Below are 115,343 nucleotides of genomic sequence, written 5' to 3'. Positions count from 1 at the left end.
TCTGGACATATAGAACATCACGCCAAAGATGAGAACAACGATAATAAACGGAATCAGGATTTTGTTCGGTATTGGGCTTTCTGCTTGCTCTAAACCTACGGAAAAAGGCAGGTGGGAATCTATTGTTTCGCCTTGGTTTAGTACGGTGACGTGTAGCAGGTAATCACCCTTGCCGTATTTTCTAAAATCAACTTTAGCATCAACAGTACCTTTTGTGATCTGTTCGGGGTTATGATAATAAACCCGGCTACCTTCTGGTTCTTTAGTGACCTCAAACTCAACGGTGGTATGGCGCAGTTTTTTGCCTTCATAATCTATCACCAAATCTGTTAAACCGACGTCCGGAATAATATGACAGTAGCTTTTTCCGCCTGACAAAGCGGGGGTGTATGCGGAAAAATGTATCACCTCTGTGCCTACCGATATTCGACAGGTATCAACTTCGCCCTTTGCGCCTCTATGGGCATTTGCTGTGAGTGGTAATATTAGCGTTAGGCACAAAATAGAGAGTAAAGCCCCTGATTTGTGCCTGATCAAACTGAACAGAGCAGACAAAGGACTAAAGCTATTTTTGTGCCTGTTTAGCGTATTGTATTGTTTGGTTGGCAGATGAGTCGCATTATTATATTGCTGAGAATCTATAGAAGTTGTTTTCATGTCATACCCTCTTAAAATACAGGCAACAGTATTCTAATAATTAGAACTCTGTTGCGAGTAATGAAAATTGAACCGCAATTCAATTTAAGTTAAGGCTGGGTAGCTTTGTTACTTACAGGGTTTAATGCCTGTGTTGCCCCCCCAGCTCTCTTTATATGCCGAAGCTATTGATTTATAAACCTGAACCATTGCCAGGTTCAGGTGATCATAGGTTACAAGTCAATCATCAGTCAAATACTTAAGAAATTTTATCCCTTTGAGTGATTACATATGCTACTATGCTGAAGGCTTAAATAAGGTGTCGAAGAGCGCCGTTTGTAGCTCCTGAACTATAGCGTAATGCTATTTAAATAAAATAATAAGCTTCACGAGGACTGGACATGACAGAATTAATTTATACACTTACAACGCTTTATGCCCTCTATGTTATAGATCAAGTCGTTGGAGACAAGTTAGTCTTATTTTTTGCCATGACTGCATTTGTTATTGGTGTAGTGCATTAGGCAACTCGCAATAAATAACCCACCCACCTTGCTGGTCTTTTTGTCCGTCTTCTGCGTTGTAGAAATAGTTACGTAGCCAGCTATGCGCCTATTTCTACCCCCCGTATCAAGTACGGGGCAGGCATTGAAGACAAACAAAAATCCTACGCAATATGGGTGGGTTATTTATTGCGCGCTACCTTAGAAGTAGCGGCTTTTCCCGCTATTTATAGTGTACAAAAGAGGAAAGTAATATGAGTGTTGCAAGACATGGGTTGTCCATTGGTATAGAAAGAGTGGGTGATGAATTTTTCTTGACTTTAAAAGCCATTGGCAAGCTCAGTCACGAAGATTATTTAAAAATTACCCCGATGATTGACTCGGCCCTGGAAGGGGTTAAAGACCCGCAGATAAAAGCCTTTATAGACGGGTCTGAATTGGAAGGCTGGGAGCTAAGAGCTGCGTGGGATGATTTTAAACTGGGCTTGAAGCACGGCAATGAATTTAGCAAAATAGCAATCTTCGGTAATAAAAAATGGCAGGAATACACTGCTAAAATTGGCACGTGGTTTATTTCAGGCGAAGTTAAATATTTTGAGGATTCAGACCAGGCGCTGGCCTGGTTACAGGAATTAGCGTAGATATCGATTTTTTGAATTGCTTTTTCGTTCGATTGGCGAAACTATACTTCGCGCGGGTACGGGTGCGGTTGTATAGTGAGCTGATTTTTGTGGATAACAAGGCGCTGAAACTGGCGCATAGCTAGCTAAATAACGGTTTCAGCAATGTAGCTATCGGCAAAACTCAGCCGCTAGAAATCCGCAGTCGTGAACGCGCGAAGTATATTATAATAGTGTGCTGTTATACAAATCTGGGTTAGCCAGTGTGTATTTTTTGTTCGGTTATACTTCGCGCGGTGACGGTTGCGGGTTTTATAGAAAGTTTATTTTGGTCGAGAGCAAGGTGCTGAAACAGACGCATAGCAAACTACGCCCCTGTTTCAGCAACGCAGCTATCGATAAAAATCGGCCGCTAGAAAACCGTGTCCGTGCGCAGTAAAATCCTTTTTGTTTTTCAATTCACTCTTTATGTCTTCAATTCAAGCACCCTCACGCACAACCCCTGGTACGCATCAGCGTAATGCAGAAAAGTTATCCAGAATACCGATAAAAGTGGTCCCCAAGGATACTGTGTTGCGTAAGCCTGACTGGATCCGGATTAAACTAACCGGAAATGAAGATGTGGTGCGTATCAAAAAAACCTTACGTGAAAATAATTTGCATAGTGTTTGTGAGGAAGCAGCTTGCCCTAATTTAAATGAGTGCTTTAGTCTGGGTACGGCTACCTTTATGATTATGGGTGACCTATGTACCCGGCGCTGCCCTTTTTGTGATGTCGCGCATGGAAAACCGGAGCCTTTAGATGTAAATGAGCCTATTAATCTTGCTAGTACGATTAAACAATTAGCGCTTAAGTATGTGGTGATAACTTCGGTAGATCGCGATGATTTGAGAGATGGCGGGGCAGGACATTTTTCTGCCTGTATCAAAGCAATCCGTGAGCAGTCTCCGGCAACTAAAATAGAAGTTCTAGTACCAGATTTTAGAGGGCGTTTAGAGCGTGCATTAGATATTTTACAGAGTAACCCTGTCGATATATTTAATCATAATCTTGAAACAATTCCGCGCTTGTATAAGCAGGCTCGGCCAGGAGCGAATTATCAACACTCTCTGGATTTATTGCAAGCACACTATGAAGTATTGCCGGAAATACCCACGAAATCCGGCTTGATGTTAGGTATAGGCGAGACTCAGGAAGAAGTGTTAGCAGTGATGCGTGATCTAAGAGAGCACCATTGTTCGATTTTAACTCTGGGGCAGTATTTGCAGCCAAGTACTGAGCATTTAGCTGTGCAGCGCTATGTAACACCTGATGAGTTTGATGAATATGCTGTGTTAGCAAAACAAATGGGTTTTAAGCAGGTTGCTAGCGGGCCGATGGTGCGCTCGTCTTATCATGCGGATGAGCAGGCGCGTGAGTTACTAGCTAGGTAAGGCGCCTGGAAACACACATCATCCAACTTTGCTGGTCTTTTTGTCCGTCATTAGTGCTGTAGCAATAGTTGCGTAGCCAGCTATGTGCCTATTGCTACAGCACTAATGACAAACAAAAATCCTGCCCAATATTGGACGCTTATTTATTTCCAGGAGCCTAATGTTACTGAGAACGCTGTTTGCTGATGAGGTATTATCGAGTGCCAAAGACTACAATTGTTTTACCATGGGCAGAGACTAATTGCTTGTCTTCCATTTCTTTTAAAATACGTCCGACCATTTCTCTTGAGCAGCCTACAATGCGACTAATTTCCTGGCGCGTAGTATGTAACTGCATGCCGTTAGGGTGAGTGATGGCATCAGGTTCTTTGGTCAAATCCAGTAAAGCACGAGCGACACGACCTTCAACATCCATAAATGCCAGGTCGCAATATTTTCTGCTGGTTGTCAATAGACGGCAAGCGAGTTGTTCACCAAATAAAGTAAGTAAGCAAACTGCCTGACTGGCAAGTTCTTTGTGCATCGCTTGGTGTAGGCGGGCGTAGCTGATTTCTGCGAGCTTGCAGGCTACGCGTGTTTTTACGGTAACTTTTCGATCTCCGGGTGGCTTAAACACCCCGATTTCACCAATAAAATCATTTTTATTTAAATAGGCCAGAATAAGTTCGTGTCCATTATCATCTTCAGCGCAAACGCTAGCGGAGCCTTCAACGATATAATGTAAGGTATCACCTTTATCACCGGGACGAATAATGGTGGTCTTCGCTGGGTAGCTATGTACGTGGCATAGCGTCAGTAGTTCGCTAATGGCAGCGGTTTGTTCAGTACTAATTAATTCATTGTTAATCATAAATAAATATACCTGTTTTCATGCCTTGAAATAGAACTTCCTGTGAGCTTTAGTGTACTAAGTTTTTACTCCAAAAGAGTGTTGAAATAGCAACGAAATTAATACCTGTTCCTGAGAATGGTTTGTCATCAGCTAATTAAATAAAAGGCAGAGTTGGTCGATAAGCCGGGTTTTGTCTAGGACAGTCATTCATCTAGGCCGTAAGTCACCTTATGGCTCAAGCGATCTACCCAGGAGCCGCGCGGGCCGCGCGTCTGCTCCTCTATTTGATCTTGCTCCAGGTAGGGTTTACCATGCCGCTCCTGTTGCCAGTCACGCGGTGCGCTCTTACCGCACCATTTCACCCTTACCCCTCACCTACAATCTATGATTCTAGGTGAGGGGCGGTTTATTTTCTGCTGCACTTTCCGTAGGCTTACGCCTCCCAGAAGTTATCTGGTACCTCGCCCTGTGGAGCCCGGACTTTCCTCTGTATTACTTGCGTACAGGTAATAAAGCGACTGTCTGACCAACTCTGCTCAGTATTATCCTAGAAAAATCAGTTGAGCGCGAATTTATAGTGCAAGATATGGAATTAATGTAACACCTAAATCCTGCAAGCATTATACATAATAATCCACAAAACTCCTTATTAAACAATGATATAATATCATTTTCCTGATTTCACTATCTCATTGTTTTAATGAAGCCCTCTAAAGTATCAAAATCCTCATCTCACGTAAGAAACCGTACCCGAACGGTAAAAATGACATCTACAGCACATGGATTGACAAGCCAGGCGGGACTGATTCCCGTCGTGAAATATTTAGACAGGATAGGTTTTGAAAAAACCGTAAAACAAAGCGTTCCACATCGGCGGGGTGAAAATGCAGACCATCACTTATCTGATGTGGTTCTATTGACGTTGGTTGGCATGATGGGGGGAGCAACATCAATGGCAAAGGTGACGACCGTATGGGCAGATAGCGTACTGCGCAAAGTAGCTGGCTGGATAAAGATTCCTGTTGAAACCACAATTTTACGGATCTTTAAAGAAGTAAGTGATAGGCAGATAAGCCAGTTTGAAACGCTCACGCATACTTTGCGTGGTCAACACTGGCGGCGATTGCTTCGTTCCGGAAAATCGAAAACTGGCATACAATCCGTCCAGTGGGTCGATGTCGATTCAACTGTGGACACCGTTTGTGGTCGACAAGAAGGAAGTGCCAAAGGCTTCAACCCCAAAAAGAAAGGTGCCCGTTCATACCATCCACAACGAATAAGGTTAGATTGTGATCGCGAAGCGAGCCACAATCTGAACCGTTTGTTGGACAAGCCCGGCACGATAGTAGGAATTCATTTAATGCGCTCTATGAAAATAGCTTTTTGTTGATCAGCCCGACTGATGAATCGAACCTCTGTTTTTACCTGTTTAACTGAACTTTGAGCGTTGTCCATTGCAGTCAACTCTCAAAGTCCAAGTATCGGAGCAAAATTCTGCCTTAATCTCCGATTTTAGCCCAAGCAACTCCCTCAGCATTTAATCCGCTGATAGCCTGGGTCGAAGTGTTTAAATTTACATAAGCGCTAGTGATTCCAATTGTTAAGTTGGCAAAGGCTGAAACATTATTTCCACCCTGGGTATTTGCCGACGCCCAACAACCATCGCCCCGCCACAACATTTGCAACTGAATGCCGGCCGTACTTTGAGTGCACGCAATATCTTCGTCGGGTCAAACTTTAGCAGGGAGTGAATCAACTTAATAACACCCTTGCTATTCGGATGTAAAAAGCCATAATTGCGCGCACGACGAAAGCCTTTAGGCAAAACATGTTGCAGCACCAGCCACAGAAATTTAGCCCCCGATACCGTTTTGGTTTGATAGCGTTTGGTTTTGCTGTCTTGATAACGGTAGGTTACTTTGCCATTTTGGCAGGATAAGATATCCTGTTCACGAATCACACCACGATACAGGTATCGACCCAGATATATCAATGCTTTATCGCCTGCACCGACAAACTTACAATCGACCACCCATTTTTCCGGAATAGCTGTGGGAAATGGCAACTTTTCTTCGTTCATACGCGCTAGCATCTTTGCACGAAATACTTTTGCTAGTGCTTTATGATGAAACAGGTATTTGCCTTCCTTAGTGCGCCAGAGCTTCTTGATTTTATCCACGATTGCCGCAGGCATAATGACATGAATATGCGGATGATAATTTAATTCGCGTGAGTGTGTATGTAAGACAGCAATCGCCCCGGCATCGCCTTGCAACTGCTTATCATTTTTACTAAAACTCTGTAAAGTCGCCCAGGCACAGTCAAACATCATACTGTAAAGTAACCGCGGATGCTGCCTGGCTAACGACCTTAACTGCGCAGGTAAGGTAAAGGTATTCATAAAATAATCAGCAGGGACTTGTTTTTGTACCTGTCGTTCAATCCATTGTTGACTCTCATGATGTTGACAATGCGGGCAGTTACGCTGGCCACAGGAATGAGGCACAAAGGTTTGATAGTCACAGTCTGCACAGTTAACCTGCATCACAGGACTCAGCTGTGTCCGACAGCTCTTCATGGCATGTAATGCACTGATCTGATTGGAGCGTAAACGAGATTGATACTCGCTTAAAAAGTCAGACTGAAATTGATCAATCACTGCAGCTAGGGTTATCATGAAATCTGCCCCCAGTGAATAGAAAAGTCATTGACTAACTGATTAATGTGCAGCTCTGCATTCTCATCGGTAATATCGGTCAAATGCGTATAGCGAGCCGTGGTTACTAAACTGGTATGGCCCAGAATCTTCTGCAACTCAACTAAATCAACCCCGGCTTCTAACAGGTGAGTGGCGTAACTGTGGCGCAGCGAGTGGCAGGAAATCTTTTTTTTAGTCCCATTTCTTGCGTCACAAGACGGATTGTCTTCTGGATGCCACCGCGATCAAGGGGGGATTCAGCAAGATGTGCACCTTTTAGACCCCGGGCACGGTTGGGAAATACCAGCACTGGATTTTTATGCACAGCCCAAAACTTACGCAACACCTTCAAGGTATTCACAGGCAAAGGCACAAGCCGATCCTTATTGCCTTTGGCATTGCGAATATGTACCCGCATGCGTGTCGCATCAATATCACCTACTTTCAGGCTTAAGCCCTCGCCCAAACGTAAACCTAGACTGTAAATCGTAAAATAAAAAACTCGATAGCTTAGATTACGGGTCGACATAAACAGTTGTTGTGCTTCAACCACAGTGACAATATCGGGTATACGCGTACATCGTGGTGGTTTAATCATTAGCACATCAACCCACGGCTTTTGTAGCACATGTGTATAGAAAAACTTGAGACCATAGAGATCTAGTTTCACGGCACTCCAGGAAAGGCGGCTTAAAAGAGCATGAAAATAATCCACCAGTTGATCTTGCGTTAAGTTATCCAGATGCCCCTGAAAGTGTTCCCCGATACGGCGAATAGCGCGTGAATAAGCGTCAATGGTTTTGGGTTGCAGTCCCTTAAGCTTTAAATGCTTACAGTGCTGGATATAATAATGGTTGAATTTAAGCTCTATCGATGGTGTCATAACAGTGTAACCTCATTATTGTTAGTTGGATGAGCTTACAAGTTACCTGTTATGCATATAACAGGCAATGAGGTTACACTTTAAATTTAAGGGATGCGCTGTTTTTCTCCGCGATAGCGGCTTCGTCCAACTCGCTTTTCTAGCGGAAACAAAAGAAATTTTACAAGCCTGGTTCCGGACAGGCAATGCCTTTACAAGCAATGGTGTTGTAGAATTTACCAAACAGTTACTTGCACACTTGCCCAATCGGATGCGCATTATTTTTCGCGGTGACAGTGGTTATTTTGTCGGTGATTTGCTTGAATTTCTCGATACCAGAGGGCATGGGTATCTAATAAAGGTTAAACTTAAGAATTTGAACGCATTGCTGGCCAAACAGGCCTGGACAGCCATACAAGGCCGACCCGGTTGGGAGCAGAGCGAGTTTCAATATCGTTGTGGTGGCTGGTCTCGCTCTCGTCAGTTTGTCGCGGTCAGGATAAAGCAACCTAAACAAGTGACAGGACCTCAGTCCGAGCTTTGGGATACGGCAGAATATGACTATTTTTGTTATGTAACAACTGAACCTCTATCGCCTTGGCAAACACATAAGAAGTATGGTGAACGAGCGACGTGCGAAACATGGATTGAAGAAGCAAAATCACAAATGGGTTTAGGTAAAATCAGAACGAATCAATTTCTGGCTAATGCCGCATTATTTCATTGCGCCGTTCTTGCCTACAATACCGTGCGCTGGATGGCTCAATTGAGTGGCAACAAAACGTTGTGCCAATGGGAGCCGGATACACTTCGTACTTATCTGATTCGGGTGGCTGGAAAATTACTCACAGGCAATAATCAGCTGAGAGTCAGAACACCTGCAGATCCGCTCTATCCACAGGAATGGGATGATTGGGTTAAGGTGGGGTTACTCGCTTAACATTAACCGAAGTTAAGTCACTTTGATTAAAAGGTCATGGCACGTTGGCAGGGTGTTTATTGCCTTGGGCTCGGGGGATATCCATACGATACAAAAAATTTCCTCTATTTATGATTTAAATCTGGATATTTTGATCGGTTGGACAAAGAGGGCTGGCAAAGCGGCAGTAAAAACCTAATAACCACTTAGCTAGACAGGTTAATGAGAGTCAAAATATGGGCTTGCAGGATTTAGGTAACACTTTAAAAATTTTAGCTTCACCCATAGGTTAAGCGGACATTTTTTGCAAGTGCGGTGGAATCAATAGCTTGTGCTAGAAAACGTGAGCAACTGATTTTTCTAGGATTATAGCTAAATTCTTAAGTGAATAAAGGATAACGCAGGCTTAACCATTTGATATGCTTAGGGCTGGGTTGTAAAGCGCATGGGTCACTAGAGAATATGGGAAAGGAATTATTCCTTTTCTTTTGCTAGTTCTAAAGCTGTTTGATAAACTAGTTTTTTGCGAGCGCCAGTGATTTCTACTGCTAATTTTACGGCAGTTTTAATGGTGCATTCGGTTAATAATATTTTCAGCGTGTGTAATTGTTGTTCACTTAAGGAGTCAGGTTTTTGTTCGATTTTAGCGCCAGAAACTATAACGACTAGTTCTCCTCGCTGCATATTGCTATCTTGTGCAAACAGTGTCAGCATGTCTTGTATGCTGGCTTTAACGATGGTTTCGTGTAATTTTGTGACTTCACGGGCGATGGCTATTTCATGGTCTTTTGCTAATACGCTGGCGAGGTCTTTTAGACAGGCATCTATACGATGGCAAGATTCGTAAAACGCCCAGGTAGCAGTATTGTTTTTCTGTACAGAAAATAGATTAATGCGAGCGCTAGAAGTCCGGGGTATAAAACCCAGAAATGAAAATTGAGTAACCGCTAGACCCGATGCGGATAGAGCAGCGATTAAGGCGCATGCTCCGGGGATTGGAGATACCTGAATGCCAGCCGCTTGAGCTAGAGCAACGACTGGCATGCCCGGGTCACTGATTAGGGGAGTGCCCGCATCAGAAATAAGGGCAATACAAGTGCCTTGCAGGATTTGCTGGATTAAACCTGCGGCTTTTTGTTGCTCGTTATGTTGATGTAGGGCAATGCAATGTGTTGTAATGCCGTAGTGTTGCAGTAGAGTGCGCGCATGTCTTGTATCCTCTGCGCAGATAAGATCGACCTGTTGTAATGTTGCGATTGCCCGGGCGCTAAAATCAGCTAAATTACCGATAGGCGTTGCAACGACATATAATTTGCCAGGCTGAATAGGCATGCTGGAATCCTGAATTTAAGTAATAAGGTTAATAGTATACTTTGCACAACAGTAGCAAGGAAACGTATCTTAGGAACGCGCACGGAATAAGTTGAGCATCTGGCGCGGGATTTTTATTCGTATTCAAGACGTAGAAATAGGCGCATAGCCAGCTACGTAACAGTTTCTACAACGCAGAAGACGGATAAAAAGACCAGCCAGTTGCTTAAGTTATTCCGTGCGCGTTCCTTAATAAAAGTAATGAATTATGCAATTTATGAAGCGTTGTACAAAGCTTGTATGGCAAAGCCAGAATATAATCAAATTTTCCTTGCTTAGCACGCTATTGCTGATCTCGGCTTGTGCATGGCAAACTGGCGGGCAAGATTCAGTGACTAGTAAAGCGGGTGCTCAGGAGCGCAAAGCGGGGCAGTTGTTCGATCAAGGCAATTATCGAGGTGCTGCAGATTCCTATCAGCGCCTTGCACAAAACCCATCAGCGAGACAAAATATTTTGCGCCTAAAAGCCGCGCAGGCTTGGTTAAAAATACCTGAGGATGATAAGGCAAAAAAATACCTGGATTTGATAGCACCGGCAAGTTTAAATACCGCACAGCTTAATCAGTTGTATTTGATGTATGCACAATTAGAGTTAAATTCTGGGAATGTTGAGCAGGCGCAAAATTATTCAAAGCGTATTTCTGTGTTTGCATTAAGCCGGGCGCAAAAAGTCGAATATTATGCTATGACCGCTTTTTCCTATGCTTTAACAGGGCAGACGCTTAAAAGTATACAAGAAAGGATTGCATTAGCTTCGTACTTAGATACAAAGCAGCAGCAAGAGCAAAATAATAAAGCAATTTTAGAATTATTAAGCCTGATCTCAGAGCAAACTCTATTAGAGCAGTTACAGCAGCAGAATGCTATTATCTATAACGGGTGGCTAGCATTAGAGCAGACTAGGCGAGATTACCCAGGCGGTGAGCAGCAGCAAGCAGCTTTCAATGCTTGGTCAGAAGAGTATCCTCGGCACCCAGCGCAGGGATTAGTTTCCTCTGGGTATTTTCTGGTATTCGGGTTTAAATTGGCAAATTTGCAGACAATAGCGGTGTTTTTGCCTGAATCGGGGCCCTTTAGTGCTTATGCAGCGGCAATAAAAGCAGGCTTTACTGCGGCCTACAATCAACAACAGGGATATCGGCCTAATGTACGTTTTTATGATACCCAGCAAGCTGATATTTCAATAATTTATCGCAGAGCAGTTGCAGATGGAGCGCAGTTAATTATTGGGCCGCTTAATAAAAAATACATTCAAGAGTTGGCAGAGCGTAATGATTTAATAGTGCCGGTAATGGCGTTAAATTATGTAGAGAGTTTAGCAAAATCAAACTTGTATCAATTTGCACTAAGTCCAATAGATGAGGTTCAGCAGGCTGTTAGGCAGGCCCGTTTTACGGGGCATGAAAATGCAATTATCCTTGCGCCTGGTACTACCGAAGGCGAGCGTATGAGTCAATATTTCCAGCATGCATGGGAGGAGCTGGACGGGAATGTGCTGGCAGTACAAAGCTTTGACTCAAGGGCGAAAGATTTTAGTTTTCCAGTTAAGCAAATGCTCAGTATTAATGAAAGCCAGTATAGATATAATCAATTAAAGCAAGTCATTGGTACTGTTGAATACCAGCCGAGGCGCCGGCAGGATGTAGATGTAATCTTTCTAGCCGCTAGTGCTAAAAATGCACGACTCATAAATCCGCAGTTTTATCATAATCGTGCTGGCTCTGTTGCAGTGTACGGTTTATCAAGAGTGTATCGGGGCTATGCAGATAAGCCGCAAGATATGGATTTGGAAGGTGTGAGTTTTTGTACCATTCCCTGGCTATTCGATGCGGCTTATCAGGGCGAATTGAGTATGTTATCCTTGCAGGAAATTAAAGCACAGTACCCACAAAAATATTCCAGCCTGATTGCCTTCGGTATAGATGCTTATGCAATTGTGGCGCATCTTAACGATATTGCCATCACGCCCTATTATGGCGCAACAGGTGATTTGTTATTAAATGATTATAATCGTATTGAGCGCCATCTGGTTTGCGCAAAATTCAATGATGGCGAAGCCCTGTTAGTGGAAATGGCAAAAGAAGATGAAGTTCCTGTGGACGATATTACATCGACTAAGGCCTTATAAGCTTCAGGGTGTCCCAATGAATAGTATACAAAGGGGGCGGCAATACGAAGATCTGGCTTTAGAGTACCTGATTGCTCAGGGCCTTAAACTAGTGGAGCGAAATTATAATTGTAAATGGGGTGAGCTGGATTTATTGATGCATGAGCAAGACGCGCTAGTTATAGTCGAAGTACGTTATAGAAAAAATGCGCATTATGGTAGTGCTCTGGAAAGTGTGACCGCGAATAAGCAGGCACGTATTGTCGCAGCGACTAAACACTATATAATGACTCATAAAATAAACCAGCCGATTCGTTTTGATGTATTAGCGATAACCGGAGATCTTCAACCAGATTGGATTAAAAACGCATTTTAAGATGAGTTTGAATAAAAACATTAAGCAACAAATTTCCGAGAGTATTCAGACGCAACAACTGGTTCTGGATGAGTTAAGCGAATATATAGAGTATGCTGCGCAAAAGATTGTTAGTGCGCTGCTCGCAGATAAAAAGATTCTAAGCTGTGGAAATGCTGCCTCTGTATCTAATGTGCAATACTTTGTTGCCATTATGATTAACCGTTATGAACGCGTGCGCCCTTCGTTGCCAGCAATATCACTAGTAAATGATGTGCAAATGCTCACTTCCATTGCTAATACACAGCATTATGAAGAAGTTTTTGCTAAACAATTACGTGCTTTGGGTCAGGCGGAAGATGTGCTATTAATATATAGTGTTGAGGGTAGTGCTCTAAACCTGGTCAAGTTAATCAATGCTGCACATGATAAACAGGTTTCTGTAATTTTGCTGGTAGGGGAGAATGAAACGACATTGCCTGCTCTGCTGCATGAATCAGATATATGCATTAGTGTGCCTAGTCAATCGGCACCAAGAATTCAAGAGGCGCATCTTTTGATTACTCATTGTTTGTGTGATTTAGTCGATAGTCACTTATTTGGTAACTAATTAATATGAAACAGGTTTTGCTGCTTATTTGTGTTTTAATGCTCACAGCTTGTAGTAGTGTGGGGCAAAGCCTCGCAGAGTTGACTGGGCTTTCTTTTTTGCATGACCGGCGAGATAGTGCGGCTATTACGCTTGATGAGCGAATTGAAGATACTGCTATTCTTGAGCTGTATGGGCTTGATCAGATAAAAGATAAATCTCACTTTAATATTACGTCCTATAATGGTAAAGTATTGGTTACAGGGGAAGCAAAAACAGAAGATATTCGGGAAATAATCATTGCTAATGTCAGGATTATTTCTGGCGTAAAGTTAGTTCATAACGAAATGATTGTTGGTCCAATTTCTAGCTTGCAATCGCGTAGCGAAGATTCTTTGCTAACGATTAAAGTTAAAGATGCTTTAGCTGAAATAAAAGACAAACCTGGTTTTGATGCCACGCGTGTAAAAGTCATTACTGAGAATAATGTGGTCTTTTTGATGGGCTTAGTGCATGAAGAAGAGGGCCTGGCAGCAGCAAAAGCGGTGCAGCAAGTTGCTGGCGTGAGAAAAATTGTCACAGTTTTTGAATATATAGATTTCAGCAACGAAAATTAATAAAAGAAATAAGGAATATTTCTTTTAAGTAGAATTTATTAAAGATTTCGATATTTATCATGAGATAGATATTGTGACTCACTGTTTGTAAACAAGAAGAAGAAATTTAAATAGTGAGGAAATGGCTTAAGCAAAGCTTAAAAAAGGGTGCGAATAGACCGATAGAAGGTAAGTTAATGCTTTAATGAAGGTATTAGAGTTTGACATTAGCCTGCTTTCTGATTTAAAGTCTTGTCCGCATAAAAAATAAAAGTACGTAACAAAATTATAACTAAATCGGAGTACATAACATGGCAACACCATTAATTCAAATGGCATTAGATTCTTTAGATTTCGACGCAACTGTATCACTTGCAGAGCAAGTTGCTGATTCTGTTGATATCTTCGAAATCGGTACACCATGTATCAAACACAATGGTATTAACTTAGTAAAAGAATTAAGAGCTAGATTTCCTAATCACTTGCTTTTAGTTGACCTAAAAACAATGGACGCTGGCGCATATGAATCTGCTCCTTTCTATGAAGCAGGTGCAGATATCTGTACTGTACTAGGTGTTTCAGGTTTAGCAACTTGTGCGGGTGTAGTAAGTGCTGCAAATGTAACGGGTGCTGAAGCACAGATTGATTTAATCAACGTTGGTGATAAAGCGGCATGTGCTCAAGCATGTGCAGAAGCTGGCGCGCAAATCGTTGGTGTGCACACGGGTCTAGATGCACAAGCAGCTGGCGATACACCATTTGATGATTTAGCAATGATTGCTAACTTAGGCTTAGACGTTCGTGTTTCTGTTGCAGGTGGAATTAACTCATCTACAATTCAGGATGTAGTTCGTGCAGGTGCTGATATCGTTGTTGTCGGTGCTGCTATCTACGGTGCAGACTCTCCAGCGGATTCAGCTCGTGAACTACGTGAATTAGTTGACGCTGCATAAGGCGGAGTAACACTATGTGGCAACAAGAAAACCAGAAGTTGGTCATCAATAAGATTTCAGCAATTCTTGATGCAACTGATCTTGCGTATGCAGAACAAATGACAGAAATGTTTGACGGTGCCAGACGGATTTTTATCTCAGGTGCCGGTCGTTCTAAGTTAGTCGGAAACTTTTTGGGCATGCGTTTAATGCACAGTGGTTACGATGTTAGCATGGTAGGAGAAATTGTTACCCCAAGCATTAAAGGCGGTGATTTATTAATTATCATCTCGGGGTCTGGGGAAACAGAGCAATTAGTCGCATTCACTAATAAAGCAAAAAGTGTAGGTGCCAAAATTGTGCTGATTTGTTCTAAAGCTGAATCCACTATTGGCGATCTGGCTGATGGTGTGTTCCAAATTGGTAAGCAGGATCTGTATAAAACAGTGAAAGGCATGCCAATGGGTACGGTTTTTGAGCTATCTACTTTAGTCTTCTTAGAATCTGTTGTCTCGCATCTTATCTGGGAAAAAGAAATCCCGGAAGAAAAAATGAGAGAAAGACACGCCAATATGGAATAGCAAAAGACGAGCGACTTAGGTTGCTCGTTTTTTTACTGCTAAAAAGAATCACTCGAATAGGCATGACGAAAACTCATGTCTATTTTTCGTTTAATAATTTATAAAACTCTGGAGAACTATATGTCTTCGCGTAGAGAACTTGCGAACGCCATACGCGCTTTAAGCATGGATGCTGTTCAAAAAGCAAAATCAGGTCATCCTGGTGCACCTATGGGTATGGCGGATATCGCCGAAGTATTGTGGAATGATCATTTAAAATTTAACCCGACCAGTCCCGAATGGGCCGATCGCGACCGTTTTGTTTTATCCAATGGTCACGGGTCAATGTTACTTTATTCAATATTACATTTGACAGGTTACGCCCTGCCGATGGATGAATTAAGATCATTTCGTCAATTACACTCAAAGTGTGCGGGTCACCCTGAGTATGGATTTGCACCGGGTATTGAAACAACCACAGGTCCTCTAGGCCAAGGCGTCACAAATGGTGTTGGTTTCGCAATGGCTGAAAAGTTATTGGCAGACCAATTCAATAAACCAGGGCATGACATCGTAGATCACAACACTTATGTATTTTTAGGCGATGGTTGCTTGATGGAAGGTGTTTCTCATGAAGCGTGTTCATTAGCAGGTACATGGGGCTTAGGTAAATTAATTGCTTTCTGGGATGACAATAACATCTCAATTGATGGACATATTGATGCCTGGTACACAGATGATACGGTTAAGCGTTTTGAAGCCTATCAGTGGCATGTGATTTCTGTTGATGGCCATGATGCCGATGCAATTAATGCCGCGATTACTGAAGCTAAAAGTGTTACTGATAAACCATCACTGATTTGTTGTAAAACAATTATTGGCTTTGGTTCACCTAATAAAAGCGGTAGTCATGATTGTCATGGCGCGGCTTTAGGTGATGAAGAAGTAGCACTAACGCGTAAAGAATTAGGCTGGACACCGGCTCCATTTGAAATTCCTGCTGAGATTTATGCGGGTTGGGATGGCAAAGAAAAAGGTGCTGCTGCTGAAAAAAGCTGGGATGATAAATTTGCCGCCTATGCTAAAGACTTTCCTGCAGAAGCTGCTGAATTCACACGCCGTATGGCGGGTGACTTGCCAGCTAACTGGAAAGCAACAACCGATGCTTTTATCGCTGCAACAAATGAAGCTGGGGCAAGTTTGGCATCACGTCAGGCATCACAAAAAACCATTGCTGCATTAGCACCTATACTGCCTGAGTTTTTAGGGGGGTCAGCTGATTTAACAGGGTCTAACTTAACCAGTTGTGACAGCTTTACGCATGTTGATGGCAAAAAACCAGGTAACTACATCTCTTACGGTGTACGTGAGTTTGGTATGTACGCAATCATGAATGGGGTGTCACTACACGGTGGAATAATTCCATTCGGTGGTACTTTCCATATGTTCTCTGATTATGCAAAAAGTGCGTTCCGCATGGCTGCATTAATGGGAATACGTACCATTGCAGTCTTGACTCATGACTCTATAGGTCAGGGTGAAGATGGCCCTACGCATCAGCCTATCGAAAACACAGCGGCAATGCGCTACATTCCAAATATGGATGTATGGCGCCCATCTGATGCAACTGAAGTTGCAGTTGCATGGACTGCTGCAGTTGAACGTATGGATGGTCCATCTAGCTTAGTGCTCAGTCGTCAAGGTATTCCTGGACGTACGCATGACACGGCTGATTTTGCTGCCATACGCAAAGGTGGTTATGTCTTGTCAGAAGCAAAAGGCAATGCGGCTGTTATCATTATGGCAACAGGGTCTGAAGTAGATTTAGCTGTAAAAGCACAAGACGTTTTAGCGGCTGATGGTATTAATGCTCGTATTGTTTCTATGCCTTCTACTAATGTGTTTGATCGCCAGGATCAAGCATACAAAGATAGCGTATTAACGCCAGGTGTAAAACGAGTTGCTGTAGAAGCGGGTGTGACAGACTTCTGGCGTAAATATGTTGGTCTGGATGGCGCTGTTGTTGGTATTGATACCTTTGGTGAATCTGCACCAGGTGGTGTAGTGTTGGAGCACTTCGGCTTCACAGTCGATAATGTTGTTAAAACTGTCAAAGGTATCGTGTAGGCTTAGTTACAGCATAGAGGATCATAGATCTTCGTTTACGAATAGCCACTGATTGGTTATACTCAGTCAGTGGTTTAATTCGTTTCTTACGACATATAGGTGAATTGCGTGAAAAAAAATAATGTAAAAAAAGGCATATTTACTGCCTTATTACTTGCAAGTCCATTCGTGACGGCAGGTACTGATTATCCGGCAGCTGACTTTCAACCCAAAGTTATTTATCAAGATGAAAGCTATCAGCATCAAGGATCTGCATCAAGTTCTTCTTCTGCTGGTCAAAAAACAAAAGCAGATGCAAACTACCCTGCTGCAGCATATGAACCAGAAGTTTTATATATAGATAAAGATTACAAACATAAATCTGGATCTACCTCTAATAATTCTGTTGCACTAAAAAAATACACTGAAACATCAAGTGAAACTGCGACACAAGAGCCATCAAGTTCTGAAGAATCAAGCTCTGAAGAATCATCACTCAACCCATTGTTTGCTATCGTAGTTTTAGGTGTTGCAGGTTTTCTTTATAGTAAGCAAGCCAAAGGTAAAGGTGCTTCTAAGCCTAAAAAAACATATGCTGCAAGAAAGGCTCAAGCCTCATCAGGAGATTTTCGTAATGCTGATGGTGTAAGTGGTGTAGCTAAATATCTGCAGAATAAAATACCTAAGCTTTCTAGTGTTGACAAGTATTTAGAAGCAAACAAGTCGGCGCCCAAATCGGGTGTTGCTAAATATGTTGCAAGAAGAGTTGTTGCAGCGAAAAAAGCAGCTTCTGAGAATGTAACGGGTGTAGAAAAATACATGCGTAATCAAAATAAAGGGTAATTGAAATGGGATTTTTATCTGGTATTTTTTCAACTAAACCCGCTAGACAAGATATCTATCGTGAAAATGTTATAGAGCCATCAGTTGAGGGGTTAACGGGTGTTGCAAAATATTTACAAACTCAAAGTAATCAACCTGTAGAGCAGCATGACCAGGTAGAAAAGTTAAGCCGCGTAGGTGAGTATGTAAATAGACGTAATGAGCGAGCGATAGAATTGTCGAGTACAGAAAAAGACGAGATAAATGCCCGTGTTAATGCGGCAATAGAACAAAGAAATATTGAGGAGAGCTTAATGAGTGAAGAACAAGAAAGACTAAGTGGTGTGGCAAGATATGTTGAGAGCCAGGAAAAAGCCATAAAAGAGGCTCAAGAAGCTGAGCCCATTTTGACAGGTGTTACTAAATACTTGACTAATATAGTTGAGAATAAGGCTGTTCTAACAGGTGTCGCAAAATATTTGTCTAACCGTGCAGATGCAAAAGTAAGTAGTGTCGATAGATATGTCATTAATAAATCTCTTGTAGATAAAAATAAGCCAGAGGTTGTTATTCTTCCACCATCAAGTGTGACTAAATATCTTGAAAGCAGACCCACTTTGCTAACGAGTAGTGTGGCTAAGTATATAGCAAAACAATCAGTTGCTTCCAGACAGGCAGTTGCCTAAGCATTTATGTTGTAAGAGTTACTTTCGGCTGATCAGGCTGAAAGTAATGATTACAAGCTAAGGCATTTTCTGACGCTATATCTAAGTCTGTTTTCATTAATTCCTCAGCAATTAATGAAAACAGATTTATTTTCTTCTGCTGACAAATTTTTTGTTGGGTGTATGGAATCATGGTTCATCTTACCTAAAAAATTTTGAAGATGCAGCTGCTTGAGTAGGTTTTTTTCTGAACTAAATAAGTGGTAAAGATTGCAAATCTAATCAGTATTCGTTAACGCATTACAAAATGTGTTTTCTTAATTTTAACTATAATTATAAGGTACTTTACAATGGCTAATTATTTAGACCAACTTAAAGCAGTAACTGTTGCTGTTTCTGATACAGGCGATATTGGTGCAATCGAGAAATTTACGCCACGTGATGCGACTACTAATCCGTCATTGATTACTGCAGCAGCGCAAATGCCACAGTATCAAGCAATTGTTGATGAGACATTAACAGCTGCGCGTGCTTCATTAAGTGCTTCTGCTTCTGCAGCTGAAGTTGTAGGACTGGCATTTGACCGTTTAGCTGTATCTTTCGGACTTAAAATTCTTGAAATTGTACCCGGTCGTGTTTCTACAGAAGTTGATGCACGTTTGTCTTATGACACTGATGCTACAATTGCAAAAGGGCGTGATCTAATTGCTCAGTATGAAGCAGCAGGTGTTGATCGTAAGCGTATCCTGATCAAAGTAGCAGCAACATGGGAAGGTATCCAGGCAGCTAAAGTTCTAGAAAAAGAGGGTATCCATACTAACTTAACATTAGTATTTGGCCTACATCAAGCGATTGCATGTGCTGAAAATGGTATTACTCTAATTTCTCCTTTCGTAGGACGTATTTTAGATTGGTACAAAAAAGATACAGGTCGTGATTCATACGAGCCAGCAGAAGATCCAGGTGTTGTGTCAGTAACTGAAATTTTCAATTATTACAAAAAATTCGGTTTTGCTACTGAAGTTATGGGTGCAAGCTTCCGTAATATTGATGAGATTACAGAATTAGCGGGTTGTGATTTACTGACAATTTCTCCAGCATTATTAGATGAATTACAATCAACTGAAGGTAATTTACCTATTAAGTTAGATGCAGCTAAAGCAAAAGGTATGAATATAACTGAAATAAATGTTGATAAAGCAACATTTGAAAGTATGCATGCTGACAACCAAATGGCTACTGATAAGCTTGAAGAAGGTATAAAAGGCTTTGAAAAAGCACTAGTGCTTTTAGAAGGTTTGCTAGCTGATCGTCTTGCTGAAATAGAAGCTTAAGTTTTAAGCGAGTCTAAGGAAAGGCCTACTTTGTAGGCCTTTTTTTTGCGTGAAGGAAAATTATAAGATATCTGGTGCAGTACCGATTCCCAAGCTCCGTGTGGGAAGCGAATGATGCGCTTCGTTCCTCAGCAGCATCTTACGAACCGTAATAAGTCTCAGATTGTTTTCAAAGAAATCAGGTTATCTGAAGCTCTTGACCCACCGCGCCTGCAAAAAATGTCCGCTTAACCATGGGTGAAGCTGATATTTTCTGAAAGTGTTATATTAATTCAATATCTTGCACTATAAATTCGCGCTCAACTAATTTTTCTAGGATAAACTATTTAACCCGCATGCCGGCATGTGCTCCATCATCTGGGTGCAATATCCATAGATCTTTCCCACCCGGCCCTGCCGCCAGAACCATGCCTTCGGACATGCCAAATTTCATTTTACGCGGCTTTAAATTTGCAACAACCACTGTCAATTTTCCTTGTAAATCTTCTGGCTTATAAGCGGATTTGATACCGGCAAAAACATTTCTGGTTTCGTCACCGATATCAACCGTTAATTGCAATAGTTTGTCAGCACCTTTGACATGTTCTGCTTTAATGATTTTTGCTATCCGTAAATCTATTTTAGCAAAATCATCGAATTCGATTTCATCATTAATAGGGTCAAACTTTTTTGCGACAGGCGCTATAGTTTTTTCCAGATTTTCTTTTGAATCTTCAATAATGGCAGCAATTTTAGTTTCATCTACCCGTGTCATTAAGGCTTTAAACTGCTTAATTTCATGGTTAAGTAAAGGCGTAGCAGTATTCGGCCAGGCTTGAGTAGGGATATTTAAAAAATCTTCGCTTTCGCTTGCTAAATGCGGGAGTACCGGTTTTAAATATGCGACTAATAAACGGAACAGATTAATTCCCATAGAACAAATATCGTGTAACTCCTGGTCCTTGCCTTCTTCTTTAGCTAGCAACCAGGGCTTTTTCTCATCTATATATTGATTAGCTTTATCCGCGAGTGCCATGATTTCACGCATAGCCTTACCGTATTCGCGAGATTCATATAAAGCTGAAATTTCTTCATTTGCTTGAATGAATTGTTGGAATAATTCAGGCTCAGAGCATTGTGCAGATAATTGACCGTCAAAGCGTTTTTTAATAAATCCACTACAGCGACTTGCAATATTAACCACTTTACCCACTAAATCAGAATTCACTCGCTGAGTAAAATCTTCGAAACTTAAGTCTATATCATCAATTCCAGCACCCAGTTTCGCTGCAAAATAGTAGCGCAAATATTCAGGATTTAAATGGTCTAAATAAGTACGAGCTTTAATAAATGTACCGCGTGACTTAGACATCTTTTCGCCATTAACAGTCAAGAACCCGTGAGCAAACACAGCGCTCGGCGTTCTAAAACCAGCACCACATAACATGGCGGGCCAAAATAAAGCATGAAAATAAATAATGTCTTTACCAATAAAATGATATAGCTCAGTGCTGCTGTCTTTAGCCCAGAACTCATCAAAATCCAGGTTCTGTTTAGTGCATAGATTTTTAAAGCTTGCCATATAACCGATAGGAGCATCCAGCCAGACATAAAAATACTTGCCGGGTGCGTCGGGGATTTCAAAGCCAAAATACGGAGCGTCTCGGGAAATGTCCCATTCTTGCAAGCCATCTTCCAGCCATTCAGCGAGTTTATTACTGACTTCTGACTGTAAATGGCCTTCGCTAGTCGTCCATGTTTTAAGCATATTATTAAAATCAGCGAGTTTGAAAAAGTAATGTACAGAATCTTTTTCTATAGGTTTTTCGCCGGATACCGCTGAGATAGCATTTTTTAATTCAATGGGCGAGTAGGTCGCGCCACAGACTTCACAATTATCACCATACTGCTCTTTTGCATCACATTTTGGACAATCACCTTTAATAAAGCGATCAGGCAAAAACATTTCTTTTACCGGATCGTAAGCTTGGGTAATGCTACGTGAAGTAATATGGCCATCGTCGCGTAAGCGTTCATATATCAAGCTGGAAAAATATTTGTTTTCCTCTGAATGCGTACTGTGATAATTATCAAAATGAATGCCAAATTCGGTGAAATCCTCTAAGTGTTCTTTGCCGACCTGCGCAATTAAATCTTCAGGTTTGATGCCTTCACGATCTGCTTTTAGCATGATGGGTGTGCCATGAGTATCATCAGCACAAACGTAAAAGCACTGATTGCCACGTTGTTTTTGGAATCGGGACCAGATATCGGTTTGTATATATTCGACTAAATGACCTAAATGAATAGGGCCATTAGCATAGGGAAGTGCGCTGGTGATCAGGATTTTACGATCTGACATAAAGATTTAAATCTGCGTGGAAAGGATGGCTAAAATAATCGTCTATTATCCTAGAAAAATCAGTTAAGCGCGAATTTATAGTGCAAGATATTGAATTAATGTAACACTTTAAAAAAATATCCGCATCACCCATAGGTTAAGCGGACATTGTTTGAAAGTTATGTGAAATCAATGACTTGTGATAGAAAAAGTGAGCAACTGATTTTTCTAGGATGATGATATGAAATTGTTTACTATTCCGCTCGGAAAGATGTGATTAAACAGGAAAACTAGAAACTTAAGTAATAACCAAGTAAAATACTAGGTTATTACTTATTTATTAACCATGTTGCCATGGAGTAGCTAAAATGCCGATGATAGAAAAAGCAGAGATAGAAAACTTATTAAAAAATATTATAGACCCAAATGTTGAAACTGATTTAGTGAGCGCACGTTCAGTTAAATCGATAACAGTTGAAGGTGGGCGTGTGCAGGTTAATCTAGAATTAGGTTATCCCGCAAAAAGTTTTATAGAAGGGTTTAAGCAACAAGTTACTGAGCAGATCACTGCTCTGGAAGGTGTTAGTTCTGCAGAGGTCCATATTAGCGTAAACATAGTACCGCATGGCGTGCAAAACGCATTGAAACCGATTGCAAATATTAAAAATATTATCGCGATTGCATCCGGTAAAGGCGGGGTTGGAAAATCAACTACCTCGGTAAACCTGGCTTTAGCCTTAGCAGCAGAAGGGGCATCGGTAGGTATTCTGGATGCTGATATATATGGGCCAAGTATTCCAACTATGCTTGGATTGTCGGGTTACCCAGATAGTCAGGATAATAAGACGATGATGCCTAAAGTAGCATACGGCATTCAAACAATCTCAATCGGTTACTTAATTGAACCAGACCAGCCTATGATCTGGCGTGGCCCAATGGTAACGAATGCTTTGCAGCAGTTATTAAACGATACTAACTGGTCGAATGTGGATTATCTAATCGTCGACTTACCACCAGGTACCGGAGATATTCAATTAACACTATCACAGCAGATTCCAGTCAGTGGCGCTGTTATCGTTACTACACCACAAGACATAGCATTAATAGATGCGCAGCGCGGTTTGGCTATGTTTGAAAAGGTAAGTGTACCGGTATTAGGAGTGGTAGAAAATATGAGTATGCACATCTGTAGTGAGTGTGGTCATGAAGAAGCTATTTTTGGATCTGGCGGCGGAATGGCGATGGCGGAGAAAAATAATATCGATCTACTAGGCTCCCTACCTCTGGATATACATATACGTGAGTTTGCTGATAGTGGAAGGCCGACGGTTGTAGCAGATCCTGACGGCAGACCTACGCAAATCTATAAACAAATTGCGCGCAAAATGTCAGCTAAATTAGCCTTGAAGAGTAAAGACTATAGCAGCAAATTTCCTAATATCATGGTACAAAATACCTAAATCAGAGTAGAGCGGACTTCAGTCCGCTATATTCGAATATAAAAGAAATGCTGTTGATTTAAGAATAAACGCCTTCTCCAGAGGGAGAAGGTTGGGATGAAGAGATTAACAATGCTTGATTTTATCCTCCTCACCTAACTCTCTCCAGCAAGAGAGGGCTTAAGTCAACAGCCTTGAACCTTGAAGCCCGCTCTACCCAGGATTATCAGGATGCTGCAATTCCAGCAATATTGTATCCACAATCTACATAGGTAATTTCGCCAGTAACACCAGATGCTAAATCTGAGCATAAAAAAGCAGCGACATTACCCACTTCATGAATGGTGACATTTTTCTTTAGTGGAGCTGTATCAGCCGCTTTGCTTAACATTGATTTGAAATTGTTAATACCGGCTGAAGCCAGCGTTTTAATAGGGCCAGCAGAAACAGCATTAACTCTGATTCCTTCCGCTCCTAAAGCGACGGCCATATAGCGTACATTAGCTTCTAAGCTCGCTTTGGCTACGCCCATTACATTGTAATTGGGAATTGCTCGCTCAGCGCCTAAATAGCTCAACGTTAATAATGAACCATTACGGCCCGCCATCATTTCACGCCCGGCACTTGCTAAAGCGGTGAAACTATAAGAGCTGATATCGTGGGCAATTTTAAAATTTTCGCGAGTAGTTGCTGCTACATAATCACCATCTAATGCTTCTCTGGGAGCGAAGGCAACTGAATGCACGATACAATCAAGACCATCCCAGTGTTTGCCAAGTTCAGTAAAGACATTATCAATTTGCTCATCATGACCGACATCACACTCAATAGTGATATTTGAATCACATTCCCCCGCCATCTTCTCAACGCGGCCTTGTAATTTTTCATTTTGAAACGTAAAGGCGAGTTCAGCACCTTCACGATGCATTGCCTGAGCGATACCCCAGGCAATTGAGCGATTGCTGGCTAAGCCTACAATTAAAACGCGTTTGCCTTGCATAAATCCCATTTTTATTTCTCCAGTGAGTATTGTAAAGTTAAGTTTTTAATTTCCCTAAGTCGTCGTTTTTATTTGGCCTGATCAAACGCCATGCTACACAGTTTTCAAATAAATTCCGGTTAATCAGTTTTTTCTTCAATGACCTCTGTTTCAGCGTCGTTATGATGAGTTGTGGGCAAGTTTAGGTTACGACGAACTTCTAAAATAAATTCTAGACCAATCGGTGAAAATGTGTTTTTTGCAATAGAGTCCAGACTAAGAGCTGTCATCGTCGAAGCTTTTTGAAAAGCAGCGCATTTGCGCATCATTACAGAAAAAATATACAGAACAATTTCTTCTGTTATTTCCTCGGTGTTGATCATGTATTGCGCCATTTCGGTTATTTGTATAAATGCTTTAATTCTTTTTTTACGACTAATGAAGCCTATAGGCGGCATATTATCAACAAGTTTTTCGTAAGCATCTGTGGTTCTGTCTTCTAAGCTGATGTCGTCTTCTAACATAGGGGGAATAATCTTCTTTTGTTTCAATAATGAAAACAATTAATTTGAAAATAAGGGTATTATTGTTATGCTGGGTGCAACGTAAAATAGTTAGCAAATGAAAGATGAAATTTTGAAGTCTTTCTACAGCGTATTTTAACAGCATAATAACATGACAAACCTGAATAGAGACATATCAACGGCCACTTTATTTATTGCAGGGCTTTGGGGCTTTATTTCAGGCCAGTTTATTATAGCAACGGTATTATTTGCTGGTGTAACTGTTTTAAGTAATATCGCGCCAAAAGCAGTATTAACCAAGGCATAGTTTTATTTATGCAGAAATCACATATAATTCGCGCGGTCACGGAAGCGGTTGTACAGTGAGCTGATTTTTGTCGATAGCAAAGCCTGCCCTGTACTGTACTTGATACGGGGACGCTAAAACTGGCGAATAGCTATCGGCAAAAACTCAGCCGCTAGAAATTCGCATTCGTGACCGCGCGAAGTATATCGCATTGTATTAAGGAATGTGATTTAGCATTCAAGATTTTTAAACCTCCTCGTGGAAAGAGTATCTAAAGCTCTTTATTTTGCCTCCTTTACCTTTTCGTTTTGGAGGCTTTTTTTTGTCTGCAGACTGCTAAGGCACCTGGCAACAAATAATCATCCAACTTTGCTGGTCTTTTTGTCCGTCATTAGCACTGTAGAAAAAATTACGTAGCCAGCTATGGGAGCGGCCGACAAGGCTGCAAATCTTGGAGGGTGAAAGTCCTTTCACCGTCAGTTGCCCGATAACGGACGGTTAGTATATCCCCTGTTCAGCGAGGTAACAGACTGAAATATGCGGGGAAGTAAAAGCCCTGACTGCCTGGAGTTGAGAAATTCTGCGGTAGGAGCAATTTGGGGGGCGAGCAAATCTGCGGGCAGGAACATTAGAGAATGACTGCAGCCTCGAAAACTACGCCACACAGAAGTTGCAGTGTGGGTTATTGCCAAGCGCCGACCAGTTCATAGCGCTGGGAAGGCCGTTGTCTTGTGGGAAGAAACGGGTAAATGCACCATGAGAGCAGCCGGGGTAGGGGTCCTTGCACGCAGAGAAAGGTTTGTAGAGATAACGTCGGGAAGATCCTACTTCCAGCAGGGGTTGACAGCAACCTGCAAAGACCTTATGTTCAAGGTTAATTCCGTAGGCATAAGGAGGATTTAGGATTGTCGCATGAGTTCGTGTGAGCGATGAAGGCAGGGTAACTCCTGCTGACGGGGTGCTGGATGCCTCGGTGTGAAAGGTAACGCCTTGAACATGCAAAGGGACTCTGGGCGCTTGATAGCCTCTTGAGTACTCGGACAATGTAAGGTCGAGGAACATATTAAAGGTAACCTTGGAAGTAAATTAAGGAGCAGAGGGGTGTATGTGAGTCAACACTTAAGCTTCATGCTCTTTGGGAAGGCGACTGAAGGTATTAATCAAGGTCAGAACCGGACTCGGGAAAACCGACCGTCCGGGATCGTAGGCAATGTCATTCACTTAAATACAAAAATAACAAAAAAAAATAAAGTGATTAAAACTCATAAGCTTAAGCAACACTTTCCTCAGTTACTTTTTGCCTTGACTATATCCATCTAATCTGCCAACATAAGCATCAGACATCTTGATTCAGACGAAACTAATTTGAGACCATTTCCTAATTTTTTGCGGATGAAGTCAGCTCATAAATTAAGCGCAGATCGGTTCCTGGATAATTGAGTTCCGTTTGATTGAGTTGTTCAAATAACTTTTCTATTGCTTTATTACTTGCAGGTCGGGAAGTACTATGCACACGTATCCGAAGTTGTTTTTTTACTTCATCGGGTAATATATCTGCTTCTGTCACAAACAGCGTTTGTAATAGTTGCCTTGCCATCGGAAAGTCGATTGTCGGTGAGGTTAGCAGAGCGGCCATTGCTGTTTCTGCCCGATAAGCGATCATGTTGACAGTATCTATCAGCCGCTTTTTCCCTGGCAGAAGCTGTTCGAACTTATCTTCGTCTCTCAACTCTTGCCAGGTAATGTGTTTGGGCGTTTGGCTTAGTTTTTCCTTGATGGTTTTTAGTTCATTTTCATAATGCTCTATTTCTTCGAGTAATTCTGCTCGTTTTCTTTCCCATTTCTTGTATTTCACATCTTCCGTTTCATCTTTTTTAATCACCGGATGAAGTTCCATCGCTGCAAATCGAGATAGACGGTAATTGAGTTTGGATTGTATCGAATTACGCTGTCCTTCCTGTTGGCGCCTATCAGGGTTGACCACCTTTTGGGTATCGGATAGTGGCTCTATTCCATACTCCTGTAGCATATCTAGCCCATAGTGGTGCTTCATATATCTAAAAAAGTTCTCTTGGCACCACCGGCTAAACATTCGCCCAGAAACAGCCGTCAATTCTAGTTCATAGGCTGTGGTAATAATACTGGTTTGGTGACCAGAATCAGTCAACTTGCGCACTTCTCTCATCCACATCGCCTGTTTTTTGGTTCCAACCAGACTGCCTCGTTCGGCGAGTTTCATGATGACTTTTTCACCACTCGGTAGTGTGATCTCCTGACTGGAAAAATTGTCCAGTGGCCAATTTTCGGTGGGAAATTTATGATAGGTCATGCAAGCGACACGATGCTTGTCCCACATCTTTCTAAAGAATGCGGGGCTATAGCCTTCTCTATCAAACACCAGGATAAAACGACAGGCTTGTTTGTTTTGCTGTAATGCTTGTGCACTCGGTTGATTCGGAATGTCTTTGAGTAATCGGGGGACGATATCTTCTTCCAGCGTTTTTAGTAAGCCCGGATCCACCGTTTTTTCAACGACAAAGAAGGGACGCCCCGTACCATCATTAACCCAGTAGTCGGTGATACCCCGTAAGCAGAGTTTTTCGCGTGAAACATGCCGTTTGGGAAGTTTAGTCAAGTGTCCATGATAGACACGGACATGACCATCTATGTAGAGTGTTCCTGCTGCCTCTGGTTCATTTTCCATCCATTGTCGACTGAGGTCGGCCGCCCAGCTTTCAACTGATTCTGGATCAGACAGTCCTTTTACTTTGGTTCTTAAACAGCGCACTTCGGGAACCCGATCCAGGCCAAGTAGTTTGCCGAATTCACCCGGTGCATGCTCGCGAAGTTGTTCGGCATTTTTGATGCGACATAGTCCCATAAAGGCGAGTAGCAATAGGATATGAAAGGTTTGATAATAACCTGTCAGTTTGCCAAGGTGGTGCTCAATGTCATTTAATAAGCCATTGCTAAGTAACGCGGGCAATGCACATAACACACCGCCTTTAGGAACATCTAAACAGGATTCGAATTCGATTGAGGCTCCCTTTTCCTGCTCACCCAAAGCCGCCTGGATTCGCTCTTCTACTCGAGTGCAGGCCGTACCGAGTGACTCGGCTGCACTGGCATCAATAATATCACGGGCTGATTTGGTACTGCCATCATTGGGGTCTATTGATACGGCAGACTTTTTTTTAAACGTCCATCACTGATCGCCTTGCGAAAGGTATCTGCCCGGATGCCTAATTCTTTAGCGGCTTCGTTAGGCGTCATACCTTGATCCAGATATTCCTGAGCTTGCTGCAAAACCTCAAGCGTAAAGAGTGGTCCTCCCTTGCGAGTCGGGCGAGGTTCAAAAAACGAATCAGCCCCTTTTTCTCGTAGTTGCCTTAATGAGCGCATAACACTACTTTTAGAGACACCAAAGGTTGTAATAATATCGATTGAACGACAGGAGCCGGTATTGATGAGTTGAGAGGTGTGAAGTCTAAATAATCTCTTATTGTCAGCCTGGTGAGAATAGATCGGGATACCGCCGAGGAAATAAAACCACTCATCATTTCGGTTATCAACACTGACCTGACCATTTATAATAGTCGTACCCTGAGGAATTATTGGGAGCATGAGTTGCTGCATTAATTGAATACCTCGTATGATATGAGGGCTTAGTTTAACCTAAATGAGTACCGTTTTCATTTCTTTAGCTGAAAATATCAATCATTTGACAATAATTCCCTAACCCTTTAATTATATTGCCTAGTTTAAGTTTTAATGGATTTCTTTCAGGATAGCGAATCAAGATGTCTGAAGCTGGAAAAATTGGGCTATATCAGCTTACCGGTAAAACGCGTTCAAAAGAAACGCGAATCAAAACCGATCATCTGGACATCACAATCGGTTCCTGGTGTACCTATTGAATGTGAGCTCAGTTCCTTGGGGCCTATAGAATTAGAGGTTGTCACAGATAAGGCGGATGTCGCGCTTTGGAATGAGCTCGTTGATCGGCATCATTACCTGGGTTATCGTCATCCTATCGGTGCGGCCTTAAAATACTTTATCATCTCCAATACACCGACACGACAAATCCTGGGTTGCCTGCAGTTTTCAGCCTCTGTCTGGCACCTGGCTGACCGTGATCACTGGATTGGCTGGCAAACGAAAGATAGGGAGCAACGCTTAAACCTGATCATTAATAACACCCGTTTTTTGATTTTACCCTGGGTCAAAGTCAAAAATTTAGCCAGTCACGCCTTATCTATCGTGACTCGTCAAATTGCAGATGATTGGGATAAAACGCACGCTTACCGCCCCGTCTTGATTGAAACCTTTGTGGACACCACGCAATACCACGGCACCTGTTATCTCGCTGCTAATTGGTCACATATCGGTGAAACCAGTGGCAAAGACTGGCAAAAAGCGACGGATAATAAAGAGGGCACCATTAAGAAGTTGTTTGTTTTTCCGCTTAATCCACACTTTAGAGCCGTATTGAAAAATGAACCTGTCAGCCAAAAAAAATCGATCATTGATGACGACTTTTTAAACTTATGGGGCAAGGTTGTCAATATCATCTCTGAGGTGGCTCTTGCCTACGATGCCACCTGGCAAAAACGCAAACGGGTGATAGACTCATTATTACTGGTTTTTCTTATTTTTCGCCTGGTTTTTTCAAAAAACACACAGAGCTATGGCACCACCATTACCGAATTCTGGCACAATTGCCATCGGATGAAGTTTCCCTTGCCCCAAAAACAAGCCATTTCAGCCTCATCCTTTACCGAGGCACGTAAAAAACTGAATGAATCCATTTTTATCGAGTTGAACCAGCGCATTATCCAGGCCTGTCCTGAGAAAACATCAGAACGCTGGTTGGGACATCGCCTGTTTGGAGTGGATGGTAGCAAGATCAATCTGCCCCGAGAATTAATCAAAGCAGGTTATGCCACACCACAACAAAACAGCCATTACCCACAAGGCCTGCTCAGTTGCTGCTATCAACTTAAATCAAAAATCCCCTATGATTTTGATCTGGTCAGTCATGGCAATGAACGCAAGTGTGCTTTGGCGCATTTACAAACACTAGAGCCAAATGACGTTTGCGTCTATGATCGCGGTTATTTTTCTTACGCCTCTTTATCCCAGCACATTCAAGCGGGCGTACACCCTGTTTTTAGAATGAAGAGACACGCAGGAAAAGCGATTGATGAATTTATCGACAGTGATAAAACGGATGAGATCATTACCCTGATGCCAACAAAAGCGCGCCAGAGAGAGATCAAAAAAGAATTTCCTCAGATGATCTTTGTACCGCTAAAGATACGTCTCATCAAATATGTCATTGATGGCACGAGTTACTGTATTGGCACCACGCTAATGGATAAGCAATACACCATTGATGCGTTGAAATCGGTCTATCATGATCGCTGGGGCATTGAGGAGCTTTATAAAGTGAGTAAAAACCTGATTGAGGTTGATGATTTTCATGGGCGCAGTGAGCGCACGGTCAAACAAGAACTGTACGCTCACTTTGTGTTGATCACCATGAGTCGACTCTGCGCGAGGGCCTCTGAGCATTTACTGGCGAGTTTGCTGAATCTTCCTGTCGATGAAGAATCAGAGGCAGAGCAAACCATTCAGGTGAACTTTAAAAATACATTAACGACCGTAGCCCGACATCTTGAGGAGATTTTGTATGCACCCAGTATTTACATCAATCAGGTGATGACTGAGTTGGTTTGTTCAATTTCACGTTACTATCACAAGAAAAGGAAGGGGCGTCATTACGCAAGAGAATCGAAACAGTCAGCACAGCAATGGAATACGCGGAGAAATAGCGCTTGATTTTTTAACATAAGAATGTGGGTTGGGTTGAAGTTTATCTGATTCTTAACCGAATAGGAGTGTTTCTTAAACGAATGACATTGGGATCGTAGGGGGGCTTGCGGAAACGTGATGTATGGTCAATAGCTATTTGCTACTAATCTGGAAACAGAGGATACCATGGATAAACTATTGGCCTAAGCCTGCGCGCGCCGTATTTCTACCCCGACCGCCTGTTTTCCTAACACGCTGGTGAAGCCAAAATCCTGCGCCATACTTTCGGGTATTTTAAACCCCTCATTCCTAAGCGCTGTTTTACTTGTACAGCATTAAAATTTTTCGGGAACAAAATTGTAGTCATAATTGATCGGTTGGTATTTACTCTTGTGCATTTTTTTGATGGTGGGTTTTTTAAAGGGGATTTTTTTATAAGGAATCCGACTGAGTAGGTGAGTAATACAGTTCAAGCGAGCACTTTTTTTATTATCTGAATTGACCACATACCAGGGGGCTTGCTTAGTATCGGTCGCCAAAAACATTTTATCCTTTGCCTCGGTGTATTCATCCCATTTCTCTTGTGCCTCTAAATCCATAGGGCTTAGTTTCCACTGCTTCCGTGGATCGTCTATGCGTTTTTTGAAACGCTTGGCCTGAACATCCTTACTCACTTCAAACCAGTATTTGAGTAGGATAATGTCATTATCAACAATGGACTGTTCCATAGTGGGTGTGCGTTTCAGAAAGCGGTGATATTCTTCATCGCTACAAAAGCCCATAACGCGCTCAACACCTGCCCGGTTATACCAGCTGCGATCAAACATAATAATTTCTCCAGCAGCGGGAAAGCGTTCTATATAGCGCTGAAAATACATTTGAGTTTTTTGCCGCTCAGTAGGAGCGGGCAGGGCGTTGATGCGAAATATGCGCGGGCTAACTCGTTCAAGTATACGTTTGATCACACCCCCTTTTCCTGCTGCATCGCGGCCTTCAAATATAATGATAATCTTCTGCCCGGTAAACTTTACCCATTCCTGTAGTTTGCAAAGTTCTACCTGCAGCTTATATAGTTCTTGCTCATATTCCTGATTTCTGAGTTTCTTTTTCTGTTTGGACATATTATTTTCCTTTATTTTCAGAGCAGCTGATCGCATAACTTATATTTTACATACAATCAATAGGTTACTGTTTTAGCATGGTATCTTTATTAATACCACAATTTGCATTTATCATCTCAGCGAATATGTTTATTGGCTTAAGTTCAGCCCCCCTGAACTCTAGGATAATAACTTGATGCCAATGATTGATATGTAGGTTGGCGCTGAGCTTGCGAAGCCCAACAATCACTGTGCAATATCATGTTGGGCTTCGTATACTCAGCGCCAACCTTGCACTTTAGTATCATCTAATTATCTTGTGAAAACGGTAAGCTTTTGATTTCTTTATGTCGAGATCAGGAGTTCTGATGTTGCTGATTAATATTATTTACGAAACAAACTAACAAGGGTGTAAAAATACAGCAATATTAAACAACCAGGCGTTTTTTATCACGAGCAAGCTTACGCAAAACTGCCAGTTTCACCTGATCTAAGATAAACATCCAGACAAACATATACAACCACACCATACCTATAATGGACCACGGAATTGCCGTGACAAACCAGCCAAAACCGCACATCAATACTGCTAATGCCTGAGTACCAACTATGGCAAGAAACATAACCCAGGCTGGCCACGGAGGACTAAAGAAATAGCTACGCGAACGCACGATGAATAATAATAAATGACCGCCTGCAACTAACTGAAGAAATACTATAGTTTGCAGTTGGTCCTGAGTAAGCCGGATCCAGGATTGCCATTCCGGGTTACTCAGCCATTCCATACCAATCATCAACAATCCAAAAGTCTGTATCACTGATAGCAAACCCATAAAGCTGGACCCAAGTAATAATCTACGCATATTCCAGCGCACAGGCTCTTTGGGTAGCAGAGTATTGTCATATGCGATGGTCATAATGGGCACATCATCTAGCAGAGCCAGGAGTATGATCATTACTGGCGTTAAGGGCGAGAAGCCAAAGAAAATGGTGGCTAGAACGACGACAAACATAATGTCCAGCGTCATCGCAACACGGAAGATAATGTAGTTGATGATACGCTCGAAGATCATTCGCGCTTCATCAATCGCATCAATAATAGTCGATAGCCCAGGCGTCGTTAATATTAGAGCGGCTGCGGCACGAGCTGCATCAGTTGCACCACTCACAGCGATGCCACAGTCTGCTTGCTTGAGCGCCGGTGAGTCATTAACCCCATCACCGGTCATAGCAACGATATGACCTCTATCTTGCAGCGCCTTAACGATAGCGTATTTATGCTCCGGGAATACCCGGCCAAAGCCTTCAGCTTTTTCTACACATTCGCTGACCCGATCAGATAAATGGCTCATATCCATATCTTTATTGAACAGATCGCTAGCAGCTTGTAAGTGGCTCCCAATACCTAATTGTTCGGATATTTGACTGCCGATAGCAATATCATCGCCGGTGACCATTTTAACGCTTAGACCATGCTCCTTGGCTCGTTGAATGGTTTCTCGGGAGTCATCGCGAGGTGGGTCCAGCATGGAAAGAATGCCCAGAAAACTCCAGCTTTTTCCTTCATCTGTAGATTTTGCGACTGCCAGGGCACGCATACCTTTGGATGCAAGATCAGTGACTGCTTGTTCTGCTGTGGTTTTGGACTTAGTATCAAGAGCGCACAGGTCGATAATCACTTGCGGAGCACCCTTGGTGAATTTTAGTGCATTTCCCTGTGCATCGGTCACATGACCTTCGGTGCGTTTGCCGACGGGATCAAAAGGCACGAATTTGCTTTGCTTGTATTTATCCAGTACTTCAGGTTGTTTTAATCCAGCAATCACCGCTTGGTCGATAACATCATCGCCATCGCGCTGCGATGCTAATGCGCCACCTAAAATCAGCGTTTGCGCATCCACTTGCCCAAATAGAATAGGTTCGCCCAGAGTTAATTCATTTTTGGTCAGGGTTCCGGTTTTATCCGAGCAGAGTACATCGACCCCCGCTAATTCTTCGATGGCTTCCAGGCGCGAGACGATGGCTTTTTTCTTGGATAAGGCTAATGCACCCAGCGCATTGGTGACAGTCATCACTGTAGGCATGGCAACTGGAATAGATGCAATCAGCAATACCAATACCATACGCAGAATATCCACCAGCTCTGACCAATGCCAGTTATGTGCTACCACGATGTCGCGGTATAGTTCAAAGCCGACTAAAATAAAAGCCAGGATTAACGAAAGAATAATTAGAAAATCGCCAATCTGTGCAACCGCTTTTTGCGAATGTGTCGCTCCCTGACCTGCGGACGCGACCAGGCTGGCTGTACGCCCGAAAAAAGTATTATTGCCGGTGCTTATAACCACAGCTGTCATTTCGCCTTTTTTGGCTATACTACCAGAGTAGCCGCTATCGCCCACTTTTTTACTCACCGGTAAAGATTCACCGGTGAGAGCAGCCTGGTCGATACTGATATAATCGCCAGCGACAAAACGCACATCCGCTGGAACAACTTCACCCAATTTAATACGTATGATGTCTCCTGGGACAACTTCTGCTGCGGCAATCGCCACAAATTGTCCGTCTCTTAATACTCGCGCTTTAGGTGCCATCCCCGCTTTCAATGCTGCCAGGGCATCGGCGGCTTTACGTTCCTGCCAAAAACCAGAGATAGCGTTGTACATTAATAGCGTCATAATAATGGCAAAGTCTGTCCAGTGACCTATCATTGCAGAGAGTATTGCAGCGACTTCAATCATCCAGGGAATAGGGCCCCAGAAATACAAGAGAAATTTCATCCAGCCGCTGATTTGTTTGCTAACCAGCTCATTGCGACCAAATTTTTCTAGTCTGGCATTCGCCTCTGCTGAACTGAGCCCTTCTGGGCTGCTTGCTAGTATTTTATAGATATCAACCAGGCTGGATTTTTCCAAGTCTTCACTCTTTGCAGGGTCACTTGTGTCTGCTTGTTGCTCTTGATACATACTCTCACTTCTTTAAAATATAGGTATCAAATACCAAACATGATTTTTTAATACTAGACTTAAATCAATATAAATTCAAATGACTTTGACGGTAGGTCTTGATTTCAGCTTACTAACTAACCGGAGTTTGTAGGCTAAGGCGAGGCTCTATTTAACTGATTAATTTAGGTTAAGGCTCCTGGGAATAAATAAACGTCCAATATTTAGGCAGGATTTTTGTTTGTCATTAGTGCTGTAGCAGTAAGGGCATAGCTGGCTACGTAACTATTGCTACAGTGCGAATGAAGCAAAGTTGGACGATTATTTGTTTCCAGATGCCTAAGTGTCAGTCATTGAGAATGAGTTATGCTTTATTTTCCATGCGCAAGGTTAAAACCTTCGCCTTTCAGGCGAACAGATTTATGCCAAATGTTATACTTAGGAATAACATTTTAATTAGACTCAATACGTTGTGTAGCTCGTATGGAGCATGCGGAATACGGGAAAGTGGATGCACTGCAATTGCTGTATTACGCAAGCTTCATACAGGCTATATTCTGTTGATTTTAAACACAATAGGGTGAGCCTAAATAACCGAGCTATTCGCCCTGTATCTCGACTTTCAGTCGCTAAGCTTTCAAACCCACCCGTCTTTCAGCGGATGGTTGTTTATTTGTGGGCTTGAACCTTGTAGGATGTATTAGCTGTGTCAGGGCGGTGGTCATAGCTTACACCGCGAAGTATAAGTTACTTTTTTGAGAAATATAATTTTTCCAGGGTGTTAGACGGTCGGTAAGGAGTAAAACTGATTTATTATGAATTTTATGCTGCGCTTTGATCAATATAAAAAGTTATTTCTGCAGAGAAAAAAAGACTTATCTACCAGAATATGGTACCCGCAAGTACCTCTGTCAATTGCGGTTGCTTTGATTGGTTTAATGTATCTCTCGCCCTTGCTCAACCATAAACTAGGCTGGCAATTTATTTCCGCTTATGCCGGTTTGAACCTGGATAGTTTTACTCTCTGGGGTGTTTCTCAAACCACCGTCGGGATACTGTTACTGGTTATGTCATTAGGTTTGTTGTGGCGTTCGCGTATAGCATGGGCTACTTGTGTGTTTGCAATTTTTATAGGTGTGTTAGTGCAATGCAGGCTTGCTGAGTCTGCCGGACATTGGTGGAGAATAGCATTTGACGGGGGATTATTGCTGGTGTTGTTACCCGCATATGACCGATTTGACCGTCACAGTATTGCTCTGGGCACAGTGTTTGCTCTGGCTTCCTTAGCCATTTATATGGGCTTTGCAGTTTTTGGTACTTATCATATTGGTGATCAATTTTCCCCGACAATTAATGATTTGAACACCGCTTTATACTTTGTTGTCGTGACCATAACCTCTGTTGGCTACGGCGATATTACGCCCAGTACTATGGAAGCGCGTGTGTTTTTAATGAGCGTGATTATTCTAGGGATTGCGGTTGTCAGTACAGCAGTCGGGGCAACGCTGGTGCCGGCTTTTATCAACCGAATAGAAAAAATAACTGTCAAGAGAGAAATAACTATGGAACGCAGTAATCATTATATTATCGTCGGTTTTACGGCGCTCGCTAGTAATACCTATCGTGAGTTGACCGTTCGAGGTGAGCGAGTCACCGTTATCCTTGCTTCCACGACTGAATCGGAAGCGCCCAGATTTGCCGATATTGATGTTGTCGTAGGCGATGCCAGTGATGTCAACACCCTGAAAGAAGCAGGGGGAGAACAGGCAAAAGCAATTCTGGCTTTACTCAATGATGATTCCGAAAATGCCTTTGTCATTCTTGCCGCAAAAGAACTAGAGGGTGGAATCAAAACAGTGGCAGCGGTTAATGATGTGAAAAACATGAATCGAATTCGTAAGGTACACCCTTATTTAGTTATTGCGCCTCAAGTGCTAGGGAGTGAACTGTTGACCATGGCATTAACTGGAGAAAAAGTGGACAGCTCGACGATTATGCAACGCTTGATGGGCCAGGCTGAACGAGTTTCTGGCAAAGAAACAAAATAGCAAGGAGGCTGTCTGAGAATAGAAGCCGTAGCGAGAGAAATCTGGTCAAAATCAGCTTTTCCGCAGTAGATTTTCTATTCTCGGACAGCCTCTCCTAGCAACGAATCAAGTATGACTCAGTTATTCCGGATCCTGTTTTATAAAAAAACTCAATCTGGCCGATAAGATCATTTAGCCGCTGGTTTTTTGGCATCAGTTTTTTTAGTTTCTTTGAGTTCAGCTGGCTTAACAGGCTGCACCTGCACCCCGGATTTCCTTATCTTCTGTAAACCCTGCGAAATCACTGTTTCACCACTTTTTAGCCCTTTCTTGATCACCCAGTATTGTTGGTAAGCAAAACCCTTGGTCACCATCCGCTGTTCTACCTTATTGTCTTTACCCAGGACATAGACAAAACTGCCCAGCTGCGTTTCTAGCAGTGCGGTTTGTGGAATCAACAACGCATCGGGAAGCTTGCCGACAGTCAGGTTTATCGGCACATACTGTCCAGGTATCAGCATTAACTCCAGATTACCTTGCTTGAATTGATCTAATTTTCGGTTGGGAAATATCGCCCTTGCAGTCATTGTATCGGTATCGGGGTTATAACTGCCGCTGGTATAATCAACATGCCCTTGCTCAGGATATACAGTCCCGTCAGGCATGGTCAAGGTAGCGGTAACATCACTGCGATGCTTTGGTCCCAGGCCTTTTTCTGACAATTCCTGGACAGTAAAGGTATCAAGCCGGCTCATGTTGAAATAAACATAAACTGGATCCAGCAGGGTTAATATCGTCAATTCGGTTGTCTGAGCAGAAACGACAGCGCCTTTGTAAACTTTGGTATCCTGTATATAACCATCAAATGGCGCGACTATGCTGCAATACTCTAGATCCAGTCTGGCTTGTTCAGCATCTGCCTTGTCCTTGGCTACACTGGCAACAAATTCATTTCTCTTGCTTACCGCAGAATCCCGCTTTTCTTTTGACACAAAGCCCTTTTTCGCTAATGTGTTATAACGCTTTACTTCGCCGTTCCAAAAGTTAAGAGAAGCCTGGTCTTTATTCATTTGCGCTTTGGCAGCATTCAATTGAGCCTGAAAAGGGCGTGGGTCAATTTGATACAGTGGATCACCGGCTTTCACCGAACTACCCTCGGTAAACAGACGTTGTTGGATATAACCCGAAACGCGTGGCTTAATAACCACTGTTTTAGATCCTTTTACGGTTCCGGAATGCTGCATAATAATCGGTACAGTTTTCTGTAGCACTGGCATAGCAACCACCTTTGGCGGTGGCGGCGGTGGTGCTGGTTTTTCTTTACCGCCACAAGCAGACAGCAGTAATGTCAACACTATGCTGCTTAGTAATTTTAGGTTGATGCTGTAGAAATGTTTAGGCATTACATTCACCAGAGATCTAGGAATTAACATATTGTGTAAGTAATATTATAGGTTGGATAAATAATTTACCATGAAGAGCATGAAGGACTTTAAGATATTGCTGTATTAACTTCATGTTTTTATTGGAGGGTTTTATGACAAAGATTGCGCATTGTTCGACAATTCGCCTTGTCTTTTCCCTTCACGCTCTTCATGTCCTTCATGGTGAAAACATTTAGAAACTATATGGACCATTAATCATGTTGACTTCCGTTCCCGAAAGCGCTCAATAATAATATAAAATAAAGGCACAAAGATGATCAACACGGTAGCCAGAGTTAAGCCACCCACCACAGCGGTACCCAATGAGCGGCGAGCATTAGCGCCAGCGCCACTGGCAAACACCAGCGGCATCAAGCCAAGTATAAAAGCAAATGCCGTCATCAGGATCGGACGCAGACGGATACGTGCTGCTTCCATTGCTGACTCCAGAATACCTTTGCCACCATCATGCAGATCCTTGGCAAATTGTACGATCAGAATGGAGTTCTTGGCCACCAGACCAATCAGCATCACCAGACCTATCTGACCATAAACATCCAGGTTCATACCGCGTAGTGCCAGCGCCCCGATGGCCCCAAGCAATCCTAATGGGATGGCCAATAAAATCATAATCGGCATAGACCAGCTTTCATATTGCGCCGCCAGCACTAGAAATACAAAAACGATCGACATTGCAAAAACCAGCGGCGCCATATTGCCGGCCTTCTTTTGCTGATAAACCATATTAGTCCATTCATAACCGAAACCCGCCGGCAAATAGTCCTTCGCCAACTGTTCCATCGCAGCAATTGACTGCCCTGAACTATAGCCCGGAGCAGCGCCACCGTTAACCTGTGCCGAACTGTATTCATCGTAATGGGGGATATTATAAGGTCCGACGATGGTCTTTATAGTTACAAACGCACTGAGCCGGATCATTTCTCCTTCGCTGTTACGTACTTGTAGCCGGGAGATATCGCTCTCACGATACCGGGCATCTTTTTTCGCCTGCAGATAGACGCGATACACCCGGCCGTATTTATTGAACTGATTGACATATAACGACCCCAGATTAATTTGCAAAGTATTGAAAATATCGTCCAGAGAAACACCGCGAGTCTTGGCCTTTACCCGGTCAATGTCTATAAAACGTTGTGGCACCTCCGGGTCAAAGGTAGTGTAAACCTTTGCCAGCTCAGGACGTTTATTAGCCTCGGTGATAAAGTTCTTAACGACTTTGGCCAGTGCTTTTTCCCCCAGACTATTGAGGTCCTGGATTTCAAAGTTGAAACCACCGGTGGCTCCCAGCCCGGGAATCGATGGCGCATTGGCTACCATGATCATCGCATTGGGAATTTCCGCAACTTTGGCCTGAATATGCGCCATGATCGGCTTAAGTTGTGTGTCGTCACTCTTGCGTTCAGAATAGGGTTTGAAAATCACAAACGAGAAGGCCGCAGCGGGATCCTGAATAGCATCGACGATATTGTATCCCGGTATGGATTCGACTGTGTCAACGCCAGGCGTGTTCATTGCGATCTTGTTTATCTGCTTCACTACTTGCTCTGTGCGTTGTATGCTCGCCCCGCCGGGTAGTTTGGTTAATACCATGATATAACCCTGGTCTTCTTCGGGTACAAAGCCGCCTGGAACTGACTCGAATAGCAGCAGTGCCAGAACACATAAGCCGACAAAGGCAAGTCCAACCAAAATCTTGACCTTAGATAGCGTCTCTACCAGGTTGGCATAGCCATTGGATAATTTGTCAAAGCTAGTGTTGAAAGCGCGAAAAAAACGATTTTTTTCACCTTTCGCCGGTCTCAGAAAGGCAGCAGCCAATGCAGGGCTTAAAGACAGGGAATTAAAACCGGACAGACCGACTGATATTGCAATGGTCAGGGCAAACTGGTTATACAGCTGACCGGTCATGCCGGGGATAAAGGACACTGGCACGAAAACCGCCATCAGTACGATGGTAGTAGCAACAATCGGTCCACGCACTTCTGCCATAGCCTCCTCGGTAATTTTCCTCATATCGATATTGTCTTCACCCACATGGGCTTCCAGGTGGCGGTTGACGTTTTCCACGATAATGATCGCATCGTCAACCACTAGCGCAACGGCAACCACCAGCCCGAGCAGACTCAGGTTATTGATGGAGAAACCGAAACCCAGCATGAAGATAAAAGTACCAATCAGTGAAACCGGAATGGCAATGGTTGGAATCAGCGTGCTGCGGAAGTTTTGCAGAAAGACGAACACCACCAGCATAACCAGCAAGACGGCCTCTATCAGCGTAATAACCACTTCACGGGTGGATTCTTTTATGAACTGGGTCGTGTCATGGTTAAGACTCCATTTCATATCGTCCGGAAAATGCTCAGCCAGGCCTGTCATTGTCTTGTTTACCGCACTGGCGATATCAATTGAATTGGCATTGGATAATTGGAAAATTGCCACCGCAGCGGCGGGTTTGTCATTCATGCTGGTTGACCAGGAGTAGTCCTCGGCTCCCAGCTCTACTTGGGCTACATCGCTGATGCGTACCACAGTGCCATCCGAATTGGCACGAATCACGATATTTTCAAATTGCTCTACGTTATCCAGACGCCCCAAGACATTAAGCTGTAAATCAAAAGCCTGTACGTCTAGGGTTGGTGGAGCGCCCAACTTGCCCGCCGCCGCCTGATTATTCTGTTCCTTGATGGAATTTTCCACGTCCATTGCGGTCATGCCCATGTTGGCCAGTCGCTCTGGATCCAGCCAGATACGTATCGCATATTTACGCAGACCGAAATTGTTGATCGTCGCCACACCCGGAATACGAGCCAGCGGGTCGCTCAAATGAATATCAGCATAATTCTGCAGAAATGCCTGATCCAGCGTACCTTTAGGTGAAGAAAGATTAACGATCAGCACGATATTGCTGGATTGCTTGGTGATCGTCAAACCTACCTGATTGACTTCTGGTGGTAGCTGAGATAACGCTTGGTTGCTGCGTGTCAGAGCTTCCATCTGGGCAATGGATTGATCATAGCCCACATCAAATGTCATAGTAATACTTGAATTGCCGTTATTGGTACTATTCGAGGACATGTAAATCATCCCCGCCGCACCATTAAGCTGTTCTTCCAGTGGCGTGGTCACGGTTTTAGCGACAACATCGGAACTGGCACCAATATATTGCGTGGATACCTGTATCTGCGATGGTACCATCGGTGGATACTGGGCTATCGGCAATTGCAGCATGCTGATTACACCCGCCAGAATCATCATCAAGGCTATAGACGCGGCGAAGATGGGGCGATTAATAAAAAAATTCATTTATGGGCGTTTCCTAACTTGTGGCGTTACATCCTTCGCATTAACAACGGGGCTCCGTTATTTTTGCATTATAACGTTATTTTATAATTATACCTAAATCCTGCAAGCCCATATTTTGACTCTCATTAACCTGTCTAGCTAAGTGGTTATTAGGTTTTTACTGCCGCTTTGCCAGCCCTCTTTGTCCAACCGATCAAAATATCCAGATTTAAATCATAAATAGAGGAAATTTTTTGTATCGTATGGATATCCCCCGAGCCCAAGGCAATAAACACCCTGCCAACGTGCCATGACCTTTTAATCAAAGTGACTTAACTTCGGTTAATGTTAAGCGAGTAACCCCACCTTAACCCAATCATCCCATTCCTGTGGATAGAGCGGATCTGCAGGTGTTCTGACTCTCAGCTGATTATTGCCTGTGAGTAATTTTCCAGCCACCCGAATCAGATAAGTACGAAGTGTATCCGGCTCCCATTGGCACAACGTTTTGTTGCCACTCAATTGAGCCATCCAGCGCACGGTATTGTAGGCAAGAACGGCGCAATGAAATAATGCGGCATTAGCCAGAAATTGATTCGTTCTGATTTTACCTAAACCCATTTGTGATTTTGCTTCTTCAATCCATGTTTCGCACGTCGCTCGTTCACCATACTTCTTATGTGTTTGCCAAGGCGATAGAGGTTCAGTTGTTACATAACAAAAATAGTCATATTCTGCCGTATCCCAAAGCTCGGACTGAGGTCCTGTCACTTGTTTAGGTTGCTTTATCCTGACCGCGACAAACTGACGAGAGCGAGACCAGCCACCACAACGATATTGAAACTCGCTCTGCTCCCAACCGGGTCGGCCTTGTATGGCTGTCCAGGCCTGTTTGGCCAGCAATGCGTTCAAATTCTTAAGTTTAACCTTTATTAGATACCCATGCCCTCTGGTATCGAGAAATTCAAGCAAATCACCGACAAAATAACCACTGTCACCGCGAAAAATAATGCGCATCCGATTGGGCAAGTGTGCAAGTAACTGTTTGGTAAATTCTACAACACCATTGCTTGTAAAGGCATTGCCTGTCCGGAACCAGGCTTGTAAAATTTCTTTTGTTTCCGCTAGAAAAGCGAGTTGTGGATGGTATGAACGGGCACCTTTCTTTTTGGGGTTGAAGCCTTTGGCACTTCCTTCTTGTCGACCACAAACGGTGTCCACAGTTGAATCGACATCGACCCACTGGACGGATTGTATGCCAGTTTTCGATTTTCCGGAACGAAGCAATCGCCGCCAGTGTTGACCACGCAAAGTATGCGTGAGCGTTTCAAACTGGCTTATCTGCCTATCACTTACTTCTTTAAAGATCCGTAAAATTGTGGTTTCAACAGGAATCTTTATCCAGCCAGCTACTTTGCGCAGTACGCTATCTGCCCATACGGTCGTCACCTTTGCCATTGATGTTGCTCCCCCCATCATGCCAACCAACGTCAATAGAACCACATCAGATAAGTGATGGTCTGCATTTTCACCCCGCCGATGTGGAACGCTTTGTTTTACGGTTTTTTCAAAACCTATCCTGTCTAAATATTTCACGACGGGAATCAGTCCCGCCTGGCTTGTCAATCCATGTGCTGTAGATGTCATTTTTACCGTTCGGGTACGGTTTCTTACGTGAGATGAGGATTTTGATACTTTAGAGGGCTTCATTAAAACAATGAGATAGTGAAATCAGGAAAATGATATTATATCATTGTTTAATAAGGAGTTTTGTGGATTATTATGTATAATGCTTGCAGGATTTAGGTTATAGGCTTGTTGCTTGCTATGCAGTTTTCGCAAACCACCTGTATAATTTATTATTAATTATCCCCACGGAGAAAATAATGCCTCCACCAGGCACTGCTGGTCGAATCGAAGCCCACGATCCTATCGAACACCAGGAAGCAGACGACCAGTTCGATGTACTCTTTCGCCAGATGACACCGGGGGCATTTCATAGCCAGACAGAGTATGTCCAGGTTAATGGCATACTCTTTTACCGGGAACACTGGGCCCCGAACGTGATATCCACTGGGATGACACCAGAAGGTTATTTTATATTTGGCGGCACCCTATCATCGCCCTCGGGGAAATCAGTCGACTGGTGTGGAGTTGATGCCAACCGTGAGCAACTCGCCTTTGGCCTCCCTGCTTCCGAAATAAACATCATATTCCCGCAAGAAACCTGGCATATCGCTCTGCTCGTTCCCTATCACCTTATGCAACATTACTTCGGTGATGAATTGATCGCATACACGTTAACATCCAAATCTTATCACCTGCAGTGTAAACCACAACAGGACAGTAACCTTTTAGCCCGACTGAACCACATGGTCAGTAAATACCAGGCGAACCCTATATTGCTGACTGATACTCTGGAATGCAACGCTGTCGAATTGCAACTGATGGACGATCTGGCTGATTACTTCGTCAACTTCCACACAAAGGCTAACCACCCACCTTCAAGCCAGCGCCGTAAACTGTTGCATCGCGCGATCAATTACGCCGAGAACCTCAGTGGAAAAATAACGGTACCGGAATTTGCACTAGCAAACGGCATGAGTCAGCGCTCTCTGGAACTGACTTTTCAAGAAACATAGGCATCACACCGCGCCAATATCTGCAGAGGCACCGCATGCACAATGTGCATAGTGAGTTGCTAGGCAGCGATGCAGAATCCACAACGATCACTAAAGTTGCCACACATTGGGGCTTCACCGAACTGGGCCGTTTTGCCGTCGATTACAAACAATTCTACGGCGAATCGCCTTCTTTGACACTCAAACGCCGCAAAGCTTCCCCGAAAAAGCGGCTAAGTGATATTATGCTTGGCAAATAGCAATACCCTCCCAGCTCCTCATACTCTACCACTCAGTTAAAGGTAGGGGCACAGGATGTGCTGAGGAACGAAGCGCATCACACAACATATGCATGTTTTTATTGGGTAGAAAGAGAGTGTCTGCTTTTTGGTAGGTATTGAACCCCATCACAACATGCAGGCGACTGAGTTCTTACGAAAGATGCTTGCAAGAGCGGCCTTTAACCGCTAAAGGCCGCTCCTGCAGTGCTTGCTTGTGATGTGTTATTTATTTAATCTCTATGATACTAACTACATCAAACCAGAAGTCAGTAGTTCCATTTGTGGTGTGATATTGCAGTATAACTGAATAGCCTATGCCACTATTAGTGTCGGTGATACGAGGAATTAAGACCTGCTGATTTTCAGGGTTATAAGTTGCATGGTAAGCGTCTGCCACTTGTTCAACTGTTAGTTCTTCAATGGCCGACATAACAAAACTAATACCACTATCGGAACTGCGCGAATCTCTGCCTGTTTCCTGCAATCTGGCTTGATACCGTTGTTCGCCAATGGCTACTTCTGGGATGGTTAATTCACCAGTTGTCAAGTTAAAGCTACCCGATCTTGCTATGGCTTCGGCTGTATTTAAAGGGTTCAGACCAGTGCCGGTAATTTTTATGGCATACTGGTCGTCACTGTTAGGGAATGCGGTAATAAACTGCTCAGTAGTTGTATAAGTTTTTGCTTTGCCTTCAGCATCAAGCCCAGATGCTGCAAGGTCAGGCCGCTCCAATACGACGGATCCAGATCCACATTTTGTATCATCAGTTCCAGAGTTTCCATTGCCACGTAATGGAGATGAAATAGCAATCAGGTAATTTCTTGCGCCGGGTGGTACACCAATATCAACGGTATTCAACGTATCAAAGCAAGGGTCGACTATACCGATTAATGCTCCGTCAAAAAAACCTGCTCTATAAGCCAGATACATGTGGTTTGACGATCCTGCGTTAGACGAGATAATAGTATTGCCGAGTAAGTCTTTATCGGTACCGGTTTCATCTACCCAGCGACTAAATTGAAAAGTTCTCAATTCCATGGCCGGAGTCAGTAGGTCTGGGTCAAAAACATAAAGTACCCAGCTTTTTTTACCGAAACAGCTAGCTCCCTGAGGGCAAACTTCCAGAGTAATAATTTCATCTCCGGCACTGCTTAAAAAGAACCAGTCTTTATCGCTCGAAGCATATAAATGGCCTTTAATATTTCTGCCCGAATTAAGCGGAGTTGCTTGTGCAGATCGATTATTAAATTCCACATCGACATTATCGTAAGGCACGTCATCAGGCTGGTCAAAGATAGTGTCTCCATTGGAGTCAACTGGATTGCCGATAATGGTGACCGTTAATTTTGCAGTGGCACTTTCTCCAGAGTTGGCAAAATACTGGTAGTTAAATTCATCGTTGACAATCTCGCCTGCCGTTAATGCCACGACGATAGACGATGTTTCATATAGCTCATAGGTGTAACTACCATCTGATTGTAGAATAAATAAGCCATAATCAGTACTTGGTGTACTGGTAAGCACGACGTAGTCACCATTAGTATCATTATTAGTCACATTGCCAGTAATTGTAGGGATCTTGTTAGGAATGGCAGTATTAGTGTCATCTCTGGCAATGGGGGCAGTAGAACCGCCAGTCAAGTTGGGGTCAGCATTAACATCAATAATTAATTGAGCAGTATCGGTTTGGCCGGAACTATTTGCATAGGTGTAAGTGAATCTTTCGTAACTCACACCTCCCGGTGGTAGGCTGGCACTATCTGTACTTGCGAAAAGCTGGTAGGTATAATTGCCAGCAGTGTCGAATGAAGTAATTGAGCCGAACTGACCCACCCAGGATTGTTCCAGTGTGGCGATAGACCCGTATATATCATTGCCAGTCACATTTCCGGTTGCTGTGGTAAAGACTCCGATGACAGTAGAAATATGATCATCTTTAGCTCGTGGAGTGCTAGCAATAGGGGCCCCGTTAATATTTATGGCATAGGCATCAAATGAACTAACTAGAATAAGTGCGGCTAATAAAGAGGTGTGTTTTATATGCATAAGAGGAAATTTTGTGTGAAACCTTGCTGGCCAAGTGTGTTAATAAGAAGTTTAGTTTAAATTTATTTATAGTCAAGTTATGAACTGACCTCTTAGTCGTTTTAAATTTGAAAATTTAAATGTTATCAGCTAGTTATATATTTTTTGTTTGGGGCGATTCATCATTTATTGCTAATGCCATAGTGATAAAGTGGTTAATGCCGTGTTAAGATGCGTTTCGAGTCTTGATACTACTCTAAATATTTTGATAGTGTGGTGCTCCAGTCTTTGGCCTGGTTAAATGTCAAGAGCTTATAATTATTAGGGTGGGATTGTGTACTATACTTCGCGCGGCCACGACCGCGGATTTCTAGCGGCTGAGTTTTGCCGATAGCTACGTTGCTGAAATCATTACGTAGCCAGCTATGTGCTGGTTTCAGCGCCCCGTATCAAGTACGGGGCAGGCTTTGCTATCGACAAAAATCAGCTCACTATATTCGCCGCATCCGTGCCGCGCGAAGTATTCATATAGTGTAACAGCATCCATATTGCTTGAGAAAAAGAGGACATAATAATGATAAAAAAATCTTTAAAATTTGTTTGTTTAATAGCCAGTATAGGTTTTGTAAACTCTGCTTTTGCTTATAACTCAGGAAATACTGAGCAAAATTGTAAAGACCCGAAGTTTAAAACCTTTTTCCCTGCGCATAAATCAGAAGTTGACCCTGAGTCAGAGATTTCTTTCACGGTTTCTGGGTACGCTGATCCGACTACGATCAAAGCAATGGCTAAAAACGTGCCATTAGAGCTGACTATCGTTGATAAAAATAGTTTTTATGCTGTTTCAGCGAAGCTACCTGCATCCTTAACGGGAAAGTATGCTCGTATTCATGTCAAAGCGCATAATTCCGTAGAATGTAAATCTAAGGATGGCTGGTTGATCAAAATCAGGGATAAAGCTGCAAATTCTGAAACAGTAGCAGTTGAAGCTACAGCTACAGAAGAAGCTAGCGAGTAAAGTCGGGGAGCAGTATTATTTTCTTTGTCATTCTAGATCGGCAGTGATAACGGCATGGTGTTGATTTTTTGGTAACTACTCAGGCAAGCTGAGTAGTTACAGCAAAATAAACACAAGGATGGGCAAAGGGTTTCATCCGTGCTCATCAACGAAAACATGATGGGCACGTCGTACCTCCTTTGCCCATCCTACAAAAAAACGCTTGTTCCATCAGGGTATTTTTTATCAAATACCTGCTTTTCTGGTGCCTGGCTGGAAATATACAATCTAATTTCGTAACTATCAGATACGCTGAATAGTTACATTTTTTGTTGACTAGTTCCACCCACTTAGGAGCGAGAATTCAATAATACCCGGGTCTAATTTGTTCCTGCCTACGCAGGAATGACGTTTCTTTTGACTCTACGGTCGCGCTAGAAAAACAGTCGCGTAGCCAGCTATGCGCCTGTTTTCCTAACACGCCTGTGATGCCAAAACCCTGCGTCATACTTGCGGATATTATTAAATCCTCGCTCCTTAGGAAATATTTTTGCAAAAGTGGAGGGTTCTTTCTAGAGACTGAATGTTATTCTTTAATATTTAAGGCATGCAGCTTACGATACAAATGTGTTCGCTCCACGCCCACTGCTGTTGCTAATTTGGCGACATTACCCTGGTTTTTCTCAAAATGATATTCTAAATAGGCTTTTTCAAACTGCTCTCTTGCTTCTTTGAGTGAAAGCTTGAAAAATACCGGTACGCTTTCTTGCGGCTCAACGGCTACATTTTCTAAAACGCTGCCTAGAGCAGTTTTTACTTCCGCTAGCTCTATATCATCGCCTGCCCCTAAAATCATCAGTCGCTGCACAAGGTTTTTTAACTCGCGCACATTTCCAGGCCAGGTATAATTCCTTAAGAAATTCAGTGCCGGCATGGTGAATTTCCTGAATGCCAGCTTTTCATGCTGCACAAAATATTCAATATAAAACTGCAACAACGCAGGTATATCCTCACTGTGTTCACGCAAAGGTAAGACTTCCATGGTGACCTCATTCAGCAAATAGTATAAATCCTGGCGAAAACGACCTTCCTTGACTTCATTTTCCAGCACTACCCGCGTAGAAACCATCACCCGCACATCTACATGTACCTGTTCTGTTCCTCCCACACGTAAAAAAGAACGGGATTCCAGCGCACTTAAAAGCTTTAACTGAGTCTGGGCATCCATTCCAGCAATTTCAGCTAAAAACAAGACGCCACCATGGGCACGCTCTAACAAACCAGGATAAACTGTAGCGTCTATTTCTTTACCAAAAAATTCCACTGCCGCGTTTTCGGGGGCAATACTGCCTACTGCAACATCCACAAAAGGCCCATTCTTACGTCCGCTATGCTCATGCAAAAAACGTGCATACAGTTCTTTCCCTACACCCCCTTCACCGGCAAGCATTACCTTGGTGTCGTGCTGAGCCAGGCGCTTTAATTGCTCTTTAATACGTTCGGCAAAAGCACTGCGTCCTATGGGTTCATTAATAATAGAGAGTTGCTGTTTTAAACCGGCATTTTCGCGCTGCAACATATGCGCATCCACGGCACGCTCAACGACCAAAAGCAAGCGCGCTAATGACAAAGGTTTCTCCAGAAACTCATAAGCTCCTAGCTTAGTTGCCTCTACTGCTGTTTCGATAGTGCCATGCCCGGACATCATAATCACCGGCGAGACTAACGCCTCGTTTTCTCCCCATTCCTTTAACAAGGTAATGCCATCCGTATCAGGCATCCAGATATCCAGTAGTATCAAATCTAGCTGGTGACGCTGCTTCATTTGCCGCGCTTCTTCTGCATTTCCTGCCATATATACGGTATACCCTTCATCCTGAAGAATATCATGAACTAGTTGCCGAATATCTGGCTCATCGTCTACCACTAAAATATTTGCTTTATAACCGCTCATTGCTGTGTCTCTTCAAATACTGCCGGGAATTGCATAATAAAACCAGCTCCCTGTTTATAATTACTATCCAGACGAATAGTACCACCATGTTCTTCAATAACTTTCTTGACTATCGCCAAACCCAACCCTGTGCCTTTTTGCTTATTAGTGACATACGGTTCAAAAATATTTTTTGCCATATTAATATCAATACCACTGCCGGTATCATATATCCCTAACTGCACTACAGTATTGGTATGTTTTTTGATAGCCTGTAATTTAATGCTTATTTTGCCCTTGCCATCCATCGCCTCCAGTGCATTTTTAAACATATTATGCAAGACCTGGCGTATGCTCACTGCATCCGCTTTTATTAAGGGAATATCTTTGCCTATCAGTATTGCAAAGTCTACATTAGGGTCATCGCCGTATAGCACAACGACTTCCTGTAACAGGGAGAGCAAATCTAGATTGACTGTCTGGCTTCTTCCCGGTTGCGCATATTCGGAAAAATCATCGACCATATGCTTCATCGCTTCCACTTGCTGGATAATGGTGCGTGTCGAACGGCTCAGCATCTGCGCATCACTTTCATCAAGTTTAGCCGCCAACTTATGTTGCATACGTTCTGCCGACAACTGAATGGGTGTTAACGGGTTTTTAATTTCATGTGCCAGGCGTCGCGCGACTTCTGACCAGGCCGCATTTTTTTGCGCCTGAATTAAATCAGTGATGTCATCAAATACCAGTACCGCGCCTATGTAACCTCCTTCGGTAGAAAATAAGGGTGTACCCTGGCAGAGCAATTCTTTACGACCTTCCGGCCCCTCAACCACAATATTTCGCTGCCAGATATCAAATGATTTTTCTAATAAGGGTTGTACCACGTCAACCATACTCATTAAATCAGGGCGACCTTTTGCAAGCTGAGCCAGGTTGCGCCCATAATAACGCATGACCTGCACATGCAGAATAATATTGGCAGCCTGATTCGCCGTACGGATATTCAAGCTTGAATCAAAGCTCAATACCCCTGCTGTTAAACTGGTTAACAAGGTTTCTAAATAAGCTCTTTGGCGTTCTATTTCATGGGTACTTTTGCGCGTTTCATCCTGAGCTCGTGAAATCTGACGCACCATTTCATTAAAGGACTCAACCAGAAAGCCCAGATCATCCTGCCGCTTTGCGGGTAATAATTGCTCATAATACCCAGCTGCTACGGCTTGTGTTCCACGCACTAAATCACGTATCGGAGCAATAATACCACGTACACTGATAAATGCGGCGGATACAGCCGCCAAAAAGCTCATCAATAACACCAAGGATAGAACCAGTGAAAAACTGATTTTTAGAGAATGGCGTAAATAGTTCATTTCCTGAAATCGGACATAAGCAAATTCCACAGAATCCGTTAAATCATTGATCCGCTCAGGCACTGGGTAAACTATCTGCAAAAAATGACTCTTTCCTGGCTTAATCGCAACGATGGTTTGCACCACTAGGCGACCGTCCACCGAAGCTAGGTTAACAAAGTCTTCACCTTGCTGGACTTGAAAAAATAAGGAACTTACCGGTAAGCTGGGTAAAATATCACTGCGCGTCATGCCACTAAATGCAATAATCTTGCCTTTCTTAGTCAATAATGTCACTTCATTTGCAGCAGAAATTTCCCGTAGTTGCTCTATTTCCAGACTAATTTCCTGTATGGTTTTATTGCGCAAGGATTCAGTTAAGCGCTGTGATTGTTTCAAGTTCCAGCGTACGCGCTGCTCTAATGATGCGTGGCTTAATTCCAGTGCATCCTCCATCGCTGCATCCAACTCAACATTAAACCAGCTATCAATGCTTTGATGTAAAAACTTCATGGAAAAATAAAACACGGTACCGGCTGGAACTAAAGATAAAACAATAAATAATAAAACTATATTTGTTGTCAGGCGTGAACCCGCTTCACGTTTTTTGAGCCTGCGCGCCAGGGAAAAAATATTGTAGCCCACCAGTGCTAGCAAGCAAATGGTCCCGATAACATTGCTTAAGAGTAACCAGGAATAGAGATCACCCAGCGTTGAGGTATCCTGTAGCGCTGAGCTCATGAGCTGCAAAGACAGCACTATAAAACTCAATAGAAACAGAATAGAAACGCTAAAGGGAATTTTTATTCGCACCATTGCCTCTCATTTGTAGACAGGTCCCATTGCTTATCAAAATAAGCAACCGTTCTTAATGGAGCAGGCAACATTTCTTGATCAAATGCTACCTTTAGCACACTCGTAATGCATTGATCTGCAATATACCCTGCTAGTGGCATTTCTGCTGTATTTATGTGCTGCATAAAGAGCAGCGCCTCGGGCAGGCTATAAAAGCGCCTGAATGTTTTTTGGTGTTCATCTTTAACGCGAAAATTATCCAGTAGAGTGTAATAAGTCAAGCTATACCGGTAAGTATGCGCAAATAATGTCCGATACCAAAACCTGCGTTCTTGCTTCAATTCAATTGATACATCCCAGAACAAGGCGATGCCGCTATACAGCGCCTCTTCAGCGGCAGGACTTAACTGAAAATCGAGTAGAATACTTAATTTGGCTTTATTTTCAGCTAAACTTAACTGCGCCTGTTTAATCTTAACAAACTCGCCTCCGGCATAACATACCTGCCATCCACCGAGTATGCTTATGAGGCAGCAAAACAGCAGCGTTTTAGATTTTCTGCAAACGCGCATAATAAAAGCCATCCATAGATTGACTGCCGGTTAATATCTGTCGACCAAAGGGCCGCTGGATTCCCCAGCCTGCAGCTATCGGTAATTCTTGTGCATCTTTATGCAGCTGCAAGAAATGCTCAATTTGCAATTCATTCTCTTGTTGTAAAACTGAGCACGTTGCATATAAGAGTACGCCTCCCGGTGCTAATAGGCCCCAACAGGCTTGCAAAATTTCCTGCTGTAAAACCTGTAATTGAGCGATATCTTCTGCTCGGCGTAATAATTTAATATCCGGATGCCGGCGTACGACACCTAAAGCAGAGCACGGCGCATCCAGTAAAATACGTTCAAATGGAACACCATCCCACCAGTTTTCGGGCCGTGTGGCATCAGCAACTTGCAATTCTGCATTAAGATGCAGCCGGGTTAAATTTTCATTGACTCGCACTAGGCGCTTGCCATCAATATCAATAGCCAGCATGCTTTTTAATTCAGCCTGTATTTCCAGAATATGTGCAGTTTTGCCACCTGGAGCCGCGCACACATCTAACACCCTGTCACCTGGCTGGGTATCTAGAAGTTCCGCTGCTAACTGAGCAGCACCATCTTGCACTGACACCCACCCGGCAGAAAATTTGGGTAACTTATCCACCATCACGGGTTCTGCTAGCAATATTCCCTGAGCTGAGAACTCTATAGCGCAGGCTTCAATACCCTCTTCTGCAAGCATAGTCAGATAAGTATCACGCTGACAAAAGCGCGAATTCACGCGCAAAGCCATAGGTGGTGCAAGGTTATTCGCCAATAAAATTGACTTCGCCTCAACCCCCCAGTCCGCTTTAAGCGCTTTAATCATCCAGTCCGGGTGCGCATACGCAACATGTTTATCCGCCAAAGCCTCAAGATCTACCTGTTCGCGCAAATATCGCCTCAACACAGCATTCAATAGTGCTTTTGCCCACTGTTTTTTTTTCATGACTGCCACCGTTTCAGAAACAGCGGCATGATCTTTAACGCGCATATATTGCAGCTGGTACAAACCCAGCAAAGCCAATGCCTTAATTTGTATGTCCTTATCTTTGATCGGCTTATTAAGCAGCTGATTTAAAATAAAATCAAGCCGATAATACTGCCGTACTGTGCCATAACATAATGCCTGAATAAAGGCTCTTTCCTGTATGTCATTGACTTGCTTCCATGCATCCTCAAGGGCAGCTGTCAGCGACTTTCCTGATAATACTTTCACTAAAACATTTGCTGCAATTAATCGAGAATTCAATTCATTTTTCCTTTGTTGTTTACGAGCAGGAGTTAACCAGCTCTGGCTTATTTCTTAGCAATTATCCCAGTTGCGATCCGGCGACTTGATGCGCATTTAAAAAATCTGTGACCTGCATGCGTTTTTTGCCGGGCATCTGAATTTCCAGCAACCGTAGCACCCCGTTGCCGGTTATCACGTCTATATGCTTAGGGTCATCTAAAATTAAGCCCGGCACTGCATTGCTGTCCACATCAATGGCTTCTGCGCGCCATATGCGCATCACTTTTTCCTGTAACTGAGTCTGTGCCACAGGCCAGGCATTTAAGCCTCGCACTTGAAGCGCTAATTCATGTGCTGAGCGTGTCCAGTCTAATTTGGACTCACTTTTCTCTAGCTTATGCGCATAAGTAACCAGGCCTTCATCTTGTTTTTCAGCGGTTAATTGATTTGCCTGCATAAGTTCCAGAGTTTTACCTAGCCCTTCCGCGCCCATTACCATCATTCGGTCATGTAGCTCACTGGCTGTCTCGTGCCCAGCAATATCACAAATAGTTTTATGTAACATATCACCAGCATCCAGTTGCTTAACCACGCGCATAATGGTTATGCCCGTCTGAGTATCACCCGCCATAATAGCGCGATTAATGGGTGCTGCACCACGCCAGCGAGGCAATAAAGAGCCATGAATATTGATGCAACCCAGTCTGGGGATATCCAGCACTGCCTGAGATAAGATCAAGCCATAAGCAACCACCACCATTAAATCAGCATTTAAAGCCTTTAACTGCGCTATATCAGCATCCTGTTTCAGGTTTATGGGTTGATAAACCGCAATACCTGCTCTTAATGCCAGTGTCTTGACCGGGCCAGGTAATAATTTTCGACCGCGTCCTGCAGGGCGGTCCGGTTGTGTGTATACAGCAACAACCTCATGTTCAGAGTCCAATAACGTTTGCAATGCTGGCACAGCAAATTCTGGCGTTCCTGAAAATATAATTTTCATCTGTTTATTTTTCTCTTTTATGTAGCTTATCCATTTTCTTTTTAATTCTTTGGCGCTTTAAAGGCGACAAATAATCAACGAATAGCTTGCCCAATAAATGATCCATTTCATGTTGAATACAGACGGCTAATAAACCACCTGCCTCAAGTTCAAACGATTTTCCTTTTTGATCCAGTGCTGTTACCTTGATTTCTTCGGCACGTTTAACCGGCTCAAAGATACCCGGCACAGATAAACATCCTTCATCCGACTCCTCTGTACCCATCTGCTCAATAATTTCAGGATTAATTAAACAGATAGGGTCGTTTTTATCTTCACTGATATCGATAACGATAATACGTTTATGTATATCCACTTGAGTGGCTGCCAAGCCAACGCCATGTGCGGTATACATAGTATCCAACATATCATCAACCAGGCTTCCGATCGCTTTATCAACCTCCTTCACAGGCTTTGCTACAGTGCGTAACCGTGGATCAGGAAACTCAAGAATTGACAAAATACCCACTAAATTCTCCAACAATAATTATTTATGGCTGGAATTTTATCCGAAATCATCTAAACTTTATACTTAGCAAGCTAAGTGTTAGCCATATTTTTGTAAAAAAAATTCCTTAAGGTAGCACTAAGTCTAAAATTCTTTTGATTGATTGGAATAAAAATATGGCTTCTAAAGCAATTATTGCTCTTGTTCTCACCCTGGCTTTTAGCTTTCCCAGTTCTGCTGATGTGGTCAAATTTAATTCTTCACATCCCGATAGCTATGTCGTCGTTAAGGGGGACACTCTTTGGGGAATATCGGCTAGGTTTCTCAGAGATCCCTGGTTATGGCCCAAAGTCTGGAAACATAATGGGCAAATAAGAAATCCGCACCTGATTTATCCTGGAGATGTCATCTCTTTTTGCTTTGTTAACGGACAGCCGATGCTTTGTGTGGATAGTGCCAGCAATGATGAGCGTGTACTTTATCCACATATGCGTACTTCTAGCGATGATGATGCAATTGCGATGATTCCGTTCGAAGCCATCGCTCCTTATCTTACTTCCCCTAAGGTTGTCGGTAAGGATGAATTAGAAAACTCTCCGTATATTGTCGATTTTTCAGGTGAACATTTAGTGGCCGGAGCAGGTGTTGATATTTTCGTGCGCACAATTTTACAACCCGACTATCTCGCATATACTACTTATCGACCTGGTGAGACATATGTGGACCCGGAAACTGAGGAAATCTTAGGATATGAAGCTCAATATATAGCTGATAATGTCATAGTCGCTCTGGGGGACCCTGCGACTTTACGAATTATTAATGCTGATAGCGAAGTGCGACGTGGCGATCGCCTGATGCCTACTTCGGAAAAGGAAGTTGTATTTGATTATTTTCCTAAACCTCCGACAAAGTTTATTAGTGGTTCTATTATTAGTGTACTTAATGGCGTTCAGGAAATTGGCACTTATGACATCATAGTTCTTAGCAAAGGCTCACGCGACGGATTAAAAATAGCTGATATTCTCACCATCATGCAAACAGGTAAGCTAATTCCTGATCCGTTCAATAAAATAAAAAATGAGCTGGTTAAGTTGCCGGATCAAAAAGCTGGAATAGCTATGGTTTTTCGCGTCTTCGACAAGGTTAGTTATGCCTTGGTTATGCACGCAACCCGAAATATACGCGTATTAGATAAGGTACAAACACCTGAAGAATAATCCTAGTCTGAGTGCCGAAGATCCTATCAAATACTGGCTTGCGCTAATGCGCACGCCAGGCATAGGCAGCAAAACCTTTTTAAAGTGCCTGGATTTTTGCCCCCCGGAACAGCTTTTTTCTCATTCTCGTGAAACGCTGATCAAATTAGGTTTACGCACTCCATCCATAGATGCGATTAAAAACCCCGACTGGAATATTATTGAGCAGGATTTATTATGGTTAGAGCAACAGAATAATCATATCCTGCTATTCACTGATAAAGACTACCCTAGCCAGCTAAAAGAAATTCCGGACCCTCCGCCGATCTTATTTGCCCGGGGCGATATTGATTTAATCCATTTTCCGCAAATAGCGATAGTGGGTAGTCGCAACCCATCTTCCTTAGGTATACAAATCGCCACAGACTTTGCCAGTAGTCTTGTTTCGACGGGATTTACTATTACTAGTGGTCTGGCACTAGGTATCGACGCAGCCAGCCATCGAGGTGCTTTAGCAGCTCAAGGCAAAACTATTGCGGTCACGGGTACAGGTCTGGATCGCGTCTACCCGGCAGCGCATAAGCAACTAGCGACAGAGATTGTCAATAAAGGCCTGCTAATATCTGAATTTCCGCCGGGCACGACAGCAAAAGCGAATCATTTTCCCCGGCGTAACCGTATCATTAGTGGTTTAAGTGTCGGTGTCCTGGTTGTAGAAGCTGCCAGGCAAAGTGGTTCATTAATCACTGCGCGAATGGCACTGGAACAAAACAGAGAGGTTTTTGCCATTCCCGGCTCTATTTATAACCCTCTGGCTCGTGGCTGTAATGCAATGATCAAAGAAGGTGCCAAGCTGGTCGAGACTACGCAGGATATTGTAGAAGAATTGGGACATTTTTTTCAACTACCGAATGCGCAAAACAATGACTTAAACATAAATACTCAATCCAATCTTGACGAACAACAGCAAACCCTGTTGAATTATGTTCTATATAGCCCCACATCAATAGATCAGCTCGTCAATGAAACCGGCTTTTCAGTAGAAAATATCGCTTCAAACTTGCTCATTCTAGAAATACAAGGTTATATTATTGCCACAAATGGTGGTACTTACACTCGCATAAAATAGTCCGCTTCAAGCTGACCAGCCCACTTATAGGCACTTTAATGAATGAAGATATTTTTGATGTATTAATCTATCTATTTGAAAATTATATGGATAGTGAGATAGATATCATTCCCGATACCGACATATTGCAATCAGAACTCAAAGCTGCCGGATTTAATTCGAGCATTATTTTAAAAGCCTTTGAATGGCTAGATACTTTGGCGCTACAGGAAGAACCCGTCTTCAAATCTACCAAAAATTTCCGTATTTTTTGTGCAGAGGAGTGTCATAAGCTGGATATGGAAGGCCGTAACTTTATACTGTTTCTAGAAGGTATGAATATCCTTAATCCTGTCAGCCGTGAATTAGTGATCGACCGGGCAATGGCCGTAGAAAATACCCGCATTTCTATCGAAGAATTGAAATGGATTGCTTTAATCGTATTACTGAGTCAGGCTGATGAAGAACTTGCCATAGCGCATATGGAAAACATTATTTATCAGGATGCTCCGGATTTTTTAAATTAATATTGGTTCATAACACGCATGAGTAAAAATTTAATCATTGTAGAATCGCCTGCAAAATCCAAAACCATAGAAAAATATCTGGGCAAGGATTTTCAAGTGCTTGCGTCTTACGGTCATTTACGCGACTTGATACCTAAAGAAGGCGCGGTTGACCCCGAGAATGATTTTGCCATGAAATATCAGGTACAGGAACGCAATCAGCGTCATGTGCAAGCCATAACCAAAGCACTTAAAGGTGCTGATACGCTTTACCTCGCGACTGACCCTGATAGAGAAGGAGAAGCGATTTCCTGGCATTTGCTAGAAATGCTCAAAGCAAAAAAATTGCTAAAAAATAAAACTGTACACCGTGTTGTGTTTCATGAAATTACCAAGAAAGCGGTAACTCATGCGATAGAGAATCCAGGAGAAATTGCAACGACTCTGGTGGATGCGCAGCAGGCCCGTAGGGCGCTGGATTATCTTGTGGGGTTTAACTTATCCCCTTTATTGTGGAAAAAAATCCGTCGCGGCCTGTCCGCTGGTCGGGTGCAAAGCCCGGCTTTACGCATGATCGCCGAGCGAGAACTGGAAATTGAAGCCTTTAAAACTCGTGAATACTGGTCGATTACTGCCAAGCTTGTTTATGAGAAGCAGGCGTTTAAAGCCAAGTTGACCCACTACAATGGCGAAAAATTAGAGCAATTTAGCATACAAAATGATGATCAGGCGCAAGCGACTCAGCAAGCATTAGTTGCTGCAGCTGATGGCATATTAAGCGTCGCTAAATTAGAAAAGAAACAGCGCCGCCGCAATCCTGCAGCGCCGTTTATAACCTCTACCTTACAACAGGAAGCTGCGCGGAAACTTGGTTTTACCACCAAGCGTACGATGATGGTTGCCCAGCAATTGTATGAAGGAATGGATATAGGGGGTGGCGAAGCCGCTGGTTTAATTACTTATATGCGTACTGACTCGGTTAATTTAGCAGAAGAAGCACTGGAAAATATTCGTCAGTTAATCAGCGATAAATATGGAACTGACCAGATACCTAAAGAGCCTCGGTTATTTAAAACCAAGTCTAAAAATGCTCAGGAAGCGCACGAAGCAATTCGCCCGACTTTAGCGCAGCAAACACCTGCCGATTTAAAAAAGTATTTAACCAGTGATCAATTTAAGCTCTATGACCTGATCTGGAAGCGGACTGTTGCCTGTCAGATGATTCATGCGACAATCAATACCGTATCTGTTGATCTGCAGTGTGGTAGTGAAAAAAATGTTTTCCGTGCAACGGGTTCGGTTATCGCCAAACCAGGTTTTATGACAGTGTACCTGGAAGGTAAAGATGACAATAAAGAGTCCGATGATAAAGAAACTTTTTTACCGCCAATGGCAGAAGGTGACTCAATTCCTCTGGATGCAATTGTCACTAATCAGCACTTTACAGAGCCACCGCCCCGATACAGCGAAGCCAGCCTGGTTAAGTCACTGGAAGAGCATGGTATAGGCAGACCGTCTACCTATGCATCAATTATCTCTACCTTACAAAACAGAGAATACGTCACTCTGGAGACCAAGCGATTCTATCCAACTGATGTAGGTAGAATTGTAAATAAATTCCTGACTGAGCATTTCACAAAATATGTCGATTATGATTTTACCGCGAATCTTGAAGATGAATTAGATGCTGTTTCGCGCGGTGAAAAGGACTGGGTTCCTTTAATGCGTGACTTCTGGATACCCTTTACCAAACTTATTCAAGATAAGGAAGAGTCGGTACAGCGTAAAGATGTTACACAGGAAGCGATAGATGAGAAATGTCCTGAATGTGGTAAGCAGCTGTCTATCCGCTTAGGCCGCAATGGGCGTTTTATTGGTTGTACTGATTACCCCGCCTGCTCTTATACGCGTAACTTGAATGATGATGGCACTGAGTCAAATGCGCCTGAAGTTATTGAGGGTAGAAAGTGTCCAGAATGCGAATCTGACCTGGTAATGAAAACGGGACGCTATGGTAAATTTATCGGCTGTAGCTCGTATCCAAAGTGCAAGCATATAGAGCCGTTAGAAAAGCCTCTGGATACCGAAGTTGAATGCCCGAAATGTAAAAAAGGCACAATTCTCAAACGTAAGTCACGCAACAATAAAGTATTCTATTCTTGCTCAGGCTATCCTAAATGCGATTACGCGCTGTGGAATGTCCCGGTTAAAGAGCCTTGTCCAACCTGCGACTGGCCAATACTAACGCTGAAAACCACCAAGAGCCGCGGCCCGGAAAAAGTTTGCCCGCAAAAGGATTGCAAGTACGCGACACCCTACGAGGGTGATCCTGAAGATATTAATGGGCCTACGAGTTAAATATTCATACGGAAGCATAGAGGTGCCTGGCTTGATTTGCTGAAAATATCACTCAATGAGGTTCTAATATTTTGATATTAAAGGCTTCTAGTAAGTGGATAAGTTTAATCAATGGCAGCCCTATCAGGGCATTTGGGTCGTTTCCTATGATCCGTTCAAATAGAGCGATGCCTAGACCCTCTGATTTAAAACTGCCTGCGCAATTATAGGGTTGCTCTAGCGCTATATAATTCTTAATTTGCTGGTCGTTAAGTTTTTTAAAATGTACTTTGCAGATATCAAGGTCGCTTTTAATCTCAGCTGTTGCGCTATTTAGTATACAGATGCTGGTATAAAAAATGACTTCAGCGCCTGAAGAAAGTTGTAATTGCTTGACGGCATTTGCTGCGTTGCCTGGTTTATGAAGTTGTTTGTTCGCTAGCATGGCAACTTGGTCCGAAGCAATAATTAAATGTTCCGGGTAATCACCTGCAAGCGCACGGGCTTTTTCTTCGGCGAGGCGCAGTGCTAATTGCTCAGGTGTTTCATTCGCTTGTGCGGCTTCGTTTATGTCTGGGCTGGCGCAAATAAAAGGTAGGCGTAATTTTTTTAACAGCGACTTTCGGTATGTGGAGCTGGATGCTAGTACTAGGTTGTTGGTTTGCATGATATTTCAATTGACATAATGCATTAATACGGGCTATTATTGTATAGTTATGTCAGATCAATTACCCGAACTTATAGATCCCGTTGTTTTTGCCGAGAGGCAAAGTCATATACAAGGGCGTTTAAACCTGCGACGCTTAGATCGTCTTGCCGATATTTTGTTTGATGGCAAAGGCGAGCTGAAAGTGGATTTGCAGTTTTATAAAGAAGGTAAAGTGCCTATTATAGAGGGATCTATAGTAGGTCAAGTAACTTTAGTCTGTCAAAGTTGTCTGCAAGCACTGGACTGGTCGGTAGATAAGCCGGTAAAGATAGGTATGGTACAAACAATCGAACAGGCTGACCGTCTAACCGGTGAGTTCGAGCCGATGATGGTTTCTGACGAAAAAATGTCATTGCCAGGGCTTATCGAAGATGAAGTCCTTATTTCTCTGCCAGATTTTCCTAGACATGAACAGAAATGTTTGCAATATCAGCCTGCTGTAAAACTTGCTGAGCCTAAGATAACTAAACAAGAATCTGAAAACCCTTTTGCTGTTTTAGCTAAACTAAAAATTACTGGAGACCAATAATGGCCGTACAAAAAAGTAAAGTAACACGTTCAAGACGCGGTCAGCGTCGTTCGCATGATTCATTAACTGCGAAAACCTTATCTCAAGATCCAACTACAGGTGAAACACATTTACGTCACCATGTAACACCTGATGGTTATTTTAAAGGTCGCCAGATCGTTGTAGCTGAAGAAGACTAAATGATCGTAGTGGGTGCATTATTTGTGCATTTTAGTTTAATCAGTAGAGAAAGCCGGGCTTGATGTCCGGATTTTTTTATAACAGTGACTGGAGTTTTCTTTAAGTGAGTTTAATAATTTCGATAGATGCAATGGGTGGTGATCATGGTCCCGATTCGACCATTCCAGCCTCTCTGGATTGCTTGCGAGAGAACCCGAATTTGCAGCTTATACTGGTCGGGGATGAGCAAATAATTGGCCCTTTGCTAGAGCAGGATTTAGTAGATTTTAAAGGGCGTTTATCTATTCAACATGCATCGCAGTGCGTTGCCATGGATGAGTCTCCATCTAAGGCGCTGAGAAATAAAAAAGATTCATCCATGCGCGTGGCTATTAACCTAGTGCGGGATGGTCAAGCGGATGCGTGTGTCAGTGCAGGTAATACCGGCGCGCTGATGGCAACGGCAAGATTTGTTTTAAAAATGATTCCGGGCATAGATCGCCCCGCTATTATATCTTCTATGCCTTCTATTTTTGGCCATACGCATGTGCTAGATTTAGGCGCTAATGTGGATAGTCCTGCAGAAAGCCTTTTTCAATTTGCGGTAATGGGTGCTGAAGTTGTTAAGGCGGTAGAAAATATCAGTGATCCTACCGTGGGTTTGCTGAATATCGGTGAAGAAGAAACCAAAGGCAATGAGCAGGTTAAAGCAGCGGCTAAATTGCTGGAAAATTCGGGTCTTAATTATATTGGATATGTCGAGGGTGACTCTCTTAATGCAGGCGATGAAAAAGTTGATTTAATTGTTTGTGATGGCTTTGTTGGCAATGTCGCTTTAAAATCCATTGAAGGCGCTGCAAAAATGATTTCTTTAGTTTTAAAGGAATCATTTTCTAAAAACCTTTTGGCCAAAGTAGCGGCACTGATTTCTTATCCGGCTTTAAAAGCCATAAAAAATCGTATTGACCCAAGATTGCATAATGGCGCTAGTTTTCTAGGCTTGAAAGGCCTGGTGATAAAAAGTCATGGTGGGGCGGATGCCCTGGCATTTAAGACGGCGATCCACTTGGCTGAGGTTGAAGTAGAAAAAAATGTGATCCAGAAAATTAGCGAGCAAGTTGAGCTGGCTTTAAGCAGGAGAGATGATCCATGACAACTTATGCAAAAGTAATTGGTACAGGAGGTTATTTGCCTGCTGAAATAAAAACCAATGCAGATATTTCACGAACGGTTGATACTTCTGATAGCTGGATATTTGAACGTACCGGGATTAAAAGCCGGCGTATAGCGGCCAGCGATGAAACAACGTCAGGTATGGCCGAGATTGCAGCAAGACAGGCCATAGAAATGGCAGATATTGCGCCGAATGAAATTGACTTGATTGTTGTTGCAACCGGAACGCCAGAAAATGTTTATCCTGGGGCCGGTTGTATGTTGCAACATAGACTGGGTATTAAGAATGGTGTTGCATTTGATATACAGGCGGCTTGTTCGGGATCAATTTTTGGTATGGATGTCGCCAATCAGTATATTAAATCCGGTGCTGCTAAAACAGTATTAGTGGTCGGTACAGAAATTAATTCGCGTATTACCGATTGGGAAGATCGTGGTACCTGCATTTTGTTTGGTGATGGCGCGGGCGCGGTTTTATTACAGGCTGCTGATGAACCAGGTGTATTATCGACACATATTCATTCCGATGGACGCTTTGAAGATTTATTGAAGTGCCCAAATCCACAAGCGTTAGGCGAAGAGCACTCTGCTGGCTATATTTCTATGAAAGGCAATGAAGTGTTTAAGGTTGCGGTGAATACCCTGGGCCGAATTGTAGATGAAACACTGGCTGCGAATAATATGCAGAAAACAGATATCGACTGGCTGGTGCCGCATCAAGCGAATATTCGTATTATCACTGCGACTGCAAAAAAATTAAAAATGTCTATGGATCGTGTTGTGGTTACGCTGGAAGATCAGGGTAATACATCTTCGGCTTCTGTTTTACTGGCGTTTAACGAAGCGGTAAGAGATGGTCGAATACAGCGTGGACATGTTGTTCTATTAGAAGCATTTGGTGCAGGGTTTACGTGGGGTTCTGCGCTTATCAAGTATTAGAAGGGTTTAAATGAGTACACAAAATAATCAACTCGCCTTTGTTTTTCCAGGGCAGGGTTCTCAATCAGTTGGCATGTTGACTGAGATGGCAGATGCATTTCCAGAGATTAAAGAAACATTTTCTCAGGCTTCTAATGTATTGGATTTCGACTTATGGGCTATGGTGGCAGACGGTCCGGTCGAAGCATTAAATCAAACGCATAATACGCAGCCAGCTATGTTAGCAGCGGGTGTTGCACTATGGAAAGTATGGTGCGAGCAGTCTGATGTGCGTCCTGCTTTTATGGCGGGACATAGTTTGGGCGAATATACTGCGTTAGTGTGTTCCGGTGTTTTAAGCTTTGCAGATGCGATTGCTTTAGTTGCCCAGAGAGGTGGTTTTATGCAGCAGGCAGTGCCTGAAGGTGTAGGAGCTATGGCTGCTGTGCTTGGGCTAACTGACGAGCAGGTTATCCAGGTTTGCGCCGATGCGGCTGAAACTGAAGTCTGTTCGGCAGTGAATTTTAATTCACCAGGTCAAGTGGTTATTGCCGGCAATAGTGCCGCCATTGACAGAGCAATGCTGGCGGCAAAAGAAGCGGGTGCAAAACGCGCGCTTAAATTACCGGTGAGTGTGCCGTCGCATTGTGCATTAATGCAACCGGCGGCTGAGCAATTGTTTGCCAAAATGCAGGAGTTACAGTTTGCAGAACCAGATGTTACCTTATTGCACAATGTGGATGTCAGTGTGCATAAAAAACCGGAAGAAGTTCGCCAGGCCTTAAAACAGCAGTTATTTATGCCGGTACGTTGGGTGGATACAGTGAATGCCATGAGCGAACAAGGCGTGACAACTTTCGTTGAAATGGGGCCAGGAAAAGTACTGATGGGCTTAAATAAGCGTATCGTTAAAACGGCTGATCATTTTACCGTTCATAACCCGGATACTTTAAATAAATTATTGGAGAATTATGCAAATGACTAATAAAGTCGCTTTGGTAACAGGTGCGAGCCGTGGAATTGGCCGTGCCATTGCAGAAAAATTAGTAATCGATGGCTTTTTTGTTATCGGTACAGCAACCTCTGATGGCGGGGCAGATGCGATTTCTGCTTACCTGGCCGAGAGTGGTAAAGGCATGAAACTGAATGTCTCTGATCCTGAGTCGATTGCTCAGGTGATTAAAAGCATTGCTGATGAATATGGTACGCCAGCCATATTAGTGAATAACGCGGGTATTACCCGGGATAATTTACTGATGCGCATGAAAGATGATGAATGGGATGACATTATCAATACCAATTTAAGCTCTGTGTTTAGAATGAGTAAAGCCGTACTAAGAGGAATGATGAAAGCCAGGTCTGGACGTATCATTAATATTTCCTCTGTTGTGGGTGCGACAGGTAATGCCGGTCAGGCAAATTATGCGGCAGCAAAAGCGGGTATGATTGGCTTTGCTAAATCTATGGCAAAAGAAGTAGGCTCCCGTGGGATTACTGTGAATACGGTAGCACCAGGCTTTATTGATACCGATATGACGCGGGAATTGTCAGATGATATTAAGCAGGCTTTATTGGCAGGGATTCCATTAGCACGCCTGGGTGATGCACAGGAAATAGCGCATGCAGTTGCATTTTTAGCGTCAGACGGTGCTGCCTACATTACCGGTGAAACCCTGCATGTGAATGGCGGTATGTTTATGGCTTAAAATTATGCCAACGCATAATTTTCAAGTATAATTGCACGGCTTATTGAAAATACGTATAAGTCGAACCAGATTAATAATAATAGTGATGTTGTATCATTGAAACCAGCATCCATTAAGGAAAAATAATATGAGTAGCATTGAAGAACGTGTAAAAAAGATTGTCGCTGAGCAACTAGGTGTTAAAGAAGATATTGCTAATGATGCATCATTTGTAGATGATCTAGGCGCTGATTCACTTGATACAGTAGAATTGGTTATGGCTTTAGAAGAAGAATTCGAATGTGAAATCCCTGATGATGATGCTGAAAAAATTACGACAGTACAACAAGCTATAGACTACGTAAACACAAACGGCTAATACCTTAGTCTGTTATGACTTAATGGGCGATTACTATTGCCCATTAATACCCCTCCTTTCTTTCTTTCTAATTCAGGTATCCTCCATTGAGCACACGTCGCGTTGTTATTACAGGGCTAGGCGCAGTTACGCCTCTTGCAAACACAGTTTCTGAAACATGGGATGGCATTGTTAACGGAAAAAGCGGGATTAGCCTGATTGATTCCTTTGATATCTCACCTTTTGCTACGACTTTTGGTGGGGTGATTAGAAATTTTGATATCAGTGAATATATTCAGGCCAAAGATGCTAAACGTATGGATGGGTTTATTCATTATGGTATTGCAGCAGGTTGCCAGGCGATTGAAGATTCAGGAATAGAAGTTACGGAAGAGAATGCAGAAAGAATAGGTGTTGCAATTGGCGCGGGAATTGGTGGCGTAACAGGTATTGAAGAGTGTTATGCAACTTATGAAAAAGGTGGCCCACGCCGTATCTCACCATTTTTTGTCCCCGGAAATATTATCAATATGATTTCCGGTAACCTGTCCATAAAATATGGTTTAAAAGGTCCAAATTTTGCGATTGTGACTGCCTGTACTACTGGCACACACAATATAGGTGATGCTTCGCGTCTTATAAAATACGGCGATGCGGATGTTATGGTAGCAGGTGGTGCAGAGCGTTGTACGTCATCACCCACTGCAATGGGTGGCTTTGCTTCGGCCAGAGCACTTTCGCGGCGGAATGATGATCCACAGGCAGCAAGTCGCCCCTGGGATAAAGATCGCGATGGCTTTGTTTTAAGTGATGGTTCTGGCGTGGTAGTTCTGGAAGAGCTGGAACATGCTAAAGCGCGTGGCGCTAAAATATATGCTGAAGTGGTGGGTTATGGTATGAGTTGTGACGCTTATCATATGACCACACCATCAGTGGGTGGTGAAGGAGCGGCGCGGTGCATGAAAAATGCTATACGTGATGCCGGTTTAAATAACACCGATGTTGATTATATCAATGCTCATGGCACATCTACACCAGCAGGTGATTTAGGTGAGACGCAGGCAATGAAAGCCGCTTTAGGTGATCATGCTTATAAAGTAGCGATAAGTTCGACTAAATCAATGATTGGTCATTTACTCGGTGCTGCGGGTGGTGTTGAAGCCGTGTTAAGCGCTTTAAGTATCAAGCACCAAATTGCTCCACCAACCATAAACCTGGATAATCAAGACCCTGAGTGCGACCTGGATTTTGTGCCTAATACTGCCCGTGAAATGAAAATTGATATTGCCATTTCTAATTCATTCGGTTTCGGTGGTACTAACGGTTCACTTGTTTTCAAACGTTACGAATAGGTAGCCTTTGGGTTTGCTATGATCTTAATCAATGGCGAACTCAAAAATACGCTAACAATAACTGACCGTGGCTTGCACTATGGCGATGGTTTATTTGAAACGATCGAAGTTGTTCAAGGCCAGCCTGTTTTTTTACGGCAACATCTTGCGCGCTTAAAAGCAGGTTGCCAAACACTAAAAATCCCCTATCCAGATGAAACCCTTCTACTGGATGAACTCAAGAAAATTTGTGAATGCTGCGAACAGGGCGTTATTAAATTAATGCTGACTCGTGGCTCAGGTGGGCGAGGTTATCGCCAGCCGGAGTTTGTAAAACCTACCCGAATTGTCGCATTACATGCTTACCCAGATTACCCTGAACACTATAAAACCCAGGGAATACAGGCGCGTTTCTGTCATGCTCGTTTAGGGCTAAATCCTTTGCTTGCAGGATTAAAACATAATAACCGTCTGGAGCAAGTATTAGCCCGCTCTGAATGGCAGGATGAATTCCAGGAAGGGTTAATGCTTAATTTGCATGAACATGTTATCGAAGGGACAATGAGCAACCTGTTTGTTGTTAAAGATCAAATAGTCTATACACCAGAGATTAGCGTTTCAGGAATCAAAGGAGTGATGCGCCAGATTATTATGCATATTGCCGAGCAAAACAATATCCCCCTTCAAGAAGCTTTGTTAACCAAGGGCTTTGTTCTGCAGGCGGATGAATTATTTGTTAGTAATTCAGTCATTGGTATCTGGCCGATTAGATCCCTAGAGAATAAATCTTACCCTGTTGGCAAACTGACGCAAAAAATATTAGTGGCTTTAATGGATTATAAAGCAAGAGATATTGCCGCATGAAAGCACGTATTAGTATTGCCCTGCTGCTAATAATAAGCGTTGCGCTAAGCTGGCTATGGCAGGACTATCAGAGGTTTATCGAGCAACCACTAATAGTACAGCACCCGATTATCATGGATATTGCGAAAGGGAGTCCATTTAACAGTATTATCCAGCAGCTGGATAGCCAGGTAGGTTTTCAGCAGCCTGAAATAGATATGCTCTGGTTTAAAATACTAGCGCGCCAGCAAGGTTTGATCAATCAATTAAAAGCAGGTGAGTATCAGCTACCTGTGGGAATAACGCCTAAAGAATTCCTGGTTTTGCTCAGTAGTGGGGCGGTAATGCAACATGGTATTACTTTTCCTGAAGGTTGGACTTTTAAACAACTACGTCAGGCACTGGTAGTAGATAAGAACCTTAAGCTGACACTGACGGGTATAGGCGATGCTGATATTTTGCAAAAGCTAGGGAGTGACTATACGCATCCTGAAGGCTTATTTTTCCCCGATACCTATCGTTTTGAAAAGCATACGACAGACTTAGCGGTTTTGCAGCAAGCCTATCAAAAAATGCAACAGGTACTTAAGCAGGAATGGGCTAATAAAGCAGAAGGCTTACCTATCAAAACGCCTTATGAAGCATTGATTTTGGCTTCAATTGTAGAAAGAGAAACAGGGGTTTCTGCAGAACGTCCTATTATAGCAGGAGTTTTTATCCGTAGGCTCAACAAGGGTATGCGCTTACAGACGGACCCAACGGTAATCTATGGTATGGGAGAAAGTTATCAAGGCAATATACGTAAAAAAGATTTACAAGCCTTAACGCCTTATAATACCTATCGTATTGATGGTTTACCACCGACCCCAATTGCTATGCCAGGCGAACAGGCGATTAATGCGGTATTACATCCTGCACAAGGAAATAGCCTGTATTTTGTAGCCAATGGCGATGGTAGTCATAATTTCTCGGCAACTCTGAATGAACATAACCGGGCAGTTCGAGCATTTCTAAGGAAACGTTAATGATATCAGGACGATTTATTACTCTAGAAGGTGGTGAAGGTGTAGGTAAAACGACCAATATCGCCTATATTAAATCCTTGCTTGAGGAAAAACATATTCCTTTTTTATTGACTCGTGAACCTGGGGGCACGGCTCTGGCAGAAAACCTTCGCCAGCTACTACTGGATAAAGAGCAGGAAGCCATTGCCGGGCAGGCAGAATTACTGATGATGTTTGCAGCACGGGCGCAACATATCAAACATATTATAAAGCCAGCACTAGAGCTAGGAACCTGGGTATTGTGTGACCGCTTTACCGATGCGACTTATGCCTATCAGGGCGGAGGCAGGAATATGGCAGTGTCTGCTATTCAATGGCTAGAAAACTTTGTTCAGGCTGATTTACGTCCAGATTTAACCTTATTACTTGATGCGCCTATACAACTGGGTATGCAGCGGGCGGAGCAGCGCGGAAAACTGGACCGTTTTGAGTCAGAAAAAATGGCTTTTTTTGCCAAGGTGAGAGAGGCTTATTTAGCTATTGCAGAACAACAGCCACAACGAGTGAAAATCATTGATGCTACGCAAAGCCTGGAAAAAGTACAAAACCAGATTAAACAAACACTAACTCCGTTTATTTATGAGTGACAAAACTAATTCCTGGCCTTGGCATCAGTCCTATTGGCAGTATTTAGCGGCCTATGTGCAGCAGCAGCGTATTCCGCAAGCATTATTGATTAATGGCGTTGCTGGTTTAGGCAAGCAGCAGCTGGCGGAGCGATTTGCGCAATATTTAATTTGTACAGATAAGCAAGAACAGAGCTATTGTGGTCATTGTGCCAGCTGTAAATTATTTACAGCGAGAACGCATCCTGATTTTACCCTGTTGCAGCCAGAAGAGCCGGGAAAAGCGATTGGTGTTGATTTAATCAGGCAGCTGATTGGCAAGCTAGTCTTAAAGCCTCAATACAGTGCTTATAGGGTGGTAATCATAGCGCCAGCAGAGCAGATGAATATGAATTCTGCAAATGCCTTTCTAAAATGTCTGGAGGAGCCACCCGAGCGCACGGTCTTTCTGTTGTTGACAGAGCAAAGTCAGGCGTTGCCTGCGACGATTAGAAGTCGCTGTCAAAAATTGTTAATAAAAGCACCGGGAATTGATACCGCAACGCTTTGGTTACAGGAACAAGGCGTTAGTGAACAGCAGCAGTTGTTGTTACGCCTGGCACAAGGTGCGCCAATTAAAGCTCTGAGCTATGCGCAAGACAATATATTAGCGCAACGCAATAGCTGCTTTGAGGATTGGCAAAAAGTTTCTCTGGATAAAGCATGCCCGGTTCAGATTGCAGAAAAATGGCATAAACTTCCTGCGACTCAATTAATACATTGGTTGATCAGCTGGACAGAAGATCTTATCAAGTGTCATTTTCAAGTAGATAATAGTCAGTTACTGAACGACGATGTAGAAAAACACTTGCGTAGCCTGGCAAAGCGACTAGACTTGAATAGATTATTCGATTTGTATAGTTTATTATTAAAAGATACTTATAGAATAAAAAAGCAACTTAATAAACAGCTATTATTTGAAGAGCTGCTTATTAGCTGGTCGCAAACAACGGTAAATAAATAAAATGGCTGAATCATCCGCACGGCAAGGGATTTTATCTCTGGCCATTAAAGAAAAACACGCGCTATATACCGCTTATATGCCTTTTGTGGAAAATGGTGGCTTATTTATTCCGACCAATCGTGAATACAAAATGGGTCAGGAAGTTTTCATGCTGCTTAATTTAATGGAAGAAACAGAGCGTTTGCCTATAGCGGGAAAGGTTATCTGGATTACTCCTTCCGGAGCTCAGGGTTATAGAACGGCAGGAGTTGGCGTGCAGTTCAGTGATCAGGATGGTGGCATGGCAAGAAATAAAATTGAAACCTATTTAGCTGGTTCTTTAGAGTCAGAGCGTTCTACACATACCATGTAGCTCGTATGCAGCTTGCGAAATACGGCGTTTGGATGCACTGCTTTTCCTGTATTTCGCTAGCGAAATACAGGCTACATTATTAAGGAACGCGCACGGAATAAGTTGAGCATCTGGGGCAGGATTTTTATTCGTATTCAAAGCCTGGCCCGTGCTTGATACGGGGACGTAGAAACAGGCATATAGCCAGCTACGTAATAGTCTCTACAACGCAGAAGACGGATAAAAAGACAAGCCAGTTGCTTAAGCTATTTCGTGCGCGTTTCTAAGGATACCTTTAAAAAGGCACATCATCATAACTATCAGCAGGAGGGTAATCTGCTTGGGCGGGTTGTTGCTTAGGCTGATAGTTTTGCTGGGGTTGGGCAACACTGCCTTGCTCGTTACGCTTGCCTAGCAGGTCAATAATATTTGCATTTAATTCCAGACTGGATTTAGTTGTACCATCGTTAGCCTGATACTCTCTCTGTGTTAATTCACCCGATACAAAGACCTGCTGGCCTTTTTTAAGGTAATTCTGGAGCTGTCCTTCGGCGCGTTTGCCCCACAGAGCTACTCGAACCCAGATTGTCTGCTGTCTATCGCCAAAGCCTACATTATTGGCTACTGTCACATTCAGTACCGTCTGGCCGTTTGGGGTGGTTCTTACTTCGGCATCTCTGCCTACAGTCCCTGTAAAACTGAAAACATTGCTCATATTGATGTTCCTTGGTTATATTTAGAAAATAGGTAGGCTGGGTTAGATTAGCAAGCCTAGGGCAGATAACGTAACCCGGCAGATGACAAGACCTTATTTGCCGGGTTACGTTTTTTACTGCTACGCAATAAAAAAGCTAACCCAGCCTACATGATTTTATTTTGATTGGTATTTATTACATATTGTCCAGAATGGCTTTTTTCACTGCATCCAGAGATGCATCAATGGATACCGGGTGGGTATCGGAACATTGCGAAATAGCTGTTTCAGGGTCTTTTAAACCATTGCCTGTCAAGGTGCAGACGATCGTGCTGCCTTCAGGGATCTTGCCTGAGCCGATATCGTTGAGAGCGCCTGCTAATGAAGCAGCGGATGCTGGCTCACAGAATATACCTTCGTAACTGGCGAGCATCTTTTGCGCAGCAAGAATTGTTTCATCAGCAAAGCTATCAAACCAGCCGCCAGATTCTTTTTGCGCATTCCACGCATAATCCCAGGACTGAGGGTGACCGATGCGGATTGCAGTCGCGACAGTTTCAGGGTTATCAATCATTTTACCGGCGATAAAAGGCGCTGCACCTGCGGCTTGATAGCCACACATAACCGGGCGTTTGTCGCAGACAGCTGCTATACCATTGGTTTCGGTTGCGTATTCGCTGTAGCCTTTCCAGTATGCTGTGATGTTTCCTGCGTTACCAACCGGTAAGCAGTGATAATCAGGTGCTTTACCCAGTGCATCAACAATTTCGAATGTGGCTGTTTTCTGGCCGTCAATTCTGAACGGGTTAATTGAGTTAACAATTGTCACAGGTGCATGATTAGCCACTTCTTTAACCAGGCTCATGCCTTGATCAAAGTTGCCTCTGATCTGAATGATTTGTGCGCCATACATTAAGGTTTGCGCAAGTTTACCCTGAGCAATTTTACCTTCAGGAATCAATACAAAAGCGGTAATGCCTGCACGTACCGCATACGCTGCTGCAGAAGCAGAAGTGTTTCCGGTTGACGCGCAAACAATGGCCTCACTACCATCTTCAACAGCTTTGGTCACAGCCATGGTCATGCCGCGATCTTTAAAGGAACCGGTGGGGTTCAGGCCTTCATATTTAACGTAAATATCAACATCTTTGCCAATTAGCTTGGGGATGTTTTGTAGTTGAATAAGCGGCGTGTCGCCTTCGCCTATACTGATAATACGCGTTGATTCACTGACCGGAAGGCGGTCTCTGTAGCGTTCAATTAATCCAGTGTAATATGTTGATGTTGCCATTTTATTATCCTAATGTTTCGAGGCGGATGCGTGTTACCTGTCCAGTAACAGACGCTAAAATTTCGATAGCAGCTATCGCTGCATCCATTTCTTTTTCAATGGTTTTCTGGGTGAGCATAATGACAGGGATTCGAGTCTCACCATGCTGCGGTTCTTTTTGTATCAGAGCTTCGATACTGATATTTTGCTTAGCTAGAATATTAGTGATATCCGCTAATGTTCCCGGCTTATCTTCAACTGTCAGGCGTAAGTAATAGGCAGTTTCAATGGCCTCACGTGGCAAGATAGGCAGGTCTATAATCGCATCTGTTTGAAAGCCCAGATACGGCACTCTGTTTTCTACATTTAAGGTTAATGCGCGCACCACATCAACCACATCAGCAACGACTGCAGAAGCAGTTGCTTCAGCACCAGCACCGGCACCATAATAAAGGGTAGGGCCAACGGCATCGGCTTGCACTAAAACCGCATTCATTACGCCATCTACATTAGCAATCAAGCGACGTTCTGGAATCAGGGTGGGGTGAACTCTAAGTTCAATCCCTTTGTCTGTTTTACGTGCAATACCTAAATGTTTGATACGGTAGCCTAACTCTCCAGCATACTCGACATCAGCACGGGTGATTTTGGTAATTCCTTCGGTAAAGACATGCTCAAACTGCAGCGGAATTCCAAAGGCAATAGAGGCCAGAATCATTAATTTGTGCCCGGCATCAATGCCTTCGACATCAAAGGTCGGATCAGCTTCTGCATAGCCTAGCTCTTGAGCTTCTGCGAGTACATCTGCAAAGTTACGGCCTTTATCACGCATCTCGGTCAGGATGAAATTGCCCGTGCCGTTGATAATACCTGCTAACCAGTTGATCTGATTGCCACTTAGTCCTTCGCGTATGGCTTTAATAATGGGGATGCCACCGGCAACGGCTGCTTCATAAGTGACCATCACCTTAGCTTTGCTGGCAGCGGCAAAAATTTCATTGCCGTGTAAAGCGATCAGCGCTTTATTGGCAGTCACAATATGTTTGCCATTGGCTATCGCTTGTAATACCAGGTCTTTAGCGAGACTGGTGCCGCCGATTAACTCCAGGACGATTTCAATCTCGGGGTTGTTTATAATTTCGTAAGGGTCGGTACTTAGTGTAATATCCTGAGTGTCACACAGACGCTCACGCGTAAGGTCTCTTGCGCTAGCGTGAGTGATAATAATGTCTCTCCCGGCACGACGTGAGATTTCCTGGGCATTGCGTTTTAAGACATTTACCGTACCGCCACCGACAGTACCTAAACCTAAAACGCCCACTTTTACTGGCTTCAAATCAAACTCCTAAGCTGATATGGAAAATTTCTTGTGTATAACTGGCGGGCTAAAGCCGCGCCCTACAGAGTGAATGTGTTAAATCAAACCATCTTTTTTAAACATGGTACGTATGCCGCGTATGGCCTGGCGAGTGCGGTGTTCGTTTTCTATTAAACTAAAGCGCACATGGTCATCACCAAACTGACCAAAACCAATCCCCGGCGAAACAGCAACCTTGGCCTCGGTAATCATTTTTTTGCAAAATTCAATCGAGCCCATTTCTTTATAAGCTTCAGGAATAGGCGCCCAGACAAACATCGTCGCTTTGGGCTTTTCTACGTTCCAGCCAATAGAATTCAGACCATCACAAAGCACATCCCGGCGCTCTTTATACATCGCGCAGATTTCAGCGACGCAATCCTGAGGCCCTTCCAGTGCGGTGATGGCGGCGATTTGAATCGGTGTGAACATGCCGTAATCCAGGTAAGACTTAATACGTGCTAGCGCTGCCACCAGTTCCTTATTGCCGCACATAAAGCCCACTCTCCAGCCAGGCATATTATAACTTTTTGAGAGCGAAAAGAATTCGACAGCGACTTCTTCTGCACCGGGCACTTGTAATATCGAGGGTGCTTTATAACCATCAAACACGATATCAGCATAGGCAATATCATGTACCACCCAGATCTTATGTTCTCTTGCGACGGCGATGATTTTTTCAAAGAAATCCAGCTCTACGCATTGTGTGGTCGGATTACCAGGAAAATTCAGAATCAGCATTTTTGGTTTGGGCCATGATTCGGCAATGGCCTTATGTAATTCCTCGACAAAATCGACCCCGGGCACCATTTTTACATGCCTTAAATCCGCACCAGCGATAACGATGCCATACGGATGTATCGGGTAGGCAGGGTTGGGTACCATGACTGTATCGCCAGGACCTAGCGTTGCTAATGCCAGATGAGCCAAACCTTCTTTAGAGCCTATAGTTACAATGGATTGTGTTTCAGGATCTAAATCCACATCAAAGCGATTTTTGTACCAGTTGCAAATAGCGCGTCTTAGCCTTGGCACTCCGCGTGAAACTGAATAGCGATGAGTGTCAGTACGTAGAGTCGCTTCGACCATTTTGTCGACGATATGTTTCGGTGTCGGTTGGTCTGGATTCCCCATGCCAAAATCAATAATATCTTCGCCTTGGGCTCGTGCTTGTGCTTTTAAATCATTAACGATATTAAAGACATAAGGCGGCAGGCGACTAATACGGTGAAATTCTTCCATTGGGGGCTCTTAAAAAACGACTAATTATGTTGGTGAAGTGGTATATGATTTAACTTAGCCCGTTAATTTACTGATGTTAACCTGACATGTCAAATTAAGCCTGATGGGGAGTAGGCTTTAGCCTACACGAATTATAGCTAAAACCTTTGCTCGTAGGGCGGGGCTTTAGCCCGCCAACATTAAACAAGTTAGAAAATGACTGGCTAAAGCCACGCCCTGCATTGCAATGTCTGTTGAACATAGCGGACTAAAGTCCGCTCTACGCTGGGTTATTATAAGACTACAAAACCTCAGAGGCATGGTCGGCTAAACGAGAGCGTTCACCTCGTCTTAGCGTGATATGAGCGCCGTGATCCCATGACTTAAACTTATCGACTACATAGGTCAGCCCTGAACTGGTGGCTGTTAAATAAGGTGTGTCAATCTGAGATAAATTACCAATACAGATAATCTTGGTGCCAGGTCCTGCGCGGGTAATTAAGGTTTTAATTTGTTTGGGCGTGAGATTTTGCGCTTCATCAATAATTAAATAACGGTTTAAAAAAGTACGCCCACGCATAAAGTTAAGTGAACGGATTTTAATTTTATTCATTAAAATGGTTTTGGTAACATCTTTTTCCCAGTCTGTATCTTCCTCTTGCTTACCGAGTAGCTCTAAATTATCTATTAACGCGCCCATCCAGGGAGCCATTTTCTCTTCTTCGGTGCCGGGTAAGAAACCAATGTCTTCCCCCACAGGAACCGTTTCACGGGTCATAATGATTTCGTGATAGAGCTTGTCATCCATGGTTTGCGTTAACCCTGCAGCTAGAGCTAATAATGTTTTTCCGGTTCCGGCGGTACCGAGTAGAGTGACAAAGTCAATTTCTGGATCCATTAGCACATTAAAAGCAAAATTCTGCTCTCTATTTTTGGCAAAGACACCCCAGGCGGAATGATGCCCCTGTCTATAATTGACGGCGAGTTCCAGAGTTGCTGTGTCATTATCGACAGAGCGCACGATGGCTTCAAAATCAGAGCTATTTTCTATATAAAGATACTGGTTTGGATGCCAGTTAGTGACTAAAGGACCTTCAAGTTTATAATAAGTGCGTCCTTCCTCTATCCACGACTGCATCTTGTTGCCATGAGTTTCCCAGAAATCATCGGGTAGGGCAGTCGCCCCACTATATAGTAAGTCAATATCATCCAGAGTCTGGTCAGTATGATAATCTTCCGCTTTTAACTCCAGTGCAGCTGCCTTAATACGCATATTAATATCTTTAGAGACTAATATGACTTGTGTATCAGGGAATTGCTTTACCAAAGTGAGTACGATGCTCAAAATGGAATTGTCGGCAAGATTACCCGGCATGGAATCAGGTAAAGCGGCGGTCATTTGCTGGGTTTGAAAATACAAGCGGCCATCCAGAGCGTTTTCATTTTGCCCCGAACTTTGTAACTGAGATAGCGGCAAGCCCTGTTTAATATCGTTCTGATCTGTGCCTTTTAACAGGTCATCAATAAACCGACTCACCTGACGTACATTTCGTGCGACTTCGGTGACACCTCTTTTAGCATGGTCCAGCTCTTCCAGAACCACCATGGGAATAAAAATATTGTGTTCCTGAAAGTGAAATAAAGCAGCAGGGTCATGCATTAAAACATTGGTATCCAGAACAAATAATTTCTTTTGCGCACTAATATTCATTGCCTACCCCTCTAACTCAGCTAGTTTTTGCAAAACCTCATCAACATGAACCTTGACTTTTACTTTACGCCACTCGTGAATTAATACGCCCTCAGGATCAATTAAAAAGGTACTGCGCTCTATACCGAGTACCTTTTTTCCATACATGGTTTTCATTTTGATCACATCGAATAATTGGCACAGCGCTTCTTCCTTGTCAGATAACAAGTCAAACGGGAAGTTCTGTTTTGTTTTAAAGCCTTCATGTACGCGTACGCTATCCCGGGAAACGCCAAGAATAATCGTATTAAATTTTTCAAACTGGTCGATATTATCGCGAAAATTCTGTCCCTCGGTAATGCAGCCTGGTGTGTTGTCTCTGGGGTAAAAATATAGCAATACATACTTTCCTTTATAGTCGGATAGCTGGATGCTCTTATCTCCGGTAGACATAGCTGTAAAATCTGCAACGGGATTGCCCATACTAACTGATGACATGCTTTCTCCTTGAAAGTAGATTAGGAATACAAGCCTAGCATAAATAAGGTATAGAAAGGAATGGGAGCGGTAATAAAGAAATGCTTTTGCTGATGGCGGGGGTTCAAAGAGCTGAGTTTGTAGGCTAAGCTGCTCAAAGTGTATGGCAATAGTAGTTGTTATAATGTCTGAATATTGCTTTATTTGCCTTGTAGGTGATTTACTTGCTGATAAGTGCTTATTCCAGCCACTCAATAATATGTTCTCCCAGGTCATCAATTTGAGACTCTTTCATGGCAAAGCTACTGATTGAAACGCCGGCATCTTTAACGCTTTCCGGTGTGCCGGAAATCAAAGGATGCCAGTCGGGTAATGGCTTGCCATCACTTAATAGACGGTAAGCGCAAGTGGCAGGTAGCCAGGTATATTCAGCGAAGTCATGTTGCTTTAAGTCAATACATTCAGGCACTAAAGTAGTGCGCTCGGAATAGCGCGTACAACGGCAAGTGTCCAGGTTGATTAAATCACAGACGGCACTGGTAAAAAATATTTCGCCACTGTCTTCGTCCTCTAGCTTATTTAAGCAGCATTTAGCGCAACCATCGCAGAGTGATTCCCACTCGGCAGTCGTCATTTGCGCTAATGTTTTTGTTTCCCAGAATTTCATTTGCTTATTCGAGTATGTAAAGATTAACTATAGCAATATCATAGCACGGCTTTAATAGCGTGCAGTTTTCTGGGAGAGGGCAATGAAATACTGTAGAGCGGACTAAAGTCCGCTCTACAAGTAAATGTCATCCGGTACTGGTGATTTATCATAGCGCTCCCCTTATAATAAGTGCTGGAAATAGTAATTAGCATTCCTTAATTAAAAAAACCAGGATAAAAAATGAAAATCGCCATAGCAGGAACAGGTTATGTAGGCTTGTCTAACGCCATGCTACTCGCTCAAAATAATGAGGTTGTTGCCGTTGATATTATTCCTGAGAAAATCGAATTACTCAATGCAAAAAAATCACCCATCGTAGATACTGAAATAGAAGATTTCCTACAGAATAAAGAGCTGAATTTTACGGCGACGCTAGATAAACAGGTCGCATATAAAAATGCCGACTTTGTGATTATTGCCACGCCTACGGATTACGATACTGAAACTAACTATTTCAATACCCAATCAGTTGAAGCGGTTATTAAGGATGTGATGTTGATTAATCCTGGTGCCGTGATGGTTATCAAATCTTCCGTACCGGTAGGATATTGTGCACAAATTAGTCAGGAGCTGGCTTGTAAAAACATTATTTTCTCACCCGAGTTCTTAAGAGAAGGCCGAGCTTTATATGATAACCTTCACCCTTCGCGCATTATCGTTGGTGAGCGCTCCAAGAGAGCCGAGACTTTTGCTGCCTTGTTAGTTGAAGGCGCGATTAAAAAAGATATTGAGGTGTTATTTACTGACTCTACCGAAGCCGAGGCGGTCAAGTTATTTTCCAATACCTATCTGGCGATGCGGGTTGCTTATTTTAATGAGCTGGATACTTATGCCGAAACTCATGGCTTGAATACCAGGCAAATTATTCAAGGCGTAGGCCTGGATCCACGTATCGGCAATCATTATAATAATCCGTCATTTGGCTATGGTGGCTATTGTCTGCCTAAAGATACCAAGCAGTTAAGAGCGAATTATCAAAATGTACCTAATAGTCTAATCAGTTCGATTGTTGATGCAAATAGCAAGCGCAAGGACTTCGTAGCCGACTCAATTATTAAACGTAATCCGAAAGTTGTAGGTATTTATCGATTAATTATGAAAAGTGGCTCAGATAATTTTCGCGCTTCTTCTGTGCAGGGGATTATGAAGCGGATCAAGGCGAAGGGCATCAAGGTTGTCATTTACGAGCCTGTACTTGAGGATGAGACATTTTTTAACTCAAAAGTAATAAATGATTTGACTGAATTTAAACAAAAAGCGGATGTTATCGTTGCTAACCGTTTAGATGATGAGCTTAAAGACGTAGAGTCTAAGGTCTATACTCGGGACTTATTTGGTAATGATTGATTTAATTTCGCATTCGTTGTTTGCTTATATTAAAGAATATAATTACAACTAAAGATAATGTAAAATAGCAGGTTTTTTGAACCTAGAAAAATCAGTTGCTCACGTTTTCTAGCACAAGCTCTAGATTCCACCGCACTTGCAAAAAATGTCCGCTTAACCTATGGGTGAAGCTAAAATTTTTTGCAAGCACTGTGAAACCCATATCTTGCACTATAAATTCGCGCTCAACTGATTTTTCTAGGTTAAAGAGTTTGACCCAGTTTGATCTATAGGGTTTTTACACATATTTTAAAGGTTATTAATGAAGAATTACAAAATCGCAGTTTTGGCAGGAGATGGCATTGGTCCGGAAATCACGGCGGAAGCTGTTAAGGTTTTAAAACTGATTGAACAACGTAACGATGTTAGCTTTGAACTTATGCCGGCATTATTTGGTGCCTGTGCTTATTTTGCAACTGGGGATGCTTTCCCGCAAGAAACCAAAAATATCTGCGATAGCGCCGATGCGATTCTTAAGGGGCCTATCGGTTTAAGTCATGAGGAATCTAAAGGTATTCCTATTGATAAACAACCAGAGCGTGGTGCTTTATTACCCATGCGCCGTCGTTACAATACTTATGCGAATTTTCGCCCTGTTTCTTTACCTAAAGAATTAGCACATTTTTCGCCATTAAAGCCTGAAATTATTGGCGAAGGTATCGACATCATTATCGTGCGTGAGCTGGTTGGTGGCCTGTATTTTGGTAAAAAAGAAATGGGCGTTGATGAAAACGGCCAGCGCTATGTAAAAGAAACCTTAGAATATACCGAAGCGCAGATTCGCCAGATAATGCACCGGGCATTCAAATTAGCCAGTCACAGAAAAAAGGTATTGCATAATATTCACAAAAGTAATGTGCTGAAATCCAGCGTGTTATGGAATGAAATTATGGAAGAAGTCGCTGTAGAGTATCCTGAAATTGAAGTCATTAATATTCTGGTTGATGCAGCAGCGACTTTACTCTGTTTAAAACCTACACAGTTTGATGTGATGGTCATGGAAAATATGTTTGGCGATATTTTAAGTGATCAGGCCGGGGGCATTCTAGGCTCATTAGGCTTGATGCCATCTGCTTGCTTAGGAGATGAGAAAGCCTATTATGAGCCTTCACATGGCTCTGCACCGGATATCGCAGGAAAAAATATAGCCAATCCTTATTCGATGATTGGATCGGTTGCCATGATGCTGGAAAACAGCTTTGATATGGCAGACGAAGCGAAAAATGTCTGGGCAGCGATGCAAGGTGTATTTGCGGATGGTTTTTCAACTGCCGATCTATCCAAGCCAGGTTCTGGGGTTAATATGATCAGCACGATAGAGTTTGGGGATAAAGTAGTCGAAAAGCTTTCTAATATGCCTAAGGTTTAAATTCACACCTCGTTCCCAAGCTCCAGCTTGGGAATGCATGGTTGTAAGCTCTGCTTACCGAAACACACAGCAGAGCTGTTTTCCACGTATTCCCAAGCAGAGCTTGGGAACAAGAGAAATATAGCCAATCCTTTTCGATGATTGGATCGGTAGCGATGATACTGGAAAACAGCTTTGATATGGCGGACGAAGCGAAAAATGTCTGGGCAGCGATGCAGGGTGTTTTTGCAGATGGCTTTCAACAGCTGATTTATCTAAGCCAGGTTCTGGGGTTAATATGATCAGCACGGTAGATTTTGACAATTGCACCATGTAAGGTACACTTGTTTCTTATGAAGGGCGTGCAAATTCTGGTTGTAAGTTTTTTCCTCACAAAATCAGGCAAAGAACCTGTTCGTGATTGGCTAAGAAGTCTTGAAAAAGAGGAAAGAAAACTGATTGGTGAAGATATAAAATTAGTTCAATTCCGTTGGCCTCTTGGTATGCCATTGGTCAGAAAAATGGAAGCGAATCTGTGGGAAGTCCGTAGTAAATTTACCAATGGCAATATATCCAGAGTTTTCTTTACAGTCAAAAATGGCCAAATGATTTTACTGCATGGGTTTATCAAAAAATTTCAGAAAACACCCCAGAAAGAAATTGATTTGGCTCGTACGCGAATGAGTCAATGGCTTAGTTAGGTGGAACCATGAAAGAACACACAGGTAGTAATTTTGATGACTTTCTTGAAGAAGAAGGTATTCTGGAAGAAGTGTCAGTTAAAGCACATAAACGACTTTTAGTTCTTCAGCTTGCAGATATTATGCAAGAAAACAATATAAGCAAAACGAGTTTGGCAAAAAAACTACAGACTAGCCGCTCTCAACTTGATCGGATTCTTGATCCAAATAATTCGTCTATTACACTTGATGTTTTAGAGCGTGTTGCTTATGCGGTAGGCAAGAAACTTCATATTGAATTTGCCTAAGGCACCTGGAAGTAAATAATCAATACCTTATAGGAAAAAAATTAACTGGACATTGGTGAGAGCTGGAGTAAATAATTATATCGATGCAATTCGTTGTTTTCCTCGTTCCCACGCTCCAGCTTGGGAATGCGTGACTGTAAGCTCTGCTTACCGAAGCGCACAGCAGAGCTGTTTTTCCATGTATTCCCAAGCGGAGCTTGGGAACAAGGGGGAGGCTTCTTCGGTTTTTTTCACCAAGCCTTAAATACTTCTATTAACCCAGCCTCTCCAAGATAATTACCTGCACTGGAGTAACGCCAATACTCAGGCTTGTCGACATAACCCTGCTTCACTGGGTTATTATGCATGTACTCTAGTTTCTGACGTAATATATCTTCGGATTCGATGACTTGTGGATGGCTCCCTTCCTGCCACAGTTGATACTCGGATTCTAGTTTATGCGCTTTTTTATAAAATGCGAGCTGTTGTAAAATCAAGCTTATCTTGTGTGTTTTTAAAAAATCTATAATCTGTCTAGCGGTATATGATTTAAAGCGTTGCAGGTCTGTTTGTATATTGTCTGACTGCGCTATGAGGTGAATATGATTTTCTAAGATCACATAGCCGTAGAGTTTGAAATTGGATTCTTGTTGTAAATATTTCCACGAATCGAGAATGATTTGTACTGTTTCTGGCTGGGTAAAGATAGGCTGCCAACCACAGATTGTCAGAGTTAAAAAGTAGGGTTTCTTGAGCTCTTTAAATTGATAGCGACTTTTTCCCATAATTTTTCATCCTTGTTGTATTCACAGCAGAGCTGTTTCTCCATGTATTCCCAAGCTGAGCTTGGGAACAAAGAAGGGGGGGGGGGCTCTTTTTTCTCATTCCCAAGCTCTAGCTTGGGAATGCGTGACTGTAAGCTCTGCTTACCAGGGTGCTCAACGAAGCTAGGAAACGCCCTTGTTAACCCAGCTCATGTAATTGTATATTAATAATCCTAAGCGCAGCCAGAATAGCGGCAAAAACCTGATTGGAATGTACGCCCCGTGTTTTGCGGTTATTGTTATCACAGTCCCAGGTAATGACACACTCGGTTAGCGCGCTGGTGTGCCCCCCTTTAGGAATTCTAACTTCATAATCCACTAAGGCGGGCAGGGTGTAATCATGTAGCTTCATTACCTTATTGATCGCATCGATAAATGCATCAAAGCCCCCGTTCCCACAGCCTGAGGCGATATGTTGTTCATCTTTAACATCAACTCGTAAGCTCACAGTTGATTCCAGATCAAAACCACTGGTGATGGTGCAATTAAGTAGTTTAATATGCTGGTAATTTTTACTTTCCAATACATCTGCAATGATGAAAGGCAAATCATCAGTAGTAATGGTTTGTTTTGAATCACCTAACCTAACGATTCTGGCTAAAACCTTTTTCTGATTTTCTTCAGAAAGGTCTAGCTCCAGTAATTCCAGGTTCTTTTTTAACGAGGCTTTACCACTCATTTTGCCTAGCGCATAGCTATGAATACGAGAAAAACGTTCGGGAACTAACTTGCTTTTATACAAGCCTCCCTTTTGATCACCGTCCGCATGAATACCAGCCGTCTGAGTAAAGACGTCGGTGCCGATAATGGGTGCATTAGCAGCCACACGTTTACCAGAGAAGTTTTCGACAAGATTGCTGGTGCGTACCAGGTGGCTTTCATCAATGGATAATTCCATATTCATTTTGTCACGTAAGACTACGCTAACCTGCGCCAGCGATGCATTTCCAGCCCGCTCTCCTAAGCAATTAACAGTACAGTGAATGGAATTTATACCTGCACGGACAGCAGCCATAACATTTGCGGTAGCCAGGCCATAGTCGTTATGCGGGTGAAAATCAAAGTGCAGTTCCGGGTATCGATTGCACATGTCACTGAGGCTATCAAAAACCTCTTCAGGGGACATGATTCCTAGTGTATCGGGTAGCATAAAGTGGCTGATACCAACACGCTGTAATTGATCCATTACGCCAAAAACATAATTGCGATTGTCTCTATAGCCATTAGACCAGTCTTCCAGGTAAACATTAACTCTTAGGCCTTTTCCCAGTGCATAGTCTATCGTTTTAAGGATATCGTCTACATGTTGTTCCAGGGTTTTTCCTAGTTGATCCCGGCAATGTTTTTCACTGCCTTTGGTTAACAGGTTGATAACACTGCCACCAGCTTCCAGTATCCAGTCTACGCTACGCGTATGGTCGACAAAGCCTAGCACTTCAACCCGACCATCAAAGCCTTCTTCTCGCGCCCACTCATTAATATGCTTAACCGCTTGTTTTTCGCCTTCTGATACACGCGCTGAGGCGACTTCTATGCGATCTACGCGGAGTGATTGCAGTAGTGCTTTTGCGATATTTAGCTTTTCATCAGGAGAATAAGAGACTCCTTGAGTTTGTTCGCCATCACGCAGGGTTGTGTCCATTAACTGGATGTGTCGGGATTGTGTGGACATATTGCTTGCCTAGGAAAATATAAGGAAGGTGTAGAGCAGAGTTCAATCCGCTATGGAGTGAGCGTTAGTCTGTGGTATGCTTTTTGTAGGGCGCGGCTTTTTGCCCGCCAATACCCGCTTGGGTGTGTAAGGCGGGCTAAAGCCACGCCCTACAAGGTGTCAAAAGTTCTCTTGTAGATTTTAAGCCCAAAGCCAGGGATAGCTTTGCTTGTGCTTTGCTTCATACTGATCAATTAGACCCACATGTTCCAGAGTTAAACCAATATCATCCAGGCCTTTGAGCAAATTATTTTTGCGGACAGCGTCTACATCAAATTTAAAGCCATTGCCAGCAGGGGTAGTTAGTTGCTGATTTTCCAGGTCAACAATAAATTCAACGCCTTCGTTAGCCGAAATTTCATCCATTAAGCTGGCTAATTGCTGTTTAGTCGCAATAATCGGCAGTATGCTGTTTTTAAAGCAGTTATTGTAAAAAATATCCGCATAGCTGCTGGAGATAATGGTGTTATAGCCATAATCGGCTATCGCCCAGGGCGCATGCTCACGAGAAGAACCACAACCAAAGTTATCACCGGCAACCAGTATATGTGCGCCTTTAAAGGCAGGTTTATTCAGTTCAAACTCAGTATTATCACTGCCATCGTCATTAAAACGCCAGTCGTGAAATAAGTGTTGTCCAAAGCCAGTACGTTCTACTTTTTTTAGAAATTGCTTAGGAATAATCTGGTCTGTATCAACATTGCTACGCTTCATTAAAGCCGCAATACTTTCATGTTTTTTATACGCTTGCATAGTTTTTTCCGTAATTCATTAAAGGTTGCGAATATCAACAAAATGACCAGCTGTCGCTGCAGCTGCTGCCATTGCAGGAGAGACTAAGTGGGTTCTTCCACCTTTGCCCTGACGCCCTTCAAAGTTTCTATTTGAAGTGGATGCGCTACGTTGACCTACGGTCAATTCATCACCGTTCATCGCCAGACACATAGAGCAACCAGGATCACGCCATTCCCATCCAGCATCGATGAAAATTTTGTCCAGACCTTCATCTTCTGCCTGTTTTTTAACATGGTAAGAACCAGGTACAGCAATCGCTGTTACCTTATCGGCTACTTTTGTACCTTTAGTTAGTTCAGCGGCAATACGGAAATCTTCTATACGTCCATTGGTGCATGAGCCGATAAAAATTAAATCAACTGGAATATCCGTTATTTTGGTATGTGCCGTCAAGCCCATATAGGTTAAAGCATTAGCGCAGGCTTGTTGTTTGATTTCATCATCAAAATCTTCAGGTGCCGGAACAATACTGGTAATGCCTGTTACCTGTTCAGGTGATGTGCCCCAGGTAACCTGAGGTTCAATCTCAGCGGCATCTAATTTAACCACCATATCGTAGTCAGCACCTTCATCACTAGGCAGGCTTTTCCAGTAAGCGAGAGCTTGATCCCAGCTATCGCCAGAAGGTGCAAATTCGCGGCCTTTCAAATAGGCATAGGTTTTTTCATCAGGAGCAACAAGGCCCGCTCTGGCACCGGCTTCAATTGCCATATTACATAGTGTCATACGGCCTTCCATAGATAAGCTGGTAATTGCTTTACCTGCATATTCGATAACATGCCCATTACCACCCGCAGTACCAATTTTCCCGGTAATCGCTAAGGCAATATCTTTAGCAGATGCATATTTGGATAATTCGCCGTCAATTTGAATGAGTAGTGTTTTGGATTTTTGTTGTGGCAATGTTTGTGTTGCCATCACATGCTCAACTTCTGAAGTCCCTATACCAAAGGCTAATGCACCAAAAGCACCATGAGTTGCCGTATGGCTATCACCACAGACAACCACCATACCAGGGTGAACAAAGCCGTGTTCAGGTACAACAATATGAATAACCCCGTTATTCGGGTTTTTCATATCATAGAGGTTTAAACCATTTTCCTCACAGTTATCCGCCATGGTTTCGATTTGTTTTTTCGCAATGGGGTCTGCGATAGGCAAGTCTCTATTTTTAGTGGGTACACAATGATCCATGGTCGCCAGAATACTATGTGGATTACGTACTTTGCGCTTGGCGACTCTTAAGCCTTCAAATGCTTGCGGGCTAGTGACCTCATGCATTAGATGACGATCAACATATAATAAAGGGGCCTGGCCTGAAATTTCAGCCACCAAATGGCTGTCCCAGATCTTTTCGTACATGGTTTTTTTCATAGTATCTTCCAAAACTTGCGTGTCCACTATATAGCAAAATGCATGCTATATAGTGTGTCAAAATTGTGTAACCTTGTATTATCTCTTAATTACTACAAATTTTGCAAATTCTATAGTTTTAGAACGAACTTTTGAAAAGTATTTAAAGGTCTTTTGTGTGAACTACCAGGAAAAAACTAAGTGATGGACGTTGAATCTATTATTTATGAACGCGTATTTTTCAGCATTGTAAATTTTCTAGGTTCAAAGGGGCTAAAGAATTCGAACTTTATAATACCCGAAACTATAATTTATAGGATGCGCTTCGTACCTCAGCACATCCTGCGTATATTATTTAATTCTTGTTTCTAAAGGCGTTACTTGGATTAAGAATTAGTTTCTGAGGTAGTTGTTGATACTTTAGGCGAAAGCCGGCTCAGTAGTTTAGGCAGGATTTATTGTTAATGACTAGAATTCTGGGAGCTCGAGGGCACTCAGCCCTATGCTCCCAGATTAGTCAGAAATAACTGGCTGTCAAATAGTGGTAATTTGATGTTAAGGATAAATTACTTTTGGTTCAAAATTGGCCGCAGGGTATTTTGGATCAAAGACTGACCTTTCACCCTGGGGTGCCGAGTTGATGGATGTTTTGATTGCATCTTTATCCTGATAAAGTATTTTTGCAGCAAAGCTGCTTGCTGGGTAGTCTGGGTCGTATGCTGATTTTTCGCCCGTGGACTTGGTAGAACTTGAAGCATTCTTGGCTTGTTCATCTTGAAAAACAATTTTCGGCTGAAAATTAGCGGCAGGGTATTGGCTATTGTCGCTATTCGCGAAGCTAATGTTTGGGATTAAGGTGAGTGTTACTGACAGGATGCTAATTATTAGTGGTGTTTTCATAGGGCCTCGTTCTCCATTTTGGGGTTTTATTATATTAATGTTCAATATAGAAAATCTATAATAACTCAGCTATTTGCGGATAATCAATAAATAACTGTTGTCTAAATTGCTCTATTTTCATTTCCTGTGAGCGTTCGTTTCTTGGAATCGTAACAGCTACTTCGCTGATAACAGACATAGGGTTGGTGCTGAGGAAGATGAGTCGATCCGCTAGCGTGATTGCTTCGCGTAAATCGTGGGTTACAAATAGAACTTTGTGCGCACGTTTAGTCCATAGGTCAATGAGCAATTGCCTTACTAAGCGGGAAGTTGGTGGGTCTAGTGAAACAAAGGGTTCATCCATTAGTAATAAATCAGGATCAGTGGCAAATGCACGAATAATTGATACGCGGCGGCTCATGCCTAAAGACAAATGTTCTGGATAACTTTCTTTTTCAGCAGCAAGGCCCATAATCTCCAGTAAAAAATCCAGCGTTTCTGGACGGGCATCGGCTGCCAATTGAATATTCTCGCGTACAGTTCGCCAGGGCAGTAGGCGCGGATTTTGAAAAACATAGCCCACTTTCGGCGGTATATGTTTAGGTTGTAATTCGATTGAGCCAGAAAATTGAGTATCCAGATTTGCCAGGATATTTAGCAGAGTCGTTTTTCCGCAGCCTGAGGGGCCTACAAGACATACAAACTCATTATTATTCAGCGTGATTTGCAGGTTTTTAATGACTTGTTTAGGCGTTTTATTCGTAGCATTGAGATACGATTTATCATCAATTTGAATGACTAACTGACTCATCGTCGCCACCTTTGCGCTTTTTTATCCAGTGGCTTGAGGATCAACAGCTCAATCGCTTGAATCAACGCTACAAAGGCTACGGTATAGGCCAGGATACTGGCAACATCAAATAGCTGGAAAAATAAATGCAACTGGTAACCCATGCCATTACTGCGCCCCAGCATTTCTACTACGAGAACGATTTTCCATATCAGGGCAAGACCAGAGCGTGTTGCTGCCATAACAAAGGGGTGTAGCTGAGGCCAGATGACATGACGTAAGGTTTTGCTTTTACTAAAACGATAGCACTTTGCCATATCTAATAATTCACTATCCAGAGCGCGTGTACCTTCACGAATGGTGACGATTACATTGGGTAATTTATTGATCACCACGGCGAGAATGGCGGCCGATTCAACCAGCCCAAACCAGACATAGCAGAGAATAATAGTGACTAGAGCGGGAATATTTAAAAAAATCACCAGCCAGTTATCAAAGAAGTAATTTATTTGCTTATGTCTGCCTAAAACGATGCCGATAGCGCATCCGAGTAGCATGGCGATACTGAAACTTACTAGCAGGCGGTATAAGGTTTTACTTAAATGATAAGGTAATTGCCCGCTATTGATTTCTGCCAACAGTACTTTTGCAACAACTAAGGGCGTAGGCAATGTGGCTGTATTCAAATAAATAGCAAGCCCATACCACAGTCCTAAAAAAAGACTGATGGAGAGTAATGCCAAAATAGACGGGCGGTAGATACTATCCATGTTTACCTGGTTGGGATGATTTTATTGCTCATGGTGTCTTAGCATTATGTTATTAAGCTCCTTCAAGCGCTCTGGTGTGCCGATATCCATCCAGAATCCCGGGTAAAGTTCCCCGCTAATACGGCCTGTTTGCATGGTGTTTTTTAATAGCGGGCCGAGTGCGGATTTTCCTGGTTTAATGCTGGTAAATAAGTCCGGGTGGTATATTCCGATGCCACTATAGGTATATTTAGGAGTGCCTTCAGGTGTCAGTGTGGCTTGATTTTGTAGCGCAAAATCCCCAGTCGGGTGGTGTGCAGGATTATTGACTAAAATTAGATGCGCCAGGTCTATCTCTTTGTTAATAAGGCCATGAAAATTGAAGTCACTGTTGATATCGCCATTGACCACCAGGAAAGCTGAATCACCGAGTATAGGTAATGCCTTTTTGATGCCGCCTGCGGTTTCTAAGCCCGTTTCACCTTCGTGGGAGTAGTCGATATTTGCCTGATACTGCGAGCCATCTCCCAAATAGTTTTGTATCTGCGCTCCGAGGTGAGCAAGGTTAATAACAATATCTGTGATTCCTGCTTGAACTAGAGCTTCTATGGTATAGACAATGAGTGGCTTACCTGCTGCTTGCAATAAAGGTTTTGGCGTATGATCGGTCAGTGGGCGCATTCTTTCCCCCCGCCCAGCCGCTAAAATCATTGCTTTCATAGGGTGCGTTTGCTGGCAGGTAATACGTTTTGCACTAAAAAAGCATGAAACTCATTTAATTCCGGGTAGTGTTTGCTAATATTGATAACATAATTCAGTGTGCGCGGAATATCTCTAAGATAAGCGGGTTTGCCATCACGAATATTAAGCCGTGAAAAAATTCCAATCGCTTTTAAATGTCGCTGTATGCCCATTAAATCAAAATCTCTTTTGAATTGATCAAAATCACAGGCCACCAGCTTTGCTTGTTTTAGTTGCTGGAAATAGGGCAGTAAACAGCTTTCTATTTGTGCATCTGACCAGCTAATGTAACAGTCTCTTAATAAAGAAACGGCATCATAGCTCACCGGGCCGATAACGGCATCCTGGAAGTCGATGATTCCTGGGTTATTAGCACTCAGGTGCATTAAATTACGCGAATGATAATCTCTATGCACGCAAACTTGAGCTTGCTGTATGGCTGAATTGATTAAAAAGTCATAACTATCGTTAATAATAGTTTGCTGGGCATGAGTAAGCGTCAGTTTACATTGCTGTTTTAAAAACCAGTCGCTAAATAGTAATAGTTCCGTTTGCAGTAATTCAGGCGTGTAATGCGGTAAATCACAATTCTGAATGTCTACGTTATTTTGTAGGGTAAACAGGCTATTCAGAGCATCTTTATATAAGGCTTCTACCGTAGTGTCGTTTAACTGATCTAATAGGCACGAGGAGCCAAAATCTTCGAGTAGTAGAAAGCCTTGCTGATTGTTGTGTTGAATAATATCCGGCACATTGACCTGTGCTTGTGCAAACAACTGGGCAACTTTGATAAAGGGGGCTGTATCTTCTTTATCGGGTGGGGCATCCATCACGATATAATGTTGCTGTTGATGTTGCACTCTAAAGTAGCGTCTAAAACTGGCATCGCTAGAGGCGGGTTCAAATTGAGTGATATCCAGGTTTAGGTCGTTTGTTAACCATTGCAGAATGGCTTTTGCTCTATCATCGCTTGCCGTAATCATTCTTTTATAAAGAGGCCGGAAAAGTAAGGTAAAATGGTCGGTCGTTATTTTATGCCATTTTGTCTGATCGTGCGGGCTTTATTGGGATTTTTATTTACAGGTTTTTAAGTATACATGTTGCTGCGTTTATTACTATTTTTTGTCAGTTTATCAATGATGGTATCTACCCTCACGAGAGCAAATGACGTACAGGTAGAATGTAAAAATGGCAAAACCGCTGAGCAATGTCCCGCAGACAAGGCAGAGCAACTGATTACAGAGGAAGTAAATAATCGTTTCTGGTTTGATAAAACCTTTAATGCCGAGCGCGAACAGGTTTTTTCACGTCTACAAGCAGAGTTTGATCAGGATCCTTGGGGCGTTTGTACCTTAAGGTTGGGCCCGCAACCAACTTATACGGTTGATAAGCAACAGCGCGAAGTGTCAGAGATGGATATTTTTGCGGGTGGTAGTGAAATGTTCGATGCTGAACTTATTAGCTTAACAGGTAATATCGATTTACAACGTGCCGATCAGCGTTTGAGAGCTAATCAGGCTGATTTTAATCAGGCTTCTGGTGTGCTCGATTTATATGGCGATATCATCTACAGTGATGGCGGTATGGCTTTGCACAGCACCTCGGCACAAGTCAATTTGCAAAATGATACGTCTTTATTGCGTGATGTGTCCTTTATCCTCCCTGCTTCACCTATACGTGGTAGCGCCGATGTGGTTTATCGGGATAGTCCGACATTCAGTCGTTATAAAGAAGTGACCTATACGGCTTGCGAACCCGGTAATCAGGACTGGATGTTGCATGCATCGCGGATGAAGGTGAATGATGAAACCGGACGCGTAGCAGTAAAGCATGGCTGGATGGAATTTAAAAGCGTGCCGGTGATGTATTTCCCCTATGGTTCATTTCCAGTTGATGATAGACGCTTAACCGGGCTGTTAACCCCTTCCTTTGGCCTGTCTGGACGTACTGGGGTAGATATTAGGTTGCCTTTTTACTGGAACATGGCACCTAATTATGATTTGACTATAGCCCCGCGATATATGACTGAGCGGGGCTTTATGATGGGTGCTGACTTTCGCTATCTCTGGAACAGAACATTTGGCGAAATTGATTTTGAAATTATGCCCGAAGATCAGCAAACCAAGATGCTAAGGTGGGGCGGTAGTTTTCAAAACAGTACGCAATTTACGGATAATCTGGCGATGAATATTAATGCCAATTATGTATCTGATAGTGCTTATTTTTCTGATTTAGATGGTTCACTGGGCTTGAACAACCGTAATCGATATTTACAAAGTAATGCTAATATTGCCTATACCTTGCCGTGGATGGCCATGAGTGCCCGGGTTGATAATTATCAAAATATTGACCCGGGTGCGAGTGATAAGAATGTTCCTTACAGGCGCTTACCGCAGCTAAAGCTGGATATGTTTAAATCCTTTAATCAGCTGCCTCTGGAAATGGGGCTGGATAGTGAATATGTCTATTTCCAACGGCATTTTCCTGATGGCCAGCCGCAGGGACAGCGGTTTAATATTAAACCAACGATCAGCTTTCCTGTGGTTTCTCAATCGGGGTTTATTATTCCCAAGGTTGCGATGCAACACACCCAATACTGGCTTGATGACCAGTCTGCCGGGGGAGCCAATAGTTTGAATAAAACCTTACCTATGGTGTCTTTAGATAGCGGTTTGTTTTTTGAGCGAGATTTCGATTCCTTAACGCATACGATAGAGCCACGTTTATTTTATTTATACGTGCCGTTTGTCGACCAAAGCGAGCTACCTAACTTTGATACCTCTTTATACGATTTTAATTATGGTCAGCTATTTAGAGATAATGAATTTAATGGGGTAGATAAAACCCAGAATGCCAATCAAATATCAGCGGCTTTAACGACGCGCCTAGTTGAAGATGGGCGTGACCGTTTGAAATTAACTATCGGTGAAATATTTTATTTTGCAGATAGAAAAGTAAATTTAGTAGGCGAACAGGTGCAAACTGAATTCCTATCAAATTTGATTACCGAATTAAGTAGTGAGATTACCGATGAATTAAAATTTACATCGGCAATGCAGTGGAATTTCGCCAAGAATAGAGTTAATAGGGGTAATGCTGATTTACGTTATCGTGGTTTGAGCAATAACACCATTTTGAATATTGGCTATCGATTTCAACAACAGCAGCCAGAATTTGGACGTTTTGCTCAGAATCAGGTAGTTGCTTCGGCCATGGTTCCCATTTATGATGGCTGGAGTGCTATTGGCTTATACCGTTATTCGATACTCGATAAGAAAAATCTGGAGTACTTTGTTGGCATAGAAAAGGATTCTTGTTGTTGGCGCTTCAGGGTTATTTATCGTCAGTTTCTATTGAGTACGGCTTCAGGTTCTTTTGGCGATGCCGAGCCACAAAATTCAATATTTTTTCAATTAGAATTGAAAGGTTTTACAAGTTTAGGTGAGAAAGTCGATGACTTTTTGCTGGATAATATAGCCGGATACAGAAAACCAAATTATTAAAATGACAAGAAATAAAATTACCCAGAGCATAATAATACTAATGTTGGCATTAGTGAACTTGCCAGTGTCTGCTGTTGAGTACCTGGATGGAATTGTGGCTGTTGTTGAAGATGATATCATTCTGGAAAGTGAGTTAGCAGAAGAAGCAGCGGCAGTTGTGGGCAAATTAAAAGCGAATAATGTGCAAATGCCCCCCGAGAATGTTATTTATAAACAAGTACTGGAGCGCATGATTATTAGTACTTTGCAAACTCAGTTAGCACAAAAGGCTGGGGTTAAAGTGACCGATGAAATGCTGGAAGACTCAATGAGTGGGATAGCCAGACAGAATGGCATGGATTTAAGCGATTTTAAACAGGAAATTATAGCGCAGGGCATGAGTTATGAGACTTTCAAAGAAAGCGTGCGCAAAGAAATTGTCATTAACCAGTTGCGGAACCACGAAATCGGTAGTCGGGTAAGAGTATCAGAGCAGGAGATAAACCATTACCTGGAAACTGAGATCAGTTCAGCAGATCAAAAAACGCAATATTTACTAGGCCATATTTTAATCGCGGTTCCTGAAGGTGCTTCTGCAGCGACTATCCAGGCTGAAGAAGCGGAAGCACTTTCGATTATTGAGCAATTGCGAGAAGGCGAAGACTTTAAGCAAATGGCGGTCAGTGTTTCAGATGGTAGCAATGCTTTACAAGGAGGAGAGTTGGGCTGGCGTACGCTAAATCAGCTACCTACTTTGTTTGTAGATGTGGTTAAAACGATGAGTAAGGGTGATGTTGCACAGCCTATTCGTAGTCCGGGAGGTTTTCATATTCTTAAATTACTGGATAGTACCGGCATAGCAACACATATGATTACTGAAACACAGGTGCGCCATATATTGATTAAAACCAATGAATTAATTAATGATGAAGAAGCGCAAAGACGTTTGCTGGCGATAGTCGGACGAATAGAGGATGGTGATGGCTTTGCCGCCTTGGCCAAAGCTAACTCAGATGATACCGGGTCGGCATTAAACGGGGGTGAGTTAGGCTGGGTTACACCAGGCTTATTAGTACCGCCCTTTGAAAAAGCCATGACCGAACTGGAAATAGAAGAAATTAGTGAGCCTGTACAGACTCAATTTGGCTGGCATATCATTCAGGTTTTAGAGCGCCGTAATAAAGATAATAAGGAACAGCAAAAGCGGAATCAGGCACGCGATGATATTCGCAGACGAAAAATAGAGGAAGAAACCGAGTTATGGTTACGGCGTTTACGAGATGAAGCCTATGTAGATATTCGCCTAGAGGCATTAAATGAATAATAACAATGCCAATGTAGAAATTGAAAAGCAGTCTAGCCTGGAAAAGCAATTAAGAGAAGTGATTGCCAAAGAAGATTTAACGGCTAATAAAGCGTTGATTGAAGTGAGTGCACGGCATTTGCAATTAGATTATCTGGATTTAGCAGCCGCTTTATTATTTATTAATGACCCCAAGCCCCAGTTGAGTACGCTGGCGAATAATAAGTTTGCAGTTGAAAAACAGAAAGCACATGAGTTATTGCATGCGGAAATGGTGCGTTATCGCATAGAAGTGGGACGTATTCATAAGATCAGTGTAAACCTGATTAAAGATGTATTAGTTGAAGACGCAGGTGTCGAGCGTAATAATATTGGTTACGTCGATATATTCGAACATTATACTGTTCTCAGCTTACCGCCTGGCATGCCTGTTGAAATATTACAGCTATTTAAAGAGTTAGAGCTCAATCAAAAACGTCTGGAAATTAAACGCTTAAATGGCGCGGGTAAAAAATTTCAGGCAGAAAAAAATTATCGACGTGGTACACGCAGGCATTATTTGGCTGCTAATAAAAAGAAAGTTAGCCAACCTCAGTAAAGTACCCTGCTGAAAAATAATAATTATTTTATAAAAAAACATGAATGAAATTCAGTATGTTGATTCGGTAGCATTGCTACAAGACCTTTGCCAGAAAATGCAACATGAGCCGTGGCTTGCGATTGATACTGAATTTCTGCGCGAAAAAACGTATTATCCAAAATTTTGTCTGTTACAAATAGCGACTCTGGAGTGGGTGGCCTGTGTTGACCCAATTGCCCTGGAAGGCGAGTTAGATGAATTATTTGCTATTATCAATGACCCGGCGATTGTCAAAGTCCTGCATTCCTGTCGGCAAGATGTTGAGATTTTTTATCAGCTCAGTGGAAAATTACCTGCACCCGTTTATGATACTCAGCTAGTAGCGCCGTTGCTGGGCTTTCAGGAAAATACCGGTTATGCCATGCTGGTTTCCGGGTTTTTGAATATCAATCTTAGCAAAATACATACGCGTACAGACTGGAGTCAGCGGCCTTTATCGGCAGATCAGATTCAATATGCGGCAGATGATGTGATATATCTGGCTAAAATTTACCAGATGATGCAAAAGAAATTGCAGGCATTGGGTCGTGAAGATTGGTTAAAGGAAGACTTTGAGCAATTGATGAATGAGGAGCTATATGATATCCCGCCAGAAAAGGCCTGGCTGAAAATACGTGGAAAAAATAAACTGACCGGCAAGCAATTGGCGATTGTACAAGCCTTAGCTGAATGGCGTGAACAAGTCGCAAAAAATGATAATAGACCTAAAAACTGGATTTTACGTGACGAGCTTATTCTGGATATGGCGAAGTTACAGCCGGTTCATTTAAAGGCACTGTCTGAAATTAGGGGTATGAATGATGGCTTTATCCGGCGTAGTGGCAAACAGGTCTGTGAGTTAATTGCTAAAGCTCAGGACATGCCGGGTTTGAAATTAAAAAACAAGACGAATAACAAGAAATCGCAGAAACAGGAAGCGGTGCTGGATATTCTAACCGGGCTAGTCAGGCTACGTGCGGATGAGAACTCATTAAACCCGGTTATTCTAGCGACGCGTAAAGACCTGGAACAGTTAATATTAGATGAACAGGAAAGCTCACTGCTGCATGGCTGGCGTTATAGTATGGTAGGGCAGGAATTACAGCAATTATTACAAGGAAAGCTGGCGCTATGTGTGGATAAAAATAATGTAAAAATTCAACAACAGGAAGTTTGAGTAAAATGTTTCTTCAGGTTGCTGAGCGTGATAAATGCTGCATTAACAATGCCTAAGCGAGTTAGTTCGCTGGGTAAGGCGGCATCTGCGTCGCCATGCATTTGATAGATTATGTGTATAATATTACCAGTCGGAGCAAGCTTAAATTGCCAATACCCATCTGAAAAGCGCATTTGCACTGTGTCTTTTTGCTCAGGTAATTGAGCTTGAATAGTTTGCGCAAGTTGCGCGCGGGGTATGTTTTTTAAATGTATAGTATAGCTGTTGGCTTGTTGATTGAAACGAGTGGTAGATTTCATGACTGTATAGCGGTCACTAAAAGGCCAGGGCAAAGAAATCAGCTTATAGATGTAGTTATCAGTTAAATTAAGCATTTTTATGCATTTATAGCGCCAGCTAGAGCAATTATTATCATTATTAATAAAGGCCAGCAGAGAGTCTATATTGGCATTAATGCTCATTTCACCTCTGTATTCAGCGTAAGCTGAATAGGCTAGTGTGCGGGTATAGACAGTAATGTCGTTTGCTTGTTTTGCTAACTTCCAGTTTGACTCATCTTCCAGAGCGGAAACAGCGTTCGCCATAAAATATAATAGCAATAGTGATGTTTTAAAAAAAAGCATAAAGATGAATGACTCTATTAGTAAGTACCCAAGCATAATTAATTTAACAAATTTTACGCAGGATTTTTTTTCATTTTCAAGGCGCATAAATAGGCGCATAGCTGGCTACGCAACTCTTTATGCAACGCTGAAAATGAGAAAAAAGACAAGAAAAATGTTAAATTAATTATGCTTGGGTACTTATGCCTGAAGTGAGCAATATATTAGCAGGTATTCCGCTTCAATTACCTGAGGAATTATCTACGTGCCTAATGCAGCAAGCTAATGTACGCATAGAAAGAATTGTATCCAGAGGACATGCCAGCGCAAAAAGTGAATGGTATGATCAGGCGCAGGATGAATGGGTGATATTAATGCGTGGTGCGGCTACTCTGGAGTTTGCAGGGCAGACGGAGTTAACAAGGCTACAGGCGGGCGATTACCTGTTGATTCCTGCACATTGCAGACACCGCGTAGAATGGACCGATCCAGATAACGACAGTATCTGGTTGGCGGTACATTTTTAAGGACTGTTTTTATGCCTGGAAATCACGCTGTTCGCTAGCTTAATTGGTTTAAAACAGGCGAACATCAGGCTAGAAATAATTGCTCAGGAATGTGCACGAAATAAATTCAGACCACCTGAACTCTAGAATAATAACTTGATGCCAATGCTTGATATGTAGGTTGGCGCTGAGCTTGCGAAGCCCAACAATCACTGTGCAATATCATGTTGGGCTTCGTATACTTAGCGCCAACCTACGCACTGATTTTTCTAGGTTTAAAAAGGCGTACATCAGGCTAGAAAAAATTACTCAGGAATGTGCATGAAATAAATTAGTCAACCTGGAAGCGAGTTGTAGATTTAGTGCGTGAGCGTTTCTAAGATTAACTGAGAATAAAAGATTACACAATAATAGAATATATGAAAACACCTAAAATTGGCTTTATCAGCCTGGGTTGCCCAAAAGCATTAGTCGATAGCGAGCGTATTTTGACTAAATTACGCTCGGAAGGATATGAGGTTGCGCCGAATTATGAAGGTGCGGATATGGTGGTGGTTAATACCTGTGGTTTTATTGATGCAGCGGTAGAGGAATCACTCGACAGCATAGGCGAGGCGATTGCAGAAAATGGCAAAGTGATAGTGACGGGTTGTTTAGGTGCCCGGGCTGATGAAATTTTAGAACGTCATCCCCAGGTGCTGGAAATTACCGGTGCACATGCTTTAGAAGAAGTCGTCAGTGCGGTGCATAAGCATTTACCTCCCTTGCATGATCCCTATACCAGTTTAGTACCCCCGCAAGGGATAAAGCTAACGCCTAAACATTATGCCTATTTAAAAATAGCAGAAGGCTGTAATCACCGCTGTACTTTCTGCATCATTCCTTCCATGCGAGGTGACCTGGTGAGTCGTCCGGTGAATGAGGTATTGCTAGAAGCCAAACGCTTGGCAGATGCGGGAGTTAAAGAGTTATTAGTGGTCTCTCAGGATACCAGCGCTTATGGGCTGGATTTAAAATATCAGGCTTATGACTGGCAGGGCAAAGAAGTCCGTACTCGCTTTTATGATATGGCTGAAGCGCTAGGTGAACTAGGGATATGGGTGCGTATGCATTATGTTTATCCTTATCCTCATGTGGATGAAGTCGTGCCTTTAATGGCAGCTGGTAAAATTTTGCCTTATCTGGATATACCTTTCCAGCATGCTAATACGCGCATTCTAAAATTAATGAAACGCCCAGCCGCTGCGGAAAATAACCTCACGCGAATAAAGGCATGGCGCGCTGTGTGCCCCGATATAATTCTGCGCAGTACCTTTATCGTTGGTTTCCCAGGAGAAACGGAAGCAGAATTTCAGGAACTGCTGGATTTCCTAAGCGAAGCTCAATTAGATCGCGTAGGGTGTTTCGCCTATTCGCCAGTAAAAGGCGCAGTGGCGAATGATTTGCCAGACTCTGTGCCAGAGGAAGTTAAGCAGGAGCGACTCGCCCGGTTTATGGAACATCAGGCTGAGATTAGTGCGGCAAGGTTACAGTTACGAGTAGGTAGAATCGAACAGGTTATTATTGACGAAGTAGTCGAGGAAGGTGCTGTTGCTAGAAGTAAAGCTGATGCCCCGGAAATTGATGGCCAGGTCTTTATTGATGGCGCGACGCATTTAAAAGTCGGCGATTTGGTCAATGTTGAAATAGAAGAAGTGGATGACTATGATATGTGGGGACGATTACTGGATTGATGGTTGGTTGATTGAACAAGGACTAAACGAAAGAGTTGGGGCTGTTGATTTTCGTTTATTGACTTAGGCCAACTATAACTCAAGCTAGTGCAGCACTAGACTGGACATCAATTACTCCGACCCTTTTTATTAGCCTTGTTCCGTTGTTATTCAAGCGCCATCCAGGTTGAATCGCTTAAATGTTCGTCCATTTCTTTACCGGGTGCGCATTGATCTGAATAATAGGAAGCTACTCGATTCGGTGCACTACGTAGTTTCATGTAATTAAAATTGTAAATATCCAGAGCGTTTTTCTTGGCGGTGTGGTCAGAAACGCCTAGCAATTTTGCCGCGCGGTAGTTTCTTTGAATAGCCTGGCACTCTGTTTTAGCTTCGTTGCGTTCACCGCGCACATGCATACTTTCATGGGTAAGCATATTCAAACTGTGCAATTCTTGTGGCGTGGCTCGTTCTGGATGATCCAGATAATCTAAGAGTGTTGCGCACCATTTAAGTTGAAAGACGATTTGACCCGTTTCAAGATTCGCATGTCCAGCGGCAAAGGGGTCATTGTCGAACATAGCGTCAAAAGCCGTATTGCAATGAAATTTTGCTGGGTGCGAATCAGCTAACTGTGTAGCGATGGCTGATAAATGCCGCTCGAAATACCAGTAATGTAGAGGATGCCAGGCAAATGACGCTGCCAGAATTGCGCAAAAAACAGGTAGGGTATGTACACTGGTTCCGAGTGCCCATAACCCGGCCGGGGCATAATCGCTCCTCTGATTTCCCGAAAAATTAACCAGCAGAAAAACAGCGAAATAAGAATCCAAAGCATAATTGTGAAGCCCTGTTAAGGCGAAGTCGGATGGTTAAAGCCTGTATTTAAATTGACCATTTTCATAAAAAGAATTTTACACCTCTGGCAAGATTCCCGCCACATGCTAAGGAGAAAACTTAGAATTTTCGAAAAATTGAATGTTCGAAAAAAATGAGGCTTAGTTAAATAATTTTTCTCCATAATTCTCTAGTTGGCTCCATTCGTGTTCACAGTTATTCTCGGTATTTTCAGCGCATATCATCGATAATCGCTTTGATCTGTATCAATAGCTGGCGCTGTTGTTCCGATGAAAACGATTTGAAATCGTGTTCAAAATCGCCCAAACTATAAGCTGACTGCTCAGCGTATTTACTCGATAAAGTAACGCCACAGTCAAGCAACACCTGTTGAATCGGTTGTGCGGCACCCTCTAAGGATATCAGGCTGGTCAATACCGCTCCAATCATGGTATGGGCGCGGATAAAAATTGACTGGCCGGTCAGCATGTCCTGAACGATTATATCGACATTCTCATCAGTATAGCTATGTCGCTTATCACCATCCCCGCGCATCGAAATCGTGACGGGTGTCCTTTTATCAATTTGATATTCAAATTCAAAAGCCCTGCCTTTCGAAGCCAGCAAGATGTTGGCATCCAACGTAAACTGCAACTTATTCTCTTTACACACAATCGCCATCCTGAGCCTGTCATACAAGCCACGCTGTGGTAAAGGCGAACGCGCCAGCGTATATTTGACGTTATTCAACTTGTCCGATTCATGATGGAAAGTCCAAGAATTTATTTCCTGCCGTGTTTCCGCAACTATGCTGGTCGCTGAAGCCATTAAGAAAACCCCCATAATTCTGCCGAATCGAGAACGCTGTACGCGATTATGCTTCATAATACACTTCCCATATAAACTAAATTACAAATTCTCTGGCTTAATCCGCTGCTCACTTTCACCATCCCATAGTTCTTTTCCCAGACGTAGAAACAACCATACCACATTCAATTGCCCGACCTGTTTGATTTAAGTGATCGGGATGAGCCGCCTTGCGGTTCTATCAAGACTAGAGGCCATAGGCTAAAAGGGGCGATCTTGTCTTCGCAGTACTTCAATGTCGCCCTGGTGCTGCTTTGTCTAAAGTGATTGAATTGAGGTAACATAACGAATAAGGTTAGATTGTGATCGCGAAGCGAGCCACAATCTGAACCGTTTGTTGGACAAGCCCGGCACGATAGTAGGAATTCATTTAATGCGCTCTATGAAAATAGCTTTTTGTTGATCAGCCCGACTGATGAATCGAACCTCTGTTTTTACCTGTTTAACTGAACTTTGAGCGTTGTCCATTGCAGTCAACTCTCAAAGTCCAAGTATCGGAGCAAAATTCTGCCTTAATCTCCGATTTTAGCCCAAGCAACTCCCTCAGCATTTAATCCGCTGATAGCCTGGGTCGAAGTGTTTAAATTTACATAAGCGCTAGTGATTCCAATTGTTAAGTTGGCAAAGGCTGAAACATTATTTCCACCCTGGGTATTTGCCGACGCCCAACAACCATCGCCCCGCCACAACATTTGCAACTGAATGCCGGCCGTACTTTGAGTGCACGCAATATCTTCGTCGGGTCAAACTTTAGCAGGGAGTGAATCAACTTAATAACACCCTTGCTATTCGGATGTAAAAAGCCATAATTGCGCGCACGACGAAAGCCTTTAGGCAAAACATGTTGCAGCACCAGCCACAGAAATTTAGCCCCCGATACCGTTTTGGTTTGATAGCGTTTGGTTTTGCTGTCTTGATAACGGTAGGTTACTTTGCCATTTTGGCAGGATAAGATATCCTGTTCACGAATCACACCACGATACAGGTATCGACCCAGATATATCAATGCTTTATCGCCTGCACCGACAAACTTACAATCGACCACCCATTTTTCCGGAATAGCTGTGGGAAATGGCAACTTTTCTTCGTTCATACGCGCTAGCATCTTTGCACGAAATACTTTTGCTAGTGCTTTATGATGAAACAGGTATTTGCCTTCCTTAGTGCGCCAGAGCTTCTTGATTTTATCCACGATTGCCGCAGGCATAATGACATGAATATGCGGATGATAATTTAATTCGCGTGAGTGTGTATGTAAGACAGCAATCGCCCCGGCATCGCCTTGCAACTGCTTATCATTTTTACTAAAACTCTGTAAAGTCGCCCAGGCACAGTCAAACATCATACTGTAAAGTAACCGCGGATGCTGCCTGGCTAACGACCTTAACTGCGCAGGTAAGGTAAAGGTATTCATAAAATAATCAGCAGGGACTTGTTTTTGTACCTGTCGTTCAATCCATTGTTGACTCTCATGATGTTGACAATGCGGGCAGTTACGCTGGCCACAGGAATGAGGCACAAAGGTTTGATAGTCACAGTCTGCACAGTTAACCTGCATCACAGGACTCAGCTGTGTCCGACAGCTCTTCATGGCATGTAATGCACTGATCTGATTGGAGCGTAAACGAGATTGATACTCGCTTAAAAAGTCAGACTGAAATTGATCAATCACTGCAGCTAGGGTTATCATGAAATCTGCCCCCAGTGAATAGAAAAGTCATTGACTAACTGATTAATGTGCAGCTCTGCATTCTCATCGGTAATATCGGTCAAATGCGTATAGCGAGCCGTGGTTACTAAACTGGTATGGCCCAGAATCTTCTGCAACTCAACTAAATCAACCCCGGCTTCTAACAGGTGAGTGGCGTAACTGTGGCGCAGCGAGTGGCAGGAAATCTTTTTTTTAGTCCCATTTCTTGCGTCACAAGACGGATTGTCTTCTGGATGCCACCGCGATCAAGGGGGGATTCAGCAAGATGTGCACCTTTTAGACCCCGGGCACGGTTGGGAAATACCAGCACTGGATTTTTATGCACAGCCCAAAACTTACGCAACACCTTCAAGGTATTCACAGGCAAAGGCACAAGCCGATCCTTATTGCCTTTGGCATTGCGAATATGTACCCGCATGCGTGTCGCATCAATATCACCTACTTTCAGGCTTAAGCCCTCGCCCAAACGTAAACCTAGACTGTAAATCGTAAAATAAAAAACTCGATAGCTTAGATTACGGGTCGACATAAACAGTTGTTGTGCTTCAACCACAGTGACAATATCGGGTATACGCGTACATCGTGGTGGTTTAATCATTAGCACATCAACCCACGGCTTTTGTAGCACATGTGTATAGAAAAACTTGAGACCATAGAGATCTAGTTTCACGGCACTCCAGGAAAGGCGGCTTAAAAGAGCATGAAAATAATCCACCAGTTGATCTTGCGTTAAGTTATCCAGATGCCCCTGAAAGTGTTCCCCGATACGGCGAATAGCGCGTGAATAAGCGTCAATGGTTTTGGGTTGCAGTCCCTTAAGCTTTAAATGCTTACAGTGCTGGATATAATAATGGTTGAATTTAAGCTCTATCGATGGTGTCATAACAGTGTAACCTCATTATTGTTAGTTGGATGAGCTTACAAGTTACCTGTTATGCATATAACAGGCAATGAGGTTACACTTTAAATTTAAGGGATGCGCTGTTTTTCTCCGCGATAGCGGCTTCGTCCAACAGAAACTTTAAGTTGACCCTAATGGAATGTTGTTGGGGATGGTGGTTGCAAGCTTTCCGTGAAATAACCGATGTCACAATTATAGATGTAATTGATGAGGAAGGAGGCTAGAAGTTTTAAAAGGGAATCATTTTAGGGTTTCATAGTATTCGAATTAATGCGCAGTGGCGTATTATATTTCGATGGGAAGGTTCAAATGGCCATGACGTTCGCGTGATCGATTACCATTAACCTGAATCCGAAACTTCATTTTTAAAAAGTGAGTGTTTACCTGATTTTTGATCAATTTTTTTAAATTTCTCCAAAAATCATCAAAGCTAACACCTAGATTGCTCTTTTAATTGAGTGTGTTCAAGTTTTCATAAAATTTCATTATTTTTAGTCATTTGAGCTCAAACAATCCCCTCTATACCGAAATAGCTGTCATTCCAATTACTGTCTCCTTAGATTAAGAATCTTATCCAGAGCATAATTTTTCATACACCTTCTGAAAAGCAAAAAATGCACAGGTTGATCGACCAAAACGGATGACCAATCGACGTCCACGTTCATAGATATGCGCCCCAATATAGATCAGTTCCTGTATAACCGTTTTGACCCGTCGTCTTTTTGCATTATGTCGCACCGGAGAGCCTTCTCCTATCAACCCTTCTAATCCGATCCATCTCAGCATATTGTAAGTAAATAGGCCAAGCGTCAAAACCAGTGTATTGCTTGCAAACTTCCCAGAGGGCAGTCTTTCCAGGTCCAGATCCGTTTTTATTTCACTATGAAATTGTTCTGAGGTTGCATGGTCTCTGTAGAGGGCAAATACATCTTCGCTGGGATATTTAAGTGTGGTCCACCAGCCCTCGAGTTCCAACTCGGGAGTCAGTAAAAATTGTCCATGCTTATCAATTGTCCGCTCAGTAATTTGCATGATTCGGTCTGTTTTATATTTTTTTTCTTCATGCTCCTCCTCAATATTGACAATAAAGGTTCCAACCCGCTTACCTTTTCTTGGCGTATCCCAGACTACCTTGCTATCTGGCTGTTCCGCATAGTCTAGCCATTTTTGCTTATTGTCTATTGTGGCTTGCTTACGTGGATTCCATTTGATAATAAAGTCGATATCCAGCGGGCTCTCTACGTCATACGAAATCAGAGGTCGGGTCTTTGATTTATGATAAGGCCTAAAAGTGAATTTTCTTGAATTTCAAGATATGACATTCTTGTAAAAAATCATAATTCAAAGACCTGACCCTGGCGTTTCTAATTTGTGTAGAAAAAGGACTGTATAGTTTTTAAAATCGAGCATGTCTTATGTGAGGAGCCGTGTACGGATCCGTACGCACGGTTCTGTGGGCAGACGGGAGCTGCGGCTCCCTCTGACCCGACACAAAATAAAAAGGCCATCCGATACGGCGTCAAGTCATTTGGAGCCAATGTTCCGACCCCTTGTTGGGTCGGAACGAGGTGACGAGGACGAATCGGGGCCGCCGGAGGCATAAGTGGTCGCGTTAAGTTTTTGCCGCTTGCTTGGGCTGGGATGCCCAAAAAAATAAGAGTGTCAAGTCTTTCTATGCCACAGTGTTGATTATCCGATTACATTCTTAATGCGTTATGGAAAGACCTGACCCTGAAATTCGTTATGACCCTGAAATTTTGGTATTATGTGCAATATTTTAATTTCCAATATCAAAGGACAGGGACATTATGGGAAGGGCGGTATAGAGCTACTTTACTGGATAGTGATGGTTATTTACTGACGTGTAGTCGATATATTGAATTAAACCCTGTGCGTGCAGGGATGGTTAAAGATCCTGCAGAATACCCTTGGTCAAGTTACCATTACAATGCGTTAGGAAAGGGCGATAAATTAATAACTCCTCATGTAGCTTATAACGCATTAGGAATGGATAATGTAGTGTCTCGTAGGTCAAATTATCATGCGTTATTTGCAAGACTTATACCTGATTCAGAATTAGAAGCGATTAGGGTGGCAACCAATAAAGCCTGGGTTCTTGGGGATGATGGATTCAAAGCTAAAGTTGAGAAACTGATGGTTAGGCAAGTCCAGCCAAAGTCGCGCGGCGGAGATAGGCGTTCCGAACTATTTAAGAAAAAAGACCATATCAATCGAGTCTGACCCCTTTGGTTTCTGTTGCTAGAAGTAAAGCTGATGCCCCGGTCTTTATTGATGGCGCGACGCATTTAAAAGTCGGCGATTTGGTCAATGTTGAAATAGAAGAAGTGGATGACCATGATATGTGGGGGCGATTACTGGATTGATGGCTGGCAGGTTGAAGCCAATATCTAAATTGAATTCTCGTTCCTAAGGCGCCTGGAAACAAATAATCATTCAACTTTGCGGGTCTTTTTGTCCGTCACTAGCATTTTTTAGATAAATTTTCTCCATAATTCTATGGAGACCCATTCGTGTTCACCGATATTCTCAGTGCATATCATCGATAATTGCTTTGATCTGTTTCAATAGCTGGCGTTGTTGTTCCGATGTAAGCGCTTTGAAATCGTGTTCAAAATGGCCCAGACTAGAAAATCAGGGGTCGGGTCTTTGATTTATGATAAGGCCTAAAAGTGAGTTTTCTTGAATTTCAAGATATGACATTCTTGTAAAAAATCATAATTCAAAGACCTGACCCTGGCGTTTCTTTTAGATCGCGTAGGGTGTTTTGCTTATTCGCCAGTAAAAGGAGCTGTAGCAAATGAATTACCTGATTCAGTAACGGAAGAAGTCAAACAAGATCGCTTAGCTCGGTTTATGGCGCATCAGGCAGAAATTAGTGCGGCAAGATTGCAGTTACGAGTAGGTAGAATCGAACAGGTTATTATTGACGAAGTAGTCGAGGAAGGTGCTGTAGCTAGAAGCAAGGCGGATGCGCCTGAAATCGATGGTCAGGTTTATATTGACGGCGCGACACATCTAAAAGTCGGCGATCTGGTCAATGTTGAAATAGAAGAAGTGGATGACTATGATATGTGGGGGCGCTTGCTGGATTGAAGGCTGGTTGAACACGGACTAAACGAAAAAGTTGGCGTTGTTGATTTTCGTTTTATTGGCTAAGGGCAGTTAACCCCAAGCTAGAGCAGTACGCTGTAAATCAATTACTCCGACCCATTTGATTGATTTTATTATGCTGAGATTAGGTGTTCTGAATGTGATCAAATTTGTACTTAATAAGCACTAGAACTTTAAATAATACTTGAAAAGTCCATAAAAAGGTCTATATTTAGATCTATTATAAGGTCTTTCTATAGATTTGTTGGAATTATTATGAGCACTATATCAAGAGTAATGGCTAGTATGTCTGCCAGTATAACTGATTTTAAAGCGAACCCTAACGCTGTAATTGAGCAGTCAGAAGGAGAAGCGATTGTTGTTTTAAAAAGTAACGAGCCATGTTTTTATGCTGTCCCTCCTGATCTATACGAATCTATGTTTGAGGCCATGGAAGACCTTGCTTTGCTAATGCAGGCAAATGCTCGAATGAACGATGGAAAAGAGCCCATAGAAGTAAGTTTGGATGACCTATAAATTAAAATTTCATCCAGACGCATTTGACGAGTGGAACAGTCTTTCGGCTACTGATAAAAACTACTTCAAGAAGAAGTTAGAACAACGATTAGAAAACCCTCATATACCAGGATCGAAGCTTTCTGGTGGCTATAATCTGTACAAGATCAAAAGAAAGCGCCCCCCTCTTCGTTTAACATACCATGCTAATGACAAAGATCTAATTGTCACCGCCTTAAGCGTCGGTAAGAGGGATGGTAACGTCTACAGAGAAATGATAAAGCGATATGAAGAGCAAAATTCATAACCCGCGCAGTCGGACAAACCACACGTTTTACGCTCGCGGCTTGCCACTAATGTGAAGCGTTATGTTTTAAAAATGATATGAGTATTGAACAAAAGTTAGCTAAAAGGTTATCAAGGGGGGCGGAGTCGCTGAAGGCCCAATAATCAGTACTAACATCAATTAGGAACAAGAGTGTCAAGTCTTTCTATACCACAGTGTTGATTATCCGATTACATTTTAATGCGTTATGGAAAGACCTGACCCTGGAATTATGACCCTGGAATTATCCACCTCTCTACAAAGCAACTGTGTTTAAAGCTTAAACAAATTTCATAATGCATTGGATAGGATGTGAACTCTATTTTAGGAGAAACAATAGGGTCTAGTCTTTCCATACCACAGTGTTGATTATCCGATTACAATTTAATGCGTTATGGAAAGACCTGCCCCTGAAGTTTTTCTGAAATTTTGTGACCCTGAAATTTTTCCATAGAATGATTATTAGTAAACACTTCTACAATCATATGGTTGGTGGTGGCACGGGGGGGAATTGAACCTCCGGCACATTGTCATTATAACCTATTCATCATTTCTATAACTAGAGGCGAATGAGAGTATACTAAGACAGGTTTTCAATGGATGATTAATTTACAGTGTATACATGCTTATTTATCTTGATACATGTTGTTTACAAAGGCCTCTTGATGATAGAACTCAACCGAGAATCAATGTTGAAGCCGAAGCAATTTTAACAATCTTAGGAATAATTGAAAAAAATTACATAGGTCTTGTTTCATCGGAAGTTTTAGATTATGAAATATCCAGGATACCCGATAAAAGTCGTGAAAGTAAAGTTAGAGAAATATTAGCTATATCCAATAAATATTCAATCATCAATGATGATATTGAGCTAAAAGCTAAACAATACATGAAAGAAGGAATAAAGCCAATGGATGCTTTGCACATAGCTTCAGCTGTAGAAATGAAGGTTGATTATTTTTGTACTACTGATGACAAATTACTAAAAAAGGCAAAAAAAATTAACGTACCTTTCACGAAAATAACGTCCCCACTCGAACTAATTATGGAGATTGCAAAATGAGGCACTTAAACAGCCACCCCACAGCTGAAATAAACACTAAAGCTACCCACATTTTGTTTCAACAAATGGGAATTGTAGACACCTTTAGATTCTTAAACCAATATACTTTGGGTAGTGGTGACTATACAAAAGAACGCGGCGAATGGTTAGACGATCTGACTTTAGAAGAAATAGTTGCGGATATTAAAGAACAGAGAAAATAAAGAAACTGACGGGGATAAAGTGTGTGATTTTTTAATTTAATTTTCCTGATTACTCATAACCCTCAGCCATATTTAAGCACGCTCGTCATCCTGGTGCGACATGCAAAGCTTGTCATTTCTTGCAAGGTGAGAGTCCTTGTCTGGAGAAGCTAATGCATTAAGAGTGTCTTAGCAAGTGATGCACTTAGTGCCCCAGAATATTCTATTACTTTCGGCTATTATTAAATTCTCGTTGCTTATTCTCCCTTTTTTTAATTTATAGCATTTACCTGCATGAAAGTAATACACGGTACCTGGATCCCCGCCTCAGCTAAAAAGTTTATTCAAACAGGCCAGTTTTCTATCTGGCTAGAAACGGATGAAGTCAAACCTAAAAAAACCAGCCAGCAGCACCCGCAACAATTTGTTGAAAAAGAAGGTTTGGCTTTTTTAAAAGCCGCATTTTCTTATGCATTAAAGTCAGGGGACTCCAGCCCACAGTTACAAAGCATTTATTTACCGACATTAAATAATAAGCCCATTCCCTCACCTGAATTAAGCACCATTGATATCGATGGGGCACTAAAACTACAAGCCTGGCAGGTATTAAGCTACCCTCTGCCCGCCCCCTTAAAAAACCTCGGTGATATTTATTTTCTTAGTCATTATCAGCATGAAGATATTCGAGTGGGTCGTGACTTTTTATTTTGGTATTACTTTAGTCAGTCGCTAAAACAGGTGCTGTATAAAGATCAGTATATCCCTGGGTTGGTCGCGGAAGCTGCCAAGACAAAAACTAATCTGTACCGCTGCTGGAAAATCATTTCTCCTGGTTATGAAGCCTTAATCGAACAGTCAGTCGCAGCAATGCCGCTAGCGTGTGCGCAAAATCATCAATCTGAATCTTTGTTGCGACATTTTGCTGAAGTCATGATTCATCAGCTACTGGATGCGAGTGTTAAGGACTTACCGGGAGTTTTTCGTAATAAAGTTCAAAATGATTTTTTACAAAGCATTATTTTTGATGAGCAAATTGACCAGCCGCTAAGAAAGGTTACTAAAATCCCCGAGGAATTTCAGCAATGGCATTTATGGCAACGCAAACTTTTATCGACACAACAAAAAAGCAGCTTACAGTTAGGCTTTCAGCTCTATGAGGCTGATGCCAAGCAGGTTGATAACTGGCGCTTAAGTTTTGTTCTAGGTTCTTATAAAGACCCTTCTTTTAAACTTGATTTAGCAGATTTCTGGGCGGATGGTGATAACTACCATAAATTAATCACCAAGCAATTGGGTGCGGGCGTGGAGCAGCAAATCCTGGTTAATTTGGCTCATGCCGCAAGGATTTACCCTAAGCTGTGGCTAGGTATGGAAACTGCAGAACCTGCTAATATTACTTTAAGCTTAGATGAGGCTTTTGAGTTTTTACAAGAATGGGCATGGGTTTTAGAGGATGCAGGATTCCGTATCATTATTCCAGCACGTCTGACACCGAAAGGCAGGCAACGTGCAAAAATGCGCTTACGTTCAGGGAATAGCAAGAGCACCAGTAACAAATCAGCAAAATCATATTTATCCTTAGATGATTTAACTAATTATCACTATGAATTTGCCATCGGTGATGAAAAGGTCTCAGTTGAAGAATGGCAACAACTGGTCGAAATGAAGATGTCCTTAGTGTATTTTCGGGGCCAGTGGGTGGAATTAGATCAGGATAAAATGCAGCAAATGCTAGCGTTTTGGCAACAGCAACAAGAACAGCCTGAGACGTTATCCGTCCAAGAGTTATTGCAAAAACTAGCCGAAGAGGGCGATAGCCTGGAAGTTGATGCCAATGATAGTTTGGCCGACATGATGGCTCATTTAAACAATCATAGTGAACTGGCTTTAATTGATAATCCACCACTATTAAAAGCACAGTTACGTGATTATCAAAAACGCGGGGTATCCTGGTTACGTTATTTAGAATCCTTAGGTTTAAACGGTTGTCTGGCTGATGATATGGGCTTAGGGAAAACCATGCAGGTGATCGCTGCGCTAATATTAGAAAAGCAAGAGGGTACAACTGGGCCGACCCTACTGATTGCACCCACTTCGGTGATTGGTAACTGGCAAAAAGAAATACACAAATTTGCCCCGCATTTAAACACTTTTATTCATCACGGTAGCCAACGGGAAAAAGACCAGGCTGCGTTTAATGATTTATGCAATACGCAGGATATGCTGATTACTTCTTATACTTTAGTGCGTAAAGACAGTGCTTTGTTAAATAGTATAAATTGGCATCGTGTGGTTCTGGATGAAGCGCAAAATATTAAAAACCCCAAAGCGGCACAAACCAAAGCGATTTTAAAACTTGAAGCGGAGCACCGTTTAGCGTTAACGGGAACGCCTGTGGAAAATCGCTTAATGGATTTATGGTCTATTTTTAATTTTTTAAATCCAAATTATCTGGGCAAGCAAGCGCAATTTCGTAAAAATTATGAATTACCGATACAGCGTGATAATAATCAAGTGCAATCCACGGTATTAAAACAATTGATCCAGCCATTTATTTTGCGTCGCTTAAAAACCGATAAAAGCATTATTAAAGATTTACCGGATAAAATCGAAAACAAACAATATTGCAACCTCAGCAAAGAGCAAGCCTCGCTCTATCAAGCTGTAGTCTCTGAAGTAGAAGAGCAATTAGAAGACAGTGAAGGCATACAGCGACAAGGATTGATGCTATCGACCTTAATGAAATTGAAACAGGTATGTAATCATCCGACGCAGTTTTTACAAGATGACAGCCCGTTTAGCGCAGAACGCTCACACAAATTAGAGCGGCTCACAGAAATGCTCGCAGAAGCAATCGCTGAAGGGGATAGCGTGTTAATTTTTACCCAGTTTACCGAAATTGGCGATAAGTTAAGTCATTATTTAAGTCAGGAACAACACTACCCTTGTCAATATTTACATGGCGGTATTGCGCGTAAAAGACGTGAAAAAATGATTGAAGACTTTCAAGACCCCGAGAGTCCACCTAGCGTGTTTGTACTGTCATTAAAAGCAGGTGGAGTCGGGATTACTCTTACCCGCGCTAATCATGTGTTTCATTTTGATCGTTGGTGGAATCCTGCCGTTGAAAATCAAGCCACCGACCGTGCTTTTCGGATTGGGCAAAAAAAGAAAGTCATGGTACATAAATTTATCACCCTAGGCACTTTAGAAGAACGTATTGACCAAATGATTGAAGAAAAGCAAAAAATGGCTGATAGCATTATCGGCAATGATGAAAGCTGGCTTACAAAACTCGATAATCAAGCTTTTAAAGAACTGATTGCTTTGAATAAAAACAGCATTATGGAGGCTTAAGATGAGTGTCAATAGTAAAACATGGTGGGGAACCAGCTTATTAGAAGCCTTGGAATATTTTACCGATAGCGGACGTTTAAAACGCGGACGAGCGTATTCTAAAGACCACCGTGTATTAGCATGGCAAATCAACAAAGGCATGGTTAAGGCTACCATTCGCGGTAATATCAACGCCTATTTTGGTGTTTATAAAGAGCCAAAGTATAAAGTCAGTGTGCAAATGACCCATCTGACTGAGGCACAATGGAAAAAAGTGATTGCGCGTTTAAGTCAGCGTGCTAGTTTTATTGCCAAACTCTTAGTCGGTGAAATTCCTGACAATGTTGAAACTGTTTTTGCGGAATTTCATACCCATTTTCTGCCCAACAGTTATCAAGATTTTAAAGTCTCCTGTAATTGTCCTGATTACGCAGTTCCATGCAAGCATATCGCAGGGGTGTGTTATCGGCTTGCGAATACCCTAGACCAGAACCCCTTATTGCTATTTGAAATGCGTGGACTTGCACCTGATAAACTGCGGCAAGAATTAATTAAGTCACCTTTAGGCAAAGTGTTAGCAGATGCAACTGAGGTGGCTAGTGATGAGTTGGACTTTGCGGACAGTTTGTATACCCGGCCTGACCCACAGACTATGCCCGATAAAATTGAATTAAAACAGTTTTGGTACGGAGCCAGCCCGTTACCGACAGAATTACCAGAGCTACAAACAGCGAGCATTCCTGCAGTGGTGATTAAAAAAGGCGGGGATTATCCGCCTTTTTGGCAAAAGCCTGGTTCGTTTATTACAGTGATGGAAGATTTTTATATAAGGATGCGGAAGACTAATCTTAAAGTGCTTTGATGTTTTTTATAGGGATGATTTGCTTGATAATTCATGGCTTGCGTGAATTTGTTGGTAGAGAAGATATCTCACCGAACTTGGCTATTAAGTCAGATACAAATAAATGGCATTCCCCCTTTTTTATGCCACTCGACAGGCAGTTCTCTGTTTAATTTGTATCTGACCCTAATACTGCTTACTTAACGAAATAATATTATAAATCAATCAGTTGAGATTATGAAATGTCAGTGGTGATTATTGCCTTTTAACATTGGTTAAATAATCAGTAACTTATAATATCTGTGTCGCTTCATTATTTCATTACGCTAATTGTAAGACGTTGATTATAATTCCTTTCAAGAAAATACCACGATTGTCTTTTTAAGCTGTATCTTATTGAAATAATTTATTAATTCCGCCTTAAGTAAGCAGCATTAGTATCTGACCCTAATTATCTTGTGGCTGGCAGCGGAGGTGATAAGCAAAATAAAGATTGAGAAAGAAAAAGCTAAGAATTTAAGCTAAACATAAGTATTGATAAAGTGTGTCATATATGACGCTATAAAGTCATGGATATATCTAACAAGAAAATACTTGCAAGATTTTACCAAACTATAAACGGCAATGAACCTGCTCGAGAATGGCTATTAAAGCTAGATGAAGAAGACCGAAAAACTATTGGTAAAGATATACAAAAAGTAGAATTTGGCTGGCCAATTGGAATGCCTTATTGTAGACCATTAGGAAATGGACTTTATGAAGTCCGAAGTGACATTTCAAATCAGCTTATAGCTCGAGTTATCTTTTTTATCAAAGCTAATGAAATGATTTTGCTACACGGCTTTATAAAAAAATCTCAAAAAACTCTAAAACCTGACTTAGACTTAGCAATAAAACGTAAAAAAGAGGTGGAAAAAAATGATTAATACATCCCTTAACCCCCATGTTGGCTCATCATTTGATGATTTTCTTGGAGAGCAAGGAATACTTGAAGATTGTGAGCACCAAGCCCTTAAGGAAATTTTAGCAGATCAAGTTCGTCAAGCAATGACTGAAAAGCATATTTCAAAAACAGCAATGGCAAAGAAAATGAAAACAAGTAGAAGACAGCTTGATCGTCTACTTGATCCATCTGTAGCTAATATTACTTTAGCTACCATGACTAAAGCGGCAAGGGCAATAGGTCGTGAACTACATATCTCGCTAGTCTAGTAGTTGGATTAGAATAAATATTGTTATTTGAAAGCTAAAATGACCTTTCTGAGGTATGCAACTCCGTTATTTCTAAAAATTTAATGGAAAAACAAACACAATGTTTCCCCTAATTTTTATAACCAAAAAATCAACCAGACGAGCTGGTTATTTAGGTGATATTGTAGGGGTAGAATAAAATTAATGGCTTATTTCCTCGGGCGTTAAGTAAATCCAATAACCGGTTTGGGGCGCTTGCAGTTTCACAATATGAAATTTAAATGCAGTAAATAGATTATTATCACATCGCTTTTCCTGATTACGTACAACTCTCAGCCTTAGTAGAATAAAGCTTAAAAAATCAGTGGGATAAAAGACTTTGTCATTCCCGAAGTCTTTTATCGGGAATCTATGCTTATCCGACTAGATTCCTGCTTAAAGCATGCAGGAATGACGAAGTATAGCTGAGGGTTATGGGTAATCAGGTCGCTTTTTAGTGAAATAGCTGGCTCTATGTTAACCGTGTTCTTTGATGTTATTTTGAGGAATGTAAAACATGCTTATTTACTTCCCTCCATAATCAACAAATAACCCCGGTTTTCTACACTATCAAAAGTGCGCATCGCTTGGATTAAAAGGTCTGCATTCACCCATACCCAATCCGCTTTATTTGGTGTAACGTCCATGACTAAAAAAGAGTCAGAGGCTTGATGATATGCGCCTAAGGGTGATATATGTCCGCCGCCAGGCTGGTTTAGAACGCCGCGTTTGTAATTGATGATCACATAGTCATCGGGGGTACTTAGGTTTTCAATAATTTCTTGTTTGATTGTTGTATTGTCCAGATCCTGATTAACTATAGACACCTTTAC

At 42.5% G+C, this 115,343-nt stretch carries 103 protein-coding genes, 1 other RNA gene and 5 pseudogenes (2 of these 109 cut by a window edge); 61 read left to right on the top strand and 48 right to left on the bottom strand.

The annotated features are described in order from the left end of the window. Positions 1 to 657 carry the 5' portion of a hypothetical protein gene (locus tag ACQY3F_RS19290; protein ID WP_428356663.1) on the bottom strand. It extends 45 nt beyond the left edge of the window, so 657 of the gene's 702 nt are visible here — the first part of the coding sequence; it begins with the start codon at positions 655 to 657; its stop codon lies beyond the left edge, outside the window. A 380-nt stretch (positions 658 to 1,037) separates the two neighbouring features. On the opposite strand from ACQY3F_RS19290, the gene ACQY3F_RS19285 reads away from it, so the two are divergent. From ACQY3F_RS19285 to lipA, 3 genes are all read left to right on the top strand, one after another. Further along, positions 1,038 to 1,160: a hypothetical protein gene (locus ACQY3F_RS19285; protein ID WP_428356662.1), complete on the top strand. Its 123-nt coding sequence runs from the start codon at positions 1,038 to 1,040 to the stop codon at positions 1,158 to 1,160. A gap of 233 nt (positions 1,161 to 1,393) precedes the next feature. Next, positions 1,394 to 1,780, top strand: coding sequence for an STAS/SEC14 domain-containing protein (locus tag ACQY3F_RS19280; protein ID WP_428356660.1), 387 nt, complete (start codon positions 1,394 to 1,396; stop codon positions 1,778 to 1,780). 447 nt (positions 1,781 to 2,227) lie between these two features. After that, positions 2,228 to 3,193, top strand: coding sequence for a lipoyl synthase (gene lipA / locus ACQY3F_RS19275; RefSeq protein WP_428356659.1), 966 nt, complete (start codon positions 2,228 to 2,230; stop codon positions 3,191 to 3,193). Between the two features lie 193 nt (positions 3,194 to 3,386). Here lipA and crp read toward each other — a convergent pair whose 3' ends face one another. Both crp and rnpB read right to left on the bottom strand, forming a co-directional pair. Continuing rightward, a complete protein-coding gene (gene crp / locus ACQY3F_RS19270) occupies positions 3,387 to 4,043 on the bottom strand; it encodes a cAMP-activated global transcriptional regulator CRP (RefSeq protein ID WP_428356657.1) in 657 nt (218 codons plus the stop codon). Positions 4,044 to 4,188: 145 nt separating this feature from the next. Beyond that, positions 4,189 to 4,559: RNase P RNA component class A (gene rnpB, locus ACQY3F_RS19265), an RNA gene on the bottom strand. A gap of 166 nt (positions 4,560 to 4,725) precedes the next feature. Here rnpB and ACQY3F_RS19260 point away from each other — a divergent pair. Beyond that, on the top strand, positions 4,726 to 5,415 hold the full coding sequence (locus ACQY3F_RS19260; protein WP_428353770.1) for a transposase: 690 nt from the start codon (positions 4,726 to 4,728) through the stop codon (positions 5,413 to 5,415). A 210-nt stretch (positions 5,416 to 5,625) separates the two neighbouring features. Here ACQY3F_RS19260 and ACQY3F_RS19255 read toward each other — a convergent pair whose 3' ends face one another. Both ACQY3F_RS19255 and ACQY3F_RS19250 read right to left on the bottom strand, forming a co-directional pair. Then, a complete protein-coding gene (locus ACQY3F_RS19255) occupies positions 5,626 to 6,702 on the bottom strand; it encodes an IS91 family transposase (RefSeq protein ID WP_428352924.1) in 1,077 nt (358 codons plus the stop codon). Further along, positions 6,699 to 7,606, bottom strand: a pseudogene (locus ACQY3F_RS19250) (tyrosine-type recombinase/integrase). The gene ACQY3F_RS19255 and the pseudogene ACQY3F_RS19250 overlap by 4 nt, the downstream one beginning before the upstream one ends. A gap of 127 nt (positions 7,607 to 7,733) precedes the next feature. On the opposite strand from ACQY3F_RS19250, the pseudogene ACQY3F_RS19245 reads away from it, so the two are divergent. After that, a pseudogene (locus ACQY3F_RS19245) lies at positions 7,734 to 8,525 on the top strand (IS1380 family transposase); the annotation flags it as partial. A 453-nt stretch (positions 8,526 to 8,978) separates the two neighbouring features. Here ACQY3F_RS19245 and rsmI read toward each other — a convergent pair. Beyond that, complete coding sequence (rsmI, locus tag ACQY3F_RS19240) at positions 8,979 to 9,836, bottom strand: 16S rRNA (cytidine(1402)-2'-O)-methyltransferase (protein ID WP_428356656.1); 858 nt, start codon at positions 9,834 to 9,836, stop codon at positions 8,979 to 8,981. A gap of 247 nt (positions 9,837 to 10,083) precedes the next feature. Here rsmI and ACQY3F_RS19235 point away from each other — a divergent pair, with 247 nt between their 5' ends. From ACQY3F_RS19235 to ACQY3F_RS19195, 9 genes are all read left to right on the top strand, one after another. Then, the gene (locus ACQY3F_RS19235; protein WP_428356654.1) at positions 10,084 to 12,003 is read left to right on the top strand and encodes a penicillin-binding protein activator; all 1,920 of its coding nucleotides are present in this window, start codon (positions 10,084 to 10,086) and stop codon (positions 12,001 to 12,003) included. Positions 12,004 to 12,019: 16 nt separating this feature from the next. Beyond that, complete coding sequence (locus tag ACQY3F_RS19230) at positions 12,020 to 12,358, top strand: YraN family protein (protein ID WP_428356653.1); 339 nt, start codon at positions 12,020 to 12,022, stop codon at positions 12,356 to 12,358. 1 nt (position 12,359) lies between these two features. Next, complete coding sequence (locus tag ACQY3F_RS19225) at positions 12,360 to 12,947, top strand: D-sedoheptulose-7-phosphate isomerase (protein ID WP_428356652.1); 588 nt, start codon at positions 12,360 to 12,362, stop codon at positions 12,945 to 12,947. Between the two features lie 5 nt (positions 12,948 to 12,952). Then, on the top strand, positions 12,953 to 13,543 hold the full coding sequence (locus tag ACQY3F_RS19220; protein WP_428356650.1) for a BON domain-containing protein: 591 nt from the start codon (positions 12,953 to 12,955) through the stop codon (positions 13,541 to 13,543). Between the two features lie 290 nt (positions 13,544 to 13,833). Continuing rightward, entirely contained in the window at positions 13,834 to 14,475 is a 642-nt protein-coding gene (gene hxlA, locus ACQY3F_RS19215) for a 3-hexulose-6-phosphate synthase (RefSeq protein WP_428356649.1), read from the top strand. A gap of 14 nt (positions 14,476 to 14,489) precedes the next feature. Further along, entirely contained in the window at positions 14,490 to 15,035 is a 546-nt protein-coding gene (gene hxlB, locus ACQY3F_RS19210; RefSeq protein ID WP_428356648.1) for a 6-phospho-3-hexuloisomerase, read from the top strand. Positions 15,036 to 15,155: 120 nt separating this feature from the next. Continuing rightward, positions 15,156 to 17,141 carry a transketolase gene (gene tkt / locus ACQY3F_RS19205; RefSeq protein ID WP_428357744.1) on the top strand — a complete coding sequence of 662 codons (1,986 nt, stop codon included), beginning with the start codon at positions 15,156 to 15,158 and terminating at the stop codon, positions 17,139 to 17,141. 108 nt (positions 17,142 to 17,249) lie between these two features. Next, positions 17,250 to 17,963 (top strand): hypothetical protein, encoded by a 714-nt coding sequence (locus tag ACQY3F_RS19200; protein ID WP_428356647.1) that lies wholly within the window; start codon positions 17,250 to 17,252, stop codon positions 17,961 to 17,963. A gap of 5 nt (positions 17,964 to 17,968) precedes the next feature. Then, positions 17,969 to 18,628: a hypothetical protein gene (locus ACQY3F_RS19195; RefSeq protein ID WP_428356645.1), complete on the top strand. Its 660-nt coding sequence runs from the start codon at positions 17,969 to 17,971 to the stop codon at positions 18,626 to 18,628. A gap of 4 nt (positions 18,629 to 18,632) precedes the next feature. On the opposite strand, the gene ACQY3F_RS19190 is transcribed toward ACQY3F_RS19195, so the two are convergent. Beyond that, positions 18,633 to 18,800: a hypothetical protein gene (locus ACQY3F_RS19190; protein ID WP_428356644.1), complete on the bottom strand. Its 168-nt coding sequence runs from the start codon at positions 18,798 to 18,800 to the stop codon at positions 18,633 to 18,635. Positions 18,801 to 18,957: 157 nt separating this feature from the next. Here ACQY3F_RS19190 and ACQY3F_RS19185 point away from each other — a divergent pair, with 157 nt between their 5' ends. Further along, positions 18,958 to 19,941: a transaldolase gene (locus ACQY3F_RS19185; protein WP_428356642.1), complete on the top strand. Its 984-nt coding sequence runs from the start codon at positions 18,958 to 18,960 to the stop codon at positions 19,939 to 19,941. Positions 19,942 to 20,263: 322 nt separating this feature from the next. On the opposite strand, the gene metG is transcribed toward ACQY3F_RS19185, so the two are convergent. Further along, positions 20,264 to 22,282 carry a methionine--tRNA ligase gene (metG, locus tag ACQY3F_RS19180; protein ID WP_428356640.1) on the bottom strand — a complete coding sequence of 673 codons (2,019 nt, stop codon included), beginning with the start codon at positions 22,280 to 22,282 and terminating at the stop codon, positions 20,264 to 20,266. A 347-nt stretch (positions 22,283 to 22,629) separates the two neighbouring features. Between metG and apbC the strand changes: the two genes are divergently transcribed. Next, positions 22,630 to 23,721, top strand: a complete 1,092-nt coding sequence (gene apbC / locus ACQY3F_RS19175) for an iron-sulfur cluster carrier protein ApbC (protein WP_428356639.1) — start codon at positions 22,630 to 22,632, stop codon at positions 23,719 to 23,721. A gap of 205 nt (positions 23,722 to 23,926) precedes the next feature. Here apbC and ACQY3F_RS19170 read toward each other — a convergent pair whose 3' ends face one another. Continuing rightward, the gene (locus ACQY3F_RS19170; RefSeq protein WP_428356637.1) at positions 23,927 to 24,709 is read right to left on the bottom strand and encodes an enoyl-ACP reductase FabI; all 783 of its coding nucleotides are present in this window, start codon (positions 24,707 to 24,709) and stop codon (positions 23,927 to 23,929) included. A 110-nt stretch (positions 24,710 to 24,819) separates the two neighbouring features. Further along, complete coding sequence (locus ACQY3F_RS19165; protein ID WP_428356635.1) at positions 24,820 to 25,203, bottom strand: hypothetical protein; 384 nt, start codon at positions 25,201 to 25,203, stop codon at positions 24,820 to 24,822. A gap of 151 nt (positions 25,204 to 25,354) precedes the next feature. On the opposite strand from ACQY3F_RS19165, the gene ACQY3F_RS19160 reads away from it, so the two are divergent. Beyond that, positions 25,355 to 25,510 (top strand): hypothetical protein, encoded by a 156-nt coding sequence (locus ACQY3F_RS19160; protein ID WP_428356634.1) that lies wholly within the window; start codon positions 25,355 to 25,357, stop codon positions 25,508 to 25,510. 1,357 nt (positions 25,511 to 26,867) lie between these two features. Here ACQY3F_RS19160 and ACQY3F_RS19155 read toward each other — a convergent pair. Beyond that, positions 26,868 to 28,622 (bottom strand): putative transposase, encoded by a 1,755-nt coding sequence (locus ACQY3F_RS19155; RefSeq protein WP_428357615.1) that lies wholly within the window; start codon positions 28,620 to 28,622, stop codon positions 26,868 to 26,870. A gap of 38 nt (positions 28,623 to 28,660) precedes the next feature. Then, a complete protein-coding gene (locus ACQY3F_RS19150) occupies positions 28,661 to 29,125 on the bottom strand; it encodes a hypothetical protein (protein ID WP_428353676.1) in 465 nt (154 codons plus the stop codon). 183 nt (positions 29,126 to 29,308) lie between these two features. Here ACQY3F_RS19150 and ACQY3F_RS19145 point away from each other — a divergent pair, with 183 nt between their 5' ends. Beyond that, positions 29,309 to 31,330: an IS4 family transposase gene (locus tag ACQY3F_RS19145; protein WP_428356633.1), complete on the top strand. Its 2,022-nt coding sequence runs from the start codon at positions 29,309 to 29,311 to the stop codon at positions 31,328 to 31,330. 308 nt (positions 31,331 to 31,638) lie between these two features. Here the strand turns inward: ACQY3F_RS19145 and ppk2 are convergent, their stop codons facing one another. Together ppk2 and ACQY3F_RS19135 are read right to left on the bottom strand one after the other, a co-directional pair. After that, complete coding sequence (gene ppk2, locus ACQY3F_RS19140; RefSeq protein WP_428356632.1) at positions 31,639 to 32,424, bottom strand: polyphosphate kinase 2; 786 nt, start codon at positions 32,422 to 32,424, stop codon at positions 31,639 to 31,641. Between the two features lie 407 nt (positions 32,425 to 32,831). Next, positions 32,832 to 35,369 (bottom strand): plasma-membrane proton-efflux P-type ATPase, encoded by a 2,538-nt coding sequence (locus tag ACQY3F_RS19135; protein ID WP_428356630.1) that lies wholly within the window; start codon positions 35,367 to 35,369, stop codon positions 32,832 to 32,834. A gap of 794 nt (positions 35,370 to 36,163) precedes the next feature. Here ACQY3F_RS19135 and ACQY3F_RS19130 point away from each other — a divergent pair. Beyond that, positions 36,164 to 37,396 carry an NAD-binding protein gene (locus ACQY3F_RS19130; protein ID WP_428356629.1) on the top strand — a complete coding sequence of 411 codons (1,233 nt, stop codon included), beginning with the start codon at positions 36,164 to 36,166 and terminating at the stop codon, positions 37,394 to 37,396. A 167-nt stretch (positions 37,397 to 37,563) separates the two neighbouring features. Here ACQY3F_RS19130 and ACQY3F_RS19125 read toward each other — a convergent pair whose 3' ends face one another. From ACQY3F_RS19125 to ACQY3F_RS19115, 3 genes are all read right to left on the bottom strand, one after another. Continuing rightward, on the bottom strand, positions 37,564 to 38,730 hold the full coding sequence (locus ACQY3F_RS19125) for an efflux RND transporter periplasmic adaptor subunit (RefSeq protein WP_428356628.1): 1,167 nt from the start codon (positions 38,728 to 38,730) through the stop codon (positions 37,564 to 37,566). 285 nt (positions 38,731 to 39,015) lie between these two features. After that, positions 39,016 to 42,123 carry an efflux RND transporter permease subunit gene (locus ACQY3F_RS19120; protein ID WP_428356627.1) on the bottom strand — a complete coding sequence of 1,036 codons (3,108 nt, stop codon included), beginning with the start codon at positions 42,121 to 42,123 and terminating at the stop codon, positions 39,016 to 39,018. A 327-nt stretch (positions 42,124 to 42,450) separates the two neighbouring features. Next, positions 42,451 to 43,812, bottom strand: a complete 1,362-nt coding sequence (locus ACQY3F_RS19115) for an IS1380 family transposase (RefSeq protein ID WP_428352972.1) — start codon at positions 43,810 to 43,812, stop codon at positions 42,451 to 42,453. Between the two features lie 176 nt (positions 43,813 to 43,988). On the opposite strand from ACQY3F_RS19115, the gene ACQY3F_RS19110 reads away from it, so the two are divergent. Then, entirely contained in the window at positions 43,989 to 44,744 is a 756-nt protein-coding gene (locus ACQY3F_RS19110) for a hypothetical protein (protein WP_428356625.1), read from the top strand. Positions 44,745 to 44,779: 35 nt separating this feature from the next. Continuing rightward, positions 44,780 to 44,983, top strand: coding sequence for a hypothetical protein (locus ACQY3F_RS19105; protein ID WP_428356624.1), 204 nt, complete (start codon positions 44,780 to 44,782; stop codon positions 44,981 to 44,983). A gap of 247 nt (positions 44,984 to 45,230) precedes the next feature. Here the strand turns inward: ACQY3F_RS19105 and ACQY3F_RS19100 are convergent, their stop codons facing one another. Beyond that, a complete protein-coding gene (locus ACQY3F_RS19100; RefSeq protein ID WP_428356623.1) occupies positions 45,231 to 47,051 on the bottom strand; it encodes a VCBS domain-containing protein in 1,821 nt (606 codons plus the stop codon). A gap of 553 nt (positions 47,052 to 47,604) precedes the next feature. Between ACQY3F_RS19100 and ACQY3F_RS19095 the strand changes: the two genes are divergently transcribed. Next, a complete protein-coding gene (locus ACQY3F_RS19095) occupies positions 47,605 to 48,048 on the top strand; it encodes a hypothetical protein (RefSeq protein WP_428356621.1) in 444 nt (147 codons plus the stop codon). Between the two features lie 565 nt (positions 48,049 to 48,613). Here the strand turns inward: ACQY3F_RS19095 and ACQY3F_RS19090 are convergent. The 6 genes from ACQY3F_RS19090 to def all read right to left on the bottom strand — a co-directional run bounded on the left by ACQY3F_RS19090 (position 48,614) and on the right by def (position 55,433). Further along, on the bottom strand, positions 48,614 to 49,981 hold the full coding sequence (locus ACQY3F_RS19090; protein ID WP_428356619.1) for a sigma-54-dependent transcriptional regulator: 1,368 nt from the start codon (positions 49,979 to 49,981) through the stop codon (positions 48,614 to 48,616). Next, positions 49,978 to 52,128, bottom strand: coding sequence for an ATP-binding protein (locus ACQY3F_RS19085; RefSeq protein WP_428356617.1), 2,151 nt, complete (start codon positions 52,126 to 52,128; stop codon positions 49,978 to 49,980). The genes ACQY3F_RS19090 and ACQY3F_RS19085 overlap by 4 nt, the downstream gene beginning before the upstream one ends. Then, entirely contained in the window at positions 52,116 to 52,691 is a 576-nt protein-coding gene (locus tag ACQY3F_RS19080; protein ID WP_428356616.1) for a DUF4390 domain-containing protein, read from the bottom strand. Before ACQY3F_RS19080 ends, ACQY3F_RS19085 begins: the two co-directional genes overlap by 13 nt. After that, positions 52,657 to 53,940 (bottom strand): 16S rRNA (cytosine(967)-C(5))-methyltransferase RsmB, encoded by a 1,284-nt coding sequence (rsmB, locus tag ACQY3F_RS19075; protein WP_428356615.1) that lies wholly within the window; start codon positions 53,938 to 53,940, stop codon positions 52,657 to 52,659. Before rsmB ends, ACQY3F_RS19080 begins: the two co-directional genes overlap by 35 nt. A gap of 61 nt (positions 53,941 to 54,001) precedes the next feature. Next, entirely contained in the window at positions 54,002 to 54,925 is a 924-nt protein-coding gene (gene fmt / locus ACQY3F_RS19070; RefSeq protein WP_428356613.1) for a methionyl-tRNA formyltransferase, read from the bottom strand. Between the two features lie 4 nt (positions 54,926 to 54,929). Then, a complete protein-coding gene (gene def, locus ACQY3F_RS19065) occupies positions 54,930 to 55,433 on the bottom strand; it encodes a peptide deformylase (RefSeq protein ID WP_428357742.1) in 504 nt (167 codons plus the stop codon). A 155-nt stretch (positions 55,434 to 55,588) separates the two neighbouring features. Between def and ACQY3F_RS19060 the strand changes: the two genes are divergently transcribed. From ACQY3F_RS19060 to topA, 4 genes are read left to right on the top strand one after another with little or no spacing between them, the layout of a single operon-like run. Then, positions 55,589 to 56,629, top strand: coding sequence for a LysM peptidoglycan-binding domain-containing protein (locus ACQY3F_RS19060; RefSeq protein ID WP_428356612.1), 1,041 nt, complete (start codon positions 55,589 to 55,591; stop codon positions 56,627 to 56,629). 46 nt (positions 56,630 to 56,675) lie between these two features. Further along, positions 56,676 to 57,737, top strand: a complete 1,062-nt coding sequence (gene dprA / locus ACQY3F_RS19055) for a DNA-processing protein DprA (RefSeq protein WP_428356610.1) — start codon at positions 56,676 to 56,678, stop codon at positions 57,735 to 57,737. Positions 57,738 to 57,775: 38 nt separating this feature from the next. Further along, a complete protein-coding gene (locus ACQY3F_RS19050; RefSeq protein WP_428356609.1) occupies positions 57,776 to 58,243 on the top strand; it encodes a DUF494 family protein in 468 nt (155 codons plus the stop codon). An 18-nt stretch (positions 58,244 to 58,261) separates the two neighbouring features. Continuing rightward, positions 58,262 to 60,580: a type I DNA topoisomerase gene (gene topA, locus ACQY3F_RS19045; RefSeq protein WP_428356608.1), complete on the top strand. Its 2,319-nt coding sequence runs from the start codon at positions 58,262 to 58,264 to the stop codon at positions 60,578 to 60,580. Between the two features lie 52 nt (positions 60,581 to 60,632). Here the strand turns inward: topA and ACQY3F_RS19040 are convergent, their stop codons facing one another. After that, positions 60,633 to 61,226: a Maf family protein gene (locus ACQY3F_RS19040; protein ID WP_428356607.1), complete on the bottom strand. Its 594-nt coding sequence runs from the start codon at positions 61,224 to 61,226 to the stop codon at positions 60,633 to 60,635. Positions 61,227 to 61,275: 49 nt separating this feature from the next. Between ACQY3F_RS19040 and ACQY3F_RS19035 the strand changes: the two genes are divergently transcribed. From ACQY3F_RS19035 to ACQY3F_RS18975, 13 genes are all read left to right on the top strand, one after another. After that, positions 61,276 to 61,797, top strand: a complete 522-nt coding sequence (locus ACQY3F_RS19035) for a YceD family protein (protein WP_428356606.1) — start codon at positions 61,276 to 61,278, stop codon at positions 61,795 to 61,797. Then, entirely contained in the window at positions 61,797 to 61,976 is a 180-nt protein-coding gene (gene rpmF, locus ACQY3F_RS19030; RefSeq protein ID WP_300371550.1) for a 50S ribosomal protein L32, read from the top strand. Before ACQY3F_RS19035 ends, rpmF begins: the two co-directional genes overlap by 1 nt. Before the next feature lie 104 nt (positions 61,977 to 62,080). Continuing rightward, positions 62,081 to 63,109 carry a phosphate acyltransferase PlsX gene (plsX, locus tag ACQY3F_RS19025; RefSeq protein ID WP_428356604.1) on the top strand — a complete coding sequence of 343 codons (1,029 nt, stop codon included), beginning with the start codon at positions 62,081 to 62,083 and terminating at the stop codon, positions 63,107 to 63,109. Beyond that, positions 63,106 to 64,068, top strand: coding sequence for a beta-ketoacyl-ACP synthase III (locus ACQY3F_RS19020; RefSeq protein WP_428356602.1), 963 nt, complete (start codon positions 63,106 to 63,108; stop codon positions 64,066 to 64,068). The genes plsX and ACQY3F_RS19020 overlap by 4 nt, the downstream gene beginning before the upstream one ends. Before the next feature lie 10 nt (positions 64,069 to 64,078). Beyond that, positions 64,079 to 65,032 carry an ACP S-malonyltransferase gene (fabD, locus tag ACQY3F_RS19015; protein WP_428356601.1) on the top strand — a complete coding sequence of 318 codons (954 nt, stop codon included), beginning with the start codon at positions 64,079 to 64,081 and terminating at the stop codon, positions 65,030 to 65,032. Next, positions 65,025 to 65,753, top strand: a complete 729-nt coding sequence (gene fabG, locus ACQY3F_RS19010) for a 3-oxoacyl-ACP reductase FabG (RefSeq protein WP_428356600.1) — start codon at positions 65,025 to 65,027, stop codon at positions 65,751 to 65,753. The genes fabD and fabG overlap by 8 nt, the downstream gene beginning before the upstream one ends. A 127-nt stretch (positions 65,754 to 65,880) precedes the next feature. After that, on the top strand, positions 65,881 to 66,111 hold the full coding sequence (gene acpP / locus ACQY3F_RS19005) for an acyl carrier protein (RefSeq protein ID WP_147636735.1): 231 nt from the start codon (positions 65,881 to 65,883) through the stop codon (positions 66,109 to 66,111). Between the two features lie 86 nt (positions 66,112 to 66,197). Continuing rightward, positions 66,198 to 67,442, top strand: coding sequence for a beta-ketoacyl-ACP synthase II (gene fabF, locus ACQY3F_RS19000; RefSeq protein WP_428356598.1), 1,245 nt, complete (start codon positions 66,198 to 66,200; stop codon positions 67,440 to 67,442). A gap of 18 nt (positions 67,443 to 67,460) precedes the next feature. Further along, positions 67,461 to 68,285, top strand: coding sequence for an aminodeoxychorismate lyase (pabC, locus tag ACQY3F_RS18995; protein WP_428356597.1), 825 nt, complete (start codon positions 67,461 to 67,463; stop codon positions 68,283 to 68,285). After that, positions 68,282 to 69,289 (top strand): endolytic transglycosylase MltG, encoded by a 1,008-nt coding sequence (gene mltG / locus ACQY3F_RS18990; protein WP_428356595.1) that lies wholly within the window; start codon positions 68,282 to 68,284, stop codon positions 69,287 to 69,289. The genes pabC and mltG overlap by 4 nt, the downstream gene beginning before the upstream one ends. Continuing rightward, positions 69,289 to 69,915 carry a dTMP kinase gene (gene tmk, locus ACQY3F_RS18985; protein ID WP_428356594.1) on the top strand — a complete coding sequence of 209 codons (627 nt, stop codon included), beginning with the start codon at positions 69,289 to 69,291 and terminating at the stop codon, positions 69,913 to 69,915. Before mltG ends, tmk begins: the two co-directional genes overlap by 1 nt. Next, complete coding sequence (locus tag ACQY3F_RS18980; RefSeq protein WP_428356592.1) at positions 69,908 to 70,897, top strand: DNA polymerase III subunit delta'; 990 nt, start codon at positions 69,908 to 69,910, stop codon at positions 70,895 to 70,897. The genes tmk and ACQY3F_RS18980 overlap by 8 nt, the downstream gene beginning before the upstream one ends. Before the next feature lies 1 nt (position 70,898). Further along, positions 70,899 to 71,249, top strand: coding sequence for a PilZ domain-containing protein (locus ACQY3F_RS18975; RefSeq protein WP_428356591.1), 351 nt, complete (start codon positions 70,899 to 70,901; stop codon positions 71,247 to 71,249). 274 nt (positions 71,250 to 71,523) lie between these two features. On the opposite strand, the gene ACQY3F_RS18970 is transcribed toward ACQY3F_RS18975, so the two are convergent. From ACQY3F_RS18970 to ACQY3F_RS18940, 7 genes are all read right to left on the bottom strand, one after another. Then, positions 71,524 to 71,943, bottom strand: coding sequence for a single-stranded DNA-binding protein (locus tag ACQY3F_RS18970; protein ID WP_428356590.1), 420 nt, complete (start codon positions 71,941 to 71,943; stop codon positions 71,524 to 71,526). A 175-nt stretch (positions 71,944 to 72,118) separates the two neighbouring features. Continuing rightward, positions 72,119 to 73,213 (bottom strand): threonine synthase, encoded by a 1,095-nt coding sequence (gene thrC, locus ACQY3F_RS18965; protein WP_428356588.1) that lies wholly within the window; start codon positions 73,211 to 73,213, stop codon positions 72,119 to 72,121. A 4-nt stretch (positions 73,214 to 73,217) separates the two neighbouring features. Then, on the bottom strand, positions 73,218 to 74,528 hold the full coding sequence (locus tag ACQY3F_RS18960; protein WP_428356587.1) for a homoserine dehydrogenase: 1,311 nt from the start codon (positions 74,526 to 74,528) through the stop codon (positions 73,218 to 73,220). A gap of 78 nt (positions 74,529 to 74,606) precedes the next feature. After that, positions 74,607 to 75,791 carry an alanine transaminase gene (alaC, locus tag ACQY3F_RS18955; RefSeq protein ID WP_428356585.1) on the bottom strand — a complete coding sequence of 395 codons (1,185 nt, stop codon included), beginning with the start codon at positions 75,789 to 75,791 and terminating at the stop codon, positions 74,607 to 74,609. A 280-nt stretch (positions 75,792 to 76,071) separates the two neighbouring features. After that, a complete protein-coding gene (locus ACQY3F_RS18950; RefSeq protein ID WP_428356584.1) occupies positions 76,072 to 77,481 on the bottom strand; it encodes a PhoH family protein in 1,410 nt (469 codons plus the stop codon). A 3-nt stretch (positions 77,482 to 77,484) separates the two neighbouring features. After that, a complete protein-coding gene (locus tag ACQY3F_RS18945; RefSeq protein WP_428356583.1) occupies positions 77,485 to 77,958 on the bottom strand; it encodes a peroxiredoxin in 474 nt (157 codons plus the stop codon). 217 nt (positions 77,959 to 78,175) lie between these two features. Beyond that, positions 78,176 to 78,604: a YcgN family cysteine cluster protein gene (locus ACQY3F_RS18940; RefSeq protein WP_428356581.1), complete on the bottom strand. Its 429-nt coding sequence runs from the start codon at positions 78,602 to 78,604 to the stop codon at positions 78,176 to 78,178. A 222-nt stretch (positions 78,605 to 78,826) separates the two neighbouring features. On the opposite strand from ACQY3F_RS18940, the gene ACQY3F_RS18935 reads away from it, so the two are divergent. From ACQY3F_RS18935 to ACQY3F_RS18915, 5 genes are all read left to right on the top strand, one after another. Beyond that, complete coding sequence (locus tag ACQY3F_RS18935; RefSeq protein ID WP_428356579.1) at positions 78,827 to 79,993, top strand: nucleotide sugar dehydrogenase; 1,167 nt, start codon at positions 78,827 to 78,829, stop codon at positions 79,991 to 79,993. 301 nt (positions 79,994 to 80,294) lie between these two features. Next, a complete protein-coding gene (leuB, locus tag ACQY3F_RS18930; protein WP_428356578.1) occupies positions 80,295 to 81,401 on the top strand; it encodes a 3-isopropylmalate dehydrogenase in 1,107 nt (368 codons plus the stop codon). A 137-nt stretch (positions 81,402 to 81,538) separates the two neighbouring features. Beyond that, on the top strand, positions 81,539 to 81,682 hold the full coding sequence (locus ACQY3F_RS18925) for a hypothetical protein (protein WP_428356577.1): 144 nt from the start codon (positions 81,539 to 81,541) through the stop codon (positions 81,680 to 81,682). A gap of 51 nt (positions 81,683 to 81,733) precedes the next feature. Then, positions 81,734 to 82,081, top strand: a complete 348-nt coding sequence (locus ACQY3F_RS18920) for a type II toxin-antitoxin system RelE/ParE family toxin (protein ID WP_428356576.1) — start codon at positions 81,734 to 81,736, stop codon at positions 82,079 to 82,081. Positions 82,082 to 82,089: 8 nt separating this feature from the next. Further along, entirely contained in the window at positions 82,090 to 82,368 is a 279-nt protein-coding gene (locus tag ACQY3F_RS18915) for a helix-turn-helix domain-containing protein (RefSeq protein WP_428356574.1), read from the top strand. A gap of 230 nt (positions 82,369 to 82,598) precedes the next feature. On the opposite strand, the gene ACQY3F_RS18910 is transcribed toward ACQY3F_RS18915, so the two are convergent. The 9 genes from ACQY3F_RS18910 to ACQY3F_RS18870 form a co-directional block, all read right to left on the bottom strand. After that, positions 82,599 to 83,132 carry an REP-associated tyrosine transposase gene (locus ACQY3F_RS18910; protein WP_428356572.1) on the bottom strand — a complete coding sequence of 178 codons (534 nt, stop codon included), beginning with the start codon at positions 83,130 to 83,132 and terminating at the stop codon, positions 82,599 to 82,601. A gap of 178 nt (positions 83,133 to 83,310) precedes the next feature. Next, on the bottom strand, positions 83,311 to 84,843 hold the full coding sequence (locus ACQY3F_RS18905) for an alpha-isopropylmalate synthase regulatory domain-containing protein (RefSeq protein ID WP_428356571.1): 1,533 nt from the start codon (positions 84,841 to 84,843) through the stop codon (positions 83,311 to 83,313). A gap of 180 nt (positions 84,844 to 85,023) precedes the next feature. Further along, the gene (gene leuD / locus ACQY3F_RS18900; RefSeq protein WP_428356570.1) at positions 85,024 to 85,635 is read right to left on the bottom strand and encodes a 3-isopropylmalate dehydratase small subunit; all 612 of its coding nucleotides are present in this window, start codon (positions 85,633 to 85,635) and stop codon (positions 85,024 to 85,026) included. An 18-nt stretch (positions 85,636 to 85,653) separates the two neighbouring features. Next, the gene (leuC, locus tag ACQY3F_RS18895; protein ID WP_428356569.1) at positions 85,654 to 87,051 is read right to left on the bottom strand and encodes a 3-isopropylmalate dehydratase large subunit; all 1,398 of its coding nucleotides are present in this window, start codon (positions 87,049 to 87,051) and stop codon (positions 85,654 to 85,656) included. 534 nt (positions 87,052 to 87,585) lie between these two features. After that, a complete protein-coding gene (locus tag ACQY3F_RS18890) occupies positions 87,586 to 87,930 on the bottom strand; it encodes a hypothetical protein (RefSeq protein ID WP_428356568.1) in 345 nt (114 codons plus the stop codon). Between the two features lie 55 nt (positions 87,931 to 87,985). Further along, positions 87,986 to 88,720 carry an ABC transporter ATP-binding protein gene (locus ACQY3F_RS18885; RefSeq protein ID WP_428356566.1) on the bottom strand — a complete coding sequence of 245 codons (735 nt, stop codon included), beginning with the start codon at positions 88,718 to 88,720 and terminating at the stop codon, positions 87,986 to 87,988. Then, a complete protein-coding gene (locus ACQY3F_RS18880; protein WP_428356565.1) occupies positions 88,717 to 89,469 on the bottom strand; it encodes an ABC transporter permease in 753 nt (250 codons plus the stop codon). Before ACQY3F_RS18880 ends, ACQY3F_RS18885 begins: the two co-directional genes overlap by 4 nt. 21 nt (positions 89,470 to 89,490) lie before the next feature. Next, positions 89,491 to 90,168, bottom strand: coding sequence for an N-acetylmuramate alpha-1-phosphate uridylyltransferase MurU (gene murU / locus ACQY3F_RS18875; RefSeq protein WP_428356564.1), 678 nt, complete (start codon positions 90,166 to 90,168; stop codon positions 89,491 to 89,493). Further along, on the bottom strand, positions 90,165 to 91,172 hold the full coding sequence (locus ACQY3F_RS18870; protein WP_428356563.1) for an aminoglycoside phosphotransferase family protein: 1,008 nt from the start codon (positions 91,170 to 91,172) through the stop codon (positions 90,165 to 90,167). Before ACQY3F_RS18870 ends, murU begins: the two co-directional genes overlap by 4 nt. A 156-nt stretch (positions 91,173 to 91,328) precedes the next feature. On the opposite strand from ACQY3F_RS18870, the gene ACQY3F_RS18865 reads away from it, so the two are divergent. Genes ACQY3F_RS18865 through rnd form a run of 4 tightly spaced genes read left to right on the top strand, consistent with a single transcriptional unit; the run spans position 91,329 to position 96,770 of the window. Further along, the gene (locus ACQY3F_RS18865) at positions 91,329 to 93,692 is read left to right on the top strand and encodes an LPS-assembly protein LptD (protein WP_428356561.1); all 2,364 of its coding nucleotides are present in this window, start codon (positions 91,329 to 91,331) and stop codon (positions 93,690 to 93,692) included. 1 nt (position 93,693) lies between these two features. Further along, complete coding sequence (locus ACQY3F_RS18860; RefSeq protein WP_428356560.1) at positions 93,694 to 94,995, top strand: peptidylprolyl isomerase; 1,302 nt, start codon at positions 93,694 to 93,696, stop codon at positions 94,993 to 94,995. Continuing rightward, positions 94,988 to 95,572, top strand: coding sequence for a DbpA RNA binding domain-containing protein (locus tag ACQY3F_RS18855; protein WP_428356559.1), 585 nt, complete (start codon positions 94,988 to 94,990; stop codon positions 95,570 to 95,572). The genes ACQY3F_RS18860 and ACQY3F_RS18855 overlap by 8 nt, the downstream gene beginning before the upstream one ends. A gap of 40 nt (positions 95,573 to 95,612) precedes the next feature. Then, entirely contained in the window at positions 95,613 to 96,770 is a 1,158-nt protein-coding gene (gene rnd, locus ACQY3F_RS18850; RefSeq protein WP_428356558.1) for a ribonuclease D, read from the top strand. Here rnd and ACQY3F_RS18845 read toward each other — a convergent pair. After that, positions 96,752 to 97,369 (bottom strand): hypothetical protein, encoded by a 618-nt coding sequence (locus tag ACQY3F_RS18845; protein WP_428356557.1) that lies wholly within the window; start codon positions 97,367 to 97,369, stop codon positions 96,752 to 96,754. The two genes, rnd and ACQY3F_RS18845, sit on opposite strands and share 19 nt — an antisense overlap. A gap of 206 nt (positions 97,370 to 97,575) precedes the next feature. On the opposite strand from ACQY3F_RS18845, the gene ACQY3F_RS18840 reads away from it, so the two are divergent. Together ACQY3F_RS18840 and rimO (ACQY3F_RS18835) are read left to right on the top strand one after the other, a co-directional pair. Then, a complete protein-coding gene (locus tag ACQY3F_RS18840) occupies positions 97,576 to 97,899 on the top strand; it encodes a cupin domain-containing protein (RefSeq protein WP_428356555.1) in 324 nt (107 codons plus the stop codon). Between the two features lie 398 nt (positions 97,900 to 98,297). Continuing rightward, positions 98,298 to 99,611 carry a 30S ribosomal protein S12 methylthiotransferase RimO gene (rimO, locus tag ACQY3F_RS18835; RefSeq protein WP_428356553.1) on the top strand — a complete coding sequence of 438 codons (1,314 nt, stop codon included), beginning with the start codon at positions 98,298 to 98,300 and terminating at the stop codon, positions 99,609 to 99,611. 146 nt (positions 99,612 to 99,757) lie between these two features. On the opposite strand, the gene ACQY3F_RS18830 is transcribed toward rimO (ACQY3F_RS18835), so the two are convergent. The 5 genes and pseudogenes from ACQY3F_RS18830 to ACQY3F_RS18810 all read right to left on the bottom strand — a co-directional run bounded on the left by ACQY3F_RS18830 (position 99,758) and on the right by ACQY3F_RS18810 (position 104,938). After that, positions 99,758 to 100,423 (bottom strand): hypothetical protein, encoded by a 666-nt coding sequence (locus ACQY3F_RS18830; protein ID WP_428356552.1) that lies wholly within the window; start codon positions 100,421 to 100,423, stop codon positions 99,758 to 99,760. A 235-nt stretch (positions 100,424 to 100,658) separates the two neighbouring features. Then, positions 100,659 to 101,312 carry a hypothetical protein gene (locus tag ACQY3F_RS18825; protein ID WP_428356550.1) on the bottom strand — a complete coding sequence of 218 codons (654 nt, stop codon included), beginning with the start codon at positions 101,310 to 101,312 and terminating at the stop codon, positions 100,659 to 100,661. Between the two features lie 595 nt (positions 101,313 to 101,907). Then, a complete protein-coding gene (locus ACQY3F_RS18820; RefSeq protein WP_428352924.1) occupies positions 101,908 to 102,984 on the bottom strand; it encodes an IS91 family transposase in 1,077 nt (358 codons plus the stop codon). Next, positions 102,981 to 103,888: pseudogene (locus ACQY3F_RS18815) on the bottom strand (tyrosine-type recombinase/integrase). Before ACQY3F_RS18815 ends, ACQY3F_RS18820 begins: the two are co-directional and overlap by 4 nt. A 588-nt stretch (positions 103,889 to 104,476) precedes the next feature. After that, positions 104,477 to 104,938, bottom strand: a complete 462-nt coding sequence (locus ACQY3F_RS18810) for a transposase (RefSeq protein WP_428356548.1) — start codon at positions 104,936 to 104,938, stop codon at positions 104,477 to 104,479. A gap of 711 nt (positions 104,939 to 105,649) precedes the next feature. On the opposite strand from ACQY3F_RS18810, the gene ACQY3F_RS18805 reads away from it, so the two are divergent. The 11 genes and pseudogenes from ACQY3F_RS18805 to ACQY3F_RS18755 all read left to right on the top strand — a co-directional run bounded on the left by ACQY3F_RS18805 (position 105,650) and on the right by ACQY3F_RS18755 (position 114,492). Beyond that, the gene (locus ACQY3F_RS18805; RefSeq protein ID WP_428356546.1) at positions 105,650 to 106,147 is read left to right on the top strand and encodes a transposase; all 498 of its coding nucleotides are present in this window, start codon (positions 105,650 to 105,652) and stop codon (positions 106,145 to 106,147) included. 11 nt (positions 106,148 to 106,158) lie between these two features. Next, positions 106,159 to 106,290 (top strand): annotated as a pseudogene (locus ACQY3F_RS18800) (hypothetical protein); the annotation flags it as partial. A 382-nt stretch (positions 106,291 to 106,672) separates the two neighbouring features. Continuing rightward, positions 106,673 to 107,020: pseudogene (gene rimO / locus ACQY3F_RS18795) on the top strand (30S ribosomal protein S12 methylthiotransferase RimO); the annotation flags it as partial. Between the two features lie 273 nt (positions 107,021 to 107,293). Beyond that, positions 107,294 to 107,554 carry a type II toxin-antitoxin system Phd/YefM family antitoxin gene (locus tag ACQY3F_RS18790; protein ID WP_428356545.1) on the top strand — a complete coding sequence of 87 codons (261 nt, stop codon included), beginning with the start codon at positions 107,294 to 107,296 and terminating at the stop codon, positions 107,552 to 107,554. Beyond that, on the top strand, positions 107,544 to 107,840 hold the full coding sequence (locus ACQY3F_RS18785; protein WP_428356544.1) for a type II toxin-antitoxin system RelE family toxin: 297 nt from the start codon (positions 107,544 to 107,546) through the stop codon (positions 107,838 to 107,840). Before ACQY3F_RS18790 ends, ACQY3F_RS18785 begins: the two co-directional genes overlap by 11 nt. A 640-nt stretch (positions 107,841 to 108,480) precedes the next feature. Continuing rightward, positions 108,481 to 108,921, top strand: a complete 441-nt coding sequence (locus tag ACQY3F_RS18780; RefSeq protein WP_428356543.1) for a PIN domain-containing protein — start codon at positions 108,481 to 108,483, stop codon at positions 108,919 to 108,921. Beyond that, the gene (locus tag ACQY3F_RS18775) at positions 108,918 to 109,124 is read left to right on the top strand and encodes a hypothetical protein (protein ID WP_428356541.1); all 207 of its coding nucleotides are present in this window, start codon (positions 108,918 to 108,920) and stop codon (positions 109,122 to 109,124) included. The genes ACQY3F_RS18780 and ACQY3F_RS18775 overlap by 4 nt, the downstream gene beginning before the upstream one ends. Positions 109,125 to 109,397: 273 nt before the next feature. Continuing rightward, complete coding sequence (locus tag ACQY3F_RS18770) at positions 109,398 to 112,460, top strand: DEAD/DEAH box helicase (RefSeq protein ID WP_428356539.1); 3,063 nt, start codon at positions 109,398 to 109,400, stop codon at positions 112,458 to 112,460. A 1-nt stretch (position 112,461) separates the two neighbouring features. After that, entirely contained in the window at positions 112,462 to 113,301 is an 840-nt protein-coding gene (locus ACQY3F_RS18765; RefSeq protein ID WP_428356538.1) for an SWIM zinc finger family protein, read from the top strand. Between the two features lie 548 nt (positions 113,302 to 113,849). Beyond that, positions 113,850 to 114,206 (top strand): type II toxin-antitoxin system RelE/ParE family toxin, encoded by a 357-nt coding sequence (locus ACQY3F_RS18760; RefSeq protein ID WP_428356537.1) that lies wholly within the window; start codon positions 113,850 to 113,852, stop codon positions 114,204 to 114,206. After that, entirely contained in the window at positions 114,199 to 114,492 is a 294-nt protein-coding gene (locus ACQY3F_RS18755; protein ID WP_428356535.1) for a Fis family transcriptional regulator, read from the top strand. Before ACQY3F_RS18760 ends, ACQY3F_RS18755 begins: the two co-directional genes overlap by 8 nt. A gap of 539 nt (positions 114,493 to 115,031) precedes the next feature. On the opposite strand, the gene ACQY3F_RS18750 is transcribed toward ACQY3F_RS18755, so the two are convergent. Then, positions 115,032 to 115,343 carry the 3' portion of a phytochelatin synthase family protein gene (locus ACQY3F_RS18750; protein ID WP_428356534.1) on the bottom strand. The gene runs 501 nt beyond the window's last position, so 312 of the gene's 813 nt are visible here — the last part of the coding sequence; its start codon lies beyond the right edge, outside the window; it ends in the stop codon at positions 115,032 to 115,034.

Origin of the sequence: Methyloprofundus sp., assembly GCF_965251085.1 — a bacterium.
In the GTDB taxonomy this organism is placed as follows: domain Bacteria; phylum Pseudomonadota; class Gammaproteobacteria; order Methylococcales; family Methylomonadaceae; genus Methyloprofundus.
This window is presented reverse-complemented; position numbering and strand designations above follow the sequence as displayed.

Bases quoted from the DNA above. Each gene is read 5' to 3' on its own strand.
- ACQY3F_RS18975 (WP_428356591.1), top strand. From the start codon at position 70,899: ATGGCTGAATCATCCGCACGGCAAGGGATTTTATCTCTGGCCATTAAA.
- lipA (WP_428356659.1), top strand. From the start codon at position 2,228: ATGTCTTCAATTCAAGCACCCTCACGCACAACCCCTGGTACGCATCAG.
- ACQY3F_RS18970 (WP_428356590.1), bottom strand. From the start codon at position 71,943: ATGAGCAATGTTTTCAGTTTTACAGGGACTGTAGGCAGAGATGCCGAA.
- ACQY3F_RS18945 (WP_428356583.1), bottom strand. From the start codon at position 77,958: ATGTCATCAGTTAGTATGGGCAATCCCGTTGCAGATTTTACAGCTATG.
- ACQY3F_RS18865 (WP_428356561.1), top strand. From the start codon at position 91,329: ATGGTATCTACCCTCACGAGAGCAAATGACGTACAGGTAGAATGTAAA.
- ACQY3F_RS18820 (WP_428352924.1), bottom strand. From the start codon at position 102,984: ATGATAACCCTAGCTGCAGTGATTGATCAATTTCAGTCTGACTTTTTA.
- thrC (WP_428356588.1), bottom strand. From the start codon at position 73,213: ATGGCAACATCAACATATTACACTGGATTAATTGAACGCTACAGAGAC.
- ACQY3F_RS18910 (WP_428356572.1), bottom strand. From the start codon at position 83,132: ATGGGAAAAAGTCGCTATCAATTTAAAGAGCTCAAGAAACCCTACTTT.
- ACQY3F_RS19160 (WP_428356634.1), top strand. From the start codon at position 25,355: ATGACAAACCTGAATAGAGACATATCAACGGCCACTTTATTTATTGCA.
- ACQY3F_RS18885 (WP_428356566.1), bottom strand. From the start codon at position 88,720: ATGAGTCAGTTAGTCATTCAAATTGATGATAAATCGTATCTCAATGCT.
- ACQY3F_RS19120 (WP_428356627.1), bottom strand. From the start codon at position 42,123: ATGAATTTTTTTATTAATCGCCCCATCTTCGCCGCGTCTATAGCCTTG.
- ACQY3F_RS18925 (WP_428356577.1), top strand. From the start codon at position 81,539: ATGATTGGATCGGTAGCGATGATACTGGAAAACAGCTTTGATATGGCG.
- ACQY3F_RS18770 (WP_428356539.1), top strand. From the start codon at position 109,398: ATGAAAGTAATACACGGTACCTGGATCCCCGCCTCAGCTAAAAAGTTT.
- rsmI (WP_428356656.1), bottom strand. From the start codon at position 9,836: ATGCCTATTCAGCCTGGCAAATTATATGTCGTTGCAACGCCTATCGGT.
- ACQY3F_RS19230 (WP_428356653.1), top strand. From the start codon at position 12,020: ATGAATAGTATACAAAGGGGGCGGCAATACGAAGATCTGGCTTTAGAG.
- ACQY3F_RS18860 (WP_428356560.1), top strand. From the start codon at position 93,694: ATGACAAGAAATAAAATTACCCAGAGCATAATAATACTAATGTTGGCA.
- ACQY3F_RS18765 (WP_428356538.1), top strand. From the start codon at position 112,462: ATGAGTGTCAATAGTAAAACATGGTGGGGAACCAGCTTATTAGAAGCC.
- alaC (WP_428356585.1), bottom strand. From the start codon at position 75,791: ATGGAAGAATTTCACCGTATTAGTCGCCTGCCGCCTTATGTCTTTAAT.
- ACQY3F_RS19115 (WP_428352972.1), bottom strand. From the start codon at position 43,812: ATGAAGCCCTCTAAAGTATCAAAATCCTCATCTCACGTAAGAAACCGT.
- hxlB (WP_428356648.1), top strand. From the start codon at position 14,490: ATGTGGCAACAAGAAAACCAGAAGTTGGTCATCAATAAGATTTCAGCA.
- ACQY3F_RS18940 (WP_428356581.1), bottom strand. From the start codon at position 78,604: ATGAAATTCTGGGAAACAAAAACATTAGCGCAAATGACGACTGCCGAG.
- ACQY3F_RS18805 (WP_428356546.1), top strand. From the start codon at position 105,650: ATGACCCTGAAATTTTGGTATTATGTGCAATATTTTAATTTCCAATAT.
- ACQY3F_RS18840 (WP_428356555.1), top strand. From the start codon at position 97,576: ATGCCTGAAGTGAGCAATATATTAGCAGGTATTCCGCTTCAATTACCT.
- topA (WP_428356608.1), top strand. From the start codon at position 58,262: ATGAGTAAAAATTTAATCATTGTAGAATCGCCTGCAAAATCCAAAACC.
- rpmF (WP_300371550.1), top strand. From the start codon at position 61,797: ATGGCCGTACAAAAAAGTAAAGTAACACGTTCAAGACGCGGTCAGCGT.
- ACQY3F_RS19280 (WP_428356660.1), top strand. From the start codon at position 1,394: ATGAGTGTTGCAAGACATGGGTTGTCCATTGGTATAGAAAGAGTGGGT.
- ACQY3F_RS19255 (WP_428352924.1), bottom strand. From the start codon at position 6,702: ATGATAACCCTAGCTGCAGTGATTGATCAATTTCAGTCTGACTTTTTA.
- ACQY3F_RS19185 (WP_428356642.1), top strand. From the start codon at position 18,958: ATGGCTAATTATTTAGACCAACTTAAAGCAGTAACTGTTGCTGTTTCT.
- leuD (WP_428356570.1), bottom strand. From the start codon at position 85,635: ATGCAAGCGTATAAAAAACATGAAAGTATTGCGGCTTTAATGAAGCGT.
- ACQY3F_RS19170 (WP_428356637.1), bottom strand. From the start codon at position 24,709: ATGGGATTTATGCAAGGCAAACGCGTTTTAATTGTAGGCTTAGCCAGC.
- ACQY3F_RS18760 (WP_428356537.1), top strand. From the start codon at position 113,850: ATGGATATATCTAACAAGAAAATACTTGCAAGATTTTACCAAACTATA.
- ACQY3F_RS19035 (WP_428356606.1), top strand. From the start codon at position 61,276: ATGTCAGATCAATTACCCGAACTTATAGATCCCGTTGTTTTTGCCGAG.
- apbC (WP_428356639.1), top strand. From the start codon at position 22,630: ATGCCGATGATAGAAAAAGCAGAGATAGAAAACTTATTAAAAAATATT.
- ACQY3F_RS18920 (WP_428356576.1), top strand. From the start codon at position 81,734: ATGAAGGGCGTGCAAATTCTGGTTGTAAGTTTTTTCCTCACAAAATCA.
- tkt (WP_428357744.1), top strand. From the start codon at position 15,156: ATGTCTTCGCGTAGAGAACTTGCGAACGCCATACGCGCTTTAAGCATG.
- ACQY3F_RS19165 (WP_428356635.1), bottom strand. From the start codon at position 25,203: ATGTTAGAAGACGACATCAGCTTAGAAGACAGAACCACAGATGCTTAC.
- ACQY3F_RS18905 (WP_428356571.1), bottom strand. From the start codon at position 84,843: ATGTCCACACAATCCCGACACATCCAGTTAATGGACACAACCCTGCGT.
- ACQY3F_RS19220 (WP_428356650.1), top strand. From the start codon at position 12,953: ATGAAACAGGTTTTGCTGCTTATTTGTGTTTTAATGCTCACAGCTTGT.
- ACQY3F_RS19225 (WP_428356652.1), top strand. From the start codon at position 12,360: ATGAGTTTGAATAAAAACATTAAGCAACAAATTTCCGAGAGTATTCAG.
- leuB (WP_428356578.1), top strand. From the start codon at position 80,295: ATGAAGAATTACAAAATCGCAGTTTTGGCAGGAGATGGCATTGGTCCG.
- ACQY3F_RS18880 (WP_428356565.1), bottom strand. From the start codon at position 89,469: ATGGATAGTATCTACCGCCCGTCTATTTTGGCATTACTCTCCATCAGT.
- ACQY3F_RS18870 (WP_428356563.1), bottom strand. From the start codon at position 91,172: ATGATTACGGCAAGCGATGATAGAGCAAAAGCCATTCTGCAATGGTTA.
- ACQY3F_RS18915 (WP_428356574.1), top strand. From the start codon at position 82,090: ATGAAAGAACACACAGGTAGTAATTTTGATGACTTTCTTGAAGAAGAA.
- rimO (WP_428356553.1), top strand. From the start codon at position 98,298: ATGAAAACACCTAAAATTGGCTTTATCAGCCTGGGTTGCCCAAAAGCA.
- ACQY3F_RS19085 (WP_428356617.1), bottom strand. From the start codon at position 52,128: ATGGTGCGAATAAAAATTCCCTTTAGCGTTTCTATTCTGTTTCTATTG.
- dprA (WP_428356610.1), top strand. From the start codon at position 56,676: ATGCGCACGCCAGGCATAGGCAGCAAAACCTTTTTAAAGTGCCTGGAT.
- ACQY3F_RS19190 (WP_428356644.1), bottom strand. From the start codon at position 18,800: ATGATTCCATACACCCAACAAAAAATTTGTCAGCAGAAGAAAATAAAT.
- ppk2 (WP_428356632.1), bottom strand. From the start codon at position 32,424: ATGTCCAAACAGAAAAAGAAACTCAGAAATCAGGAATATGAGCAAGAA.
- ACQY3F_RS19195 (WP_428356645.1), top strand. From the start codon at position 17,969: ATGGGATTTTTATCTGGTATTTTTTCAACTAAACCCGCTAGACAAGAT.
- hxlA (WP_428356649.1), top strand. From the start codon at position 13,834: ATGGCAACACCATTAATTCAAATGGCATTAGATTCTTTAGATTTCGAC.
- ACQY3F_RS19095 (WP_428356621.1), top strand. From the start codon at position 47,605: ATGATAAAAAAATCTTTAAAATTTGTTTGTTTAATAGCCAGTATAGGT.
- metG (WP_428356640.1), bottom strand. From the start codon at position 22,282: ATGTCAGATCGTAAAATCCTGATCACCAGCGCACTTCCCTATGCTAAT.
- ACQY3F_RS18790 (WP_428356545.1), top strand. From the start codon at position 107,294: ATGAGCACTATATCAAGAGTAATGGCTAGTATGTCTGCCAGTATAACT.
- ACQY3F_RS19100 (WP_428356623.1), bottom strand. From the start codon at position 47,051: ATGCATATAAAACACACCTCTTTATTAGCCGCACTTATTCTAGTTAGT.
- ACQY3F_RS19080 (WP_428356616.1), bottom strand. From the start codon at position 52,691: ATGGCTTTTATTATGCGCGTTTGCAGAAAATCTAAAACGCTGCTGTTT.
- leuC (WP_428356569.1), bottom strand. From the start codon at position 87,051: ATGAAAAAAACCATGTACGAAAAGATCTGGGACAGCCATTTGGTGGCT.
- ACQY3F_RS19130 (WP_428356629.1), top strand. From the start codon at position 36,164: ATGAATTTTATGCTGCGCTTTGATCAATATAAAAAGTTATTTCTGCAG.
- fabG (WP_428356600.1), top strand. From the start codon at position 65,025: ATGACTAATAAAGTCGCTTTGGTAACAGGTGCGAGCCGTGGAATTGGC.
- ACQY3F_RS19090 (WP_428356619.1), bottom strand. From the start codon at position 49,981: ATGAGCGGTTATAAAGCAAATATTTTAGTGGTAGACGATGAGCCAGAT.
- ACQY3F_RS19150 (WP_428353676.1), bottom strand. From the start codon at position 29,125: ATGCAGCAACTCATGCTCCCAATAATTCCTCAGGGTACGACTATTATA.
- mltG (WP_428356595.1), top strand. From the start codon at position 68,282: ATGAAAGCACGTATTAGTATTGCCCTGCTGCTAATAATAAGCGTTGCG.
- ACQY3F_RS18780 (WP_428356543.1), top strand. From the start codon at position 108,481: ATGCTTATTTATCTTGATACATGTTGTTTACAAAGGCCTCTTGATGAT.
- ACQY3F_RS19060 (WP_428356612.1), top strand. From the start codon at position 55,589: ATGGCTTCTAAAGCAATTATTGCTCTTGTTCTCACCCTGGCTTTTAGC.
- ACQY3F_RS19110 (WP_428356625.1), top strand. From the start codon at position 43,989: ATGCCTCCACCAGGCACTGCTGGTCGAATCGAAGCCCACGATCCTATC.
- fabD (WP_428356601.1), top strand. From the start codon at position 64,079: ATGAGTACACAAAATAATCAACTCGCCTTTGTTTTTCCAGGGCAGGGT.
- ACQY3F_RS18755 (WP_428356535.1), top strand. From the start codon at position 114,199: ATGATTAATACATCCCTTAACCCCCATGTTGGCTCATCATTTGATGAT.
- ACQY3F_RS19260 (WP_428353770.1), top strand. From the start codon at position 4,726: ATGAAGCCCTCTAAAGTATCAAAATCCTCATCTCACGTAAGAAACCGT.
- ACQY3F_RS18855 (WP_428356559.1), top strand. From the start codon at position 94,988: ATGAATAATAACAATGCCAATGTAGAAATTGAAAAGCAGTCTAGCCTG.
- murU (WP_428356564.1), bottom strand. From the start codon at position 90,168: ATGAAAGCAATGATTTTAGCGGCTGGGCGGGGGGAAAGAATGCGCCCA.
- ACQY3F_RS18775 (WP_428356541.1), top strand. From the start codon at position 108,918: ATGAGGCACTTAAACAGCCACCCCACAGCTGAAATAAACACTAAAGCT.
- ACQY3F_RS18935 (WP_428356579.1), top strand. From the start codon at position 78,827: ATGAAAATCGCCATAGCAGGAACAGGTTATGTAGGCTTGTCTAACGCC.
- ACQY3F_RS19285 (WP_428356662.1), top strand. From the start codon at position 1,038: ATGACAGAATTAATTTATACACTTACAACGCTTTATGCCCTCTATGTT.
- ACQY3F_RS19105 (WP_428356624.1), top strand. From the start codon at position 44,780: ATGCACAATGTGCATAGTGAGTTGCTAGGCAGCGATGCAGAATCCACA.
- tmk (WP_428356594.1), top strand. From the start codon at position 69,289: ATGATATCAGGACGATTTATTACTCTAGAAGGTGGTGAAGGTGTAGGT.
- ACQY3F_RS19040 (WP_428356607.1), bottom strand. From the start codon at position 61,226: ATGCAAACCAACAACCTAGTACTAGCATCCAGCTCCACATACCGAAAG.
- ACQY3F_RS19135 (WP_428356630.1), bottom strand. From the start codon at position 35,369: ATGTATCAAGAGCAACAAGCAGACACAAGTGACCCTGCAAAGAGTGAA.
- ACQY3F_RS18980 (WP_428356592.1), top strand. From the start codon at position 69,908: ATGAGTGACAAAACTAATTCCTGGCCTTGGCATCAGTCCTATTGGCAG.
- ACQY3F_RS18810 (WP_428356548.1), bottom strand. From the start codon at position 104,938: ATGCAAATTACTGAGCGGACAATTGATAAGCATGGACAATTTTTACTG.
- ACQY3F_RS19050 (WP_428356609.1), top strand. From the start codon at position 57,776: ATGAATGAAGATATTTTTGATGTATTAATCTATCTATTTGAAAATTAT.
- ACQY3F_RS18890 (WP_428356568.1), bottom strand. From the start codon at position 87,930: ATGAAAACACCACTAATAATTAGCATCCTGTCAGTAACACTCACCTTA.
- ACQY3F_RS19020 (WP_428356602.1), top strand. From the start codon at position 63,106: ATGACAACTTATGCAAAAGTAATTGGTACAGGAGGTTATTTGCCTGCT.
- ACQY3F_RS18785 (WP_428356544.1), top strand. From the start codon at position 107,544: ATGACCTATAAATTAAAATTTCATCCAGACGCATTTGACGAGTGGAAC.
- crp (WP_428356657.1), bottom strand. From the start codon at position 4,043: ATGATTAACAATGAATTAATTAGTACTGAACAAACCGCTGCCATTAGC.
- pabC (WP_428356597.1), top strand. From the start codon at position 67,461: ATGATCTTAATCAATGGCGAACTCAAAAATACGCTAACAATAACTGAC.
- ACQY3F_RS18950 (WP_428356584.1), bottom strand. From the start codon at position 77,481: ATGAATATTAGTGCGCAAAAGAAATTATTTGTTCTGGATACCAATGTT.
- ACQY3F_RS19235 (WP_428356654.1), top strand. From the start codon at position 10,084: ATGCAATTTATGAAGCGTTGTACAAAGCTTGTATGGCAAAGCCAGAAT.
- ACQY3F_RS18825 (WP_428356550.1), bottom strand. From the start codon at position 101,312: ATGAAGCATAATCGCGTACAGCGTTCTCGATTCGGCAGAATTATGGGG.
- fmt (WP_428356613.1), bottom strand. From the start codon at position 54,925: ATGAAAATTATATTTTCAGGAACGCCAGAATTTGCTGTGCCAGCATTG.
- acpP (WP_147636735.1), top strand. From the start codon at position 65,881: ATGAGTAGCATTGAAGAACGTGTAAAAAAGATTGTCGCTGAGCAACTA.
- rnd (WP_428356558.1), top strand. From the start codon at position 95,613: ATGAATGAAATTCAGTATGTTGATTCGGTAGCATTGCTACAAGACCTT.